A 115343-nucleotide genomic window follows, 5' to 3' on the forward strand; every position below is an offset into this window, starting at 1 on the left:
ACTTGCCCCCGAGGACGCCACATCGTGAAATCATGGTCTCCCTATGCGCTGCTGGTGGTGGTGGCAATCGCGCTCGACCAGTGGATAAAGCATCTGATCGAGACCGGCCTCGCCTTTCAGGAAAGGCTCGACCTGATGCCGTTCCTGGCGCTGTTTCGCACCTACAATACCGGTATTGCCTTTTCGATGTTCTCGTCTTTCGGCGACACCGGCCTGGTCGTCATCGCGGTCGTCGTCGTCGCCTTCGTGCTTTATCTGGCAACGCGTACGCCATCCGGCCATGTGCTGGCCCGCATCGGCTTTGCCCTGATCATCGGCGGCGCGATCGGCAATCTGATCGACCGCGCCGTCTACGGCCACGTCATCGACTATATATTGTTCCACACGCCGGTATGGTCCTTCGCCGTCTTCAACCTCGCCGATGCCTTCATTTCGGCCGGCGCGGCGCTGGTCGTCTTCGACGAGTTCATCGGCTGGCGGCGCGAGGCCAAGCCGCAAGGCCCAGAAGCCTGACGGCCCGACTCTTTTGACCAATTGACCTCGCCGGACGGTCGCCGCACAGTTCGGCCAGAGCCAGCCAATGCCGACCGCCAGCCTTTGCGAAGCCGAGGAGAAGAGATGCCTGAAACCTTCAAAGCCATCCTCGTTTCGCGCGACGCCGAAAAGAAACAGTCGGTGGAGGTCGTCGATTTCGGCGAAGCCGATCTGATGGAAGGCGACGTCACCGTCGCGGTCGAGGCGACGACGGTCAACTACAAGGACGGGCTGGCCATCACTGGGAAAGCGCCAGTGATCCGCCGCTGGCCGCTGGTGCCGGGCATCGATTTCGCCGGAACCGTCCTCTCCTCATCGCATGCCGACTGGCGCAAGGGCGACAAGGTCATCCTCAATGGCTGGGGCGTCGGCGAGACGCATTTCGGCGCCTATGCCGGGCGCGCCCGCGTCAACGGCGACTGGCTGGTGCCGTTGCCCGACGGCATCAGCGCGCACGATGCGATGGCGGTCGGCACCGCCGGCTATACGGCCATGCTCAGCGTCATGGCGCTGGAGCGGCACGGCATCCTGCCGGATCGCGGCCCGGTGGTGGTGACGGGTGCAGCCGGCGGCGTTGGGTCGGTCGCGGTCTCGATCCTGTCCAGCCTTGGCTATCACGTCATCGCCTCGACCGGCCGCAACGCCGAAAGCTCCTATCTGATCGACCTCGGTGCCGCCGAAGTGATTTCGCGCGAGGAACTCTCCCAGCCGGCCAAGCCGCTGGCCAAGGAGCGCTGGGCCGGCGGCATCGATGCCGTCGGCAGCCACACGCTGGCCAATGTGCTGTCGATGACCGCCTATGGCGGCGCGGTCGCCGCCTGCGGCCTGGCGGGTGGCATGGATCTGCCGTCGAGCGTCGCCCCGTTCATCCTGCGCGGCGTCTCGCTGCTCGGCATCGATTCGGTGATGGCGCCCAAGGCCGTGCGCCTCGAAGCCTGGCGCCGCATCGGCAGCGATCTCGATCTGCAAAAGCTCGCCGGCCTGTCGACGACCATCGGCTTCGACGACATCATCGCCGCCGCCCACGACATCGTCGAGGGCAAGATCAGGGGGCGCATGGTCGTGGATATGTGAGGCCCCGAAGCCGCCAGAACGGGCGGCAAAAATGCATGACCGCTAAAATTCGAACGATCCGCCGCGCTTTTCCATAATCTCTATCTGGCAAGGATTTCCGCATGATCGCGGAGTCCGCCAGGAAAGAGAAGAGCCGCGCCGAAAGCATCGACGGGCCGAACCCGGCGACGCCCAAGCGGCAGCATGTTGCTGCGCCGCCGCTGGCGCCGGATTTTCCGCGCGCCACGCACGAGGGCCTGCTGTTCCTGACGGTCGTCGCCAGCGTCGTGCTGGCGGGCCTGTCTCACCTCACCGGCGCGCCGATCTTCATCACGTTCGGTCTGCTGGCGACCGGCCTTGCCGGCGTCGCCATGCACCTGCGCAACCGCCGCACCGTCCACCGCGCGACGGCCTTGCTCGACGAAACCGCCGCCCGCAGCCGCGCCGAGATCGAGACGCTGGCCGACCGCATGTGGGAGATGCAGGAGAGCGAGGAGCGTTTTCGCGGGCTGATCGATGCGCTCGGCGATCTCGTCGTCCACCGCGACCGCGACGGCCACATCGTCTATGCGAACATGGTTTTCGCCGGCCTCGTCGGAACCGATCAGCGCGACCTTGCCGGCAGGACTCTGGCCGACCTCGGCATCGATGTCGGTATCGTTCCCGACGCCGCCTTTTCCGATCATGAATGCCTGAGTTCCACCGACGTCTCCATACGTACCCCGAACGGTCCGCGCTGGTTCTCGTGGATCGAACTGTCGGTGCGCGACAAGGATAGCGGCGCCGTCTCGCACCGGGCGATTGCCCGTGACATCACCGCCCGCAAGCGCGCCGAATCCTCGTTGATCACCGCGCGTGAGCGCGCCGAATATGCCAGCCAGGCCAAGTCGCGCTTCCTCGCCACCGTCAGCCATGAGATCCGCACGCCGATGAACGGCATCATGGGCATGGCCAAGCTTCTGGCTGACACCAATCTGTCGCCCGAGCAGCGCACCTATGTCGGCGCTGTCTCGACCTCGGCCAGCGCCCTTTTGGCGCTCATCGAGGATTTGCTCGACTATTCCAAGATCGAGGCCGGCCGTTTCGACCCGGAGCCGCAGCCGACATCGCTGCGCGAAATCGCCGACAACATCATCGAACTGATGGCGGCGAAAGCCTTCGCCAAGAACATCGGCCTCGGCTGTCATGTCGAGCCCGACGTGCCACAGATGATCATGGCCGATCCGGGAAGAGTCAGGCAGGTGCTGCTCAACCTGATCGGCAATGCGATCAAGTTCACCGACACCGGCGGCGTGCTGGTTTCGGTTGCACGGGCCCGCACCGAGACCAGCGACCGCATCTGCTTCACCGTCGCCGACACCGGCCCTGGCCTGCGCGAAGAGGATATGGAGCGCATCTTCGAGGAGTTCGAACAGTCCGACGGCACCTCGACCCGCACCCATGGGGGCGCCGGCCTCGGTCTGGCCATATCGAGGCGCCTGGTCGCCGCCATGGGCGGTGCCATTTCGGTGTCGAGCCGGCTTGGCGAGGGATCGGAATTCGTCTTCGAGATCCCGGCCGCAGGAGCAACCGAAGCACCGCAGAACCGGCAGAACATCCTGGCCGGCCGGCGCGCCGTGATCGTGTCGAAGAACGCCGTCGAGGCGGACGCCATCGCCCGCACCATCCGCGCCCATGGCGGCGCCGTCGACGTCGCCGCAACCGCTTCCCAGGCGACGCCCTTCGCCGAACATTGCGATGTGCTGTTGATCGACGCGGCCCTGGAGGACGGCGACGGCAGACTGCTCAAGCGCCTGCGCCAGAGTGGCTTTGCCGATTGCGAGGCGATCACGCTGATCGCGCCGACCGACCGCGGCATGCTTGGCGAATTCCGCACCAGCGGCTACGCCACCTTCTTGGCGAGGCCGGTGCGCGGCGAAACCCTGCTGCGCGTGCTGCTGACCAGTCATGCCCCTGCCTTGCCGCCGCCCAAGCCGGAAAAGACCGGCGCGTCCTCGCTTCGTGCCCATGGCGGGCGCCAGCAAGGTTTGTCGGTGCTGATCGCCGAAGACAACGACATCAACGCCATGCTTGCCCGCGCCACGCTTTTGAAGGCGGGACATCGCGTGAAAGTGGTCGGCAATGGCAAGGCCGCGGTCGAGGCGGTGACCGAAGCCGGGCTGAAAAATCGCTTCGATGTGGTGCTGATGGATTTGCACATGCCGGTTATGGACGGGCTGGACGCGATCGCCGCCATCCGCCGCCACGAGGAGGAAATGGCTGTGCCGCCGGTTCCGATCATGGTGCTTTCGGCCGACAGCCAGGAAAAGACCCGCCACACCGTGCTCGCCCATGGCGCCAGCGGCTTTGTCACCAAGCCGCTCGATCCCGACGCGCTGGTCCATGCCGTCGAGGGCCAGGTGGCCGCCTGAATTCATGTCGCTCAAAAGTGGCCCCGGTTTTGAGAAGACGACATGCACAAAACAAAGACTTGAAGCGCGTCGCGTGAATCGTCCCAGCGCGACGCGCTTCAAGGCGACGCTGGCGCAATCCTCGCGTCACGTAGGTAGCCGAATGAGGGTTTTCGCCAGCCGACGAAGTATTGCCCGTCGCGCCGTATCACGGTACTGTCACAATCCTGTTGCACCTACACCGTATCCCCGTGCCAAGAGGGATGGCTCGAAGGAGAATCACTCGTGCATACAGTTATGCCGGAATGTGACACTCGGCCCAGCGCAGGCGGCGCTTTGCTCGCCGCGCGGAACGCCGATGCCGTCGCAACAGGCGCACCGCTGGGCCGTATCGGCAATCTCGAAGTGCGGCTTGCCCGCAATGAGGCCGAAATCGCCGCCGCCCAGGAAGTGCGCTACCGGGTGTTTTATGACGAGCTTGGCGCCAGGAAGGACCTGTTCCAAGCGCAGGACCGGCGCGACGCCGACCGCTTCGACCCGCTGTGCGACCATCTCCTCGTGCTGGACACTTCGATCTCCGGCCCCGAGCATCGCCGCATCGTCGGCACTTACCGCCTGCTGCGGCAAGAGATTGCCGCGACCGCCGGCGGCTTCTATTCCGAAGGCGAGTTCGAACTGACCAAGCTGATCGCCCGCCATCCTGGCCAGCGCTTCCTTGAGCTCGGCCGCTCCTGCGTGCTGCCGGAATACCGCTCGAAGCGCACCATCGAGGCGCTGTGGCAAGGCATCTGGGCCTACATCAACCACTATGAGATCGGCGTGATGACCGGTTGTGCCTCGTTCCCTGGCACGGTGCCGGCTGCGCATGCCGAGGCGCTCACCTACCTTGCCCATCACTGCCGGACCAACTCCGCCTGGGATGTGCGGGCGGTCTCCGGGCGCTATTGCTCGATGGACCTGATGCCGATCGAGGCGGTCAACGCCAAGGCGGCGATTGCGGCCATGCCGCCGTTGGTCAAGGGCTATCTGCGCGTCGGCGCCCGCATCGGCGACGGCTGCGTCATCGACCGTGAGTTCTCCACCGTCGATGTGTTCGTGGTGATGCCGGTCAAGGAAATCGGCGCCCGCTACGTCAACTATTATGGCGGGGAAGCGCAGCGCTTTGCGGCGTGAGGCAGTAGGCAGTAGGCAGTAGGCAGTAGTGAAGGCTGCCGCGAATTGCTGACTACCGACTATTCCCTATTCCCTATTCCCTATTCCCTATTCCCTATTCCCTCTCCCTACGGAATATCCTCCGGTCGCCGTCCCGGGCGGCTCTTGTAGGACGGAAAGGTCCAGCCGAATTTCAGCGCGCCGCCGCGCACCAGGAAAGCCGCGACGAAGCCGGCGATATCCGAGGCGAGCGGCGGCAGGCCGGCAAGATCGCCAAGTGTGTAGAGGCCGGCGCCCGCGAGTGCGGCGGTGACGTAGATTTCGGGCCTGAGCAGCACCGATGGCTCGCCGGCCAGCAGATCGCGCAGGATGCCGCCAAATGTGGCGGTCAACACGCCCATAACAACGGAGACGACCGGCGAGCCGGTGATGGCCAGCCCCTTGGCCGCGCCCATTACGGAAAAGGCCGCCAATCCGATGGCGTCGAGCCAGAGCAGCCATTTCCAGCGGGATTCGACGCGGTGGGCGATGAAGAAGACCAGCACCGCAACCGCCGCGCAAACCAGCACATAGCCGGAGTTGGCGACCCAAAAGACGGGCAGGTTGAGGATGACGTCGCGAAGCGTGCCGCCGCCAATGCCGGTGACGCTGGCCAGAAACAGGAAGCCGATAATGTCGAGCTGCTTGCGCGAAGCCGCCAACGCCCCGGTCGCGGCAAAGACGGCGACGCCGGCATAGTCGAGGAGGTCGATGGGTGTCAGGGACATGAGGTAGTAGGGATTGGGAATTAGGGAAAGTATGAATAACACGAAGCCGCGCGATTGATACGCCTGCCCCTATTCCCTATTCCCTATTCCCTACTGCCTACCCTACTCACGCATCCTTCTCGGCCTGCTCGTTCACCGGCCCCGGCTCGACCGGCGCTTCGGTGGCCGCGATCTTGGGGCCGCCCTTGGCGACCCCGACCATGGCCGGCCGCAGCACGCGCTCGCCGATCGAATAGCCCGGCTGCACGACCTGGACGACGGTGTTGGCCGGCACATCGGGATTGGGCACTTCGAACATCGCCTGGTGGAAATTCGGGTCGAACTTCTCACCTTCCGGTTCGAGCTTCTTCACCCCATGCCGTTCCAGCGTCGACAGCATGGCGCGCTCGGTGATCTCGACGCCGTCGATCAGCGCCTTGAAGCCGGCATCTCCGGCCGCTTTCGCCTCGGCGGGGATAGCATCGAGCGCGCGGCGCAGATTGTCCGACACCGACAGCATGTCGCGGGCGAAATTGGCCACCGCATAGGCGCGCGCATCATGCACGTCGCGGGCGGTGCGGCGGCGCAGATTCTCCATCTCGGCTGCGACGCGCAGCGCGCGGTCCTTCAGCTCCTCGTTTTCCTTCAGCAGCCGCACCAGCGCTTCATAGTCGCCGTCGATGCCGCCTTGCGTACGCTCGGCCTCGGCCGTTTCGATATCCTCGGGCGCGCGTTCGTCTCTTGTCTGGTCGCTCATCGCCATTTCCCGTCATTCGAATGGTTTGGATTTGCGCCCGATATCGAGGTTTGGCGGCCAAAAATCAAGGGGCAAGCCCAGGAGGACGCCCCACAGCAGGCAATGTTGCGGGCTGCCCGTCGGACTTGGTGCGGGGCGCAAGGACGTTCAAAATTAATTCAAACTTTACCGTAACGGCAGCCTTTGCTTGCCAATACCCCGCTATGGGGAACCATTCAAAGCTTGGAGGAGTTTTGAAACCGACACAGGATTTGAGACAATGGACCGCAATACTGGCAACAGAAGCGAAGAGCTCGCCGCCGACATCAGGCGCCAGTTCGGCACCGAGGCGACGACGCGCTTCTTGCGCACCTTGCCGGCCTTCCGCACCGAGGCCGACATTCCCGCCCGTTTCCGGGATCTGCTCGACCGGCTGGACGGCATAGAAGCCAGCATGGCCGGCGGCCAACGCCGTCAATAGCGATGCTATCGCGCGACAATTACGCGCAGTAATTTTGCGTGAGCTTTTCCTTGCGGCAGCGGGACGCCCCGCCTATGCTTCCTGATGAACATGATTTCCCCCGAGACGGCCGCCAACAGCAAGCGCGCCTGGTTGAAGATCCTGGCGCGCTACAAGAAGCCCGACCGGCGACGCAGCACTCTTGAACTCGCCATCACCCTTATTCCTTTCGTTACGCTGTGGGCGCTGTCTTCGGCAGCCTATTCCTATGGCCACTGGTGGGGCTTGATCCTGATCCTTCCCGCCGCCGGTTTTCTGGTGCGGATCTTCATGATCCAGCACGATTGCGGCCACGGCTCCTTCTTCGCCAACCGCACTGCCGACGACTGGATCGGCCGCGCGCTCGGCGTGCTGACGCTGACCCCTTACGATTGCTGGCGGCGCGCGCACGCCACCCATCACGCCAGCGCCGGCAATCTTGACGAGCGCGGCATGGGCGATATCAGGACGTTGACGGTTGCTGAATACCGGCAGCTGTCTTGGCGGGGACGCCTTGCCTATCGTCTCTACCGCCATCCCCTGGTGATGTTCGGCCTTGGCCCGATCTGGCTGTTCATCTTCGAGCAGAGGCTGCCGGTCGGCATGATGCGCGGCGGCCTGACGCCCTGGGTGTCGTCGATGACCACCAATCTCGGCATCGCGGTCGCGGCAGCGCTGCTTATCTGGCTGGTCGGCCCCGGCGCTTTCCTGATCGTCCATTTGCCGATCGTGATCCTGGCCGGATCGGCCGGAATCTGGCTGTTCTACGTCCAGCACCAGTTCGAGGAGACGGAATGGGCGAAGGACGAAGAGTGGGAATTCCAGCGTGCCGCCCTGCACGGCTCGTCCTATTATGATTTGCCGCCGGTGCTGAACTGGTTCACCGGCAATATCGGCGTCCATCACGTGCACCATCTCTCGGCCAAGGTGCCGGGCTACCGGCTGCAGGAAGTGCTGCGCGACTATCCCGAACTGCGCGGCATCGGCCGCGTCACGCTCCTCGACAGCCTGCGCTGCGTCAAGCTTGCGTTGTGGGACGAGAACCGCCGCAAGCTGGTCTCGTTTCGCGAAGCGCGGGCCTTGGCCTAAAAGCAATTCCAGCAAAGTGTGAGGCGGTTTTCCGGGCTTTCGCTTGGGAATTCCGTAAGACAAAGAAAAAAACCGCGGCACCGAAGGCGCGGCGGCATCTCCCAAAAACCGGCTCAGGCAGCCTTGCGCTCCTCGCGCATCCAGACCTTGCAGCCCTGATCATGTCAGGCGCCTTTTCGGCGATCATGATGGACGGTGCATTGGTGTTGCCGCCGATGAGCGCCGATTCCTCCCTCGCGCCCGGCGGATATTTCCGTCCGGACAGCCAGGAGAAGGCCCGATCACAGTCTTTGTAAAGACAGGCGGAATTACCGTCGCGTCAGCTGTTGCGAACGCGCCGCCAGGAGTATTTCGGCCCCTTCGGCTCCGACGCTTCGGTCGGCTGATAGTAAAGGCCCAGCCCGCCTGTGCGGCCTTCTTCGAGGCGCTTCAGCAGAACCGGGTTGGAGATCTCGAACTCGTCGAAGCCGAGGCGCAGCATATGCGGCAGCTGGTCGACGAGCACCTGGCCCGTGGCGCGGACCGCGCCCTCGAAATCGTAGCGGCTGCGCAGCAATTCGCCCTTGGAAAACGAGCGGCCGTCGCTGAAGGCCGGAAAGGCCAGCGCCACCAGCGACAGCTGGTCGAGCAGATCCACGATCTTTTCCAGCTGGTCGCCCGGCAGCAATGCGACGCCCAGCCGCTCCTTGGCCGAGCGCCGCACCTCGGCATCAAGGCCGAGAAATGCCTGCAACGGCAGGATGAAGCGGCCATTGCCCGCCAGTGCATCCGCACTTTCGGCATGTGTCCACTCGTCTTCGCGAAACCCCGTCCGGGTCCAGAGGCGGGTCTCCGCTGTGGTCTGTTCAGTCATAGAAAATTCCTAAAGCCCTAAAAATCGAAAGTCCGCGAAAGCCGGTCCACACGAAACCGGCGGCCTCCGAGCGGAAGCCGCCGTTGCAGGCCAGCCTCACCTGAATATCACCATAGCTTAAAGGGATGCGTCGGTCAGCGATACTTCCAGTCCCGACAGATGGATGCCGCACTCGGTCTTGGCATGACCGGCCCAGCGTCCGCTTCGCGCATCCTCGCCCGGCTGCACCGGCTGCGTGCATGGGAAGCAGCCGATCGACAGATAGCCGTACGCAACCAGCGGATTTTCGCGCAGCGCATGCGCGCGCATGTAGTCAGCCTGGTCGGATGTCGTCCAGTGCGCCAGCGGATTGACGCGTACGCGCGGGCCGACCGCCTCGAACACCGGCAGCGCGGCTCGCGTCGCCGCCTGGAAGCGCTTCCGGCCGGTCAGCCAGGCGCGGAAGGGGGCGACGCCGCGCGCCAGCGGCTCGACCTTGCGCACGTCGCAGCAGGCATCGGTATTGCTCTGGTGCAGATTGCCGGTCGGATCGACCCGCTCGAGCGCCGCGTCTTCGGGCTTGATCACCCTGATGTTGGTCAGCCCGAAATCGGCGACCAGCGCATCGCGATAGCCCAGCGTCTCTCCGAAATGCTTCCCGGTGTCCAGGAAGATGACCGGCAGCGTGCGGTCGACCTTGGCGATCATATGCAGCAGGACGGCGGAATCCGCGCCGAAGGACGACACGGCGGCGATCTCGTCATGAAACAATTCGCTCGCCGCGCGTTCGATGATGTCGAGCGGGCTCAGATGTCCATACAGCGCGTCGAAGCCCGCCGCTTTGGCGGCGATGCTGTCGACGTCGACGATGCGGTCAAGCGGCCTTGGTTTCGCCAGCATAGAGCGCCTCCTTGAACGGCGCGGGACCGACACGGCGGTAGGCGTCGATAAAACGTTCACTGGGACCGAGCCGAAGGCCGAGATAGGTGTCGACGATCTGCTCGATGGCGTCCGTGATCTCTTCCGATGAGAAGCCGCGGCCGATGATTTCGCCAACCGAGGTGTTCTCGTCGGCCGATCCGCCAAGCGTCACCTGGTAGAGTTCGGAGCCTTTCTTCTCGACGCCGAGGATACCGATATGGCCGACATGGTGATGTCCGCAGGCATTGATGCAGCCGGAAATCTTCAGCTTCAATTCGCCGATCTCGCGCTGCCGCTCCAGCGAGGCGAAGCGAAGCGAAATCTCCTGCGCGATCGGGATCGAGCGCGCTGTCGCCAGCGCGCAATAATCGAGGCCAGGGCACGCGATGATGTCGCTGATCAGGTTGGAATTGGCCGTCGCGAGGCCAATGTCGACCAAAGCGTCGTAGACCGCTTTCAAATCGGCGCGCGCCACATGCGGCAGGATCAGGTTCTGCTCATGGCTGACGCGCAGTTCGTCGAACGCGTATTTCTCGGCGATGTCGGCGACCGCTTCCATCTGGCTGTCGGTGGCATCGCCCGGCACTTCGCCGATACCTTTCAGCGAAATCGTCACCGCGGCATAGTCGGGATGGCGATGCGTCACGACATTCTGGTCGAGCCAATCCGAGAAGCTTTTGGAATCGAGCCGCGCCAGCTTGATCGCCGCGTCGCCTTCCGGCCGGGCGGTCAGTGCCGGCGGCGCGAAATAGGCGTCGATGGCACGGATGTCGGCTTCCGGCAGCTTCAGCTCGGCGTCCTTCAGCTCCTGCCATTCGGCCTCGACCTGGCGGGTGATTTCCTCGACGCCGGTCTCGTGGACGAGGATCTTGATGCGCGCCTTGTACTTGTTGTCGCGGCGGCCATAGAGGTTGTACACGCGCAGGATCGCCGTGCAGTAGGACAGCAGGTCGGCTTCCGGCAGGAAGTCGCGGATCTTGCGCGCCACCATCGGCGTGCGGCCCTGGCCGCCACCGACATAGACGGCAAAGCCGAGCTCGCCGGCGGCGTTCTTCTTCAGATGCAGACCGATATCATGCGTCTGGATGGCGGCGCGGTCGCGCTCGGCCCCGGTCACCGCGATCTTGAACTTGCGCGGCAGGAACGAGAATTCCGGATGCACAGACGACCATTGCCGCAGGATCTCGGCATAGGGGCGCGGATCAGCGACCTCGTCGGCGGCGGCGCCGGCAAAGTGATCGGCGGTGACGTTGCGGATGCAATTGCCGCTGGTCTGGATGGCATGCATCTCGACGCTGGCGAGATCGGCCAGGATCGCCGGAATGTCGGACAGCGCCGGCCAGTTGAACTGGATGTTCTGGCGCGTGGTGAAGTGGCCGTAGCCCTTGTCGTATTTGCGCGCGATGTGGCCGAGCATGCGCAGTTGCGCGCTGTTCAGCGTGCCATAGGGCACCGCGATGCGCAGCATGTAGGCGTGCAGCTGCAGGTAGACGCCGTTCATCAGCCGCAGCGGCCGGAACTGATCCTCGGTGATCTCGCCGGACAGGCGGCGTTCGACCTGGTCGCTGAACTCGGCGACGCGGGCCTGGACAAAATCGTGGTCGAACTCATCGTAGCGGTACATGTTTCGTCTTTCAGGGCGCGTCCGCCCGTATTTTGTTAAGCTGCCCGCGCAGCCTGCTTGCCCAGATCTTCCCGGATGGTCGGGCCGGCGGCGCGGATCTTTTCGCGCAGCCGCACCGGCACGACGACGCCATTGACGACTTCAGCGTCGATCAGATTCACGTCGACAACCTGATTGTTGGCGTTGGCCTTGGCGCCGATTGCTTCCAGCCTGTCCTCTGCCGCTTGGTCATGGGCAAGGTCGGCATGGTCGACCGTCTCGGCCCAGCCGCCATCGGCATACCAGACGGCGATGCCGTCGGAGAGGCGGTTTGCGGTCAGTATCTTCATGGCTCGACCTCTGCGTCGGCCGCGTTGGCGGCGCCCTCATAGTTATGTGCCGCGAGCGGCTCGGAACGTTCAAAGTTGGCGCCGGCAACCGCGTCGCCGATGATGGTCATCACCGGACCGGCCAGATCGGCGCGCTCTTCCAGCGACGGCAAATCGGCCAGTGTGCCGTGGAAACGGCGGCGGTTCTGCAAGCTGGCATTCTCGACCACGGCAACCGCCGTGTCCGGCGACAGGCCGGCCTCGATCAGCCGTCCGGCGACTTCGGCGGCGACCGAGCGGCCCATATAGACGGCTACGGTGGCGCCGGAAATGGCGAGCTTGGCCCAATCCGGCAGCGAATTGCCCTTCAGATCATGGCCGGTGGTGAACACCATCGACGAGGAGACGCCGCGCAGCGTCAGCGGCAGCTCGAAATCGGCGGCGGCGGCAAAGGCGGCGGTGACCCCGGGAACGACATCATAGGCGATGCCGGCATCGCGCAGTGCGGCCATCTCCTCGCCGGCGCGGCCGAACACCAGCGGGTCGCCCGACTTCAGCCGCACGACGCGCTTGCCCTGCCTGCCGAGATCGACCAGCAGCGCATTGATCTCGGCCTGGCTCTTGGTGTGGCATCCCTTGCGTTTTCCGACCGGCAGCCGCTCGGCGTCGCGGCGGCCCATGGCGACGATCGCCTCCGGCACCAGCGCGTCATAGACGATGACGTCGGCTTCCATCAAAAGCCGATGCGCGCGCAGCGTCAGAAGATCCTCAGCACCTGGCCCGGCGCCAACCAACGCGATATGGCCCGAAGCCGGAGCCTTCGACAGCAACAGATCGGCGGCGGCGTCATGCGCCTGCGAAAGCTCGCCGGCTTCGACGGCGCGCGCCGGTGCACCCTGGAAGAAACTGCTCCAGAACTGGCGGCGGGCGTTGCCTTTCGGCAGCAGCTTTTCGGCGGCACCCCGGAACGACGCGGCAAGCGCTGCCAGTGGCCCGAGCGACGGCGACAGCATGCGGTCGATGCGGCTGCGCAGCATCTGCGCCAGCACCGGACCCGCGCCTTCCGTGCCGATGGCGATGGCGACAGGGGCGCGGTTGACCAGCGCCGGGGTGAAGAAATCGCACAGCTCCGGCCGGTCGACGGCATTGACCGGAATGCCAAGGCGGCGCGCATCGTCGGCGACGCGGCGGTCGAGCGTCTCGTCGCCGCTGGCGGCAAACACCAAGACCGCGCCTTCGAGATGCGCGGCGTCGTAGGGGGCGTCGATACGGATGGCGCCGGTCGCGGCGATGAAGCTCAGCAATTCGGCGTCGGCAACATCGGCGATGATGCGAAGCACAGCACTTGACTGATCAAGCAGCCGCGCCTTGGCCAATGCTTCGCCTCCGCCGCCGACGATGGCCACGGCTTCGCCTTCGACCCGCATGAAGACCGGGAACGCGGTGAGCTTGGGATTGGCGTGCGGCATGACGAACAGATTCCGGAACAATTCGGCAGTTTTAGGCGCGGACGCGAAAAAGCTGAAGGAACCCACTCGCGCATCCCCTTGCGGGAGGCAATCGCTTTTCCGCAAGCCAAAGGGCCAGGAGAAAAATATTCCACATCCGCATACCAGGCGGATTCAAGCTGCTGCCGCAGGCCTTGTTCTGCGGCTCTTTTATCCGGGAGCCGGCCAAGCTGCAAAATTATTTTTTCTAAATTCTACCAATCTAGTAGATTAAAGCCGCCACCTCGGACATTGCTCCGATGGACGATAGATCGGGCTTGATATGGCTGCGTGCGATCTCGGCGAACGAAGTGGAACGTTCCCGCTTCGCCACGCGTTCTGCCCCTGCCGTAACAGACAATCGTCGGCTGGATTTGAACCTTCAAACAGGAGCCCGCAAATGAGCAAGATCAACCTGAAACATGGCCTTCTGGTCATGGTGGCCGATGGCGAGAAAGCGCTGTTCCTGAAGAACGAGGGCGACAATCTCTATCCGAACCTGCAGCTCTTCCAGGAGATGAAACAGGACAATCCGGCAACGCGCGAACAAGGCAGCGACAGTCCCGGCCGCTACAATGACGGCCCCTCCGTGCATCGCAGCGCGGTTGAGGAAACCGACTGGCACCGGCAGGGCAAGGAACGCTTTGCCGAAGAGATCGCGGACCGGCTCTACAAGCTCGCCCATCACGGCATCTTCGACGACATCGTGCTGGTCGCGCCGCCGCTGGTGCTCGGCACCATGCGCAAGAAATTACACAAGGAAGTCACCGACAAGGTGCAGGCGGAGATCCCAAAGACACTGACCAACCGCCCGCTGATCGACATCGAGGCCATGCTGCAGGCGGCGTGACGCATCGATCATCCGGTATTGGCGCGCGCAGCGGTTTTGCTGCGCTGCGCGCGCCAATGGTTCCAGCGCCTCTGGCCACCAATTTACGTCTTGCGGGTTGCGTCGCCCATACCCCCTCCACCATATTGAAAAAGGCGGCGGCTTCGGGCGGCGCACACCCGACATTTCCCGAAAGGCGCTCCATAGACAATGCCGCATGACACGCCCCTTATCGCAACCATCGTCGCCGGTCTGGGGCTGGCATTCATCTTCGGGGCGCTCGCCAACCGTTTTCGCATCCCGCCGCTGGTCGGCTACCTCGTCGCCGGCGTACTGGTCGGACCGAACACGCCGGGTTTCGTCGCCGATGCCGGTCTTGCCAATGAGTTGGCCGAAATCGGCGTCATCCTGCTCATGTTCGGCGTCGGCCTGCATTTCTCGCTGAAGGACCTTCTCTCCGTCCGCGCCATCGCCGTACCCGGCGCCATCGTCCAGATCAGCTTTGCCACCGCGCTCGGCGCCGGCCTCGCATGGATGCTCGGCTGGTCGATGGGCGCAGGCCTCGTCTTCGGCCTGGCGCTTTCCGTCGCGTCCACAGTGGTGCTGTTGCGCGCGTTGCAGGAGCGACGGCTGATCGAGACCGAGCGCGGCCGCATCGCCGTCGGCTGGCTGATCGTCGAGGACCTCGCCATGGTGCTGGCGCTGGTGCTTTTGCCGGCGTTGGCCGGCGTGCTCGGCGGCCAGCCGCAGGTCGATGACCATGCGAGCCTTTTGTCGCTGCCGGCCAGCTACGGCATCTGGGGTGTCGTCGGGCTCACGCTGGCCAAGGTCGTCGCCTTCGTCGTCGTCATGCTGGTGGTCGGCCGCCGGGTCATTCCGTGGATCCTGCACTATGTCGCCCATACCGGCTCGCGCGAACTGTTCCGGCTGGCGGTGCTGGCGATCGCGCTCGGCGTCGCATACGGCGCCGCCAAACTGTTCGGCGTCTCGCTGGCGCTTGGCGCCTTCTTCGCCGGCATGATCATGAGCGAATCCGAGCTCAGCCACCGCGCGGCGGAGGAATCGCTGCCGCTGCGCGACGCCTTCTCGGTGCTGTTCTTCGTCTCGGTCGGCATGCTGTTCGATCCGTTCAGCCTGATGAGCAATGGCTGGCCGATCCTGGCGACGCTGGCCATCATCGTCATCGGCAAGTCGCTGGCCGCATTCGTCATCGTCATCGCCTTCCGCTATCCGCTGGGAACCGCCTTGATGATCTCGGCCAGCCTCGCGCAGATCGGCGAGTTTTCCTTCATCCTGGCCGAGCTCGGTGTCGGGCTGAAACTGTTGCCCGAACAGGGGCGCGACCTGATCCTGGCAGGCGCCATCCTGTCGATCCTGGCCAATCCGCTGATGTTCCTCGCCCTCGACTGGATGAAGCCATGGCTGGACGCGCGTGCCGCCAAGGCAGCACCACCGGAAGAGGCCAAGCCGATCGGCCCGGCGACGCAGCCCGGACAAGTGGCCTCGGTGGCCGCCGCGGCAAAAGAGGATGGCCCGCCGCCGCGCACGACGCTTTCGGGCCACACCATCCTGATCGGCTACGGCCGCGTCGGCAGCCTGGTGGGTGCCGCGCTGAAACAGGCATCGCTACCGTTCCTGGTCATCGAGGACGCCGACAAGACGCTGGCGAGGCTCAGAGACGACGGCGTCGAGATCGTCTCCGGCAATGCAGCCAGTGCGGGCGTTTTTGCCGCCGCCAATCCGCAGGGGGCCAAACGCTTGATCCTTGCCATCCCCAACGCGTTCGAGGCCGGGCAGATCGTGCTCAGGGCACGCGCCGCCAACCCCGGCATCAACGTCATTGCGCGGGCTCATTCCGACGCCGAGGTCGAGCATCTGAAGGGGCTCGGCGCCGACACCGTCATCATGGGCGAACGCGAGATCGCCCGCGGTATCGTGCAAGAAGTGCTGGAGCAAAAGCTGATGCCGCGCCCCGAAGCCATTGAGCCCTCCCCGGCCTGAGGCTTGCCCACAGGCGCGTTGATCACGCCACGAAGGCGGAGCCGCCATTGTGCGCGACGCTGGCGAGATACTTTGCCGGCGGCTTGCCGAGCGCTTTCTTGAACATGGTGATGAAGGCGGTGACGGAGGCGTAGCCGAGATCGCCCGAAACCTGCTGGACACTCGCACCGGAGGCCAGCTCCCGTATGGCGACGATCAGGTGCAATTGCTGGCGCCAGCGGCCGAAGCTCAGTCCGGTCTGCTTCACCACAAGACGGGCGAGACTGCTTTCTGAGAGCGCGACGCGACTGGCCCACTCTGCAAGCGTGCTGCGATCGGCAGGGTCCTGCGCCAATGCTTCCGCGATCCGCCGCAAGCGCGGCTCGGCGGAGATCGGCAGATGCAGTTGCTGGACAGGCATGCGCGGCAGTTCGGAGAGCAGCATCCCAGTCAAAAGCGCGTCCTTCCCTTCGTCTTCCTCCATGCGGTCGGCCAGCTCGATGACCAATTCGCGCAGCAGCGGCGAGATCGACAGCGTGCAGCACCGGTCCGGCAGATCGGCGGCTCCCGGCTCGATATAGACGAAGAAAATCCGCGCATTGGCGGTCGCGATATTGCTGTGTTCCATGCCGCCGGGAATCCACACCCCGCAATGTGGCGGCACCATCCACAGGCCGCTCGGGACGCGGCATGTGACGCCACCGCCGAGCGCGAAGACGAGTTGGCCCTTGCGGTGCCAATGGGTCGCCACTTCCGCTTTGGTTTCGGTGACATCGACGCGAACCGCAATTGCAGGAGCGATCACATCATCGACATCGAAATCGACCCAGGGGTAGCGGAGAGGCTGTCTCACAATTGACCGATTTTAGCGACTATTCGCCATGATAGCTAAATTCTTTGATGCGGGAAGTCGATAGGCTCCGGTTCGTGGCTGGCATGTCACAAAGTATCAGGAGGGCTTCCCATGCGCGCGCTCGTCATGTCTCCCGACAACCCCACCAGACTGACGCTCGCCGAGGTCGAGGACCCTCGGCCCCTCCCCAACGAAGCGCTTGTCTCAGTCCACGCTACCTCGTTGAACCGCGGTGAACTGCGCCTGCTCACCATACGCCCGGAAGGCTGGATACCTGGCCAGGACGTGGTTGGAGTGATCAAGCGGGCGGCAGCCGATGGCTCCGGGCCTGCCATCGGCGCCCGGGTTGTGGCTTTGGTCGACGAGGCCGGCTGGGCGCAACGGGTCGCCGTTCCGACCGACCGCTTCGCCGTCATCCCGGATGAGGTCAGCTTCGTTTCCGCCGCCACGCTTCCCGTGGCGGGCACGACGGCCCTAAGGGTCTTGCGCCATGGCGGCGACCTCGCGGGACAGCAGGTCCTGATCACCGGCGCGAGCGGTGCGGTCGGCCGTTTCCAGATCCAGCTCGCCCGCGAGCAAGGCGCCGCGGTGACCGCAATCGCCGCTGCCCGGCATGCCGAGGATCTGCGCAGCCTTGGTGCCAAACAGGTTGTCGAGTCGATCGAACTGGCTGAAGGACCATTCTCGCTGATCACCGAGTCGGTCGGCGGCCAAAGCCTAGCACTCGCTATCGAGCGCGTCGCGCCGGGCGGTACCATCGTCATGTTCGGTTCGAGCAGCGGCGAACTCACACCGGTTGGCTTCAGGCAGTTCGTTCCCGGCCACGAGGGTGCGAGGCTTCAGACCTTCGCCTACTACACATCCGGTCCAGCCATTGGCGTGGACATCGCCTCGCTGCTCGCTCTGGTCGCGGCTGGCCGGCTGGAAACCCGCGTGTCCATGACCGTGCCGTGGACAGACATCGCCCAGGCTCTGGACGCCCTGCGACAGCGCAGCTTCAGCGGCAAGGCTGTTCTCACCATCGCCGAATGAGCAGTCTGTCAGTGCTCAGACGTGCTGGCCGCCATTGATGTGGATTTCCGAGCCCGTCACATAGGACGCCTGCTGCGAGCACAGGAAGAAGATGATGTCGGCGACCTCAGCCGTGGCGCCGAGGCGCCTGAGAGGGATCGTCTCGACGATCTTGTCGGTGCCCGGCGACAGGATCGCGGTGTCGATCTCGCCCGGCGCGATCGCATTGACGCGGATGCCGTGCGGGCCGAAATCATGCGCCATCTCGCGCGTCAGCGAACCGAGCGCCGCCTTCGATGTCGCATATGCGGTACCGGCGAAGGGATGCACGCGGGTGCCGGCGATCGAGGTGACGTTGACGATCGAGCCCTTCGCCGCCGCCAATTCCTTGAACAGGCCCCGCGCGAGCATGATCGGCGCGAAGAAATTGACCTGGAACACATCGCGCCAGACATGCATCGGCGTGTCGATCGAATCCATGCGGCTGTTGCCGTCCTTGAGCTTTGGCGAAATGCCGGCATTGTTGACCAGAGCGTGCAATTGCCCGCCATGCGCTTCCAGCCGGTGACGGATCTCCGAGACGGCGATGCCGACATCCTCCTGGTCGGCGAGATCGACCTTGATGTGGTCCTCTGGGCCGGCTGGCCACGGGCAATCCTCGGCAAAAGCCTGGCGCGAACAGGTGATGACCCGCCAGCCCTCACGGGAAAAGCGCTTGACCGTGGCATGGCCGATGCCGCGGCTGGCTCCGGTCAGCACGATGGTTTTTCTGGTGTCGGTCTCAGCCATGTCTGTCACTCCGGCCGGAGATGTAGCCGAATGCCGCGGAGGTGGCGAGAGGCCGAATTGTCACCGCAGCTCTCATATGAGGAACGGATTGCCAGCTAGCCATTGGTTTGAAGCCAGAATGACGAGCCGCTCAGCCGCCGCCGAGAATATCCAGGATTGAGGTTTTCCGCTTCTTGGCCGGGCCGCCGACGCTGCCCGGCGGTACCGGGTGCTTGATCGAGGCCGTGGTGCCGCCGTCGCCCGGCATGTTGAAACCGTCGGCATCGACCGTTTCGGCCGGACGGCGGACCGGTGCTTGTGCCGGTACAGCAGCAGGTGCCGGCGCAGCAGCAGGCTCCGAACGGCTGACGGCCACGGCAGGCAACGGCGCCGCCTGATTGTTATCGACTGACGGAATATCGTCGGGCACGATGGTGTCGGGCGGCGTCGACTTCCAGGTGCCGGGCAGCGGCCGGACCGGCACACCTTCATGCGCGGCCACCATGAACTCGTGCCAGGCCTGTGCCGGCAGCGCGCCACCGGTGACCTTCTTCATCGGCGTGCCGTCATCATTGCCGAACCACACGCCGGTGGTGAGGTTTGCAGTGTAGCCGACGAACCAGGCGTCGCGCGAATTCTGGCTGGTTCCGGTCTTGCCGGCAGACGGCCAGGCGAAGGCCGCCTTCTTCGCCGTGCCGATCTCGACCGTGCCGGTCATCATCGAGTTCATCATGCCGACAATGTTCTGCTTGACGACGCGCGGCGCGCTGTCGCCATTGTCGTCATAGAGCACCTTGCCTTCGGTCGTGGTGATGCGGCGGATGAAATGGATGTCGGGCTTGTAGCCGCCATTGGCGAACGGCACATAGGCCGATGTCAGCTCCAGCGGCGTCACCTCCGAAGTGCCTAGCGCGATCGAGGTGTTGGCGATCAGATCGGACTGAATGCCCATACGGTGCGCCGCCTCGACCACGGCGTCGGGCCCGACTTCCATGGTCAGCTGTGCGGCGACGGAATTCAGCGACTTCGCCAAAGCGGTCGCCAACGTCACCTTGCCGAAATACTTGCCGCCGTAATTGTCCGGTGTCCACTTGCCGATCTTGATCGGTGCGTCGTTGCGCACGCTGTCGGGCGTGCGGCCGGCTTCCAGCGCGGCCATATAGACGAACGGCTTGAACGCCGAGCCCGGCTGGCGGCGTGCTTCGGAGGCGCGGTCGAACTGGCTGGTCGAATAGTCGTAGCCGCCGACCATGGCGCGCACGGCGCCGGAATTGTCGATCGAGACCAGCGCGCCCTGGCTGACATTGAGCTTCTTGCCGCTCTCGTCGATCAGCCGGCGGATCGACTGTTCGGCGAGCTTCTGCAGGTTGAGGTCGACGGTGGTGTCGACGACGATGTCGCTGCGCACGTCACCAATCAAATCGGGCAATTCTTCCATGATGGTGTCGGCGACATAGTTTTCCGAGCCGGTCCAATAGGATGGCGCGCGCGTTGCCGGCGCGCTCATCGCCGAGGCCAGTTCCTTGGCGCTGATCTTGCCTTCGTCGCGCATGGCGGCCAGCACCAGCTGCGAACGCTCCTCCGCCGCCTTCGGATCCCGCGCCGGCGACAGTCGCGACGGCGCCTTCAAGAGGCCGGCGAGAAGGGCCGCCTCCGACAGAGTGACATCGCGCGCGCTCTTGCCGAAATAGCGACGCGAGGCCGCCTCGACGCCATAGGCGCCGGAGCCGAAATAAACCCGGTTGAGGTACATTTCGAGGATCTGGTCCTTGGTATGCTTGTGCTCCAGCCAGAGCGACAGCAGCACTTCCTGCACCTTGCGCTCCAGCGTGCGGTCGGGCTTCAGGAACAGGTTCTTGGCCAGCTGCTGGGTCAGCGTCGAGCCGCCCTGCGAGAAACGCCGGCCCAGAACATTGGTCACCATGGCGCGCGACAGGCCGATCGGGTCGATGCCGAAATGCGAATAGAAGCGGCGATCCTCGATGGCGATGACGGCTTCCGGAATGTAGGGCGACATTTCGTGCAGGCCGACCGCCTCCCCGCCGCTCATGCCGCGGTTGGCAAGCAGTTGCCCGTCGACCGAGACGATCTTGATGTTGGGCGCGCGGTCGGGGATCGACCAGGTGGTGGCCGCCGGCATCTTGGCGCCGTAATAGACGACAATGCCGGCCACCGCGATGCCGCCCCAGATGCAGAGCACGAAGCACCAGTAGAACATCCGCGCCGTCACGCCGAACAGCCCGCGCCGGGGTTTGCCGCGCTTGCCGCGTGACGATGATTTTGCCTTGGAGGTTTTGCGCGCCGAAGATGATTTGCGATTGGCCGGCACGACCCGATCCTCCTCGTTCACCGAAAAACCGGCCGCGGATTTCGCCTTTGGCGATCCCTCGAAGCTGGGTTCGATGCGACTGTCTCTGCGGTTCGCCATGCGTTGCGCTGTCTTCCCGGTGTCAATGGCGCTCGGGTTGGAGGGTAGATGCGGCGGTTTAAGGGCGCGTTAAAGCAGGGTTTATGCACCCTTCTGAAATTCCTTAAGAATTTCTAAAAATCCGCTGCCGCCAACTGGGTCCGAAAGCCGCATCCTCGCGGCCTGTCTGCCGCAAAAGGCAGAGGCCCTGGCTACCCCGAATATTTCAATTCTGCTGGATCGAAATGCCCTTGTCGTCGATCTTCAGTTCGACGCCCTTGGGCTTGGTCTGTTCGTGATAGACATATGCACCGAGCGCGATGACCACGACAACGAGCGCGCCGACAAGGAGATAGAGAGTGTTCTGTTTCACGGCGCGCTCCTTTGGCAGCAATTCCAGGAAAGCACAGGCTTTCTCCTGAGGAATTGCGTTGAATGAAAACTTAGAGCGTCAAGCTCGCTTCAGAACCTTGACCAGCACCAGCAGGATGACGGCGCCGATCGTGGCGTTGATGATGGCAGCCAGAATGCCGCCGCCGATAGCGAAGCCGAGCCTTGGAAATAGCCAGCCGGCGATCAGGGCGCCGATAATGCCGACGATGATGTTGCCGATGAGGCCGAAGCCGAAGCCCGAGACGATGAGGCCGGCGAGCCAGCCGGCAATGGCGCCGATTATGATGAAGATGAGAAGGCTTTCGATGCCCATGACGCGTTCCTCCAGGAAGAGAGGCTACGGAGCGGAAGGCCCCGAATCGGCCTCGATATCAACGACTTCAGGCTATGCGAAAGCAGTTGCACCCGCCAGCGGCGCTCATTGATCGTCGTCATCGTCGCTGGAGACTGGCCGCCAGCTGGTCGGGTCGACCTTTTTCTGGGTATCGCTGTCGGTGTAGACCCACCAGGCGCCGTCGCGATATTGCCCGACGGATTCGCTGACGACGCCGGCGCCGTCCTTCCACAGGACAGTGACCTTGGAGCCATCCGTCGGGGCGGTCGCTATCGGCTTGCGGTCTGCCACGTCATCCCCCTCATTGAGTCGACAGAAACGCCACGACGCGTGTCTGGTTCCAAGGCTGCCGGAAGCGTTATCCGAAGGCCATCAGCTGTGGGCAAAAATATCCTCTTCGTCCCAACCCATCAAATCGAGCTTGGCACGCGTCGGCAGGAAGCGGAAGCAGGCGTCGGCTTCCTTGGTGCGCCCGTCCCGCGCCAGGCGTCCAGCCAGCACCTCGCGCAGACGGTGCAGATAGAGAACGTCGGAAGCGGCATATTCGAGCTGTTCGGGCGACAGGGTCTCGGCCGCCCAGTCCGACGATTGCTGCGCCTTCGACAGGCCGACGCCAAGCAGTTCGAAGCAGATGTCCTTCAAGCCGTGCCGGTCGGTATAAGTGCGGGTCAGCCGCGAGGCGATCTTGGTGCAGAACACCGGCTCCGGCATGACGCCGAAGGCGTTGTACAGCACGGCGAGGTCGAAACGGCCGTAATGGAAAAGCTTGGTGATGCCGCGGTTGCGCAGCAGGCTGACGAGGTTCGGCGCTTTCTTCTGGCCGGGCGCGATCTGGATCACGTCGGCCGAGCCATCGCCGGGCGAAATCTGCACCACGCACAGCCGGTCGCGGTGCGGGTTCAAGCCCAGCGTCTCGGTGTCGATGGCCACCGCGTCGACATTGTAGTGGGCGAGGTCGGGCAGATCGTTCTTGTGGAAGCGGATGTCGGCCATGGTTTTCTCCGGATCGCAGCGTAACCCGTCCTCGCCGCGATCCGCTGAAAAATCAACAAGAAAACTTCCTAGCCTCCTCAGCGCGTCAGCGCATCGAGAATGCGCGCCCAGGAGCGCTGGCCCTTGTGGAAGGAGGTCAGCTCGTATTTCTCGTTGGGCGAGTGGATGCGGTCGTCGTCGAGGCCGAACCCGACCAGCAGCGATTCCATGCCGAGATAGGTCTGGAAGTCGCCGACCACCGGTATCGAGCCGCCGCTGCCCGTCGTCACCACTGGCTTCGGCCATTCATCCGACAGCGCAGTCTTGGCCTTGGCCAGGAATGGCGAGTCGTAGGAAAGCTGAATTGCCGGCCCGCCGCCATGCGGGTGGAATTCGACCGAACAGTCCCCGGGAATGCGCGCCTCGACGAATTCCCGGAACGCGGCGCGGATCTTCTCGGGGTCCTGCTTGTGGACAAGACGGAAGGAGATTTTCGATGATGCTTCCGCGGCGATCACCGTCTTGAACCCCTTGCCGGTATAGCCGCCGATGATGCCGTTGAACTCGGCCGTCGGCCGCGCCCAGGTCAGTTCCATCACCGAGCGGCCTTTTTCGCCCGACGGGATCGAGAGGCCGATCGGTCCGAGGAAGGTCTCGGCTGTCTCGCCCAATGTCTCCCAGGATTTCAGGATCTGCGATGGCGTCTCCTCGACCCCGTCATAGAAACCGGGAATGGTGATGTGGCCGTTCTCGTCATGGATGTCGGCGAGGATTTTCGCCAGGATGCGGATCGGGTTGGCGGCGGCGCCGCCATAGAGGCCCGAATGCAGGTCGCGATCGGCGGCCTTGACGGTGACCTCCTCGCCGACCATTCCGCGCAGCGAAACGCAGATCGACGGCGTCTCGCGGTCCCACATGCCGGTGTCGCAGACCAGCGCGAAATCGGCCTTGAGCTCATCGGCATTGGCCTCGAGGAACGGCTTCAGCGACGGCGAACCGGACTCCTCCTCGCCCTCGAACAGGATGGTGATGCGGCACGGCAGATTGCCATGCACCTGTTTCCAGGCGCGGCAGGCCTCGACGAAGGTCATCAGCTGCCCCTTGTCGTCGGCCGAGCCACGGCCGGTGATTACCTTGTGACCGGGCTCGATCTCCTTGACCGCCGGCGCAAACGGGTCGTTCTCCCAAAGCTCGATCGGATCGACCGGCTGCACGTCGTAATGGCCGTAAAACAGCACATGCGGCGAACCGGCGGGGCCTTCATGGTGCGCAACCACCATCGGGTGTCCCGGCGTGTCGCGCACCGAAGCGTCGAAGCCGATCAGCTTGAGGTCCGCCACCAGCCACTCCGCGGCCTTGCGGCAGTCGGCGGCATAGTCGGAATCGGTCGAGATCGACTTGATGCGAAGCAGGCCGAACAGGCGCTCCAGGCTATGGTCGAGATTTTTGTCGAGACGGTCTAGGACGGAGGAAATGGTGGACATTACTGCGGGCCTTTCTTTTCGGTGCCGGGACCGTAAAGGCAGCGCATCAAAACGAAAAGCCCGCGATCGTTGGACCACGGACCGTAAACACTTGTCAGAAGGCAAAAAAGAACCGCCGTGGTGGAGGGGAACCACGGCGGTCTTCTACTCGAAACGATGCGGCAGCCCGGAGAGGGGGATAGGCTGCCGCAATTGTCCGGGATAGGCGGGGGACGGGCCTTGCTCCGGACTCGGCGAAAACTGCCGACAACCTTTATTTGTGTCTCGGATCGTGGCGTTTCAAGGGCACAAAAATTACACTTTTGTAACATCGCCGTGAGCGCCGAGGCAAACAGCAGCAGGGCCTATCGGCAGGCAGGCTCTGTCAGCATGTCGCCGCAACACCTGTTGGAAGCCCGCCTTTGCCATGGACCGCGCCGTCCCGCCGCGCTATCCCTGCCGGCATGAAAAAAGGCGATCATCTCTTCCTTATCGACGGCTCCGGTTACATCTTTCGCGCCTATCATGCGCTGCCGCCGCTAACCCGCAAATCCGATGGGCTACCGGTCGGCGCGGTCTCCGGCTTCTGCAACATGTTGTGGAAGCTGATGCAGGACGCCCGCAACACCGATGTAGGCATTGTGCCGACGCATTTAGCGGTCATTTTCGATTATTCGTCGAAAACCTTCCGCAACGATCTCTACCCGGAATACAAGGCAAACCGCAACGCGCCGCCCGAAGACCTGATCCCGCAATTCGGTCTGATCCGCCAGGCAACCGTGGCCTTCAACCTGCCTTGCATCGAGATCGAAGGCTACGAGGCCGACGACCTCATCGCCACTTATGCCAGGCTGGCGTGCGAGGCCGGCGGCGACACCACTATCATCTCCTCCGACAAGGATCTGATGCAGCTGGTCGGACCCACGGTCGGCATGTACGACCCGATGAAGGACCGCCAGATCGGCATCCCCGAAGTCATCGAGAAATGGGGCGTGCCGCCGGAAAAGATGATCGACCTGCAGGCGCTGACCGGCGACTCCGTCGACAATGTGCCGGGCGTACCCGGCATCGGGCCGAAGACGGCGGCGCAATTGCTGGAACAGTTCGGCGACCTTGACGGGTTGCTCGCAAGGGCCAGCGAGATCAAGCAGGAAAAAAGGCGCGAATCCATCATCGCCAATGCCGACAAGGCGCGCATATCGCGCCAGCTGGTGACGCTGAAGAACGACGTGCCGGTGACCGACGGGCTCGACGATTTCGTGTTGCACGCGCCGGACGGGCCGAAGCTGATCGGCTTCCTCAAGACCATGGAATTCACCTCGCTGACCCGGCGCGTTGCTGAAGCGACCAGCACCGAAGCCGGCGATGTGCAGGCTGTCGCCGTCACCGTCGAGCGCGCCGACACCGCGCACGGCCCCGATGTCGGTTCCGGCATAGCGGCGCCTGCGGCAACACAGGATGAAGCCAAAACCGAAACCGCCAGGGCCGGCGACGCCCCTTCGCTGCTTGCCGCACTTCGCCTGGAAACGGCCGCTGCGGCCAAAATCGATCCCGCCGCCTATGTCGCCATTCGCGACACGGCAACGCTCAAGACCTGGCTGGCCCAAGCCAAGGAGACCGGAACCGTCGCCTTCGACACCGAAACCACGTCTTCCGATCCGATGCTGGCCGACCTCATCGGTTTCTCCCTGGCGATCGGCCCCGGCCGCGCCGCCTATGTGCCGCTCGCCCACAAGAGCGGCGCTGGCGACCTGCTCGGCGGCGGCACGCTGGAGAACCAGATTCCGGTCCGCGAGGCGCTGGCGCTGCTGAAGCCGTTGCTGGAAGACAAATCGGTGCTCAAGATCGCCCAGGACGCCAAATACGACATCGTCGTCATGAGCCGCCACGGCATCGATATCGCACCCTTCGACGACACGATGTTGATTTCCTATGTGCTCGACGCCGGCACCGGCCACCACACTTTGTCCTCGCTTGCCGACAAATGGCTCGGCCATGCCACGACGCCGCTCAAGGATCTCGCCGGTTCCGGCAGAAGCTCGGTCGGGTTCGAGCAGGTCGACATCGACCGGGCGACCGCCTACGCCGCCGGCCATGCCGACGTAGCGTTGCGGCTGTGGCAGGTGCTGAAGCCGCGGCTTGCCGCCAAGGGCCTCGTCTCGGTCTATGAGCGGCTGGAGCGGCCGCTGGTGCCGGTGTTGGCCCGGATGGAACAGCGTGGCATCTCGGTCGACCGCCAGATCCTGTCGCGGCTCTCCGGCGAGCTGGCACAAGGCGCTGCACGGCTGGAGGAGGAGATCTACGGCCTTGTCGGCGAGCGCATCAACATCGGGTCGCCAAAGCAACTCGGCGACATCCTGTTCGGCCGCATGGGCCTGCCCGGCGGCTCCAAGACCAAGACCGGGCAATGGTCGACCTCCGCGCAGCTTCTGGAAGACCTCGCCGCCGAAGGCCACGAACTGCCGCGCAAGATCGTCGACTGGCGTCAGCTGACCAAGCTGAAATCGACCTACACCGACGCGCTGCCCGGCTTCATCCATCCCGACACCAGGCGCGTGCACACATCGTATGCGCTGGCCGCAACGACGACGGGCCGGCTGTCCTCCTCCGATCCCAATCTGCAGAACATCCCGGTGCGCACCGCGGAGGGACGCAAGATCAGGACGGCCTTCATCGCCGACAAGGGCCAGAAACTGGTCTCGGCCGACTACAGCCAGATCGAATTGCGCGTGCTTGCCCATGTCGCCGAGATCCCGCAGTTGAAGCAGGCCTTCGCCAATGGCGCCGACATCCACGCCATCACCGCCTCGGAAATGTTCAACGTGCCGGTCGAAGGCATGCCGTCCGAAGTGCGCCGCCGCGCCAAGGCGATCAATTTCGGCATCATCTACGGCATCTCGGCCTTTGGGCTCGCCAACCAGCTGTCGATCCCGCGCGAGGAGGCCGGCGCCTACATCAAGAAGTACTTCGAGCGTTTCCCCGGCATCCGCGACTATATCGAGGCAACAAAGGCCTATGCGCGCGAACATGGCTTCGTCGAAACCATCTTCGGCCGCCGCATCCACTATCCTGAGATCCGGTCGTCAAACCCGTCGATCCGCGCCTTCAACGAGCGCGCCTCGATCAACGCCAGGCTGCAAGGCACCGCCGCCGACATTATCCGTCGCGCCATGGTGCATATGGACGAGGCGCTGGAGAAGGCCGGCCTGTCCGCCCGCATGCTCTTACAGGTGCATGACGAATTGATCTTCGAGACGGTTGAAGCGGAAGTCGAGGCGACGATCCCCGTGGTGCGCAGGGTGATGGAGAACGCGCCGATGCCGGCCATCTCGATGTCGGTGCCGCTGCATGTCGATGCCCGCGCAGCGAACAACTGGGACGAGGCGCATTGAAGGTGCGATGATTGTCTTTGTCACCGGAGACCTGCTGGCCGCCCAGGAAAGCTATATCGCTCAAGGCGTGGCAGAGGGCAATCAAGAGGGCCTTGGCACCGGACTTGCGCTGAAGATTTCGAAAAAGTGGCCGAATGTGCAGGCTGCGTTCAAGAAATATGCTCGGACCGGCAGGTTTATTTGGAGCCAGACGGCAATCAGCCGGGCTTCATTTATCTGGCAACCCAGCCAGATATGTATCACGCCACGCTTCCCTATTTACGGAAAGCAGTTCGCGGGCTTGTGAAATGGGCCGACAAAAACGGGTAGAATCCATCGCCTTGCCAAAAATCGGGTCTGGCCTTGGCAAATTATCTTGGCTCGACGAGGTGAAACCCCTGCTTATGGAGCAGCTAACACCTGGGCCTACGCGGTACGTCGTCTATGAGACATTCTTGAACGAATTCGAGAATAGCGCACCGCCTCGGCTCAAGTAGGAAGCAAGCTAAGCCGCTTCAGCCAGGCACTTGGCACACGTCCCCCGAAACTCGATGACCGCCTTCTTCGCAGCAAACCCCGTCGAGCGCACCCATTCGTCCAGCCGATGGTCGACGTCATGGTCGGACATCTCCATCACCTGCCCGCATGTGTCGCAGATAGCGAAGGCTGTCATCGAATGCGTATGGTCGTGCGGTTCGGCGCAGGCGACGAAGGAGTTGAGGCTTTCCAACCGGTGCACGAAGCCTGACTTCACCAGGCTGTCGAGCGCCCGGTAAACCTGTAGCGGCGCGCGGAAACCGCGCTCGCGCAGCTGGTCGAGAAGCGTATAGGCGCTGAGCGGTCCGCTGGCGGCCTCCAGCTTTTCGAGCACGCTCAGCTGATTCTTCGTCAGCACATCCCTTGCCGCCATGGTCCCGTTTTCCGATCGTTTAGAGCATGATGCCGAAAAGTGTGGAGCGGTTCTCGGACGACATCATGTTCTATCTGTTTGATCCAGCGCCGCTCGCAAATCATTTCTGCCATGCGACGGTCTCAATTCCCTTGAGATAGCGACGAAGCAGGCTTTTTGCCACTGTTTCCGTTATCGCCATCGACACCATGACCACCACCGCCGATTGACGGCACCGACCACATTCAAAATACTGACAAAATTCGCGACGAAAGGTGCCGCACTTGCAAATTCGATCGGGCTTGGGGAAGCAATTATGATCAAACTGACACGACGGACGCTGCTCGTCGGCACGTCGGCGCTTGTGGCTGCCGGTACGGTTTCGTTCCGCGCTCTCGCCGCCTCGCGCACCTATCACGCGCTGCTGGTTGCCTGCACCGATTATCCGAACCTGCCGCAGAAGAACTGGCTGATCGGGCCGAAGAACGATGCCGGCCTGGTGCGCGACTATCTCCTGAAGAACACGCCCGATCCGGTGAAGTTCTCGGCCGAGAATGTGATCCTGCTCGCCAAGGACGTCGAAGGCGCCAACGGCCCGCCGACGCATGCGGCGATCAAGGCCGCCCTTGCCGACCTCGCCGGCAAGGTGCAACGCGACGATTTCGTCTATCTGCATCTGTCGGGCCACGGCGCCCAGCAGCCGCAAGCCAAGGCCGGTGACGAGACCGACGGCCTCGACGAGATTTTCCTGCCGTCCGATATCGACAAATGGATCAACCGCGAAGAGGGCGTGCCGAACGCGCTGGTCGACAACGAGGTCGGCGCCGCACTCGACGCCATCCGCGACAAGGGCGCCTTTGTCTGGGTGGTGTTCGACTGCTGCCATTCCGGCACCGCGACGCGCGCCGCGGAAGTCGATGACGAACTGGAGCGCAAGGTCGAGTTCGCCGACCTCGTCGGCGGCGACGACGCGGCGAGAGCAGCCGCGGTGAAGGCCTATGACGACATCTCGGCAAGCGCATCGCGCGGTTTCGACGAGAATGGCGGCCGCAAGCCGGCCTTCAACCTGACGCCGACCGGCGCAGAGCCGATCGCTAGGGGCAAGCTGGTCGCCTTCTATGCCGCGCAAACGGTCGAGACGACGCCGGAAATGCCGCTGCCCAAGGGCACGCCCGACGCGCCGCGCTTCGGCCTGTTCACCTTCACGATCCTGTCGAAATTGGCCGAGAACCCCAACGTCACCTATCGCCAGCTCGGCCAGGCCGTGCTGCAGCAATATTCGGCCGACGGCCGCACAAGGCCGACGCCCCTGTTCGAGGGCGAACTGGACGCCCGCGTGTTCGGCACCGACAAGACCGACGCCGTCATGCAATGGCCGATTGCCGTCAAGGACGGCGATGCCGCGATCGGCGCCGGGCTGCTGCAGGGTCTGACCCCCGGCAGCAAGCTCGCCATTTTGCCTTCGGCGCTGTCGAAGCTCTCCGACGCCGTCGGCTATCTCGAAGTGAAATCGGCAAAAAACCTCGAAAGCCAGCTCGCACCAGTCGAATTTGACGGCAAGCCGGCGCTCGCGCCGACAGCCGTGCCCGCCGGCGCCTATGCGCGCGTTGCCGAACTCGCAGTCGACTACAAGCTGCTGGTGGCAAAGCCGGCGCCGACCGCAGGGCTCGAAAAAGAAACCGAGCTGGTCAATTCGGTTCTGGACGAATTGGTGGCGAAGCCGAAGTCCGGCTTCCACATCGCGCTGGTCGAGCCCGGCAAGAGCGCCGATCTGCGGCTTGCGGTGCTGCGCGAAAAATCCATGGACGGCGCTGCCGCCAACGCCAGCGACGAACCGGCGCTGTGGTTCCTGCCGGCGTCCGGCGACATCAGCTTGAAGGACGGCAGCAAGCCGCCGCGCATCGTCATCCATCACGACAAGCTTGCGGAAAACACAGCCAAGAACTTGACCACGATCTTCCGCGCCACCGGCCTGTCGCGGCTCGCCGCGGCGTCCGACTACCGGCCGGACGAGGTCAGCGTCCAGTTCCTGATCAAGCGCCAGGACAGCGATGTGCTGGAGCCGATCGAATCCTCGACGGTGCCGCGCGTTTCGCCGGGCGATCAGGTACACATTGCGGCCAAGAACGGGTCCGACGAGTTCGTCGACATCAACGTGCTCTACATCGGCAGCGACTATTCGATCACCCATATCGTCGCCGAGCGGCTGGCGCCGATCAACCAGCAGGCCGATCAGGGCCTGAAGGAAGGGCTGCTCGCCTTCACCGACACCAGCTTCGGCATGGAGCGCATGATTGCCGTGCTGACCGAGGCGCCGCCGCAGAGCGAGAAAGAGGATCTGAGCTTTCTTGCCCAGGAAGGCGTGCGCGCCGTGACGCGTGCCGCATCGGGAACGCCTGGTTTTTCCGACATGCTGGCCGACATCGGCATGGCGCCGGCGACGCGCTCGGTGATGCGGCTTGCCGACAAGAGCGGTCCCAAAGGCGCGGTGATGATCTTCCCGATGGAGACGGTGCCCCGCGCCTGACCTGACATCGCTTCGCCGGCTCTTGCCGGCGTGATATATGAACATTCCCGGCTCGCGACACTTCTATGCGCCGCGGCTGGATGCAACAGATGAGGACATCAGTGACTATCCCCGTGCTCTCCTGGCATGCAGCGACGGTCGGCCTTGCCGGCAGCCTGTTGCTGGTTGCCAGCGCCTCGGCGGACGAGAATTGCGGCCTGTGCGCCAAGCAGATCGTCACCAATTCCGAGCTCGCCACCTGCTTTCTCGACCAGTACGACCAGATCGCCAAGACCGGCAACACGGCCGTTGTCGTCGATCTCTCCAGCTGCGCCTCGCGCGGCGTGGTCGAGCCCTTGCCGTCACCCAGCAAGGCGGCTGCCGAACCGGACGTGCAGTTCATGATTTCGCGCACGCAGCTCGATTGCCTGAAAAAGAAGCTAGAGACACCCGGCATCGTGCTCGATCCCACCGCCACCATCCAACTGGACAGCTGCGGATGAAAAAGCCGGGGGGCACTGCAACGCAGAAATCGCCGGCCACATCGGCGCCTCCGCCGGCCAAGAAGCCGGCGACCTTGCCCGAAACCACCGAAGGCTTTCCGTGGCCGAGCAGTCACGAGATCAAGAAGGAAGCCAACCCCTTCACCGACCGCGACTGGCGCATGCTGATCTACGCCTGGTCGGGTCTCGCCGTGCGCCTGGCGATCATCTTCACCCTGGCCTTCTCGGTCTTCCAGTTTCTCGCAAACCAGGAACAGAAGCGCGTCGAGCAGACGATGTCGCTGGTCGAGCTTTGGGAAAGCAAGGATTTTCAGCAGGCGCAGCGCGCGCTCAAGGAGCGCCTCTCGTCGCTCAACGCCAAATACGACAATCTGCTCAGCGCCACGCCGTCGCCGACCGAGGAACAGGTCTTCCGGCAACGCATTGGCATTGAGGCGATGACTGCCGGCGGCGGCACCATGCCGATCGCCGATTTCAACGACAATTTTGATCGCATCGTCTATTTCCTCAATCGTCTCTCCATCTGCGTTGAGGGCAAGCTCTGTTCGCGCGATGTCGCCGATGCCTATTTCCGCGACTATGCGGTGTCGTTCTGGAGCTATTTTGCCGGCTACATCGAAAAAGAACGCAAGGCCGGTTCCGCCAATTATGCCCAGGCGATCGAGAATTATGTGCGTCACGGGTCGCCGCCGCCCGCCGACTCCAAATAGCGGCGCAACAAGGTGCCGGGCAGCTCCCATCCTTTGCGTGCTATCCGGTGGCTAATCTTGGTCGGTCTTCTGGCGTTAACGTCAACCGCCGGTGCCGAGGACCTCGATTTCCACCTCGATCTCAACACCGGCGGCCACAGCGCCAGGGTCACCGACCTTGCCTTCACGCCGGACGGCGAGGAACTGGTCTCCGCATCTGACGACAAGACCATCCGCATCTGGGATTGGCAGAGCGGGGTGACACTCCGCACCATCCGCGGCTATCTTGGCAATGGCAATGACGGCAAGGTCTTTGCGATTGCCGTGTCGCCGGATGGCAAGACGATCGCCGCCGGCGGTTATTTCGGCGCCGGCATTGGCGACAAGCCCCCTTATGGCGATGTCAGGCTGTTCGATTTCACCACCGGCAAGATCAAAACCGTGCTCAAGGCCGCCGACTATGCCATCTATGATGTCGCCTTTTCACCCGACGGAAACACGCTCGCCGCCGGCGGTGGCGATGGTTTCGTCTACCTCTGGCGGGCGGACGACAAATCCGCGTCGGGCTGGACGCTGGCGGAAAAACTCGATGCCGATTCCTGGCGTGTGGAAAAGCTCGCCTTCGCCGCTGCGGGAACCCGGCTGGTGGCGACGACCACCGACAACGGCATAAGGCTCTGGGATGTGGCCAAGGCTGAGGAAATCGCCTTGCCGGCCGAGGCCGAACCGCTGCGGGATGTCGGCGTCGCCGCACTCGCCGTGTCATTGGATGGCAGCCTGTTTGCCACTGGCAGCAAGGACGGTGACGTCCAGCTCTGGCGGGCCAGCGACGGCAAATTCGTCCGCGCCATGCCGAAGCAGGATTTCCAGATCGGCGCTCTGAGCTTCGCCACGGGTTCGCGGCTTGTGGCGTCATGCAGCTATCGCTGCGCCGACAAGCATCGCTCGGTGGTCTGGAATACCGACAGCGGCGAGCAACTGCTCGACTATAACGGCCATGACGGCACGGTCTTTGCTGGCGCCGGCAATGCCGACGGCTCGCTGGTGGCGACAGCCGGCGGCACCCGCAACGCCATCCAGGTCTGGAACCCCATGACCGGCGAGCGCAAGGCGCTGCTGCAAGGGGTCGGCGAACCGGTGACGGCGATCGGGATCGATGCGGCGAGCAGCTCCATCGCTTGGGGCAACACCAACCCCTGCCCTGAACGCGTGTCCTGTCCCGAGCTGCAGGGCACGCTGGACAAGGTGCTGGCGCTACCGACGGCCGAGCGGTTCTTCGAGGACCCGGAGGCGTTGGCGGAACAGGGCGCCTATGCCCGCGCGGCACTGACCGACGGTGAGTGGTCGCTTCGCGCCGTCCCCGGCGGCAAGGACGGCCTGGAGAATGCCGTGCTCGAAATCGCGAGCGGCGGAAAGGTGATGCATAGCATCGAGAATTCCGCCACCAATGGCTTCGTCCATTCGGCTTACACGCTGATCGGCAATGGGCTTGGCCTGATCACCGGCGGCAGCGACGGCACGCTGTTGGAATACAAAACCGCGACCGCCGAGGCATCGGGTGAATTCACCGGCCACACCGGCGAGATCAACGCCATGGTTGCCGTCGAGAAGGAAGGGCTGTTGGTCACCGGCAGCGCCGACCAGACCGTGCGGCTGTGGAATTTGAAGAGCCACAAACTGATCGTGTCGATGTTCTTCGCCGGCTCCGAATGGATCGCCTGGATGCCGCAGGGCTACTATTATTCCTCCGCCGATGGCGACAAGTTGATCGGCTGGCACGTCAATCAGGGCCGCGACCACGAAGGGCGTTTCATCAGCGCCGGCCAGCTGAAGAAATATCTCTGGAGCCCGGAAATGGTGCGCCGGGCCATCATCCTGCGCAGCGCCGAACAGGCGGTTCAGGAAATGCGCCCCGGCGTCGACCGCGAGCTGGAAAAGCTGCTCGAGCGCAAATCGCCGGAATTCGGCATCAAGCTTGCCGCCGACCAGAGCAACGTCCGCGAGGGCTATGTCGCCGTCGAGATTTCGGGCGTGCAGGAAGCAGGCGCCGACGTCGCCGGGTTTTCGATCCTGTCGAACAGCCGCAATGTCGGCAATGTCACGGCGCGCTCGGCCGATGGCGGCAAGAGCACCATCGTCGAAGTGCCGGTCGAGAATGGCGAGAACACCATCCGCATCACCGGCACCAATGAGTTCGGCTATTTGACCGAGCGCAGCGTAACGGCACTTGGCCAAAAACCCGAGAAGCCGGCCAACAAGGGCAAGCTCTACGTCGCCGTGATCGGCGTCGACAAATATCCCTTCCTCACCGATGCATGCGCCGGCCACGCCTGCGATCTGCGCTATCCCGTCGATGACGCTACCGAATTCCTCAAGGTGATCTCGCAGAAATCCGCGCCCTTGTTCTCGGCGATGGAGACGCTGGTTCTGGTCAACCGCGAAGCGCTGGATGAGGCGCCCGATGCCGGCAAGGACGTGTTCAAGGTCGCCAACGCCGACAGCATCCTGGAGCCGGATTCCGACACCATCGACGACCAGCTCGCCGATTTCCTCGACAGACCCGGCGAGAACGACACCACCATCATTTTCGTCGCCGGTCACGGCATCAACATCGACGAAGACTATTATTTCATCCCCACGGACGGCCGCAAACAGGATCCCGATCGCTGGAAGCGCTCCTCGCTGGTCGACTGGGGCGACATCCAGAAATCGGTTGAGCGGGCCAAGGGCATGCGCTTCATGCTGCTCGACACCTGCCACGCCGCCAACGCCTTCAACCCGCGCTTGGAAAAAGACGCGCAGGACGCACGCATCGTCGTCTTCTCGGCCACGGCCGCCAACAACACCGCCGCCGAACTGCCCGAGCTCGGCCATGGCGTCTTCACCTATTCGATCCTCGAAGGCCTGCGCGGCCGGGCCAAGACCTCCGACGGCGGCGTGACGCTGTTCGGCCTCGCCGACTACATCTCGCGCGAAGTGCTGCGGCTGACCGCGTCCAAGCAGAAGCCGTTCTACTATGTCGGCGGCGTCGAGAACATTGTTTTGGCTGAGCCGTGAGAGGTTTGCGCCCAGGCACCCCCCTCTGTCCTGCCGGCCATCTCCCCCGCAAGGGGGGAGATCGGTCTCTTCATTGTTGGAGATCTATTTTCAAGGTTGATGATTGGCGAAAGTCGAGGCGACATCCAATCTCCCCCCTTGCGGGGGAGATGTCCGGCAGGACAGAGGGGGGTGCCTGGGCGCGGACCAGCATTCTGATCTTTGCCACCTCCTTGCTTATCCTCTCAGCGCTTCAAGCGTCTGCCGCCCCCATCACCTGCCCGCCCCGCGACACAAACTTCCCGTCCTTCTACTCCGACCCCACACTCTTCACCGACGCCATCGCCGCCGTCGCCAAAATCGAGCCGTCCAACCAACGCCTCACCGGCATCACGGTCCCCCACCACCTGCTCGTCGCAGATCTCATCGCACTCGGTTTCCATGCCGCGTCCGGCTTCCGCTACAAGCGCATCGTCATCCTGTCGCCGGACCATTTCCACGAGACGCAGAAACTCTTCGCCACCACGACGCGCGGCTTCGACACCGTGCTTGGCCCGGTCCCGGCCGACACGGCAGCCCTGCGCCTTCTCCAGGCGAACAGCGACATGGTCCAGGACTCCTGCCTCTTCGCCAAGGAGCACGGCGTTCAAGCCATGCTGCCCTTCCTGCACCATTATTTTCCCGAGGCAACCATCGTGCCGGTGGCGATGTCGGTCAAAGCCAAGCGAGCCGACTGGGACCGGCTGGCGCAGGCGCTGAAAGCGATCGTCGACAAGGACACGCTGATCGTCGAATCCACCGATTTCTCCCACTATCTGCCGCAGCACGAAGCCAGGCGTTTCGACCAGCAGACGCTGAACATGCTCGCCGCCGGTTCGCTCGACGGCATCGCGGCGCTGCGCCAGCCGGATCACGCCGATTCGGTCGGTGCGCTCTATATCCAGACCAGGCTGCAGCGCGAACTGTTCGGTGCTGCGCCGCTGGTCGTCGCCAACGAGAACTCGCAGGCGCATTCGGGCGACTATGTCGAGCGCACCACCAGCTATGTCGTGGCGCTGTTCGGCGCCTTCGGCCCCGGCTTCAACAATCCTGCCCGTCCCGACGACAAGCTCTACTATTTCGCGGGCGACGTGAATTTCGGCCGCGCCATGAAGAAGATCCTGGTCCGCGACGGTGTTGCCGAGAAGATCGTCGAAAGCGTGCTGGCCCTGACCCGCTCGCGGCCGCTGATCGTCAATCTCGAAGGCGTGATCCTGCCCAACGTCCCTGAAGCGATCGACGACATGACGCTGGCGATGCCAACCGATCTCGCCATCGGCATGCTCAAGAAATTGCATGTCGCCGCTGTCAGCCTTGCCAACAATCACGCCTATGACCTCGGCCCGTCAGGCTATGCCGAGACGCTGGCCGCTCTGGACGCCGCCGGCATCGCCCATTTCGGCCAGGGCGAGACGCTGGCGCTTGCCGATCTCGACCTGGTCGGGCTGACCGACATCGATACCAACGGCTCCAGGAACACCGACCTTCTGACGCCTGCTTTGCTCGACCGGCTGCTGCACGACAATGCCGAGCGGCCGGTGATTGCCTTCGTCCATTGGGGCCGCGAGTACAAGACGGAGCCGTCGCCGCGCGAGGAGATGCTTGCCGACCAGATGCGGCTGCGCGGCGTCACGGCAATCGTCGGCGGCCATCCGCATGTATCGAGCGAGGCGATCCTTCCGCTCGGCGGCGGCGATGTTGCGGAGATCTATTCGCTCGGCAATTTCCTGTTCGACCAGAAGGCCGAACGATCGTCCGGGTCGATGCTGGAACTCAGGGTGTTCAGCCAGGGCACGATCTTTGCCAGGCTGATCCCGCTGCCCAATTATTTCGAGATGGGCTCGAAATAACGCGATTCCCGAAAGGACGTGACAGGACCTCAACAGCCTTGCATATCTTCCGGCAGATAGCAGACCGCCGGCTTGGTGCTGGTTTCAAACAGCGACTGCTTCGGCCTGAAATAGAAGAACGTGGCCGGCTTGCTCTCCCGTGTGCTGCCATCGGCGAAATGGGCGGCGATGCTGAAGCGATGGATCGACGACATTGACGACCACATTTTCAGCCGTGCCGTGTAGGCGCTGAGATTCTTGTTGCCGCGCACCGGCATGGGGATGCTGTAATCGGTCTTGCCGATCGGAAATTCGATGTTCTGGTAGCGCAGCGCTTCGGGCGACGCACCGCCGCCATCGCCGCATTCGGCGAGCGATTCTGGAACCTCGATGCTGACCAGCGAGACGATGACGCGAAACGGCTCGCTCTGTTGGTAGATAGCGCCCTGTTCGTCCGCCCAGGAATAATCGAGCTTGCCAATCCCGGTCACGCTCATTTTCTCGACGCTGCCGCTGATGTAATCGGCAACGTCGCCGAACTTGACCTTGTTGGCCACCTGGGCGCGGCAGACATCCAGGCTGTCCCTTGACGGGCAAGTGAAGCGCTCGGTCTCGAGCGTGGTTGTGTCGACGCCGGCTTCAATCAGCACGTTCTTGATCGAGACGTCGACGCCGTCGCCGAAAGTGCCGATGTCCTTCGTGAACGTGCGGCTCGGCTCGCCGGTCGCGTTGTCCTCCTCGTCGGTCCTGGTGAACTGGATCGACATCTTCATGTCTTTCACGTCGCCCCAGCCATTGTTGACGATCGAGAAGTCGGGGCGGAAGCCGACGCAGCCATAATGCTCGCTGATCGACAGCATCGGCTTGCGGTAGGCCTCGCTCGCGGCCACCTTCATTTCCAGGCTGTCGATCTTGACCCTCGACTGGTCGGTGGTCTTGAGGTCGACTTCGGCGAAGGCCGGCGCCGTCTCCCAGTCCATGCCTTCATAGACATTGCCGGTACGAATCTCTCCGGTGCCGTTCCAGGCATCATTGTACTGGTCCGACACCGGATAGATCGCGATGTCTTCGTCGCGCACGAGATGCTGGTACTGCATGTCGGCCTGCTGCGTCATGCGCTGGTCGACGGCAATGCCGATCTCGACCTTGTCGGCGGAACCGCCGCCGGTCTGCGCCTTGAGCAACCCGCCCACTCTGGCATCGGCCAGCACATCGGAGCGCGCACCGCCGATCTCCTTGCCCTTCGCCCATTGCGACCAGTAGACGGTGCCGCCGGGCAACCGGGTGCGGCCCTTGCCGTCCTTCAGCCCATCGGCAAAAGAGCCGACGAATATCTTGCCTGTCTTCGTCTCCAGCCTGCCCTCGCCATTCGGCACACCGGCCCTGAATTGCCCTTCATAGCGATTGCCGTCGGCATCGACATGGATCGCATGGCCGTCGAGCTGGCCGGCGACCCAACGGCCGTCGAGAATCTCGCCTGAACGCAGCTCCAGCCGGCCTTGTCCTTCGGGGCGGCCATTCCTGATCTCGCCGAAATAGCTGGAATAGATCGTCTTGGGGTCATAGCTCGCCGAGCCGCGTACGCGCCAGACCAGCCTGCCCTTGCCGTTGACGGTGCCGTCGGCTGCGACGGTGCGGTCCGGCGACACGCCGGCTGCCGGCTCCCAGGTGAAATCAAGACCCAATTCCGGGTGGGAATCCCAGACCCGTACATTCTTGCGCAGCACCGAACGTGTTTCGCTTTTATAGAGGATTTGCACCCGCTCGGCCCAGGCGCCATCGGGTGTGGCACCGCCTTGATCGGCCATAGCGGAAAAGCATGTCAGTGCGGCCAGCATGGATGCAGCCGCCATCGCTTTGACTCCGAAGATCATTCTTGCCCGCGCCATCTTACCCAACCCCTTGGATCGCCTAGCGTAAGCACCGCTGTAACACAGTGCAAGAGAGGTGTTTCGATACAAAAAAACCGGCGGCAGGAACGTCCCGCCGCCGGTTTGGTAGTGCTGGTTATCGCCGCTGTTTGCCGGCGAAAGATCGGGCCTTATTTGTACAGGCTGTTGATCCACGCCACGTTGGCAGCGTTCAGGCGCACCGCAGTGTTGGCGTTGGGGCTTTCGGCCACGTTCACGCCGGTGACGACGCGCTGCTTGGCGCCATTGTCGTAGGCGTAGACCGAGCTGCCGCTCGACCCCGGATAGGTGTCGCAGTCGTACTGGAAATACTCCGCGCCGACGTTTTCGGCTTTCACTTCGCAGGTCGCCTTCCACATCGTTCCCATCGGCTTGTCGCCGGGATAGCCAACGATGTTTGCGGTGAAATCGCCGAGGTTCTCATAGTTGGCATAACCCAGCCAGCCGAGATTGGTGCCGACATCCTGCTTCAGCGTGATGATGCCGAGGTCCCACGGAATGACCGAGCCGTAGTAACCCTGATAATTGTCGATGAAGCCCTGCAGGATATAGACGCTCTCGTAACTGAAAGCGCCAAACGGTGCATCGTCGGCGGTGTTGCCGTTGAGCGACGGCACAAAGATGACGTCGTCGAGCCAAGCCTTGTCTTCATTGCTGTAGAGGCAATGCGCAGCGGTGAGCACCGTGCGCGGACCGATCAGGGTTCCCGAGCAGCTGCCGTAACCGCTCTTGGCTTTGCCTTCGATATACCCGATCGCGGTGAACGGGTAGGTCTTGGTGTTCTTGATCTGCTCGCGGTCGTCGGCCCCGAACACCTGGCGGCCGGCTTCGTCGCCGCCCGTCAGTCCGGTCTTGTCGGCGTTCGGTGTGTTGGCGGGCGCATTCAGTTCCTTGATGACAAGGTCCTTCAGCGTCTCGCCGGCATCGATCTTGATGTCCTTGCCATCGGCGGAACGTCCGACGATGCCATAGGATTTGACCGCCGTGCCCTCGTCGGTCAGCGGCGCTGCCCGGCTGGCTTCATCTTCGGTCAGTTTCGGCGGCGCGATCGGCTTTGCACGGCCGGGCTGGTAGTCGCCCGTTCCGAGATCGCGCATGCTTTCGCCATTGCCGGCATTCGCTGAGCCGGGATCGGCGGCGAAGGCAGGCATCGTCCACAGTGCGGTGGATAGCAGTGCGGACGCAATGATAGTGCTTGTCAGTTTCGTCATGGTGAGACTCTCCCAAAAGTCAGCAAGGAGTGGAGCAAAATACAGAAATATTGTCGAGATCGTGGTGGAGTTAAAAAATTAGTTTGGTTACCCGCCCGTATCGGATCATCGGTCCGGGCGGCCTCGTTAAAGCCCTCCGCCAAACGCACCCGCGTCGATATACTGCCTAAAATAATCCAACATTGGCAATGACAAATCGCTTCCACGTAGCCCGTGGGGGGCTATAGGGTTTGGGTGGGCTCTGCCCGATGGGGCACGATTAGCAAAAGTCGTATTTCGGTTTTATGACCGCGCGGATGTCGTTCGTTCTGGCAGAAGGCGATCGAGGTACCGGTACCGCTTCTGTTGGTTATGCGTCATGGCGGCATGGCTCGGCATTTTTCATCTCAGGAGGGTTTCAAGGTGAACATTATCCATCGGTTCAGGCCGCTTGCCGCTGCATCGCTGCTGGGCATCGCGGCCGCTTTCCCCGCCGTCAACGCGCTCTATGCAGCCGACGACGCCGCCAGGCCGGAAGCGGCGGTCTCGCCGATGCAGCGCGTCGCCGAATCCCGGGACAAGGCCAAGGCCGAGAATCCCGACGGGGCCGACCGCGTCTATGGCGGCAAGGAAGCCGACAAAGGGGCCTATCCGTTCCAGGTGGCGCTGCTGACCAGCGCCCGGCTGGACCCCAGCCCGGCCTCGCAGCCGAACGCGCAATTCTGCGGCGGCAGCCTGATTGCTCCGCAATGGGTGCTGACGGCGGCGCACTGCCTCAACGACAAGGGCCGGCCGATTTCGCCCGACACGGTGACCGTGCTGACCGGCGCCACCGATCTTACCGAAGGCAAGCGCTACAAGGTGGTCGAGGTCATCGTCAACGAGGGCTACAGCGAACAGACGCTGGACAATGATCTCGGCCTGCTCCGGCTGGCGGAGCCCGCCGATGCGCCGGTCATCAAGATCACCAATGAGCCGACGCCAGACAGCGGCAAGACCACGGTCATCGGCTGGGGCAAGATGCAGGACGGCACCTTCCCGACCGCGCTGATGGTGGCCGATCTCGATCTCGAGCCGAGCGCTGCCTGCAACAGCGGCATCAAGTCGATCTATGCGCATGACCTGAAGGCGGCACTTGGCGATCTCTCGCATCGGATGCGTTATTCGGAAAAGGGCATCGATGCCGCCGCCAATGCGATCGCCGCCGATATGTCGGATCCGCTGACCAAGAACATGATCTGCGCCGGCACCGACAGCGGCGAACGCGACGCCTGCAACGGCGACAGCGGCGGTCCGCTGTTCATGACCGGCGCCAACGGTCCGGTCCAGGTCGGCGTCGTCTCCTGGGGCGAAGGTCCGTCCGACGGCACCGCCGCTTGCGGCCACAAGAATGCCTATGGCATCTACACGCGATTGGCCAACTATACGGGTTGGATCGAAGCCAAGATGAAGACCCCGGCTCCCGCAGCCGCGGCGGCGCCCAAGGCCGGTCTCGGCACGGCCAAGAAGCCCTGAACGGGCCCGAAGCTTGATAAACGCAAAACGGCGGGATCTTTCCCGCCGTTTTGATTCATGTCCGGTGCCGGCTGTTCCGCTTACTTCCGCGGCGGGCCTTTGCGCTCGGCCGACGCCGCCCACAGATTGATGTCGGACTCGCGTGCGTAAGTGTCGATTTCGGCGAGCTCGGCATCGCTGAACTCGAGCACCTTGAGCGCGCCGACGCAGTCCTCGACCTGTTCGGGCCGGCTGGCGCCGATCAGCGCCGAGGTGACCCGGCCCTTGCGCAGCACCCAGGCTAGCGCCATCTGCGCCAGCGTCTGGCCACGCTTGCCGGCGATCGCGTTCAGCGCCTGGATGTTAGCGATGGTCTTTTCGTTGATGAAGGCGGGCCGCAGCGACTTGCCTTGGCTGGCGCGGCTACCCTCGGGGATGCCGCCGAGATATTTGTCGGTCAGCATGCCTTGCGCCAGCGGCGAGAACACGATCGATCCGACACCGAGCCCTTCCAGCGTATCGAGCAGTCCGTCCTCTTCGACCCAGCGGTTGAGCATCGAATAGCTCGGCTGATGGATGATGCAGGGCGTACCGAGCTGCTTCAATATGTCGGCGGCCTCGCGCGTGCGCTGCGAATTGTAGGACGAGATGCCGGCATAGAGCGCCTTGCCGGAACGCACCGCATGGTCGAGAGCGCCCATCGTTTCCTCAAGCGGCGTATCCGGATCGAAGCGGTGCGAATAGAAGATGTCGACATAGTCGAGCCCCATCCGCTTCAGGCTCTGGTCGAGGCTCGCCAGCACATATTTGCGGCTGCCCCATTCGCCATAAGGCCCTGCCCACATCTCATAGCCCGCCTTGGTCGAGATGATCAGCTCGTCCCGATAGCCGGCGAAGTCGGTGCGCAATATCTCGCCGAAGGCGATCTCGGCCGAGCCGGGCGGCGGGCCGTAATTGTTGGCGAGATCGAAATGGGTGATGCCGAGATCGAAGGCCTTGCGCGCGATCGCCTGCTTGGTGTTGTGCGGCGTGTCGTTGCCGAAATTGTGCCACAGGCCGAGCGAGATCGCCGGCAGTTTCAGGCCGGATCGCCCACATCTGTTGTAGAGCATTTTCTCATAGCGGTGTTCAGCCGGCTGCCAGCGCATGGGTACAGATCCTGGATTGTATGGGTGTCGGCGCGAGCGCGCCGACACCCTTCTACCTCATTTCTGCTTCGCCAACAGTCCTTTTGCGTCCTTGACGCCGAGTGCAGCCGGCCGCTCGCAGCTGGTCTGCATGGCGACGAACTTGCCGGTCTCGCCCGACCGCAACAGGCCGGTCATGACATCGACGGCATGCAGCGCGAGCTCCATCGAGCAACGATGCGGCCGGCCCTCGGCGATCGCCAGCGCCATGTCGGCAAGGCCTGCGGTGCGGTAGTTGGCCATCATGCCCTGGCCGTGCATTTCGTTGGGCACGCCGAACGGATGCTGCCATTTCGGCAGTTTCTTCACCGGTTTTGCCGCCTTGGTTATGCGCACGTCGCCACCGAAGAAATTCGGATCCGGCACGAACACCGTGCCCGTCTCGCCATAGAGTTCCATCGGCGCGTGACCATGCGCCCAGACGTCCCAGCTGGTGTTGAGCGTGATCACGGCGCCGTTCTCGAACTCCAGCAGGCCGTGGATCGTCGTCGGCGTGTTCACCGGGATTTTTTCGCCCGCGCGCGGTTTCGACGAGATCGTGCGTTCCTTGGCAGGCGTCGTCGCGAAGGCCGCCACCTGCTTCACCGGCCCGATCAGCTGGATTAGGTTGGTGATGTAGTAGGGCCCGATGTCGAGCACCGGCCCGGCGCCCGGCTGGAAGAAGAAATCGGGATTGGGGTGCCAGTGCTCCATGCCGTGGCCCATCACATGACAGGTGCCGCTGGTGATCTTGCCGAGCGCGCCGGTGTCGATGAGGTTGCGCACCAGCTGGTGCGCGCCGCCGAGGAAAGTGTCCGGAGCCGAACCGATGCGCAGCCCTTTCTTCTCGGCCCGGCTCTTGAGGTCGAGGCCTTCCTTGACCGACAGCACGAACGGCTTTTCCGAATAGACGTGCTTGCCGGCATCGAGGATCTGCTTCGACACCCCGTAGTGCACCGCCGGGATGGTGAGGTTGACGACGATGTCGATCTCGTCATCCTTGAGCAGTTCTTCGACGGTCTCGGCGCGCAGCTTGAACTCCTTCGCCCGTGCCTTGGCCGCGTCCATGTTGATGTCGGCGCAGGCGCGCATCTCAATGCCGCGAAACAGCGGCGCCAGCGAGAAATACGCTTTCGAGATGTTGCCGCAGCCGATGACGCCGATACCCAGTTTCTTTGCCATGATGATTGTTCCTAGTAAGCCTTGACGGATGCGAGCGAGCGGCTGGCGAAGCGCTCGATATCGTTGGGGTTGTCCTGTTCCATGACGTAATATTTGGCCGCGCTCTTCGCCCGAAGTGTCTTGATCAGGCCGGCCCAGTCGATGGTGCCGTGGCCGACATCCGCCCAGCCGTCCTCGTCAAGGCCTTCGCCTGACTTGGCCATGTCCTTGACATGGACGGCGCTGATGCGCTTGCCGTGCTTTTCGATCCACGGCAGCGGATCAACGCCACCGCGGACTACCCAGGCGACGTCCATCTCCCAGCCGATGTCGGGCGCAGCCGACAGGATGTGATCCTGCGGCACCGAGCCGTCGGCGAGTGTCTTGAACTCGAAATCATGGTTGTGCCAGGCAAAGCCGTAGCCGGCTTTTTTTGCGGTCTCGCCGACCTTGGCCAGACGCTCGCCAAAGCCGCGCCAGCCGGCAGCGTCGGCCGGCCGCTGCTCGGCCAGCAGATAGGGACAGATGACGAGCGTGATGCCGAGTGCGTCGGCTGTTTTGCGTACCCCGTCGAAATCATTCTCCAGCGCATCGATCGAGAAATGTCCGGTCGGCATCGAAAGCCCGTTCTTGTCGAGTTCGGCGCGGAACGCCGTGGGGTCGTCATAGACGCCGCCGAAACCTTCGACTTCCTTGTAGCCGAGCTTGCCGAGCATTTTCAGGATGCCGTCCCACGGCTGGAAATTGCGGGCGCTGTAGAGTTGGAATGACCAGTTCATCGTCTCTGTCCGTTTCTTGGGTGGTTAAGGCTTGGGGATGTTTTCGGGGGATCGTTTCGGTCGTTCTTGGGAGGATGGTTTGCGGATGATTCTAGAGGGTCACAGGCGATTGCCGGTCGCAGCGTCGAACAGCGAGGCGCGCGCCGGATCGAAACCGAACTGGATCGGATCGCCGCTGCGCAGCGTCCGTTCCGCTTCGACGCGGAAGGAGAAGTTGCGGCCGGCAAGCTTGGTCCACACCAGCGTGTCGGAACCCATCGGCTCAACGATCTCGACCGAACCGCCGGCGGAAAACGGCATCGACTTTGCAGCGTCACCGAAAGCGATGTGTTCAGGCCGGATGCCCAGCACGCAAGCGCCGGCCGGGCGCTCCGTGCCGTCAAAGGTATAGCGGTCGAGCGGCACCGAAACACCGTCGGTCCTGAACGCCGGAGCAGCACCGGCTTCCAGCTCCCCTTCGAGGAAATTCATCGCCGGCGAGCCGAGGAAGCCCGCGACAAAACGGTTGACCGGCCGGTTGTAGATCGTCTGCGGCGCGTCGAGCTGCTGGATGACGCCGCCGCGCATGACCGCGATACGGTCGGCCAGCGTCATCGCCTCGATCTGGTCGTGGGTGACGTAGATCATGGTGTTCTGCAGCTTGCGATGCAGAAGCTTGATTTCGACGCGCAGTTCCGAGCGCAGCTTGGCGTCGAGATTGGATAGTGGCTCGTCGAACAGGAAGACATCGACGTCGCGCACCAGCGCCCGCCCGATCGCCACGCGCTGGCGTTGGCCGCCGGACAAGGCCGCGGGCTTGCGCTGCAAAAGCGGCTCGATCTGCAGGATCTCGGCGGCGCGTGCGATGCGCTTGGCGATCTCATCCCTGGGCACGCCGGCAACGCGCAGGCCGAACGACAGGTTCTTCTCCACCGTCATTTGCGGATAAAGCGCATAGGACTGGAACACCATGCCGATGCCGCGATCCTTGGGCTCCTCCCAGGTGACGTTCTTGCCCTTGATGAAGATGCGGCCTTCGGAAATATCGAGCAGCCCGGCGATGCAGTTGAGCAAGGTCGACTTGCCGCAGCCCGAGGGACCGAGCAGCACGATGAACTCGCCCTCTGCGACCTCGAGATTGAGGGTCTGCAGCACCGATACAGAGCCGAAATTTAGGGACAGGTCCTGGATCGAAACGCTGGTGCCGTTGGCTGCCGTCATCGCCATCACCCTTTCACCGCACCGGCGGCGATGCCGCGCACGAAAAGCTTGCCGGAAATGAAGTATACGATGAGTGGCACAAGGCCGGTCAGGATGGTGGCGGCCATGTTGACGTTGTACTCCTTCACGCCTTGCACCGAATTGACGATGTTGTTGAGCTGCACCGTCATCGGATAGGTGTCGGGGCGGGTGTAGACGACGCCGAACAGGAAGTCGTTCCAGATGCCGGTCACCTGCAGGATGATGGCGACGACGAAGATCGGCAGCGACATCGGCGCCATGATCCGCAGGAAGATGCCCCAGAAGCCGGCGCCGTCGACCCGTGCCGCCCTGAACAGCTCTTCCGGCATCGAGGCAAAATAGTTGCGGAACAAAAGCGTGAGGATCGGCATGCCGAATATGGAATGGACGATCACCAGGCCGCTGAGGCTGCCGTAGAGGCCGATCTCGCGCAGGATGATGACGATCGGATAGATCATCACCTGATAAGGGATGAAGGCGCCGACGATCAGGATGACGAAGAATGTGTCGGCGCCCTTGAAGCGCCAGTTGGCCAGCGCATAGCCGTTCACCGAGGCGATCGCGATCGACAGCAGCACTGACGGCACAGTGATGCGCACCGAATTCCAGAAGCCCCGCGAAAGCCCGTCGCAATTGAGGCCGGTGCAGGCCGTCGCCCACGCCTTCACCCACGGTTCGAACGTGATTTCGAGCGGCGGCGAGAAGATATTGCCCATCCGTATCTCGGGCATGCCCTTAAGCGAGGTGACCACCATCACGTAGAGCGGCAGCAGATAGTAGACCGCCACCACGATCAGCGTGCCATAGAGGAAGATATTGCGGCGCGAGAAGACATGCCGCGGCTTCGGCCCGCGCGGCCCGGAGGCTTCGCGCTCGGCGGCACCCGCGCTGGCGGGCAAAGGGACGGCCGGGTCAGCCACGCTTCCTGCCTCCAAATTCAAGGTAGGCCCACGGCACGACGACGATCACCACCGAGAGCAGCATCATGGTCGAGGCGGCAAAGCCCTGGCCAAGATTCTGTGCGAAGAACATGTAGTCATAGACATATTTGGCCGGCACTTCGGAGGCGATTCCGGGGCCGCCGCTGGTCTGGGCGACAACGAGGTCGTAGACCTTGACGATGCCCGACGCGATGATGACCAGCGTGGTGATGAAAACCGGCCGCATCATCGGGATGACGATGAACAGATAGGTCTTCCACATCGGGATCCCGTCTACCCGCGCTGCCTTCCAGATGTCCTCGTCGATGCCGCGCAGGCCGGCCAGCATCAGGCACATGATGAGCCCGGTGCCTTGCCACAGCGCCGCAATCGAAATGCCGTAGATGACGATGCTGGAATTGTAGAGCGGGTCGAAGTTGAAGCTCGTCCAGCCGAGGTCCCGCACCACATGCTGGATGCCGAAATCCGGATTGAGCAGCCACTGCCAGACCAGGCCGGTGACGATGAAGGAAAGCGCGAACGGATAGAGGAAGATGGTGCGGAACGTGTCCTCGAAACGGATCTTCTGGTCGAGAAGCGCTGCAAGCAGGAAGCCGATGACCAGTGAGAACACGAGCGAGATCGCGCCGTAGATCAAAAGGTTCTCGATCGAGATCAGCCAGCGCGGCGTCGCCCACAGCCGGTAATACTGGTCGAGCCCGGCGAAATTCAGCCGTGGCAGCAGCTTCGAATTGGTAAAGGAATAGAACACCGTCCAGACGGTGCCGCCGACGAAAACCACCGACGCGGTGAGGATCATCGGGATCGAGGCGACCTTCGCATTGATGTTGCGGAACAGCGGGTTGGGGCGTTCGCTCTTGCTCATCTCGTCAGCCGGCTGGGTAAGGGCGGTGCGATCCCGGCCCTGCTTTCGCAAGGCCGGGATCGAGGTGTATTGCCTCCAACGTCAGTCTGCCGAAGCGATGAGGTCGGCAAAGCGCTTCTGCGCGTCTTCGATGGTCAGGTCCGGCTTGGCGAAGAATTCGGCGAAGAGATCTTCCTTCTGCTTCTGGGTATCCTGCGAAAGCAGTTGGTCCGTCCACGGGATGACGGCGCCCTTGGCGAGGATCGCCAGACCCTTCTTCATGCAGTCGTTCGCCGCATTGAGATCGACGTCACCGCGCACCGGCAGCGAGCCCTTCTTGAGATTGAAGGCGACCTGAGTCTTAGGGTCGAGCAGCGTCTCTGCCAACACCTCCTGCGCCTTGGACTTGTCGGCATCCTTGAGCAGCGGGAAATAGAAGGCGTCGCCGCCGGTGGCGATCACTTCGTTCAGACCGAGGCCCGGCAGGCAGGCATAGTCCTTGCCGGCGACCTTGCCGGCAACCTGGAACTCGCCTTGCGCCCAGTCACCCATGATCTGGCCACCGGCCTTGCCGGTGATGACGAGATTGGTTGCCTGGTTCCAGTCCTGCACATTGGTGTTCTTCGCCATCTTGCGGGCATCGTCGGCGGCCTTGAAGACCTTGGCGATCTCGGGCCCGGCGGCGAACTTGGCATCCTTGTCCTTGTAGACCTTAAGGAACGCGTCGGTGCCGCCGACCGCCGCCAGCAGCACGTCGAAGGCGCCGGAAGATTGCCAGGCCTGTCCGCCGACAGCGAGCGGGATGATGCCCGCCTTTTCCAGGGCGGGCGCTGCCGCCACGAATTCATTCCAGTCCTTCGGCAGCGGCACGCCGGCCTTCTCGAAGGCTTCGTTCGACAGCCACAACCACTGCCAGGAGTGGATATTGACCGGCACGCAATAGATCTTGCCGTCGATGGTGCAGCTGTCGAGCAGGCTCTTCGGCCGCACGATTTCCGTCCACTTGCCCTTGGTGGCGACATCGGTGAGGTCGCGCATCAGGCCGGCCTGCACCAGTTCTTCGGCCTGCCGGCCGTGATTGAACTGGGTGGCGCCCATCGGATCGCCGCCGGTGATGCGGCTGATCATGATCGGCCGTGCCGTGCCGCCGGATCCGGCAATGGCGCCGTCGACCCAGTGATTGCCGGTCGCGTCAAAAGCCTTCGCGAATTCCGCAACCGCCGCCGCCTCGCCGCCCGACGTCCACCAATGGGTGACTTCCAGGTCGGTGGCGGCCGCCGGGCCGGCAAGCTGAAGCGCGGCCGTCGCGGCAAGGGCAGCGGTCAAAAGTCTATATCGCATTTCGGTTCCTCCCAGAATCTGAAACGTTACAGATTTTCGATACGGCAATTATGCGGAGCGTGCAACCCCTGAGATAAACGCGCTCGAATGTTTTTTCGAGGCGCGAACAAATTCGTTGCCTGCAAACCGGCAAACTCCGCGCAAAACCGGGTGCTGCGCTGCAAAATCATGCTGCAGCGCAAGAAAACCGTCTCGAACCTGATTCTCGCGCAACGTTTCTGGCCGCCAAACCCTGCCAAAACCATGGCTTGAGAGACCCACGCGCTGCGATGTTGGAAATCTGTAACGTTTCAGTATATTGAGGCCTGACGGCGAAGAACCGTGCCACATCGTCATCGAAGCGATTGTCGGCTGGTCCGGCGGCTGCTATGCGCCTGACGGGGCGGGACGAATGGACAGGGACCAGACGGAGAAGGACGACGAGGCGTCGGCGCATGAGCGGCCGACGCTGAAAACGCTTGCCTTCATGACCGGGCTCGGCGTCACCACCGTCTCGCGCGCGCTCAAGGATGCACCCGAGATCGGCGCCGAGACCAGGCGGCGGGTTCAACTCGTCGCCAGGCAGATCGGCTACCGGCCGAACCGCGCCGGCGTGCGCCTGCGGACTGGCAAGACCAATGTTATCAGCCTCGTGCTCAATACCGAGCGCGAGATCATGAGCTTTGTCTCGGACATCATCTACGGCGTCTCGGAGGTCATTGCCGACACACCCTATCACCTGATCGTCACGCCCTACTCGCGCTCGCAGGATCCGCTGGACCCGGTAAAGTATCTGGTCGAGTCCGGCTCGGCCGATGGCGTCATCATCTCACGCACGCAGCCCAACGATCCGCGCGCCCGCTACATGCTGGAGCGTGGCATACCCTTTGCCACGCATGGCCGCACCGATATGGGGCTTGTCCACCCCTATCACGACTTCGACAATTACGCCTTCGCCGCCGAAGCGGTACGCCATCTGGCCAGCGTCGGCCGGCGCCGGCTGGCGCTGGTAGCGCCGCCGGTCGGGCTCACCTATTACGACCACACGGTCAATGGCTTTGCCGACGCACTGAGCGAGGTCGACGCCAGCGAAGTGCCGTTCAACGTTGTTTCGATCGACCAGTCGATCGATCAGATCAGGACGCGGACCGCGCAGTTGATGCGCCGCGACGTCAGGCCGGACGGTTTCGTCAGCAGCGCCGCCGCAGCGACGCTGGCCATCGTCGCCGGCATCGAGGATGCCGGCCTGAAACTCGGCCGCGACGTCGATGTCGTGTCCAAGCAATCGTCGGAACTGCTGCATCTGTTCCGCCGGGAGTTGCTGATCGTCAACGAAGACTTCCGCCTCGCCGGCACCGAGCTTGCCCGCGCCGTGCTGGGCTGGATAGGCGGCGCGGCACCTGGCTCTTTGCAGACAGTGGTCAAGCCAGGCGACGTCGTCGCGTATCAGGGCTGACTGGCACGACCTGAGAGGTCCGCCTCACCTGACCCTATCCGGCCGCTCCACTTCCCCATGGCCCATGGAAAGCGCCCTGCTCGCCGATGCGCTCGAAGCCATGCGCGCCGAAGAAGTCGCGCTGCGCCTGGATCAGGTTCGAGGTGCCGCGGCCCTGGCGGTAGCTGTCGAAATAGGCAAGTGCCGACGCCAGTGCAGGCACCGGCGAGCCTGCTTCCGATGCCTTGGCAACGGTGCGCCTAAGCGACGGATGCGCCTCCTGCATCATGGTGGTGAAAGCCGGCGCCATCAAAAGGTTGGTGGACGCGCCGCCCGAGCCGAAGGCTTCCGCCATGGTGTCGAGCATCTGCGAGCGGATGATACAGCCGGCACGCCAGATCTTGGCGATGGTCGGCATCGGCAAGTTCCAGTTGAACTCCTTCGAGGCGGCGCTCATCACCGCGAAACCTTGTGCATAGGCGGCGATCTTGCCGGCGAGCAGCGCCAGCTCCAGGTCTTTCAGAAGTGCCGCCTTGTCGCCGGAGATCTTGGTGACGCCGATATTGCCATAGGCTTTTTCGGCCGCCTGCCGCTCATCCTTGATCGAGGACAGCACGCGGGCCGCCACCGCCGCCTCGATGGCCGTCGCTGGAATGCCGAGCTGCTGCGCCTCGATGACAGACCATTTGCCGGTGCCCTTCTGGCCGGCACGGTCGAGGATGATGTCGACCACCGGCTTGCCGGTCTTTGCATCGTCGGCGGCCAGCACCTTGGCGGTGATCTCGATCAGATACGAATCGAGCCGGCCCTTGTTCCAGTCCTCGAAGACCTTGCCGATCTCCTTCGGCCCCATGCCGAGACCGTCACGCAGGATGCCGTAGATCTCGGCGATCATCTGCATGTCGGCATATTCGATGCCGTTGTGGATGGTTTTCACGAAATGCCCGGCGCCGTCTGTGCCAAGCCAGGCAGCGCACGGTTCATCCTTGAACTTGGCCGAGATCGCGGTCAGCACGCGTTCGACGCGCTTCCAGGAGTCTTCGGTGCCGCCGACCATGATCGACGGTCCATGGCGCGCGCCTTCCTCGCCGCCGGATACGCCCATGCCGATGAAGGTGAGACCTGAGCCCGACAGTTCCGAAAAGCGCCGCATCGTATCGCGGAAATTGGCGTTGCCGGCATCGATGACGATATCGTTGTCAGACAACACGCCGCGCAGCGCTTCGATCTGTTCGTCGACCGGCTTGCCGGCCAGCACCATGATGATGACCGGGCGCGGCGGCTTGATCGCAGCTGCCAGTTCCTCCAGGCTGTAGCAGGGCACCACCATGTCCCTGAGCGAACCGGCGCCTTCGAGGAAGGCATCGGTGCGCGCCTTGGTGCGGTTGAAGACGGCGATGCGGTGCCCGTGCTCGGCAATGTTGAGCGCGAGGTTGGAGCCCATTGTGCCAAGGCCGATCAGGCCTATTTCGGCTTTTTCCATCGTTTCTTCCCTGCTTTCGGATTTTGTTGAGGCCGCGTTTTTCGGGATGCCCATTTTTCGGCGAGATGATTGACGGGCCTTTCGCGCCACGTCAACCGCCTCGCCGAATTGTGTTGCGTCTGCGTTGTGTCAGACCGAGTCAGGAAGGGTCAGTTGGTGACCAGGCGACGCCTTGCCGATCGAACATATGACGTTAGGTTGAACTTATGGCAGTCAGACGGATGGACAATGTCGGAATCGTCGTCGATGACCTCGACGAGACGATTGCCTTCTTTCGCGAGCTCGGCCTCGAACTGGAAGGGCGGGCGACGATCGAAGGCGAGTGGGCCGGACGTGTCACCGGGCTCGGCGATCAGCACGTCGAGATTGCCATGATGCGCACACCGGATGGCCATAGCCGGCTCGAGCTCTCCCGCTTCCTCACGCCGAAGGTCGTCGCCGATCACCGCAACGCCCCGGTCAATGCCCTGGGCTACCTGCGCGTCATGTTTACCGTGGACGACATCGACGACACGCTTGAAAGGCTCCGCAAGCGTGGCGCGCAGCTGGCCGGTGAAGTCGTCCGTTACCAGGACGTGTATCGGCTCTGCTACATCCGCGGGCCGGAAGGGCATCTCATCGGGTTAGCCCAGGAACTCGGCTGAGCGCCCTTCGCAGGCGGGCTGAATATCACTCGGCGCGGATATCGATCGGCGCTTCGATCTTTACCACTTCGAAATCCGAAACCAGAATATCGAGCCGCGCCGTCCAGCGGCCTGGAATCGGAATGACGAGATTATCGACGCGCCAGGTGCCGTCGCCTGGCTTGGTCGCCGGACGCTTGATCGGCTCGATCCCCGAATCGGGCTTGGACAGCACCAGCGTCACTTCCTTGGCGTCGAGCGGGCCGAAATCGCCATCCATGATGACGATGGAGGCGGTGACCTCCCCGGTATGGCCGGGCGTGATGTCGATGTCGGCCATCGCCTTCATAGTGTGGATATGGGTCGACGTCGGTTGTGCCGCGGCGATTGCCAGGGCCCGTGGCGGCGGCGTGAAGCGCCAGCCGGCGGCAACGCCGAAGATCAGGAGCACGATCAGCATTTCGACTGAGATCGAGCGGCTAAGCCGTCGCCGCACTTCCGTCGCTCCGGCCTCGGCCAAGGCGGTGAGCCGCCATCGATTGACCGCCGCCAGCGTGAACAGAAACACCAGCAGCGCCAGCTTGATCAGCAGCAGCCGGCCATAGGCGGTGTTGACCAGTGCCGCCGGTGTCTGCACCTGGATGATGGCGAGCACCACACCGGCGGCGGCAAGCACTACCACCACGGGCATGATCGCGCGCGAAAACCGCCGCAGGAACGCCCCGGCTTCCACCGATTGGCTGCTCAACGCCAGGCCCAGCGGCAGCAATGCTCCAGCCCAGAAAGCGATGCCGGCGCCATGCAGGAACACCATAGGCCGCGTCAGCCATTGCGGTTCGGCTGCACTGGCATGGCCGCTGGCGGCAAGGGCTGCACCCACACCGGCCAGCCCGGCGAGCGCCAACGGCCTGGCGCCAGCACGCGATCCGACCAACGACAGCAGGCCAAGCCCGAGCGCCGCCAGCGAAATCAGCACCGTCCAGCCGAAGCTGGTGCCAAGCGCCGTCCGCCAGACCACCGGTTGCGCCAGCCGGGCGAGTGGCGCGCCCAGCGCGTCCAGCCCCTGGAACCCGAGCGACAGGGGTGCTGCGACCAGCCCGCACAGGATGGCGGCAATGACGAAGCGCTGGCCTGAGCGCTGGCCTTGCGCCAGCCATGTCAGCGCGAAGGCGCCGCCAATGCCGAGGAAAAGCCCGATGTAGAGAAGAACCTTGCCGGTCCAGATCGCTGACCGCAAATCTATATCGACAGCTTCCCCCACCGCCGGCGCCGCACTTGGCGCGCCAACGGAAAACAGCACCGAGCCGCCGACCGGATGGCCATCGGCGGAAATCACCCGCCAGCTCAAGACATGGGTGCCCGGCCCGAGCTTTTGTGGATTGTCGATCTCAACCGTTTGGTCGCTCAACCGAAACGAGGTCAAAGCGACAGGCGTACCGTCGGGCCGCACCAAGGTCAGCACCAGCGGCGACACAGGCTCGCTGAAGGTCAGCGAAAATTGCGTCGGCGCTCGCTCCATAACCGCGCCGTCGGCAGGCTCGGCCTTGATCAGCGCCGCATGGGCAAAGGCCTGGTTTGGCGTGGCAAGGACGGCAAGCAGCAGGATCGCGGCCAGCAGGCCGAAGCACCTGCCGGCTGTCCGTTCTATCCGCTGAAAACAGGCCACGTTCATGCCATCCACCAAAACAGTGGCGCGCCGCTTCGAAGCAGCGCGCCGCCAATGCATCATTTCTTCGGCAGCAGGTTGAGGCCGGGCGCCGGATCTTCCAGCGCATCCTCATCCTGACCAGCCGCCGGAATCTCTATCCAACGCGTGGTGGCGCCATCGCATTCCTGCACCACCGGAAAATAGAGTTTTTGCCCGGCCGGCAGATCGGCGGCCAACGTGCCGCGGAAGACGAACTCGTCATAAAATTCATCCGGCAGGCTGCCGCCGCTCCAGTCGACTTCCTTGACGCCCGAGGTCACCGCCTCGCCATAGAGCTGGTAGGATTTCTCGTACTTGCCTTTCTTGACCTGCAGCGTCCAGCCGGGCTTGGGCATCGGCTTCACCCCGATCACCCCTTCCGGGATCTGCACGCGCACGGCAATCGTCGCCTTGCCTTCGCAGCCATGCGGCACGCGCAGCACGGCCTTGTAGGTCGAACCGACCGCAACCTCCTGTGTTTCGAGCGTGATATGGGCGAAGGCGGCACTTGTCCCCAGGACGAGGAATGCAGCGGCCGGCAAATGATGCTTGTTCATGATGGGTCCCTCTCGAAAAAATTGATTGGCAATAATTGGTCAGTCGTTGTCTTCCAGGGGTGGCGCGCTGCCTATGGCTTGCACGGCAAACTCGACGGTCACGGTTCCGGCCCTCTCGAAAGTCAGCGTAGCGGCAAACATCTGGCCTTCTTTAGGGGGCTGCTTCAGATCCATGAACATCACGTGATAGGCGCCGGGACCCAGCGTGACCTTGCCGCCCGCCGGGATATCCAGGCCACCACTGACCGGGCGCATGGTCATGACGCCATCCTTCACCCCCATTTCATGCAGTTCGGCCTTGCCTGAAATGTCGGAGGAAATCGATAGCAGCCGGTCTGGCGCGCTGCCCTTGTTGACGATGGTGAAATAGCCGCCGGCAACCTTGGCGCCGGCCGGCGTGGCGCGCGACCAGGGATGCTCGATCTCGATGTCACCGGCCTTGAATTCATGCGCAAGGACGGAATGGGAGCCGACGAACAACAGTGCAAAGGCGAACAGGGCGCTGCCGAGACGCTGCTCGATAGTGCTGAATAAACGGGTGCTGCGGTGCAACGCGCCGGCACGAAGAAAACGGAACATGGGTAGGCTCCATGAATATAAGGTCGCGCCGTTGTTAGGCTGCGAACGTGTTTATCATTGGATGATTATCGCCCGCGCGGGTTACGCCAAGCGAGCGGCGGTTTTCAGCCCGCAAGCGGCGGCGCGCGCGGATTGGCCGGAGAGCGCTCGCGCGTGACGTCGGGATACCTGACTGCCGGCGGGGCAAAAGCGACTGTTTCCAAGGACTGGCTGACCGGCGCCAGGCCGACGCCTGCCGGCGGCGCATAGGCGACGGAGGCCATGCTGCAGCCGAGCATGCAGCACGCCGGCATATGCTGCTGGTGCGGATCGCCGCCGGGAAGCTTGACCGCTCCCTCATGGCTGCAGATGACATTGCCGAAAGCGTCGAGTCGCGAGGCATCCGGCGCAATGCCGAAGGCAAACACGCCGAGCGTCGACTGGAGCAGCAGCACACAGGTCGCGACAAACGCGGCCGTCATGCTCAATCTCTTACGCCGGAAGTCCAAAGACCTGCCTCTTCACGCAGCAACGCGTGGATATCTAGCACGCGGCATGTCGGCGGAAAATCGCCAAATCATCGCTGCGGCAACGCGGCGCGTTCGATCCATGTCGCACAAAAGTGCGCAGCGGTTTGGGATAACGGCATGAGGCAGAGATCTTGTGCGCATAAGGTCCCTTCGGACGTCGCGCTCAGGAAGCCGGGCGGCCGCCGATTTCCGGAATCGACGTCAACAGCGTGTGGCGTGCCGACTTCAGATGCTTGCGGCAGGCGGCGTCGACCTTGCCGAGATCGCGCGATTTCAGCGCCGCGATGTAGGCGAGATGCTCGCTCACCGCGACTTCGTTGCGCTCGCGCTCTTGCGCCTTGTTCCACTGGTAGTGGTAGTGAAAGATCATGGCGATGACGTCGTAGAAATCGACGATGAAGCGGTTGTGCGACGCCCGGTGGATCAGCCGGTGGAAGCGCTCGTCTAGCTCAGAGAATTCGTGGAAGCGGATGGCGATTTCGCTGGCCAGAAGCCGGTGCTCGTCTTCCAGCCGGTCGAGATCCGCCCAGACCGGACTATCCCCAGGCAAGGCGGCAAAGGCCGCCGCCGAGCGTATCTCGAACATCTCGCGGATTTCAGTGAGTTCGAGCGCGAAGGCTCGCGTAAATCCTTTCAGCACCCAGTGGCTGTTGCGCCGCTTCTCGATCAGGCCGAAGCGGGAGAAGCGGATGAGGAACTCTCGCACGCTGGTGGTGCCGACGCCGATCTCGCGCGCCAGTTCGAGCTCGTTGATCTGCATGCCGGCCTCTGCACCGCCGGCCAGCAACCTGCGCATAAACGACCGCTCGATGATCTGGGCCAGTGTGTCTGTCTCCTCCTCGGGGAAGAAATCATCCTGCTTCGGCGTCCTGAGCACTGTCTTGCTGCGTTTGTTCCACGCGATCAGCCCGGTCTCTTCCATGCGCGCCAGAATGGTGCGCACGGTGGTACGGCTGACGCCAAGCAAAGTGCCCAGCTCCGGCTCCGACGGCAGGCTCTGCGTCTCATCGAGCAGCCGCAGACCCCTGTTGTAAGCGTCCTTGTAGACGTTGTTGCTCTTCGACATCCCTGCCCCGTTGCGCGCCGGCGCTTGCTGTGGCTGGCTTGAAGCGCGATATCACATATGTCCTGGCGCTGACCCGGCAAAGCAAAACGCTCTGCGTGTCAGACGCCGCTCCCCACAAGCCAAGCGTCCATCGGACGCATGGTCTCCTCCTGAAAAAACAATTGACGCACAAATGTTTTTTCACGATAAAAGACATTATATGTAAACAGACGCGTGTCAATCCGCGCATCCCCAGGAACAGACCCAGGAAACTGCCCGTGAACGCCTCGAACAGCATTCTTCTGTCCCCCGCCGACAATGTCGCGGTCGCCAATGGCCGCATCGAGATCGGCACCCCTCTGCCCGGCGGCGCCGTCGCCACGGCCTTGATCGAGCCCGGCCACAAGGTGGCGATCAAGCCTATCGCCGCCGGCGAGGCGGTGGTCAAGTATGCCCAGGCCATCGGCCGCGCCACCCAGGACATCGCGCCCGGCGACCACGTCCATTCGCACAATCTGGTCTTCGAGTCCGGCCGTCTGCCGGTCGTGCCGCCGAGCGAAGCGGAGCATGCCACCGAAGCTGACCGCGCCCGGACATTCATGGGCTATCGTCGCGCCGATGGCCGCGCCGGCACGCGCAACTTCATCGGCATCATCGCCAGCGTCAATTGCTCGGCCACCGTCTGCCACGCCATTGCCGACGAGGCCAACCGCGTGCTGTTGCCGAAATGTCCGGGGATCGACGGCTTCGTCCCGATCGTCCATGGCCAGGGCTGCGGCATGAGCGGCACCGGCGACGGCATGATGGTGCTACACCGCACGCTCGCCGGTTATACCCGCCATCCGAATTTCGGCGGCGCGTTGATGGTCGGCCTCGGCTGCGAGGTCAACCAGCTCACCCTTTACGGCCAGAAGGGTGCGGCGGCGGGAAAACGCCATTTCAACATCCAGGACGCCGGCGGTTCGCGCAAATCGGTCGCAAAGGCGATGGGCGTGCTCGCCGAAATCGCCGAGGAAGTCGGCCAGTATCAGCGCGAGCCGATCCCGGTCTCGGAGATCGTCGTCGGCCTGCAATGCGGCGGTTCCGACGGCATGTCGGGCATCACCGCCAATCCCGCGCTGGGAGCGGCGGTCGACATCCTGGCCGGCGTCGGCGGCATCGGCATCCTGTCGGAGACGACGGAGATCTATGGCGCCGAACATCTGCTCGCCTATCGCGCGGCAACGCCGGAGATCGCCAAGAAGCTCGACGGTTTCGTCAAATGGTGGGAGGACCATGTCGCCAAGCACGGCGCCTCGATCGACAACAACCCCTCGCCCGGCAACAAGCGCGGTGGCCTGACCACCATCCTGGAAAAGTCGCTGGGCGCCGTGGCCAAAGGCGGCCAGACTCCGCTCAACGGCGTCTTCGGTTATGCCGAAAAGGTCACCGGCAGTGGCCTGGTGTTCATGGACACGCCCGGTTACGACCCGGTCTCGGCGACCGGTCAGGTGGCGGGCGGCGCCAACATCATCGTCTTCACCACCGGCCGCGGCTCCTGCTTCGGCTGCCGGCCCACGCCGTCGATCAAGGTCGCCACCAACTCGACCATGTACCACCAGATGGAAGAGGACATGGACGTCAATTGCGGCGTCATCGCTTCGGGTGAGAAGACCATCGCCGGCATGGGCCGGGAACTCTTCGAACTCATCGTCGAGACGGCATCGGGCCGCAAGACCAAGAGCGAGGCGTTCGGCTACGGCGACAACGAGTTCGTGCCGTGGCACCTCGGCGCGACGCTCTAACCACCGACGAAAAAAGCGGGCTGCAAAGACGGCTCACAAGGGGAGGCTGTGGATGGACAAACGCCGCATCGGCACGACTGCGCTCGAGGTCACTGAGATAAGCTTCGGCGGGGCGGCGATCGGCGGGCTCTACCGGGCCTGTCCGCGCGAAGCGGCGATGGAGACGCTGCAGACAGCCTGGGATGCCGGCCTGCGCTATTTCGACACCGCGCCCTTCTATGGCTTCGGCCTGTCGGAGCGGCGGACCGGCGACTTCCTGCGCTACAAGCCGCGGGATTCCTATGTGCTGTCGACCAAGGTCGGCCGCCTGTTCCGCCCGGTGCCGGAAGACCAGGTTCCCGATCATTCCTATGTCGACCCGCTGCCTTTCGCGCTCGACTACGACTACTCCTATGACGGCATCATGCGCTCGGTCGAGTTCTCCTATGCGCGGCTCGGGCTGAACCGGATAGACATCCTGTTTGTGCACGACATCGGCACCTACACACATGGCGTCGAGAAGACGAAGCTGCACTTTCGCCAGCTGATGGACGGCGGCTTGAAGGCGCTGGACGAGCTTAAAACGTCGGGTGTAATTTCCGCCTATGGGCTCGGCGTCAACGAGGTGCAGATCTGCCTCGACGTGCTGCGCGAAGCACCGCTCGACTGCATCCTGCTGGCCAGCCGCTATTCGCTGCTCGACCGCTCGGCTGAAGCCGAGTTGCTGCCGCTGTGTCGTGAGCGACAGACTTCGCTGATCATCGGCGGCGTCTTCAACTCGGGCATCCTGGCGACCGGACCGGTGCACAGTGCGCATTTCGACTATCTGCCGGCGACGCAGGACATACTCGAGCGTGTCGGCGCGATGGAGAAAATCGCTGATGAGGGCGGATATCCGCTGGCGGCGGCTGCATTGCAGTTTCCGCTTCAGGAGCCTGTCGTGGCCAGCGTGCTGACCGGAACGGCCAAGCCCGCCAACCTGACGCGCAACCTCGACCTGTTCGACGTCCAGGTGCCGCAAGCGGAATTCGCCCGCTACGCACCCTACACCATCGTGCAGGAGCTCGGCTGACGAAACGCCACGTTCACGCGGCTCTCAAGAAAGAATGAATATTCCATATTGACTAGACAGTGGAATTAATATTCCATAACGATCAAGGAGGCCCGGGAGCGTCTGGGCGTGGCACTGAGGATCGGCAGGAAGGTTTCCCCGCCAAGCCATGCGCAGGCCGATATGAAACACCGCTTGCGTCGGCCGGACCGATGCACTATCAAAAAGCGGCAACTGTTTTTTATTGATAAAGTTCTGTTGGGCCGCGCCTATCCAAATGGAGCTTCCGTAACCTTCACCGGGCGATCTAGGGAGGATTCCTAATGAAATTCGTGACCAGCATTCTCAACCGCCGCTCACTGATGGCACTAGCTGCCGCCTCGATGCTTGCCGGCACGCTGCACACGGCGCCGGCTTCGGCGGCGGACGTGACCATTCCGATCATCGTCAAGGACACCACGTCCTTCTACTGGCAGATCGTCCTGGCCGGCGCCCGCAAGGCCGGCAAGGATCTCGGCGTCAACGTACCCGAACTCGGCGCCCAGGCTGAAACCGACGTCAACGGCCAGGTCTCGATCCTCGAGAATGCCGTCGCCGGCAACCCGGCCGCGATCGTCATCGCGCCGACCGAATTCAAGGCGCTCGGCAAGCCGATCGATGAAGCGGCCAGCAAGGTCAAGGTCATCGGCATCGACTCCGGCGCCGACTCCAAGGCGTTCACCTCGTTCCTGACCACCGACAATGTGCAGGGCGGACGCGTCGCCGCTGACGGTCTTGCAGCAGCCATCGGCGAAGCCAATGGCGGCAAGATCGAGGGCGACGTCGCCCTGATCACCAACGCGCCGGGCGCCGGTTCGCTGGAGCAGCGCAAGCAGGGCTTCACCGAGCAGCTGGCCGCGAAATATCCGGGGCTGAAGCTCGTCGCCGACAAATATGCCGACGGCCAGGCAACGACCGGTCTCAACATCGCCACCGACCTGATCACCGCCAACCCGAACCTCAAGGGCATCTTCGCGTCCAACCTGATCATGGCGCAGGGCGTCGGTCAGGCAGTCGCCGAGAACAACCTTGGCGGCAAGCTGGCGCTGGTCGGCTTCGACAGCGATGAGAAGCTGATCAAGTTCCTCAATGACGGCGTCATTTCCGCGCTCGTCGTCCAGGATCCGTACCGGATGGGCTATGACGGCATCAAGACCGCGCTCGCCGCCTCGAAGGGCGAGAAGGTCGAGGCCAATGTCGACACCGGCGCCAACCTGGTGACCAAGGCAAACATGAAAGACCCCAAGATCGACGCCCTGCTCAACCCGAAGCTCTGAGCCCGTCAGGCAAAAATCGTTTCCGGGGCCTCGCGCCCCGGAAACATTCGATACCGGCTTGAATATCCACCGGCTTGAATTACCTCGGCGATGTGGCTGACTGCATCGCGACGTGCCAACCGTAAGGCCAACCTGGGAGGATTGTCATGACGCCCACGGCGCAGGAACTGCACCCGGCCCCAACGCTAGCGCCCGGCAGGACGATCCTCGAACTGCACGGGCTGGAAAAGCGCTATCCCGGCACGCATGCGCTGAAGCCCGTTCACCTTGCCTTCAAGGCAGGTGAGATCCACGCCATCGTCGGCGAGAACGGCGCCGGCAAATCCACCCTGATCAAGCTTCTGACCGGCGTCATGCCGCGCACCTCCGGCGATGTCATCTGGGAGGGCAAACCGGCAGCGCTGGCAACCCCGCACGAGGCGATGGCGCTGGGCATCAACGCCGTGCATCAGGAGGTCGTGCTCTGTCGCCATCTCACCGTCGCCGCCAACATGTTCCTCGGCGAGGAGAATTCGCGCTTCGGCATCCTGCAGCAGCGCGCCATGGTCAAGGAAGCGCAGAAGATCATCGACGGTCTCGGCTTCGACCTGCCGGCGCATGTCATGCTGGGTGACCTCACCATCGGCCAGCAGCAGCTGATCGCCGCCGCCCGCGCCACCGTGCGCGGCACCAAATTCCTCATCTTCGACGAGCCGACCGCCTATCTCACCCGCAAGGAAGCCGACCAGCTGTTCACGCTGATCCGCAGGCTCAAGGGCGAAGGCGTCACCATCATCTACATCAGCCATCGCATGGAAGAGGTGTTCGAGCTCGCCGATCGCGTCTCGGTGCTGCGCGACGGCACGCTGGTCGGCACCCGCAACATTGCCGAGACCAATGACGCCGAGCTGGTCAAGATGATGATCAACCGCTCGATCGAGCAAGTCTACCACAAGGAGCATTTCACCCCCGGTGCCGTGATCGCCGAAACCAGAAACCTGTCGGGCAAGGGCTTCGAAGACGTCTCGATGTCGGTGCGCGCCGGCGAGATCGTCGGGCTCTATGGCCTGATCGGCGCCGGGCGGAGCGAGTTCGTCACCACGCTCTATGGCCGCCACAAGAAGTCGGCCGGACAGGTCCTTTGGCAAGGCAAGCCGGTCCACATCAATTCCGAGCACGACGCGATCAAGCTCGGCATGGCGCTGGCGCCGGAAAGCCGCCGCGACCAGGGTCTGTGCCTGAACCTGCCGGTCGGCCTCAACCTCAACCTGCCGATCTACAAGCGCATCTCCAGCAACATGCTGATCTCCGGTGCGAAGGAAAAGGCCGAGGCCGATCGCCAGATCGCCGGCCTCCGCATTAAGACGCCGACGCGCGGCGCACTGGCCTCCAGCCTGTCCGGCGGCAACCAGCAGAAGATCGTCATCGGCAAATGGCTGGCGCACGGCGCTAAGCTGTTCATCTTCGACGAGCCTACGGTCGGCGTCGATGTCGGCACCAAGGCCGAGATCTACCGCCTGTTCGGGGAACTGTTGTCCAAGGGCGCCGGCATCATCCTGATCTCGTCCTATCTGCCCGAGGTTTACGAGCTCGCCGATACGCTGCACGTGTTCCGGCGCGGCAAACTGGTCGCCAGCCATGGCTTTCGCGCCGCTAGCCACGAAGACGTGCTGACGCAGGCGATCGGCTGACAAAACAAGAAACGGGAGGAACCATGAGCATCGAAACCGTCGCGATCGAAAAACCGAAACGGAACTACAACGTCCTGTTCGGGCTGACGCTTCTGGCGTTGCTGGTTCTGCTCTGGATCGTGCTGTCGGTGGCGACGCCGAGCTTCGCCTCCTCCAACAACATCGCCAATCTTTTGCGGCAGGGCTCGATGATCGCCATTATGGCGGTCGGCCAGACCTTCGTCATCATCACCGGCGGCATCGACCTCTCGGTCGGCGCCGTGGTCGGCTTCGCCACCGTCATTGTCGCCATGATGATCAATGCCGGCTTCCCGATCTGGGTCGCCATTCTGGTGACGCTGCTGGTCGGCGTTGCCATCGGCCTGTTCCATGGCTTCGGCATCGTCAAGATGGGCCTGCCGCCCTTCATCATCACGCTGGCGACGCTGACCTCGTTGCGCGGCATCGGCCTGTTGATGACCAACGGCAACTCGATCAACATCAACAGCGACATCTTCACCGCGTTCTCGCGCAGTTCCTTTGTCGGCATCCCCAATCTGTTCTGGATGGTGATCCTGGTCGGCATCCCGGCCTACATCTTCCTGCACCACAGCCGCTGGGGCCGCTATCTCTTCTCCGTGGGATCCAATGCCGAGGCCTCGCGCCTCTCGGGCGTCAATGTCCAGCGCACCATCTACATGGCCTACACGCTGTCGGGCCTGTGCGCGGCCTTCGTCGGCGTGCTGCTGGCGGCGCGCATCGGCATCGGCAATCCGACCCAAGCGGAAGGTTGGGAGTTGCAGGCGATCGCCTCGTCGGTGATCGGCGGCACTTCGCTGTTCGGCGCCGTCGGCTCGGTGCATGGCCCGCTGCTCGGCGCCTTCATCCTGGCCACCATCAACAACGGCGCCAATCTGCTCAACGTCAACTCGTTCTGGCAGCGCATCATCACCGGCGCGTTGATCATCATCATCGTCTATTTCGACGGCCTGCGCCGTCGCGGCAAGTAATCCTCCCTGACCTTCGGTGTCGGTCCGCTCAACAACGGACCGGCGCCTTTTTGAACACTGGAATTGCCGAATGAAAGCTGTTGTCTGCCGCTCGCCCGGCGAGCTTGTCCTGGAAGACCGGCCGGCGCCAGGAGCGCCGCCTGCCGGCTGGGCGCTGGTTGCCGTCAGCCATGTCGGCATCTGCGGCACCGACTACCACATCTTCGAAGGCAAGCACCCGTTCCTTGCCTATCCCCGCATCATGGGCCATGAAGTGTCGGGCACCGTCGTCGAGACCGGCGAAGATGTCGACCTTGCCGTGGGCGAGCCCGTCATCATCAATCCCTATCTCGCTTGCGGAAAATGCATCGCCTGCCGGAACGGCAAGCCGAATTGCTGCGTCAGGATCGAAGTGCTTGGCGTGCATCGCGACGGCGCCATGGCCGAGCAGATCCTGGTGCCGGCGCAGAATCTTTATCCGGCAAACGGCTTGTCGCTGGCCGACGCGGCGGCGGTGGAATTCCTCGCCATCGGCGCGCATGCCGTGCGGCGTGCCCGCGCCGAACCAGGCGCCCGCACGCTGGTCATCGGCGCCGGGCCGATCGGCCTTGGCGCAGCGCTGTTTGCGCGCATCGCCGGGCTCGATGTCAGCCTGCTCGACATGAGCACGGAGCGGCTGGATTTTGCAAAAGGCGAACTCGGCTTCGCCACGCTCGACGGTTCACAAAAAGCGGCAGCCGAACTGGTGCGCGAGGCAACCGGCGGCGAAGGGTTCGACGTCGTCTTCGACGCCACCGGCAACACCGCCTCGGTGCAGTCGGCCTTCGCCCATGTCGCGCATGGTGGCACGCTCGTGCTGGTCAGCGTCGTCAAGGACGACATCGTCTTTTCCGATCCGGAATTCCACAAGCGCGAAATGACATTGATCGGCAGCCGCAACGCGCTGAGAGTCGATTTCGACCACGTCGCTGCCTCGATCCGCAACGGCGCCGTGCCTCTGGCAAAACTCGTCACCCACCGCACCACGCTGGCCGGCACGCCGGATGATCTCGCCCGCTGGGCGCATGAGAAATCGGGGTTGATCAAGGCTGTGATCGAGGTGGGGTAAGACATCCGAAAAATTTGGTGGAGCGATAAGTGCCGAGTTAAGGCAGATCGCATACCTCGGCGATTTGCGAAAAGGCCCGTCGCTTCCTCATCCACGGGCGGAGCAAGGAGCGAAGCGACGCGGCGCAGACCCGAGGATTCATTCGGTGACGTCTGCGCTAGAATCCAGCGGTGCAAAAGAGGCGTCCATTCGCATCTCCTACCTGCACCGCTGCGGCGCGCGACAGTCGCGGCATGGGTCCTCGGGTCTGCGCCGCGTCCGCTGCGCTCCCGCTCCGCCCGTGGATGAGGAAGTGAGCGGCTAAGCCGCCCGCTTCCACCCATCCCTGATATGCCTGTATCCCTCGCGATAAACTGCCTCCGGCGTCTCGGAAAAATCCCGCCACACCTTGGTCGCCGCCGCCAGATCCTTCAGCGATCTGCCAAACGCCTCGATCGTCAGCCAGTCGTCATAGCCGCTCTTGCGGATGGCCGCGAAAGTCTCTTTCCACGGAATGTTCCCGCGCCCCGGCACGCCGCGATCGTTCTCCGAAATGTGGATGTGCACGACATTCCGCCGGTGCTTCATGTAGGCGCCGATCGGGTCGGCTTCCTCGATATTGGCGTGGAAGGTGTCGTACATCGCCTTGATGTGCGGCCGGTCGATGGCGTCGACGTGCTCGGACAGATCGGCCATCGTGTTCAGCAGATAGCACTCGAAACGGTTGAGCGCCTCCAACCCGATGGTAACGTTCCGCTTGCCGGCATGATCGCCAATGGCGCGCTGCGAGGCGATCGAGCGCTTCTTCTCGGCAGCGGTCGGCCCGCTGCCGGAGAAGGCGCCGAGCGTCGAATGCAGCGGCCCGCTCAGCGTACTCGCGCCGAGCGCCTGGGCGCAATCGATCGCCCATTTCATGTAGCCGATGCCGGCCTTGCGGGTCGCGGCATCCGGCGAAATCAGATTCATCGCCGGGTCGCCCATCGCCGTAACAGCCGTGCGCTCCAACCCGATGCGGTCGAGCAAATCGCCAAGCTTCTTGTAGTCCTCTGGCGTGCCTGAGAAGATCGGTATCTCGACGCCGTCGAAGCCGGTCGCCTTGATGTCGCGCAGCAACGGCTCGTGTTTCTTAGACACGGAAGTCGTCCACAAAAACATGCACATGCCGATTTTCATCGACAGCCCCTCCCCATTTGACGGCGCGCGCTGGTTTCTTTCGCACCTCGCACCATGCCCCCTCATTCGGCCGCTTCGCGGCCACCTTCTCCCCGAAGAGAGAAGAGACTTGGCGCCGGCGCTGCCTAAAGTTTCGTCCACGCCCCGTTCTTCTTCGACGACTTCACGCAGGCCTCGATGAACGCCATGCCTTCGACGCCGTCCTGGATGGTCGGGAACACCACGTCCTTGCCCGGCTTGCCGCCCTTCTTGCGTGCCGCGCGGATCGCCCGCGCCGCCTCCTGGTAGATGTTTGCGAAGCCTTCGAGATAGCCTTCCGGATGGCCAGACGGAACGCGGCTGACGCGTCCCGCAACCGGCAGCGCGCCGGCGCCGTTGCGGGTGAGCAGCTGCTTGGGCTGGCCAAACGGCGTGTACCAGAGATAGTTCGGATCCGCCTGCACCCATTCCAGCCCGCCTTTAGAGCCATAGATGCGCAGCTTCAGCCCGTTCTCGTGGCCCGGCGCCACCTGGCTCGCCCAGATCATGCCCTTGGCCGGATGCACCTTGCCGACCGGCTTGAAGCGCAGCATGACATTGACATTGTCGTCGAGCAGCCGCCCCGGCACGAAAGCGTCGAGATCGGCCGACAGCGAATCGAGCTCCAGACCCGAGACGAAGCGAGCCAGATTGTAGGCATGCGTGCCGATGTCGCCGAGCGCGCCGCCCGCGCCCGCCTGCTTGGGGTCGGAGCGCCACGCCGCCTGCTTCTGGCCGGTGGCGGCAAGATCTTCGGTCAGCCAGTCCTGCGGGTACTCGGACTGCACGATGCGGATGTCGCCAAGCTGGCCCTTGGCCACCATCTCGCGCGCCTGCCGGATCATCGGATAGGCAGTGTAATTGTGCGTCAGCACGAACACCTTGCCGGTCTTTTCAACCACGGCCGCGAGCTTCTTGGCCTCGGCCAAAGTCGTCGCCAGCGGCTTGTCGCAGATGACGTGGATGCCGGCCTCGAGAAACGCTTTGGCCGCCGGCACGTGGACATTGTTGGGGGTGACGATCGCCACCGCTTCGATGCCGTCCGGGCGCGTGGCCTCGGCCTTGGCCATCTCGGCATAGGAGGCGTAGCTGCGCGCCGGGTCGAGACCGAGTTCGGCGGCGGAAGCCTTGGCGCGCTCGGGATTGGCCGACAGGGCGCCGGCCACCAGCACGAAGTCATTGTCCATGCGCGCCGCGATCCGGTGCACCGCGCCGATGAAGGCGCCTTGGCCGCCGCCGACCATACCATAGCGGATCGGGCCGCCTCCCGCTTCCGACTTCGATGCGCCGACCATGTCTTTCTCCTGCTTGTCTCAAATACCCATCATGGCGCGCAGCATCTTCTTGTCGGTGGTGCCGCCGGCGAAATCATCAAAGGCCTTTTCCGTCACCCTTATGATGTGATGCTGGATGAAGGGCGCGCCTTCGGCCGCGCCGTCCTCCGGATGCTTGAGGCAACACTCCCACTCCAGCACCGCCCAGGAATCGTAGCCATACTGGGTAAGCTTGGAGAAGATGCCGCCGAAATCGACCTGCCCGTCGCCAAGCGAGCGGAATCGCCCCGCGCGATTGGTCCAGCTCTGATAGCCGGAATAGACGCCTTGCCGCCCCGTCGGATTGAACTCGGCATCCTTGGCATGGAAGGCCTTGATCCGCTCGTGATAGATGTCGATGAATTCGAGATAGTCGAGCTGCTGCAAAAGGAAATGCGACGGGTCGTAGTTGATGTTGCAGCGCTTGTGACCGCCAACCGCATCGAGGAACATCTCGAAGGTGGCGCCGTCGAAGATGTCCTCGCCAGGATGGATCTCGTAGCCGACATCGACGCCGTTTTCGTCATAGACATCGAGGATCGGCTTCCAGCGTGTGCCGAGTTCGGCGAAGGCCTCCTCGATCAGCCCGGCCGGCCGCTGTGGCCAGGGATAGAGGTACGGGAAGGCTAGGGCGCCGGAAAACGTCACCGAGGCTTTCAGGCCAAGATTCTTCGAGGCCTTGGCGCCGAACTCCATCTGTTCGACCGCCCATTTCTGCCTGGCCTTGGGGTTGTTGTGCACCGCAGGCGGTGCAAAGCCGTCGAACTGGGCATCATAGGCCGGGTGCACCGCCACCAGCTGCCCTTGAAGATGCGTCGACAGCTCGGTGATCTCGACGCCGGCATCAGTGCAGACGCCTTTCACCTCGTCGCAATAGGTCTTGGAAGACGCCGCCTTCTTGAGGTCGAACAGGCGTGCATCCCAGGTCGGGATCTGCACGCCCTTGTAACCGAGACCGGCCGCCCATTTGGTGATCGAGGCCAGCGAATTGAACGGCGCGGTATCCCCCGCGAACTGCGCCAGAAACAGCCCCGGACCCTTCATTGTCGACGGCATCGGCATCCTCCCAATTCATTTTTCCAAGGACCAAGCATAGCGCCTGATGAAAGCAGGGCCAGCCTCTTTGGTCTCTTGTGATGTGCATTCTCGTATCGGCATTCTGGTATTACCAAATACCGGAAATGGGTCAAGCCATTTGACTCACGCGCAAAGCTGCCGGGGCATTCCATTTTTGGCGATATATACCAGCATAATCAATACGGTACACAGATGCCGATATCGCATCGCGGCGGTTCTTGCCGCGCGACAAAAATTGCTGTAGACCTCCATTAGGGCCCAATTGGTCGAACCAGTTGCGCAAAAACGCTGGAGCGCCTTGGGGAGGAAACACGCGACGCGCCTTGTGGGGCGCATCGCAGGCGAACTGGCACAGACGAATTCTGGGAAGGATAGACCATGCATCTTTCGACGCACAACTGGATGCGCGCGGAACCGTTGGAGGTGACGCTGAAGCGCATCAAGAAATTCGGCTACGAGTCGATCGAGATTTCCGGCGAGCCCGAGCAATACAAGACCAAGGAGACCCGCGCGCTGCTGAAAGAATACGGCATCCGCTGCTGGGGGTCGGTGACGCTGATGCTGGGCGAACGCAACCTTGCCGCCAAGGACCAGGGCCAGCGCGAACGCTCGGTGCAGTACGTCAAGGACGTGCTGACCATGGTCAGCGAACTTGATGGCGAGATCATAACGCTGGTGCCCGCGACCGTCGGCAAAGTGGTGCCGGACGGCACCGAGGAAGAGGAATGGAAGTGGGTGGTCGACGCCACCCGCGAATGCTTCACCCATGCCAAGAAGGTCGGCGTCAAGATCGCGGTCGAGCCGCTCAACCGCTTCGAGACCTATCTGTTCAACCGCGGCGCGCAGGCGTTGGCCCTGGCCGATGCGGTCAGCCCCGAATGCGGCGTCTGCCTCGACGCCTATCACATCCATATGGAAGAATTTAACGTCCATGACGCGATCCGTCAGGTCGGCAAACGGCTGTTCGACTTCCACGTCGCCGACAACAACCGCTTTGCCGCCGGCCTTGGCCAGATCGATTGGCCACGGATCGTGCAGACGCTGAAGGAAGTCGGCTATGACGGCGCGCTGACCAACGAATTCGTCGCGCCCGTCGACCGCACACCCGCCGCGCCCTATCCCGACATGGTCGACCGGAATCCGGTCGACATTTCTCCCGAACAGCTGAAGTTCATCCAGGATCACGGCTCCAGCGTGCTGACGGAGAAATTCTACACCGACCAGATGCGCATCACGGCCGAAACGCTGCTGCCGCTGATCAAGTAGCCGATCGGGATGCGCATCAAAACGGTCCAGGCGTGGTGGGTCCGCGTGCCGATTGAGGCCGCGAAGCAGCACCGCAGCGACTTTGGCCAGGTGACGACGTTCGACGCCGCCATCCTGCGCATTGAGACTGACGACGGGCTGATCGGCTGGGGCGAGGGCAAGAACGCCGCCGGCAGCGCCGGCAGCTATGGTGCGCTGGTCTACATGCTGAATCAGGAGGTCGGGCCGCAGCTGATCGGCCGCGACCCCGCCGACATCGGCATGATCTGGGAGATGCTCTACAACGGCGTGCGCCATGACAGTGCCGCGCGCGCCGGCCATGCCATGCCGCAGCTGGCGCGGCGCGGCATGAGCATTGCGGCAATCAGCGCCGTCGATATCGCGCTCTGGGATATTCTGGGCAAGTCGTTGGGACAGCCTGTGTGGCGGCTCATCGGCGGCCGCAAGCTCGACCGCATGCCGGCCTACGCCTCCGGCGGCTGGGCTGCCGCCGACGCTATCGGCGAGCAGCTCAAATCCTACATCGCCAAAGGCGGCTTCAAGGCGCTGAAGATGCGCGTCGGCGCGATGGACGGCGCCCCGCACATTTCCGCCGCCCGCGTCCGCGCCGCACGGCAGGCGCTCGGTCCTGACGTCGAGTTGATGGTCGACGCGCATGGCACCTATACGGTGGCCGAGGCCAAGCGCTTCATCAGCTTGGCCAGCGATCTCGACCTCGCCTGGTTCGAGGAGCCTGTTATCGCCGACGACAAGGCTGGTATGGCCGAGGTGCGCGCCTCGGGCTCGATCCCGATCGCCACCGGCGAAAGCGAAGCGACGCGCTACGCCTTCCGCGATCTCGCGGTGCTGAAATCCGCCGACATCTTCCAGCCGGATCCGGCCTTTTGCGGCGGTATCAGCGAGGCGATGAAGATCGGCACCATCGCCAGTGCCTTCAATCTGCGCTTTGCCCCGCATCTGTGGGCCGGCGCGCCATGCTTCTTCGCCGGCCTGCATGTTTGTGCGGCCTCGCCTGCCAGTTTTATCGTTGAATATTCGCTCGGCGCCAACCCGATGATCCACGAACTTATCGAAGAGACTGTCGAAGCAAGGGACGGTATGATAGCGATCCCTGAAAAGCCGGGTCTGGGATTCACCATTTCGGAGCGGTTCCTGGAGGCGCACGCGCAACGCGGTTGACGATGAAAGAAAAGAACCTTCTCGCCGAACTCGCCGCCTATCTGTTCGCCCATTCGGACAAGGAGAGCGGCCGCACGCCCTCGGAGCGCGAGCTGGCGGAGCATTTCGGTGTCAGCCGCGGCCAGATCCGCGAGGCGCTGGCCATTCTGGAGGCCATGCGCATCGTCGAGCGCCGCGCCAAATCCGGCATCTATGTCGACACCAGGCAGGCCAGTGTAGAAGCCTTGGCTCTTTTCGCCCGCGCGGGCCTGCCGCTCGATCCGGTGCAGATCTACGAGACCGTCGAACTGCGCAAGATCCACGAGATCAAGGCCGCCGAACTTGCCTGTTCGCGTGCCACCGAAGAGAATTTCGAACGCCTGCGGGAGATCCTGAAAGCCTCGGAGGAGTGCATCGCCGCCGGCGAAGGCCTCGCCAAGGAAGACCGCGAATTCCACCTCGAAATCGTGCGGGCGACCAAGAACGGCGTCTTCCACAATATCTGCAGTGTCTATTACCTGATGGGCGAGCAGCGGCTGCCGATCTACTTCAACGATCCCGAGCGCTCAGTGCGCTCGCATGCCGAGCATATCCAGATCTACGAGGCGCTGCTGCGTCGCGACGGCAATCTCGCCCAGGCGCTGATGAGCGCCCACCTGCAAGGCGCGGAAAGCTACTGGAAGGGGATCATCGAAGGCCGGGAGGCGCAAGCGCAAAGCCTGGCACTTGAGAAGGTCTAGTGCAATTCCAGGAAAGGTGTGAAACGGTTTTTCTGGGAAAAGCGCGCGGCGCTTTCCTTTGAGAATTGCGACTAGCGAGAGCCCCATGCCCAGAATCCTGTCGACGCACACGCTGCACCCGCGTGCCTCCGCCATGCTGGCGGGCGCCGGCGAACTCGTCGTCGCCTCAGCGCTCGATGCGGCAACGCTGACCGCCGAGGCGAAGCATGCCGACGTCATCATCGTTCGCGCACCGCTGCCGCCGTCGCTGTTCGAAAACGCCACGAAACTCAGAGCAGCGGTCCGCCACGGTGCCGGGCTCGACATGGTGCCCATGGAGGCCGCGGCCGCGGCCGGCGTGCTGGTCGCCAACGTGCCGGCGGTCAATGCGCGTTCGGTCGCCGAATATGTGATGTTCGCGGCCCTTGCCCTGCTTCGGCGCTTCCGTTCGGTCGACCGCGACTTGCGCGCCAAGGGCTGGAATGCCGGGCGCGACCACGCCAGCCATGCCAGCGAACTTGCCGGCAAGACCATCGGCATCATCGGCTTCGGCGCCATCGGTCAGGCGGTCGCCCATATCGCCGCGCACGGCTTCGGCCTCGACGTCGTGGCGACGACCCGCAGCATGCAGCCGGCGCCCGACAGGATCGGCTTCCTGTCGATCGATGCGCTGGTCGAACAGAGCGACATCATCGTGCTCTGCTGCCCGCTGACGCCGGAAACGCGCGGACTGATCAGCCGCGAACGCATTGCCCGCATGAAGCCGGAAGCGCTTTTGATCAACATTTCGCGCGGGCCGGTGATCGATGACGAGGCGCTGATCGAGGCCTTGCGCCAAGACCGGATCGGCGGCGCCGCACTCGACGTCTTTGCCACGCAGCCGCTGCCGGCAAACCATCCCTATTTCGGTTTCGACAATGTTATCATCACCCCGCATATGGCGGGGATTACCGAGCAATCGATGATGCGCATGGGCGTGGGCGCGGCCGGCGAGACCTTGCTGGTGCTGGCCAACCGGCTGCCTGTCAATCTGCGCAATCCCGACGTGGTCGAGCATTACCGCAGACGGTTTCCTGCCGACTGACGTTTCTGCAAGCCGCCTCAATTTTCGCGGATTTGGCGTCGACCTTCGCCGATATGGTCAAGAGCGTCGTGAGAGTTCTTCTTCTTCTGATTGCCGGTACAAGCGTAGGGGCAGCCAAGGCTCAGGCCGAAAGCAGCTACGTGCCTTGCGACAACGGCCTGCGCTGCGTGATGGCGCCCTGCCCTTCTACCAGCGCGCTCGACCTCGCCACCGGAAAGGTCGTCAAGGGTGTGTGGGTCGACATCGACGGCTTGCCGCAGCAGGACAAGGCGCTTGACCTTTCCGACAAGCTCTATGCCGGCAAGCTCGTTGTCACAGGAACAATCGAGAACCGGCCACACAGCTTCAACGGCAAGCAGCACGACGTGCCGACATTGTTCGCGACGGGCATCCTGCGCACCGCCAAGGACAGCGAACGCAAGCACTGCTCGTCGGGTTGACTATTACCGACCAAGCAGCCGCTCGATTTCAGCCGCGATGCGCAGCAGATGGTGGTCATGGCCATTGCGCGCCACCAGCATCAGCCCGGCCGGCAGCGTCATGCCGGGCATCGGCAGCGAGATCGCGCAGAGGTCGAACTGGTTGGCGACCTGGGTGTTGCGCAGCAGCAGACCTTCAGTGCGTTCACGCAGAGCCGTATCCTCGGCCATCGAAACGATAGTCGGCGCTGTCACCGGCGTGGTCGGCAGAGCCAGCACATCGACCGAACCCAACCGCTCGTCCATGGCTATGCACAGTGCCGCGCGACGACGCATTGCCCTGATATAAACCGGCGTCGGTATGGCCGCCGCCCGCGACAGCGGCCCGCTGACATGGGGATCGACCGGCACTGATGCGCCCGTCGCCAGCCAGTCGGCATGGATTTCAGCACCTTCCATGGCCGCGATCGAGCCGCGTTTGGTGGCCAGGCGCAGATCGGCAATGAGGTCGTCGATCGAAATGTCCGTGAGCCACGCGCCTGCCTGCTCGATCCCGGCAAGGCTGCGATCGAACGCGGCGGCAATCTCCGTTTCCGTGTCTTCGAAAAGCAGGCCGCGCGGAATGCCGACACGAAGCCCGGCAAGCGCTAACGGCAGGTGCAGTTGCGGCATCTGCTCGCCCGTCATCGCGGCGTCAGCCAGGGCACACGCAGCAACACTCAGCGCCAGCGGCCCGATCGAATCCAGCGTCGCAGAAAGGGGATAGGCTCCAGTCAGCGGCACGCGCCGCGCCGTCGGCTTGAAACCGACGACGCCGTTCAGCGATGCCGGGATGCGCACCGAACCGCCGGTGTCGGAGCCGATGGAAATGTCGCTCGTCCCCTCGCCAACGGACACGGCGGCGCCCGACGACGAACCGCCCGGAATGCGGCTTGTGTCGGCGGCATTGCCCGGTGTGCCGTAGTGCATGTTGTCGCCGATGGCGGTGAAGGCGAATTCGGTCATGTTGGTCTTGCCGATGATGACGGCGCCGGCCTGGCGCAGACGGTTGACGACCGCAGCGTCGTGCCGACGGGGCGCGGTGTCCCTCAACATCAGCGAACCGGCCGTGGTCGATTCACCGGCGACATCGAACAGATCCTTGATCGAGATGATGGCGCCGTCGAGCGGCCCGAGCGATATGCCGGCCTTCTTGCGCGCATCGGTGGCCTCGGCCGCTGCGCGCGCCGCCTCGGCATAGAGTTTGGTGAACACCTTCTCGCCTGCCGCGCAATTGGCAAGACGTGACAGGATGATCTCGAGACGATCGCGGATTGATTGCATGTCGATGTCGGATTCCGTCAAGGTGGAGCGTCTTTAAGGCATATGGGCCGCTAGGTCAGCGGAAGGAATAACCCGGACAGCGTGCCTTTGCACCTGCCAGCGATAGGAAGAGACTGATGCTGTACAAGGGCAGCTGCCACTGCGGCAAGGTAGCGTTCGAATTCAAAGCCGAACTGACCGGCGCCGTGCGGTGCAATTGTTCGATGTGCAGGCGCAAGGGCGTGCTGTTATGCGCCATCCCGCATGACAGCCTGAAGGTGCTCGCATGGGGCGATGATCTCGGCACCTATACGTTCAACAATCACGTATTGGCGCATCGCTTCTGCCGGACCTGCGGCATCCATCCCTTCGCCGAGGATGTCAGTCAGAGCAACGAACGCAGCGCCTACGTCAACCTTAACTGCGTTGCGGATATTGATGCTGCCGGTCTGTCGATTTTCGACTTCGATGGCCGCTCGGTCTAAGCTTACCGGTAACCCGCGGCATCGGCAGGTTTGCCGGCGTCCTGTACCTCCGGAACATAGCGCCAGGCGTCCGGGCGTGAGCCGTCGAGATCGGTAAACCATAAATCTGCGCCAACCCACCGCTGGACAGCGACTGGCCGTTCCAGCGCGCACGATCCGGATCCGCCGCAAGCGACGCGACCGCGCGGCCGACAAAGCGCGGCGTTTCGGAAATGACGAAATGCGGCACGTTGGCGGTGGCGTCGCGCCAATTGTCTTCGGTGACGCCAAACGCCTCCAGCATCATTTCGGAACGCAGCCAGCCGGGCGTCAGCGACACCGAGGTGGCGCCATGCGCAGCAAGATCTTTGGCGTGTGCCCATGCCATGCGGTTCACCGCGACCTTGGCGAGATCGTAGAACGGCGACAGCCGATAGTGATCGGCATTGTACTCGGCGGTGCCGTCAGTGACCTCGACCAGCAGCCCGCCCGGCCGCTCGATCATCAGCGGCAGCGCATGATGCGCGGTGATCAGATGCGTGTCGATGCCGAGCCGCAACAGGCGCAGGCCGTTTTCCAGATTGTGGTCCCAGACCGGCTTATTCCACTCGAACAGCTTTTCGCCGCCCCAGATATCGTTGACCAGAATGTCGAGCCGACCCTGTTCGGCCCGGATGCGCTCGACCAGACTGCGCACATCATCAGTCACCATATGATCGACTTGCACGGCAATGCCCTTGCCGCCGTGCGAACAAACCAGCTCCGCCGTCTCCTCGATGGTTTCGGGCCGGGCATAGTCGGATTGCTGGCTGCGTGTGGTGCGCCCGGTTACATAGACGGTGGCGCCGGCGGCGCCGAGTTCAACCGCGATCCCCCGCCCGGCACCACGCGTGGCGCCGGCGACCAGGGCGACCTTTCCTTGCAACGTCATGGTAGTCTCCCAACCGAATCTATCGACCAAACCGATCTGGCTTACGTCGCTCGCATTATATATAAATGATTATTCGGTTATAGTGAGATGTCAAGGTGACGCGACCAAAAACCAAATCCGACGAGCAGGTGCTGGAAGCCGCGTTGGGATTGATTCACGAACATGGGCCCGAGGCGCTCACCTTCGAGCGGCTGGCAAAGGCGTGCGGCCTCTCTGGCGCAACACTGGTGCAGCGTTTCGGCAACAAGGCGCAGCTGAAGCAGCGCACCTTGCTGCAAGCGTGGGATGGCCTCGATGCCAAGACGAGGGAACTCGCAGCCACCGTTCCCAAAACGCCGGCCGGCGCGATCGAATTGCTGGTGGGGCTGTCGCAGGGCTATGGCGGCATCGAAGCCTACGCCGAGGGCCTGCTCGTCCTGCGCGAGGATCTGCGCGACCCCGTGCTCAGGGCGCGAGGCGCCGCCTGGAAAGCGTTCCTGAGCGAGGCCCTTGCGGCTTGCTTGGCCGGAACGCCAGACACCCCGCGCGACATCGGCCTGCTGATGGCATCGCATTGGCAGGGCTCACTGCTGTGGTGGAGTTTTGACCCGACGATCGAGGTGGCCACCTATGTCGAGGAAAGCCTCAAGTGCTTCGTTGCAGCCATTACCAAAACAGCGGCCCGAAAACGTGATGGGCCGCTGCGCAAGCTGGGAGTGGATGTAGTCTAAATTAGCTGGCGTGCCGCAAGCTCACGCCGCTGCCCTTGTCGAACAGCACCACCTTGTCCTGATTCCAGGCAAAGCGCACCGGCTGCTCGATCTGGACATCGGTTCTGGCCGGCACCGTGGCGCGTAGCGTCGTGTCGCCGACCCGCAGAGTCAGGATCTTTTCCACGCCATGGTTCTCGACATCGTGGACGCGTGCCTCGACCGGCGCACCGCTTTCAAGATACACATCCTCAGGTCGAATACCGAAGACGAGCGGGCGACCGTCGGTCGCACCGCCCGCCTTGGCACCCCCAGAGAAAGGCAGTTCGAAATTCAGCGGCGCCATCACCGCGCGGCCGTTGACCAGCTTGCCATCGATCAGGTTCATCGGCGGCGAGCCGACGAAGCTCGCCACATAGGTATCGCGCGGATTGTTATAGATCTCGTACGGCGTGCCGGTCTGGATGATGCGGCCATGGTTGAGCACGCCCACCTTGTCGCCCATCGACATCGCCTCGATCTGGTCGTGGGTGACGAACAGGAAGGTGGCGCCAAGCTGGATCTGCAGGTTCTTCAGTTCCGTGCGCAGCGCCTCGCGCAGTTTGGCGTCGAGCGCCGACAGCGGTTCGTCCATCAGGAACACGCGCGGCTTGCGCACGATGGCGCGCCCGATAGAGACGCGCTGCATTTCGCCGCCTGAAAGGCGGTCAGTCTTGCGGTCGAGCAGATGCTCGATCCGCAGTGTCTTGGCCGCCCGCGCAACACGGTCCTTGATCTCGGCATCCGGCAGCCGACGTATCTTCGGCTTCAGCGGAAATTCGAGATTTTCGCGGACCGTATAGCGCGGATAGAGCGAATATTGCTGCAGCACGAGCGCCACGTCGCGCTCGGCCGCACCCCAGTCGGCGACGTCGACGCCGTCGATCAACACCTGACCCTCGGTCGGCTTTTCGAGACCCGCGATCATGCGCAGCGTCGTCGTCTTGCCGGCGCCGGTCTCGCCGAGCAGCACGAAGAACTCGCCATCGGCGATCTCGAGATCGAGCCCGGCCAGTGCGGTGTGGTTGCCGAAGCTCTTGGAAATATTCTTGAGCTGGATATGAGCCATCAGAGCCTCACCTCAAGCGACTTGCCGCTTGCCGTGTCGAAGAAATGTGCTTGCGTCGGATCGATCCTGGCGAAGACCTTTTCGCCCGGGCCGCCGACGAAGCCGCTCTTGGTGCGCGCGCGCAGCATCTTGGAGCCGACCTTGAGATCGACAATGTCGAACGAGCCGAGCGGCTCGACGATCTGTGTCTCGACCGGCAAGAAACCCTCCGCCGCTTCATGGCGCACCAGCACGCCTTCGGGCCGGATGCCGAGCGCCAGCTGGCCGCCGGCATGGCCGTTGAGCTTGGACAAAAGCGTGCGCGGAAATTCGAAGCCGGCGGCAGCGCCACCGACGGTGACCGAGGCCGCCGATGCGGTCTCGGCGATCGCCGCATCGGCGACGTTCATCACCGGGCTGCCGACGAACTGCGCCACGAACAGATTGGCCGGATGCGAATAGACCTCGTCGGGCGAACCGACCTGCTGCAGCACGCCCTCATGCATGATCACGATGCGGTCGGCGAGGCTCATCGCCTCGATCTGGTCGTGCGTGACATAGATGGTGGTCGAGCCCTGTTTGATGTGCAGCCGCTTGATCTCGGCCCGCATCTCTTCGCGCAGCTTGGCGTCGAGGGCGCCGATCGGCTCGTCCATCAGCATCGCCTTCGGCCGCCGCACCAGAGCCCGGCCGATGGCCACACGCTGCATGTCGCCGCCCGACAGCGCCGACGGCTTCTTGGCCAGCAGTTCCGTGATCTGCAGCGTCTTGGCGACCGAGCGCACCTCGCTATCGATCTCGGCCTTGCTCTTGCGCGTCGCGCGCAAGGGAAAAGCAATGTTCTCATAGACGCTCATATGCGGGTAGAGCGAGAACGACTGGAACACCATGGCGATGTCGCGGTCGGCGGCCTTGAGGTGTTGCACCGGCTTGCCGTCGATGAGGATGTCACCGCCGTCGATCGTCTCCAGCCCGGCAACCGCCCTCAATGTCGTCGTCTTGCCGCAACCCGACTGACCGAGCAGCACGATGAACTCGTTGTCGTCGATCTTGAGGTTGAGGTCCTTGATGACCTGGACCGCACCGAAGAATTTCTGGACGCCGCGAAGCTCAATCTGGGTCAATGCTCTGCTCCCGGATTGCGCACCTGGCCGGTACCGGCCTTCTCCGCCGGCGCGATCTTCGAGGTGATGTTGAAGCCGATCAAGCCGATCAGGATGATGGTCACGCCATAGCTGTGCAGCAGCAGGTTCCACGGCTGGCAAAGCGCGATGATGCCGAGGACCATCAGCACCTGAGACCCCGGTTCGAGATATTTCTGGTTGATGGCTCGAAAGCTCATTTGCGGATCGCTCCGAAGGACATGCCGCGCAGCAAATGGTTGCGGAGCAGGAAGGTGAAGATTGCGACCGGCAGCAGGAACAGGAAGGTTCCGGCGGCGATCACCGTCCAGTCGGGCAGGCCGGCGCCGACCTGGCTGGGGATGAAGGGCGGCGCCGTCTGGGCGCGGCGGTTGGTCATGATCAGCGCGAAGGCATACTCGTTCCACGCCGTGATGAAGCAGAAAACCGCGGTCGCGGCGATGCCGGTGGCGGCCTCCGGCAGCACGATCTTGAAGAAGGCTTCCATGCGGGTGTAGCCGTCGACCAGCGCTGCCTCTTCATACTCCTTCGGGATCTCGTCCATGAACCCCTTCATCAGCCACACCGAAAAGGACAGGTTGAAGGCGGTATAAAGGATGATCAGCCCGATATGGGAATCGTTGAGGCCGACGGCCCGGTACATCAGGAACATCGGGATCGCGACCACCACCGGCGGCAGCATGCGCGTCGACAGGATGAAGAAGAGCAGATCCGCCTCCCCCTTCACCTTGAAGCGCGAGAAGCCGTAGGCGGTGAAGGTACCCATGCCGACAGCCAGCACCGTCGAGGTGATGGCGATGATCAGCGAGTTCATGAAGCGGCTCGGATAGCCGGACCATTGCACCTGGCCCTTGCCGTCGCGCACGATCTTTTCACCGCCGTCAAACACGACACGTTCCCACCAGGGTGCCGCCGCATACTCTTCCGGCGACGGCGGGTTGCGCATCTGCGAGCGCTTGGTGAACAGCTTGACGAACGGCGATATCTCGGGCTGGAACACCACCGTCGGCGGGATGGTCGTGGCAAGATTGCGCGGCTTGAACGCCGTCGAGGCGATCCAGTAGATCGGCGCCAGGAAGATGATCGTCACCAAAAGGACGGCGACGATGGCGACGCGATTGAAGCCTATTTCGGAAGAAGTGCGGACGGCGGCCATCTCAGCGCTCCTTCACCTTGTTGAGGTACTTGACGTAGATGTTGGTGATGGCCAGCACCATGATCAGCACGATGTAGGCGAGCGCGCAGGAGCGCCCGGTCTGCCATTCCTGGAACGCCATCTTGTACAGCCGGATAGAGATCAGCTCGGCCGTCGGCTGGCTGGTCAGGATATAGGCGAGGTCGAAGGTCTTGAACGCTTCCATGGTGCGGAAGATGACCGCGATCATCAGGATCGGCGCGACCAGCGGCAGCGTGATGCGGAAGAAGGTGTAGAACGGTCCGGCGCGGTCGATCGCCGCTGCTTCGTAGAGATGCTTCGGCACCGCCGAAAGGCCGGCCAGCGACAACAGCATGACGAAGGGCGACCACATCCAGATGTCGGTCAGCGCAACCGCATAGAGCGCCATCTTGGGATCGGCCAGCCACTCGAAATTGCCGAGGCCAAGCGCATAGTTGATGACCCCCCATGACGGATCATAGAGCAGTTTCCAGAACAGACCGACGACGGCCATCGACAGCATCATCGGCAGCAGCAGCAGCGTTGTGATGAGACCCTTGAGGGGAATATCCCGGTTGAGCAGCATGGCCACGCCGAAGCCGACGAGCAGCTGACCCGCGACCGAGATGATGACGTACTTCGCGGTGATGGCGAAGTTGGACCAGACATAGGGATCGTTGAGCAGATCGCGATAATTCTGCAGCCCGACGAAATTCGCCGGCGCGTTGGTCGACGCGCGGAAATCGGTGAAGGAATAGCCCAGCGAATAGATCAGTGGGAAAATATTGAAGACGATCAGGAACAGGATCGTCGGGATTATGAAGAGGTTGCGGATCGACATGTCGCTCAAGCCGCGTGCAGCGGCCCGCGAGGAAGTGTCCAGCGTGGTGATCATCGTGGTCGCCAAGACCCTGCTCCCGTTTCGGAAAAAAAGAACGGAGGAGGCACGGATGCCTCCTCCGCGAGAAAAGCTGCTTATTGGCCGCGGCCGTATTTCTTGAACGTCGCGTTCCAGTCGCCTGCGAGCGCGTCCAGCGTTTCCTTGGCGGTGCCTTCGCCGCCGATCATGTAGGGATAGACGCGCTGGTTGAGCTGCTGCAGCAGCTCGGCATATTCCGGCACCGCCCAGAAGTCCTTCACCTTGAACATGGTCTCGTAGAAGGCCTTGTTGTACGGCGTGGCGTTCTGGAATTCGTCCGACTTGAGCACGGCGGCGCTGCAGGTGTAGCCGCCGAGCGCCGCCCACTTCTTCTGGGTCTCGTCCTTGATGAACCATTCAAGGAACTTCGTCGCCTCTTCCTGCTTCTTGGAGTAGGAGACGATGGAGATGCCCTGACCGCCGAGTGCGGCGAACTGATCGCCGTTCGGGCCTGGAGGATTGGCGAAGAAGCCGGTGTTCTTGGCGTTCGGGTTCGACGCCTCGTTGATCAGCGAGGGGAAGAACGCGAAGTAGTTCATGCTCATCGCGGCCAGGTTTTCGGTGATCGCCTGGTTGTCCTCGACGAAGAACGACTTGGCCCAGCCCGGAGGCGTGAACGTGTAGAGTTCCTTGTAGGCGTCGAGTGCGGCGATTGCCTTGTCGGAGTTGATGAAACCGTCGACCTTGTAGGTCTTGTAGTCACCCAGTTCGCCGCCGAAGGAGAACAGCGCGTTTTCGAAGCCCATCGCCATCGCGTCATAGGAATTGTCGGTGTAGATGGCGATGCCGTATCGCTTCTGATCCGGCCGATAGAAGAACTCCGCGATGTCGCGCAGCGCCTTGAAATCCTTCGGCACGTCGAGATCGTAGCCGTATTTGGCCTTGAAGGCTTCCTTTTCCTTCGGGTCCTCGAACCAGTCCTTGCGATAGGACCAGCCGACAGCGTCGCCTTCGAGCGGGATCGCCCAGTACTTGCTGCTGCCGCCCGGATACTCGGCGTAATATTTCACCGTTGCCGGCGCCATCACTTCGCCAAGCTTGTGCTTGTTGAAGAAGTCGGTCAGGTCGACATAGTGGCCGCCGGTCGAGCCGGCGCCGAGCCATTGCGAGTCGCCGACGACCATATCATAGGCGTCGCCATGGGCGTTGAACTCGGTGAAAGCCTTGGTCTGGAAGTCGGACCAGGGCGTGGTTTCCACCGTGATCTTGACGCCGGTTTCCTTCTCGTACTCGTTGCCGAGTTCCTGCAGGTAGTTGGCCGGATCCCATTCCGCCCAAAAGATGGTGAGCTCCTTGTCCTGCGCGTAGACGGACGTTCCGCAGGCAAGTACTAAGCCGATACCAGCAAGCAGGCTGGTCATTGTCTTGCGCATAATGATTTCCTCCCTTGTGCGCATTCTACCTTGTCATGAGAGCCGGCGGTGAAGCCGGCCCTGGTAGTTCCTCCCGAGATCGCACCTTTCCGGTTCCAAGCCTCCTCGCTTTGCCGGAAAATGGATCGCAGCTCTCACTTTCGATCCGCTTTTTCTGTCCTGATCTGGTATTACCAATTTTGGATAGCCGTCAAGCTCTTTCTTGGACCACCACCGGACCTTGTATAACCGGATTCTTCATGTATCCGGCTGTTTTCCCTTAATTTTCCTACTCGTTGATATAGGAGAGCCTTGTATCGGCACTGCCATCCCGGTTAACGTCAATAGTGGGCATCCAAATCTGGTCGAACCAGATTGGCGCTATTTCGCCAATGCCGCTGTCGGGGCCGCATCGATTTCAGCCGTTGATTCCGCCACCGCGGCGCGCACAAGGGCGCCCGCCGCCCATTGCGCGACCGACCGCATGCCGCGGCTATCGAGCCCCCAAATATCCTTCAGCACGATCAGCACTTCGACGCCGAACATCATCGACAGCGCCTGCGCCAGGCGCTTGAACTCGCGCGGCGGCAGCCGGCCCTTGAGCGGTGCGATGGCATCCTTCAGCAGCTGGACGCGATGTCCGCGCGTGAATTGCGGCTCGCCGCCCAGCGTGCCCGCCTGCCGCTGCGCCCATTGGTTGAGCGACAGTTTCAGCGCTGCCTTGAAAGTTGCCTCGAAAGCTTCGATGCGCGGCATGGCGGTATCGAACAATTCGGCAACGCGCCGCCCGGCATCGGTGGACGTCGATTGCCAGGTCAGGATCGGCCCAAGCCCCTCGTCAACCACCGCCTGCACCAGGGCTGCCTGGCTGGGGAAATAGCGATAGGCGGTGGCGCGCGACACTTGCGCCGCCTCCGCGACTTCGCTGACCGACGGGGTGACGCCCGCCTGCATCAGCCGCGTCGCCGTCTTCAGCATCAGCCGTTTTGTGCGGGCTCGTGGGCCGCGTTCGGCAGCCTCGTTGGCGTCGTCGCTCCCAGCGGCTTGTTGACGTGAGACATCCATGTCAATACGATACGCGCGTCTCAAAAAATTTCAATGACCTTTGCCCACCGAAAGGCCGGCAAAGGGCGACAGGCGGTCCGGCGCCGGTCGGCCGGTGACGGGAGAAACGCGATGAAGCGCATCTACGTGGTGGGCACAGCCGACACCAAGGGCGAGGAACTTGCCTTCCTGGCCGATGCTATTGCCGCCACCGGCAGTTCGGTTGCCCGCGTCGACATCGGAACGCGCGGTGCCACGGTGCCGGTCGATATCCCGGCCAGCGAGGTCGCGGCGCATCATCCAGATGGAGCCAGTGGCGTGCTCGGCATCGATGATCGCGGCACGGCAGTGGCCCGCATGAGCGCCGCTTTCACAAGTTTCATTCGGTCGCGCGGCGACATATCGGGCGTGATCGGCATTGGCGGCGGTGGCGGCACGTCGATCATCACTGCCGGCATGCGCGCGCTGCCGCTTGGGCTGCCCAAGATCATGGTCTCGACGCTCGCCTCCGGCGACACCGCGGCCTATGTCGACGTCTCCGACATCATCATGATGCCATCGGTCACCGATATGGCGGGACTGAACCGGCTCTCCCGCACGGTGCTGCACAACGCGGCGCAAGCGATCGCCGGCATGGCCGCAAAGCCGGCGCCGACTGCCACCGGCAAGCCGGCACTCGGGCTCACCATGTTCGGCGTCACCACGCCTTGCGTGACCGCCATCGCGGATCAGTTGCGCGCCAACTATGACTGCATGGTTTTCCACGCCACCGGCACCGGCGGCCGCTCGATGGAGAAGCTCGCGGACTCGGGCCTGCTCGCCGGCGTCATCGACATCACCACGACGGAAGTCTGCGACCTGCTGCTCGGCGGCGTGCTGCCTGCGACGGAAGACCGCTTCGGCGCTATCGCCCGCACCGGGCTGCCCTATGTCGGCTCGGTCGGCGCGCTGGACATGGTCAATTTCTGGGCGCCGCCGACCATTCCCGAGAAGTTTAGGGGCCGGCTGTTTTACGAGCACAATCCCAACGTCACACTGATGCGCACCACGGCGGACGAATGCCGCAGCATCGGCGAATGGATCGGCGGTCGGCTCTCCAGCTGCGGCGGTCCCGTACATTTCCTGATACCGGAAAAAGGTGTCTCGGCACTCGATATCGAGGGCGGCGCCTTCTTCGACGCCGAAGCCGACGCCGTGCTGTTCGATGCCGTCGAGCGTACCATTAGGCCGAGCGCCACGCGCCGCGTCACACGCCTGCCGTTGCACATCAACGATCCGGAATTTGCCAAAGCCGCAACCGCGGCCTTCCTCGACATCGCCAGATAGTGAGAGCCAACAAATGCCCGCAATACCGCGCAAAGACATATTGAAGAAGTTCAAGGCGATGATCGCCGACGGCGTGCCCATCGTTGGGGGCGGCGCCGGCACCGGCCTGTCGGCCAAGGCCGAGGAAGCCGGCGGCATCGACCTCATCATCATCTACAATTCCGGCCGCTACCGCATGGCCGGGCGCGGCTCGGCTGCCGGCCTGCTCGCCTATGGCAACGCCAATGAGATCGTCAAGGAAATGGCCTATGAGGTGCTGCCGGTGGTCAAAAAGACGCCGGTGCTGGCCGGTGTCAACGGCACCGATCCCTTCGTCATCATGCCGTTGCTGCTTGCCGAGCTGAAGACGATGGGCTTTTCAGGCGTGCAGAATTTCCCGACCATCGGCCTGTTCGATGGCAGCATGCGCCAGAGTTTTGAGGAAACCGGCATGGGCTTCGGGCTGGAGGTCGACATGATCGCCGAGGCGCACAAGCTCGATCTTCTGACCACGCCCTATGTCTTCAACCCCGACGAGGCGCGCGCCATGACAAAAGCCGGCGCCGACATCGTCGTTGCCCATATGGGGGTGACGACCGGCGGCTCGATCGGAGCCACGTCGGCCAAGTCGCTCGACGACTGCGTGGTCGAGATCGACGCCATCGCCAACGCGGCGCGCTCGGTGCGCAAGGATGTCATCCTGCTTTGCCATGGCGGGCCGATCTCGATGCCGGATGATGCCCGCTACATCCTCGACCGCTGCAAGGGCCTGCACGGCTTTTATGGCGCGAGTTCGATGGAACGGCTGCCGGCTGAAGCCGCGATCGCCAGGCAGACGGCGGATTTCAAGGCCGTCATGCTGCACGACCAGAAGAAAAAGAAGGGATGAGATCATGACCGACAAGAGCAAGGTATTCGTATACCCGAAGGACGTGAGCGCCTTCGGCTTTGACTGGGGCAAGCTGTCGCTGACGGTGGCGCCTGAAGTGAATGGCGCTGAGCGCTTTTCCGGCGGTGTCGTCGACCTGCCCTCAGGCAAGGGACACACGCGCCACAACCATCCCGGCGCGGAAGAGATCATCTTCGTTATTTCGGGCAATGGCGAGCAGATGGTCGAGGACGAGGAGGGCAATCCGGTCGTCGCCAAGGTCGGCCCCGGCTGCACCATCTATGTGCCGGAAAGCCGTTTCCATTCGACACTGAACACGGGCGATGGGCCGATGCAGCTCTTCGTTGTCTATTCGCCGGCTGGACCCGAACTGGTGCTGCGGGAGTTGCCGGACTTCAGGTTGATCCCGGCGGGGAAATGATGATTTCTTCCAGGGGTAGCGCCGCCCCTCATTGTCTTGCCGGACATTTCTCCCCGTATAGTGACGGGGAGAAAGATGCTTTTGTCCGAACCGGATAGATAGGTAACAGAATGGACCGATAGCATGGGTGACAGTTTTCTTGTCCGCCGGAGGACCGGCGATGGTTTGGCGAGAGACTGGCATCATGGACGAGCGGCTACGGTTTGTTGTGGAGTGTCTTTCTGGGGATGAGACGATGGTTGCGCTTTGTGCGGCCTACGGGATCTCACGCAAGAACGGCTACAAATGGCTAGGACGCTATCGGACGTTTGGGCCTGAGGGTTTGCACGACCTGCCGCGAGCCCCGCTCAATCATGGCCGGGCGACAGCTCAGGACCTGGTTGAGCGGATTGTGGCGGCCAAGGAGCTGCATCCGCTTTGGGGTCCAAAGAAGATCGTGGCACGGCTCAGGCGCACGGCTCCCGAGTTCATGTGGCCTTCAGCCTCGACGGTCGGCGCGATCCTTGCGCGGCATGGGCTTGTCCGCGCCCGCAAGCGACCCCGCCTGCGGGCCTGCGGCAATGGACCCTGGCCACAGCCGCAAGAACCGAACGCGGTGTGGACTGGCGATCACAAGGGCTGGTTCCGGACCCGCGACGGCTGGCGTTGCGAACCCTTGACGGTGATGGATGCGTCGAGCCGCTATCTTCTGGCGCTCGAAGCGACGGGGTCGACGGCCGATAGCGAAGCCTGGCCGGTGTTCGAACGGCTGTTTGAAGAGCATGGCCTGCCGGATCGCTTCAGAAGCGACAATGGCCCGCCCTTCGCATCGGCCGGCGTCACCGGGCTGACGCCGCTTGTCGTGCGGTTCATCAAGCTCGGCATCACCTTGGAGCGGATCGCACCCGGCAGGCCACAGCAGAACGGACGTCACGAGCGCTTTCACCTGACCATGCTGCCGATGGCCGAGGCACCGGAAGCCGACCGAACGGCACAGGGCCAGGCCTTCGAGACCTTCCGCCACAGCTACAATGAGGAACGTCCCCATGAGGCGCTGGGCATGGATACGCCCGCCCAGCACTACCGGTCCTCACAGCGCGCCATGCCCAGGACACCACCCGAGCCCGTCTATCCGGCCGAGGCCTCGGTCCGCCGCGTGCGCCACAATGGCGAGATCCGATGGAATGGCGGCTTCATATATGTCTCGCAAGCGCTGGCGGGCGAACCGGTCGCTGCGTTGGAGACCGAAGACGGACAATGGACACTCTCATTCCATGCCCACCCGCTCGGCATCATCGACACACGGCACATGAAGCTTGTCCGCCGCAGCGCCGCGCCAACCAATCCGCTTGGCGCTGCGGCGGACGCATAGGGGGAGAGAAGTGTCACCTATGTATCCGGTTCAAAGTGTTACCCATGTATCGGCTGGACACTTTCATCGGCGATTTCGCCAATCGCCCGAGCTGCCTTCTTCTCCCCGTTCTACGGGGAGAAGGTGCCGGCAGGCGGATGAGGGGCGGCGCCGGCCTTCGTTCTATAAAGCCCCACCTCTATTCCAGCCCCGCGCCCGATCCCCAAACATCACATATCCCGTATCCGTCACCGCCAACGTGTCCTCCAACTTGATGAACCCCCGCGTCGGGTGAAGCATGGTCGTCTCCACCGACAGCACCATGTTTGTCTCGAGCGGCTTGGCGGCATAGGTGCCTTCATAGGTCACCGGATGGTTGGTCATCAGGAACGGAGCCTCATGCGTGATCAGCCCCATGCCGTGGGCGAAGAAATCCGTGTAGGGCGCGACCTTGGAGGCCTTCAGCACGCCCTCGGCATGCGAAATCATATCGCCGCCGACGGTGCCTGCGCTCACCTTCGAGAACGCCGCCTGCTGCACTGTCTCGACCTCGGCCAACAGATCTTCCAGTTCGGCATCCGGTTCGCCCAGAATGCCCATGCGGCAGAGATCGCCAATATAGCCGTGATAATTGCCGCCGGAATCGATCGACAGCACTTCGCCCTTTTTCCAAGCCTGCAGTGACGCCGCGCGGTTGTGGCTGGCGCCCAACGTCAGCAGGCAATATTCGAAATGCGCGCCGCGATTGGTTTCCTCACGCCGCAGCTGCTCGATGATCTCCGCCTTGGTCGTGCCTTCATGCGCCCACTGGATGGTCGCCAGCATGGAATCCGTGATTAGCTCGGAGGCAATACGCAGCTTTTCCAGCTCGGCGTCCGTCTTGATGGCGCGCATGCTCTCCAGCATGCCGGTCGCGTCGATCAGCCTGGCATCCGGTAACGCCCTGCGGATCAGCGCATAGGCGTCCGACGGCAGGAAGGCCGGCTCGATGCCGATGCGGGCGCCTGCCTTGCCGATCTTGCTGATGTGCTCAACCGCAAGATTGGCAGCATCGAGCGTGCCCCAGCAGGCGGCATGCAGCGTCGGCGTCCAGAATGGGTTGTTCTGGTGCTCGGCGCCTTCCATGCGGTTGCCGATATAGGCGGCATGATCGGGCCCGCCCTTTTCATAGAGGACGATAGGCAGGTAACGGCTATGGCCGATCGCATCCATGGCGGCAAAGAAGATGAACTTGTAGCCGCCAAGCAGATACTGCGTGTTGTGCTTGGAGGTCGCGAGCAGAACATCGATGCCGGCCTCTTCCATCAGCCGGTCGACCCTCGCCTGATCGAACGGGATATTGCTGACGGCGCTCTTGCCCGGGGCGATGTTCATCTTTCTCTCCCTGATATCAGTGGGATCGCCGGCCGTACTGCGTCCAATCCCTTGGCTTCGATCAAATCTGCACCATTTCGTTAACTCTGGTCCAGCCAGAAACAGGTTAGATTGCTTCGGCAGGCTGTCACCACTCGTCATTGCTGCACACTAAGGCAATCTGGTCCTACCAGAATACCAGAATGAAAGGGCCACCTCTAAACTGGTCCAGCGGACGAAAATTTCAAAGCCAAGCAAAGATGCGCCAATTCCGTCTCTGGCGAAACCCTTGGCAAGGGCCATAATCGCCGCGAGGATGCTGGCGGGTGCCGCCAGCTTCGAGGGGTGCGCCCATCTGGTCGCGGAGAGGACGGAGGTTGATCATGTCGGATATTTCCAGACGCACGCTGCTTGTCGGCTCAGTTTTACTGCTGGCCTCCACCGCCATGCCCACATTCAGCTGGGCGCAGACGCCGAAGAAGGGCGGCCGCCTCGTGCTTGCCGCCGATTCCGAGCCGCGCAACCTCAATCCGGCCATCGTCGCCTCCAACGGCGTCTTCTTCATCTCCAGCAAGATCGTCGAAACGCTGGCCGAAGCCTCGTTCGAAGGCAAGGACGGACTGGAACCCCGCCTTGCGCTCTCCTGGGAAGGTGCTGCCGATGGGCTGTCGGTGACCTTCAAACTGCGCGACGGCGTCAAGTGGCATGACGGCGAGCCGTTCACCTCGGCCGACGTCGCCTTCTCCGCGCTGCAGATCTGGAAACCGCTGCAAAATCTCGGCCGCACCGTGTTCAAGGATCTGGCCAGAGTCGACACCCCTGACGATCTGACCGCCGTCTTCAAATTCGCCAAGCCAACGCCGTTCCAGTTGATCCGCAACGCGCTGCCGGCGCTGTCAAGCGTGGTGCCGAAGCACATCTACGAGGTCGGCAAGATCGAGGACAACCCGGCCAACAATGCACCCATCGGCACCGGGCCGTTCAAGTTCGGCGAATACAAGGCCGGCCAGTATTACAAGCTGACCAGGAATGCGGATTACTGGGCCAAGGACGAGCCGTATCTCGACGAGATCATCTACCAGGTGCTACCCGACCGCACGTCGGCTGCAGCGGCGCTCGAGGCCGAAGAGATCCAGCTCGCCGCCTTCTCCGCCGTGCCCCTGGCCGACCTCGACCGCATCTCCAAGGTGCCGGGCCTGAAGGTGATCTCCAAGGGCTATGAGGGGCTGACCTATCAGCTCGTCGTCGAGATCAACCATCGCCGCAAGGAACTGGCCGACGTGAAGGTCCGCCAGGCGATCGCGCATGCCATCGACAAGGACTTCGTCGTCAAGACGGTGTTCCTCGGCTATGCCGCCACCGCCACCGGCCCGGTGCCGAAGAACGATCCGCAATTCTACACTGCCGACGTGCCGATCTATCCATTCGACGTCGCCAAGGCCAACGCATTGCTCGACGACGCGGGGTACAAGCGCGCCGATGACGGCAAGCGTTTTGCGCTGAAACTCCTGCCGGCACCCTATTTCAACGAGACCAAGCAGTTCGGCGACTATCTGCGCCAGGCGCTGGCGGCAATCGGCATCGACGCCGTGATCGTCAACAACGACTCGGCCGCGCACATCAAGGCCGTCTACACCGACCACGCCTTCGACCTCGCCGTCGGCCCGCCGGTGTTCCGCGGCGACCCGGCGATCTCGACCACCATCCTGGTGCAGAGCGGCATTCCCGACGGCGTGCCGTTCTCCAACCAGGGCGGCTACAAGAACGCCGCGCTCGACGCGCTGATCGCCAAGGCTTCGGAGACGCTGGATACGTCAGCGCGCACCGACCTCTACAAGGAATTCCAGAAACAGGTCGCGGCGGACCTGCCGCTGATCAACGTCGCCGAATGGAGCTTCATCAGCGTCGCGCGCGAGACGGTGGGGAACATCGCCAACAACCCGCGCTGGGCGGTTTCGAACTGGGCGGACACGTATCTGGAATCGTGACACATTTGCGCGGATGAAAGTTCGCAAAGAAATTGGTGTGAAGGCATGGCGTAGGGCCGCGTTTCGTCACACCCCCCTCTGTCCTGCCGGACATCTCCCCCGCAAGGGGGGAGATCAGCAGCTTCGCTGTCGCGTACATTCGGCATCGAAGACTGGCGAAGGCAGAGGCGACATCCAATCTCCCCCTTGCGGGGGAGATGTCCGGCAGGACAGAGGGGGGTGCCTAGACACCGCACCTCTCCCGACTGGCGTAGCGCTATGCCTTTCCCATGACCCGCGCCCTCACCCTCATCCGCCGTCGCCTCGTCGGCAGCATCTTCGTGCTGCTGATCGTCATCATCGGCACATTCCTCCTCCTGGAAGCTGCCCCCGGTGACGCGGTCGACGCCTACATCGTCTCGACCGGCGGCGACGCCGGCATGATCGAATTGCTGCGTCATCGCTGGGGCCTCGACCAGTCCGAGCTGACACGGCTCGCGAACTATCTCTGGGCGCTGCTGCATTTCGACCTCGGCCAGTCCGTTACCTTCTCGCGGCCAATTCGCGATGTCATCCTGGAACGCCTGCCGACGACACTGCTCCTGATGGTGACCGCCACCGCGCTCTCCTTCGGTTTGGGCTCGGCGCTCGGCATCTACGCCGGCGCCAGACCCGGCAGCTTTCGCGACCGCTTCCTGTCGATCGGCTCGCTGGCGCTTTATGCCGTGCCGGGTTTCTGGCTTGGCCTGGTGCTGATCGTCGTCTTTGCCGTCGACCTGCGCTGGCTGCCGATCGGCGGCATCGAGAGCCTGGCCTCGGACAAGACCGGTTTTGACCGCGCCACCGACATCGCCGTCCACCTCGTCCTGCCGGTTTCCGCGCTCGGCTTCATCTATCTCGCGCTCTATCTGCGCATGATGCGCGCCGGCATGGCCGAGGCGTGGCGGCAGGATTTTGTACTCGCCGTCCGCGCCAGGGGGCTGTCACGCCGCCGCATCGTGCTCGCCCATGTCGCCCGCAACGCGCTCTTGCCGCTGGTCACCATGCTCGGCCTGCAATCGGCGCAGATGCTGGGCGGCAGCGTCGTCATCGAAAGCGTCTTTGCCGTGCCCGGGCTCGGCCGGCTGGCGCAGGAAGCGGTCGCCTCGCGCGACACGCCGCTGCTGCTCGGCATCATCCTCACCAGCGCCGTCCTCGTCATTGCCATCAACCTTGCAGTCGACATCGCCTACGCCTTCCTCGACCCGCGCGTCGGCGCCAGTGAGGCCAGCGCGTGAGCGCGCTGCCGCGGTTCCTGCGCCGGCCGGAAGCGGTCGCCGGCGCGATCATCCTGGCGCTTCTGTTCGCCATGGCGCTGTTTGCGTCGCTGCTCTTCCCCGGCGACCCGCAGGCCATTGCCGGACCAGCACTGCTGCCGCCGTTCCAGGACTGGTCGCTGCCGCTCGGCACCGACCGGCTCGGCCGTGACGTGCTGGCCGAACTGTTCCACGGCGCCCGCACCTCGCTGGCGGTCGGCCTGGCGGCGGCGGCGGCGGCACTCTTCGTCGGCGCGGTCGTCGGCACGCTGGCCGGCTTTGCCGGCGGCCTTGTCGACGAGGTGCTGATGCGCATCACCGATGCCTTCCAGACCGTGCCGAGTTTCCTGCTGGCGCTGGCCTTCGTCAGCGTCGTCGGTCCGTCGCTCGGCATCGTCGTCGCGGCAATAGCGCTCGGCGCCTGGACCGGGCCGGCGCGTGTGGCGCGCGCCGAAGTGCTGTCGATCCGCGAACGCGATTACGTCGCCGGCGCTCGCGTCATCGGCATGCATCCGCTTGAGATCGCTTTTCGCGAGGTGTTGCCCAACGCGTTGCCGCCGGTGCTGGCCTTGTCCTCGGTGATCGTGGCGGCCGCGATCCTCACCGAGGCAGCGCTGTCCTTCCTCGGCCTCGGCGACCCCAATCGCGTCACCTGGGGCGGCATGATCGCCGAGGGCCGCACTGTGCTGCGCACCGCACCCTTTCTGTCGATCGTTCCGGGCATTGCCCTGGTACTGACCGTGCTCGGTATCTATCTCGCCGGCGAATGCGTGGTGGAGACGACGGCGGTGCGGAGGAGCCTGTCGTGACCGCACTGGCTGAGATACGCGATCTGTCGGTGCGCTATCGGCGAGATGGCAGCGAGGTGACGGCGCTGAAGGGGGTCAGCCTGGATGTTATTGCCGGCGAGCGGCTGGCGATCATTGGCGGAAGCGGTTCGGGCAAGAGCACGCTGGCGCTGGCGGTGGCTGGACTGCTGCCGGGGTCAGCCAAGGTTAAGGGAAGGATCGATTGGTTCCTGAGATCTACAGGAGAGGCAGGCGTCAAGGCACCCCCCTCTGTCCTGCCGGACATCTCCCCCGCAAGGGGGGAGATCAGCAGCTTTGCCGACGGCTTCCCTTCTGCAACGTTCGTGGTTGGCGAAGGCGGAGATGAGAGAGCAATCTCCCCCCTTGCGGGGGAGATGTCCGGCAGGACAGAGGGGGGTGTGACGGAACGCCGACCTCTCAAATTAACCGAGCCCAGCACGCTCCCCCTTCCCGGCCGCGACATTGGTTTCGTCTTCCAGGACCCCTCCGCCAGCCTCGACCCCGTCATGACCGTCGGCAAACAGATCGCCGAAGTCGCCTGCACCCACCTCGGCCTCGACTGGCCGCAAGCCTACGCCAAAGCCAAAACCCTGCTCCAACGTGTCCGGCTGCCCGACCCACAAACCGCCATGCGTGCTTTCCCGCACCAGCTCTCCGGCGGCCAGAAGCAGCGCGTTGCTATTGCCGCAGCCATTGCAGCCGGTCCGAAACTGCTGATCGCCGATGAGGCGACCAGCGCGCTGGACACCATTGTGCAAGCCGAAATCGTCAGCCTCATTCGGCAACTGGTGGCGGAGGACGGCATGACGCTGCTGTTCATCAGCCACGACATCGCGCTGGCCGCCGAACTCGCAGAGCGTATCGCTGTATTCCGGAACGCCGAACTGATCGAACTCGGCCCGACGGAGCAAATCATAAACGCCCCGCGCCATGCCTATACGCGAACGCTGCTCGACGCCCATCTCGGCCTCGACGCCGATCCGCTGCTACGACGGGCGCCGGCATGAACTTGCTCACCGTCTCCGGTCTTACCAAGCGATACCGTCGTGGCGGCAAGGCCATCGCGGCCGTCGACGGTGTCTCCTTCGCCATCGAACCCGGCGAGACGCTGGCGCTGGCCGGGCGCTCCGGCAGCGGCAAGTCGACGATCGCGCGGCTAGTGCTTAGGTTGATCGAGCCCGACGCCGGCACCGTCCAGTTCGAAGGCGACGACTTTCTGCTCTTGAAGGGTGCGGCCCTGCGCACCAAGCGCGCGCGCCTGCAAATGGTGTTCCAGGATCCGCTCGCCGCGTTCAACCCGCGCGCCACGGTGGCTCGCGTGCTTGACGATCCCTTGCGCATCCATGCCATCGCTTCCCGCGCCGAGAGGCCGGCCCGCATTGCTGCCTTGCTGGATCGCGTCGGGCTGGCAGCCGATCTCGCCCCGCGCGCCATTCACGAAATCTCCGGCGGCCAGCGCCAGCGCGTCGCCATCGCCCGCGCCATCGCGACCAAACCGTCGCTGATCGTGCTCGACGAGGCGGTGTCGGCGCTCGACGTTTCGGTCCGCGGACAGATCCTTGCGTTGCTGCTCGACCTGCAAGCCAGGGAACGGATCGCCTATCTCTTCATTTCGCATGATCTCGGCGTCGTACGGGCCATCGCCCACCGCGTCGTTCTTCTCGATGCCGGGCGGATCGCCGAGAGCGGCGACGCCCGCAACGTTATCGACGCGCCGCAGTCGGCAATTGGCAAGGCGCTGGTTGCGGCGGCGCCAAGATTGGACAGAAGCAGCAGGCAAGTACCATGACCGAACCAGAAGCCAGAGCCGAAAAACTCTCGCGCGAACTCGATTCCGCCTTCCGTAACCGCGCCGATCTCTACCGCCTGTTTCTCGACGAGCTGACCGGCGAACTCGGCGCGGAAAAGGCCGAGGCGATCATGATCCGCATCATCGAGCAGCGCGGCAAGGAGGTGGCGGCGGCCGCCTTCGCCCGTTTCGGACCTAACGACGCGCCGGCCATCGGCGAGGCATTTTTGGCCGTCAGCCCGGATGGCGGCCTGATGTATCCGGCCGATGTCGAGCGCGGGCCGGACCACATCGCCTTCAAGGTGAAGCGTTGTCCGCTGAAGGACGCCTGGGTCGAGGCCGGTGTCGGTGATGAAAAACTCGCCACGCTCTGCCGCATCGCCGGCGCTTTCGACCGTGGTCTGTTCAAGGCAACGGGCGTGCGCTTCGACAATGTCACCTGGACGCCGGGCCACGGCCCCGGCTGCTGCCACATCGCGCTGACCAACCGGGATGCCGCCGGATAGCCAATGCTGATCAGTCGGCGGCAAACACATGCAGCTCCGTGCCCGCCTGTTCGGCAGCAGTGCGCAGGTCGGCCTTCGGTTCGCTGTCGGTGACGATATCGGCAATGTCATTGAGCCCGCAGATGCGTTCCAGACTGCTGCGGCCAAACTTGTCGTGGGTCACCACCAGCACCGTCGACAGTGAACGCGATATCATTGCGCGTTTAACGGCTGCGGCGCCCGAGATCATGTCGCTCGGACCATCGGCGCTTATCCCCGATGCCCCGATAATGGCGACGTCGGCATTGTAGCGGCGCAGGAACTCGACGGTGTCTTCGCCAAGCACGCTGCCTTCGCGGCTGTCATAGGTCCCGGGGCAAAGCAGCACGCGGAAGGTCGGATTGGCGCCGGCCACCGAGGCCACGCCGGTGGAATTGGTGATGATGGTCAGGTCGCGCTTCAGCTGCGAAAGGTTGCGCGCCACCTCATAAGTGGTCGAACCGCCATCGATCATCACGATCTGGCCCTTCTGGACCAGGCCCGCTGCGCCGCGGCCGATGCGGGCGCGCTCCTCGACCAGGGTCAGGCCGCGCTCCGAAATCACCGGCTCTGATGTCACCAGCGAGATCGTCGCACCGCCATAGGTGCGGTTGATCAGCCCGGCATCGCCGAGTTCGATAAGATCGCGGCGGATGGTCTCGCCGGCGACGCCGATGCGCCGTGCAAGTTTGGAGATGCGGATGGACGCCGACCGGCGCACTTCCGAAAGGATAAGCGCGTGCCGCTCCTTCTTCGTCAGTCGGCCCTGATCCATGATTATTCCATTCCCTTTGCAGCAATCAGTGCGTCGGCAAGCTCGGCAAACCCTTGCGCGCCGCGCCCGCTTGTGACGAAGGCAGGAGATGCCGGAAGTTCGCCGGCGAAGTCCAGCACATTAGCGACACCGACGCTGTTGGGGAAGAAGCCGAACATTGGCGCATCGTTTGGACTATCGCCGACGAAGACAATGCTGTCCTTGTCGTGGTCTATGTCTATACCAAAACAGTCGCGCAAGAATAGCCGGCTTGTTGACAGTTTGTCGTATTTGCCGAACCAGCCATTGACATGGATGGACGAGATTTTCGCCGCCGCTCCATAGCGCTGAAAGATAGCGACGATCTTCAGCACTTCAGATTTGGGCAGCGGCGCGACATCCTCGCGAAAATCGATCGCCAAATCGGCTTCGCGATAGGCCTGGTCAGCGGCGACCGCCGCACCCGGAATTTCCGCGAGCACGGCGCGTTCGATCTCGCGCAGGCGCGCCGCGTCAGCCTGCCTTTCGCCGGCACTCCTGGCATAGTGACGAACGATGCGCTTGGCAGTGCCGTCATAGCGGAAATAGAAAGCGCCGTTCTCGCCGATCACGCCATCGACCGGCCATTGCCGCGCGATCAGGTCGCACCAGCCGGCAGGGCGGCCGGTCACCGGCGCGACAAGGAAGCCGGCCTGCTTCAGCCGCTCGAGCGCCGCATAGGCTTTTGCCGGCAGCCGTCCCTTGTCGGTCAAGGTGTCGTCTATGTCGGTCAGCACGACAGCGATGTTGCGCCGGTCCGGCGCGGTGAAGTCGGTGAGCGGACGCAGCACCCGCTCAGGCTCCCGCCGCAACCGTTTCGAGCGACGCAGCAGCGACGTCGAGCATGGTGAACCTGTCGCGGATCAGCCGCGCATTGGCGACCGCCTCGTCGTAGAAGCCAGCCGGTATGGCGACCTCTTGCGGCGTGGTTGGGGCGCCGGCGGCACGCAGTGCTGCCGCGATCTCGCGCGCCGGGCGTGCCACCCGCAGCAGCCTTTCGCGATGCGAGCGCCACTGCCTGGCCAGCATGGTGTTGACAGCGTCCGCCCGTTCGCGGTCCAGCAGCTTGGGCTTGAATGCCGCCCAGCAGGAACGTCCGAGCGTTTCGCCGAAGATTTCGATGAAGCGGTCTGGCGTATCGGCGGAGGGCGCGAGCTGCAGCTCCCGCAGCGCCAGCACGCGTTCCTGCAGCCGCGCCATCGTCAACGTCGTCACCGCTATGTGCTCGCCGTGATGCGCTTCGGGCAATCCCTGGCCCCGCATGTCGATATAGTGGGCGATCAGATGTTCGCCCTGGCTGGCCGGATAAGAGCCGCCGCACAGTGTCATGCCGAGACCGGACATGACCAGCGTGCGCACCAGCACTTCCATCGCCTCAAGGTCGCCGGTCCCGAGTTCGCCGGCCTTGGCGATGAGCGCCTTCTCGTCCTCGGCCAGAAGCATGAACGGCGCCTGCCTGTAGGGCGTGCCGAGCAACAGATGCGCCATCAGCCAATCGGTCTGCGCGGTCGGCCGCGCCATCGAATCGCCGAAGCCGGCAGCGATCAGCCGGTGCGGCGCCCGCGCCATGACATCGAGATCGAGGAAGACGCCGACCGGCAGGCTCGCCGTCAGCGATTTCTTCAGGCCGTCCTCTGTGATTGCCGCAGACACCGAGGTGTAGCCGTTCATCGACGGCGCGGTGCCGAACACCGCATAGGGCTTTTGGGTCAGATGGGCGGCATATTTGGTGATGTCATTGATCGAGCCCGATCCGACCGCGACCAGACCGCTGGCGTCTTTCGTGCGGGCGATCACCGATCGCACGGTGTCCATGTCGGGATGCGGATGGCGCGGCAGGATGATCTTGTCGACATCGCTGGAGCCGCGCAGCGCAATCGACACTCTCTCGCCGAGAGCCAGCCTTGTGTCGGGATCCATGACAACGGCGAGCCTGCGGCCGAGCGGCAGCGGCTTGACCAGCGCATCGGCTTCATCGCCGAGACCGCGCCCTATGACGATGGTCTTCAGCGGCACCGACAGCATTCCCTGGCTATCCGGGTCAGGCAGCGTGCCGGCAATCAGGCGATCGAGCATTTGTCTGGACATAGGATGCAGTCCGGTCAGTCAGCATGAAGCGGGGTCAGGGCATCGAACAAGGTGCGATACCGGCGGTAACTTCTGTCGTAGGCGGCCTTGGCGGAAGGATCAGGGTCGATCGTCTCGATGTGGCCGGCCAGCCTTTCAGCCGCCTGCTGCACTGAGGAGGTAAGGCCGATGGCTGCGGCGGCAAGGATTGCCGCACCGATCGGCGAGGCATCGGCCGCACCCGCGATCTCGACCGGCCTGCCGCTGACATCGGCACGGATTTGCGCCCATACCCGGCTGCGCGCGCCACCGCCTGAGAGCCGGATGCGATCCGTCGCGATATCGAGATCGTCCAGCCGGTCGACCACGTCGCGCATGGCAAAGGCACAGCCCTCCAGCACGGCACGGGCACAAGCGGCTTTGCCGTGGAAGGATGTCAGGCCGTAGAAAGCGGCACGCGCTTCGGCGATCCAGCGCGGCGCCATGGCACCGGACAACGCGGGCAAGAACAGCAAATCGTCGCTGCCGGCAACCACCGTCGCCGCCAGTTCCGACATCGCCGCCGGCGAATCGACGCCGAAGGTTGTTAGAAACCACGTCACCGCGCCGCCCGAGAGCCATCCGGGATTGGAGATGAAATAGCCGTCGCCGAGAAAGCCATGGGTCTCGACCAGGCCGCCGGGGTCGAGGCGAAGCGTGCCGGACACCGCGCCGACCACTTCGGCCGTGCCGAGATTGCAGGCGACGACACCGGGCACTACAACCCCGGCGCCTATGGCGGCCGAAAAATCATCGCCGGTGCCGACCGCCAGCGGCGTGCCCACAGGAAGACCGGTGAGCTCGGCGCCGGCGTGGGTCAAGGCGCCGGCGATCTCAGATGCATCGTCGATGCCGGGCAATTTGTCTGCATCGATGTCGAAGGCCGCCAGCAGATCGCCGGCATAGTTGTGCTCCTTCAGCCCATAGAGCATGGTCGTCGAGGCCAGCGCGTGATCGATGACGGCACGACCGCACAGCGCCGCGACCACGAACGATACCGGTTGATGCCAGAGCGCCACCCGGCGCGCTTCGGGCAGGTTGCGCGCGGCCCAGCGGATTTTCGCCGCCATATGAGTGGCGTCCAGAACGAGACCGGTGCGCTCACGGATGAAGTCCGGATCGATGCCGGCGATCTCTCCTGCCGCCCGCCGGTCCATCCAGATGATGCACGGAGCCAGCGCCTCACCATTGCCATCGACCGCGACGCAGCCGTCGAGCTGGCCGGCAATGGCAATACCCTTGATGTCGGACGGCGCAAGCCCAGCCTTGTCGAGCGCGCCGGCAATGGCCGGCTTGAGCGCCGCCAGCCACAGCGCCGGGTTCTGTTCGGCCCAGCCGGGCGCCGGGAAGGCCGGCTGGTACAACACAGCGGCCTCGCCACGCAGCCGCAATTCGTCATCGACAACGATCGCCTTTAGGCTTTGTGTGCCGAGATCGATGCCGATGACTGGCATTAGACACGCTCGCAATCCGCGAGGACATCCCGCAGTTGCGAGAGGATAGAACCTTTCGTCGGCGAATAGGAGCCATCGAAAACCGCTGTGCCAATGGTAAAAGCGTTGGCGCCGGCCAGCTTGATTGCCTTGATCCGATCGGCTGATGCCACAGCGCCGGCGACGATCAGATGCCGCGACGGACCAAGCCCGCGCCGGGCTGCGCGCACCAGTTCGGCCGGGTCGGCCTCGGTGGCGCGATAGGCGAGGATGTCGCATCCCGCACAACCCTTCTCGGCGAAGGCGCGGCAGTCGGCCTCGACATCCTCGGCCGAACCGCCGAGCTTGGTCGGATGGCCGACCGGCCGACCCGGAAAAGGGTAGTATTCGGTGCCGCTCCCCTCCAGCAACGCCATGATCTCGTCGACCTGGGTTCCGCCGAGCAGGCGCCGGACGCCGAGATCCCTGGCGATGCGCGCGGAATTAAGGCAGGCCTCAGCCGTCGTCGAGACAACTTCCATGTAAGTGGTGGCGCCTGTCCGGCCAATGGCGACAGCGAGCTTGCGCAGCACATCCGGCGCGACGCCAATATCCTTGAAGCCGACATGCTTCAGGCCGACCGGCTCAATCAATTCGACCAGGTCGAGACAGTCCTCGACCGTGCGATCGTTGCGCGTCAGCATGAAGATGAAGTCCATCCGAAAGGTCCCTCGCCTGGTCGGGAAAGCCGGTTTGCTGCCGGTCTGTTAACACCTCCCAGCCATTTGTTGCAAGGTGCCACATTTTGATTTGCAGTACCACACATTTTATGACAGAACGGGCGCCAGCCCGCCAGGCACGACTTCTAGGGAGAGGGAAGAATGCTCAAGCCGCTGAGACGTACTGCGTCCAGACTGCTCATCGCAGCCGTATTTGTGTGGCCCCTGACGTGGCAAGTGACACAAGCGGCCGCGTGGGATCTGAAAGAGGCGTCGAAACCCTATAGCGGCCAGACCATCCGCATGGTCGGCGAGGCGCTGCCGCCGCTCGAAGCGCTGAAGAAGATGGCGCCGGAGTTTGAAAAACAGACCGGCATCCATGTCGAAGTCGAGATGTACGAGCACTCGGAAGCCGTCAACAAGGTGCAGCTCGATCTCAACTCGCACCGCGGCCGCTACGACGTCATCATCCAGCCGCATCGCGAACTCGGCAAGTTCGCCACCAACAACCATCTGGTCGAAATCGCCAAGATGATGGCCGACCCGGCTTTGCGCGATCCGAGCTTCGAGCCGGAGAAGCAGCTCTACCAGACCGCCTGGCACGAAATCTCCTGGTATGACGGCAAGGAGTACGGCTTCCCCTTCACAGTGCTCAACATGTTCATGTGGTATCGCTCGGACCTGCTCGCCGATCCCAAGGAGCAGGCAGGCTTCAAGGCCAAGTATGGCTACGACCTCGCTCCCGCCAAGGACTGGAAGCAATATCGCGATATCGCCGAATGGTTCTATCGCCCCGACCAGGGCTTTTACGGCACCGCCCTGCAGGGCAAGCGCCACGAGGCGCTGTGGTATGAGTGGCTCAACTTCCTTTATTCCTTCGGCGGCGACGTGCTCGACGTGAAGAGCGGCTCGGCCTGCGGCCCGGTCATCGTCAACAGCCCCAAGGCCGTCGCCTCGCTCGAATATTACAAGAGCCTGCTGCAATTCTCGCCGCCGGACAGCCTCAACTATTTCTGGGATGATGTCATGGCGCTGATGCAGCAAGCCAAGGTCGCCGAGCTGATCATGTGGAACGACGCAACCTATGCCGTATCGGTCGACACCACGGCCTCCACCGTGGTCGGCAAGGTTGGCTTCGATCTCGTGCCGCAAGGCGACGGCGGCAAGATCGGCCAGGTCGAGGGCTGGACCTATCTGATCCCGGTCTATTCGAAGAACCAGCAGGCCGCCTTCCTCTTCGTCCAGTGGATGATGGGCTATGACCGCCAGCTCGAGGAGCATCTCAATGGCGGCGCCTCGGGCCGGCCCGATGTCTATGCCTCGGCGGAGGTGCAGAAACTGCCCTACGCCAAGGCGTCGATGGAGGCCAACGAGCATGCGGTGCCGAAGGCGACGCTGCCGCAATCGGCCGAGATGACCGACATACTGGTGCGCGAACTGTCATCCTACCTCGCCGGCGAAAAGGAGGCGCAGGCCGCCCTCGACACCGCCGCCACCGACATCTCGACACTGCTCGGTTCTTGCGCACCCATGACCTATCCGGCACGATAGGCCTTGAGATGTCGCGCAGAGGCTACCCGCACAAGCGGGTAGCCGTTCTTGTCCGCAGGAAACGCCCGTGACGAACCGCACTCCATCGCCGCGCGGAATGCCGCTTCTCGACCGTGGGGTGGGGCCGCTCTTGATGCTGCCGGCGACGCTGCTCGTCGTCGTCTTCCTGGTCGGCCCGTTCTACTACATGGTCTACACCGCGCTGACCGACCTCAGCTTCGCCGACGCCAGCCATGCCGGCGCCTTCGTCGGTTTCGACAATTTCCGCAAGCTGATGCGCAACGACCCATTCTTCTGGGCATCGTTCCTGCTGACGCTGAAATTCGTCATCATCGCCGTCGGCCTGGAATTCCTGCTCGGCTTTGCGCTGGCCTTCCTGATCTTCCGCTTCGTCGCCAGCCAGCGGCTTCTCACCACACTGCTGCTCATCCCGATGATGATTGCGCCGGTCGCCGTCGGGCTGATCTGGCGGCTGCTGTTGCAGGGCGATTTCGGCATGCTCACCTTCTACATGCGCAAGGTCGGCCTGCTGGCGCAGAATTCGGCGGTGCTTTCGGCACCCGACCTGGTGTTTCCGACCATCGTCGCCATCGATGTCTGGCAGTGGACGCCTTTCGTCACCCTGATCATGCTCGCCGGCATGATGAGCCTGCCGCGCGCGCCGTTCGAGGCGGCGATGATGGATGGCGCAAAACCGTTTCAGATCTTTCGCGATGTCATGCTGCCGCTGCTGCGGCCCGTCATCGCGCTGGTGCTATTGCTGCGCGGCATCGATGCCTTCAAGGAGTTCGACAAGGTTTTCCTGATGACCGGCGGCGGTCCCGGAACGCTGACCGAACTGGTGTCGATCTATGCCTACCGCGTCAACTTCCGCAACTGGGACCTCGGCTACGGCGCCGCGGTCGCCTTCATGATCTATCTCGTCGTGCTGATCCTGTGCTCCGTCTTTTACAAGGCCGTCTACTGGTCGAGCCGCAAGCAGGCGGCGGCGTTTTGAGGGCGCGGCGATGATCGATCAGTCCACCAACCGCGCCTGGAAAAGCTTTGCCTGGTCGGTGTTGCTCGTCGCCGTCGTGGTCGCGCTGACGCCTTACGTCTGGATGGTGCTGGCGTCGTTCAAGAACCGCGTCGATCTTCTGTCTTCTGTGCCGAAATGGATTTTTTCACCGACGCTTGCCAACTATCCCGCCGTCTTCATCGACAAGGAATACTGGCCGCTGGCAATCAACTCGGTGCTGATCTCGGTGTCGTCTACGGTGCTCTGCATCGTCATCGGCGCGCCGGCTGCCTATGGCTTTGCCCGCTCCAATTTCCCCGGCAAGGAAGACCTGTTCTTCTTCTTCCTGACCACGCGCATGGCGCCGCCGATCTCGATCGCCGTGCCGCTGTTCCTGTTCTTCACCTCGCTTGGCCTGATCGACACCATCTACGCCGTGGTGATCGCCCACACCTCCTTCAACCTGTCGCTCGTCGTCTGGATGATGCGCGGCTTCTTCGCCGAAATCCCCAGGGAGATCGACGAAGCCGCGATGATGGACGGCCGCTCGCGGCTCGGCGCATTCTTCTTCGTCGTCGCGCCGCTGGCCGCACCCGGCATGGGCGCCACAGCGGTGCTCTGCTTCATCCTGTCGTGGAACGAGTTCCTCTATGCCTTCATACTCGTCGCCTTCGACGGGCGGCCGCTGACCGTCGGCATACCGGGGCTGGTGACGCCGCATGGCACGCTATGGGGCCAAGTCGCGGCGGTCGCCATCGTGGCGACGCTGCCGATCGTGCTTTTCACTTTCCTTGTCCAGAAACAGCTCGTGCGCGGCCTCACCTTCGGCGCGGTCAAGGGTTGAAGGGATCTCGCATGGCAATTGTTTTCGACGGCGTCACCAAGGCTTTCCCCGACGGGACGGTGGCGCTGCAGGCGCTCGATCTTGCTTTCGAGCCCGGCGAATTCCTGGTTCTGCTCGGGCCCTCTGGTTCCGGCAAGACGACAGCCTGCCGGCTGCTTGCCGGCCTTGAACGTCCCACGGCCGGCCGCATCATGGTCGAGGGTCGCGATGTCACCGACCTGCCGCCGCGCCTGCGCGGCATGGGCATGGTGTTCCAGAACTATGCGCTCTACAGCCATAAGAGCGTCTACGAGAACATCGCCTATCCCTTGCGCATCCGAAAAATGCCGGCCGCCGAGCTCGACCGCTGCGTGCGCGCCATGGCCGAACTCTTGGAAATAACCCGCTACCTCGACCGCCGCCCTTCGCAATTGTCGGGCGGCCAAGCGCAGCGCGTGGCTGTGGCCCGCGCACTCGTCTGGCAGCCGAGCCTCTGTCTGATGGACGAGCCGCTGTCCAATCTCGACGCCTTGTTGCGGCTCCACATGCGCACCGAGCTGAAGCGTCTGCATCGCGAGCTGAAAAAGACCTTCGTCTTCGTCACCCACGACCAGGAAGAGGCGATGACGCTGGCGACCAGGGTCGCGGTATTGCGCGAAGGCGCACTGATCCAGTACGACGACCCGCGCGAGATCTATCGGCGGCCTGCCAATCGCTTCATCGCCGAATTCATCGGCCGTCCAGCGATGAACACGTTCGATGGCGATGTCCGCGCCGGCGTCTTCCACGCCAGCGGTTTCACTTGCCCGCTTCCGGGAAAGCCTGATGGTCCCATCGTGCTCGGCATTCGCCCGGAGCAGATCCAGCTTGTCGACGCGACTGCCGGCGACGCCATCCTGTTTGCCGTCGACGTCGTCGAACCGGTCGAGCCGGACGTGCTGATCTTCGCCAATAGCGAGGCCAACGCGCTGATCGTCAGGACCGTGAATGACGATCGCGCTTTCGATCCCGGCCAGCCGCTTTATCTACGCTTTCCGCCGGCAGCGCTGCACACATTCGATGCTGTGTCGGGAGCGCGGCTGCCGTGAGCACGCTGCTCGCTTTGGTGCCGCTGGCCGCCGCAGCCTTGGTCTGGTGGCTGTTCTACAGCTTCAACCGGTCGCGGCGCTGGTTCTCGACAGGCGAACTCATCTTCTGGGACGCCATTGCACTGGTAACCCTGCAGCTTGTCTGGCTGATCTGGTTCTGAATGCGCATTCCAGCAACGCAGATCAGTAGCCCAGCGCACAACCGTCCTTGCGAGGATCGGAGGCACCGGTGAGCGTGCCCTTTTCCCAATCGATCAGCACCAGCTGGCCGCCGCCATGCGGCTCCTCGGCGATCGAAACCTGATGACCGCGCTGACGCAGGCCGGCGATCGCCTCAGCCGGAATCCCGCGCTCGGCCAGCACGGCATTGTCCTTGTAGAACACCCGTGGCGCATCCAGTGCCTGCTGCGGGTCCATCCCGAAATCGATCATGTTGGTCAACAGATGGACATGGCCGAACGGCTGGTAGCCGCCGCCCATCACCCCGAACGGCATCACCACCTTACCCCCTCGCGTCGCCATGCCAGGCATGATGGTGTGCATCGGTCGCTTTCGCGGCGCGATACGATTTGGATGGCCTTCCGTGAGGCGAAAACTGCTGCCGCGATTCTGCAGCACGACGCCTGTCTTGGGACCGACGACGCCGCTGCCGAAGGAACCGAAGGTCGAGTTGATGAAGCTGACTGCATTGCGGTCGCGGTCGACCACGGAGATATAGACGGTGTCGCTGCGCGGCAGCTCAAGCCGCGGCAGATGCGTCATGGCGAGGGCCGGATCGATGGCGGCGCGCAGCCGCTCCGCATAAGCTGCCGACAGCAGTTGTTCGACGGGGACCTGGACGAAATCCTGGTCGCCGATGAAAGTATCGCGGTCCTGGTAGGCAAGCCGGCCGGCTTCGATCTCGAGATGCAGCCGCTGGGCACTGTTCGGCTCCAACGAACCAAGGCTGAAGCCCGAAAGCACATTCAGCATGATCAGCGCCGTCATGCCCTGATTGTTCGGTGGCATCTGATGGATATCGTAGCCGCGATAGGACGTATTCACCGACGTGACGTAGTCGCCTTGGGTCTCGGCGAAATCCTCCAATGCATGCAGCCCGCCCAGCGCGCGAAGACGTTCCACCAGATCGTCCGCGACTTCACCTTCATAAAACCCTGCACGGCCTCGGTTGGCGATGATGCGCAAGGTGTCCGCCAAGTGCGGCTGCCGATGCACATCGCCGGCTTGCGGCGCCCTTCCCTCGGGCAGGAATATGCGCGCGGCATGTTCATCGGCTGAGAGCAGGGCGACCTCGTCGGCCCAGTCGAAGGCGACGCGATCATGAACGACATAGCCTTGTTCGGCATAGCGAATGGCTGGCGCCAGCGCGGCGTCGATGCCCTTTTTTCCGTGGTCCTCGAGTAGCCGGCACCATGCATCGATGGCGCCTGGTATGGTGACGGCATGCGGTCCGGCCGCAGGCAGTTCGCAATGCCCCCGCTCCAGATACCATTCGGCGGTTGCCGCAGCGGGCGAACGCCCCGAGCCGTTGAAAGCGAGAACATCGCCCTCGCCTTTGGGACTGTAGAGCACAAAACAGTCGCCGCCGATGCCGGTCGATTGCGGCTCGACGACGCCTTGCACCGCCGCAGCGCACACAGCGGCATCCATGGCATTGCCGCCGGAGCGCAGCATGTCGATGGCGGCCAGCGTCGCCAGCGGATGCGATGTCGCCGCCATCGCTTCTGTCGCGCGAACTGGCGAGCGTCCGGGGGACTGAAAATCACGCATGCAATCGCCTCCAATGATTTCGCGCCCGCCGGCCGCAGCCTTCAATGCTTGATGCGGTCGCGCATGGCGTACCACAACATCCCCAGCACATAGAGCGGGCCCCGCAGCGCCGTACCGCCCGGGAACGGCATCGGCGTCAGCGTCGAGAACAGGTCCAGCCGCGAGGCGTCGCCCGTAATCGCTTCGGCCAAGAGCTTGCCCGACAGCGTTGACAGGATGACGCCCTTGCCGGAATAGCCATGCGCGAAATAGACCTCGCCATAGTGCCCGACATGCGGCAGCCGCGACGTGGTCACCGACACCAGGCCGCCCCAGGCATGATCGATGCGGCAGCCCTTCAATTGCAGGAAGGTGGCCTCCATGTGCGGCCGCACGAAGCCGGCAATGTCGGCCGGCGGCGATGGCGTGTACCGCTCGCCGCCGCCGAACAGCAGCCGACCGTCCGCCGACATGCGGTAGTAGTTGACGACGAAGCGCGTGTCGGACACCGCGACATTGGCCGGGATGACATTGTGTTTGCCCTCCAGCGGTTCGGTGGCGACGATGTAGTTGCCGACCGGCATGATGCGGCTGTTGACGCGCGGCTCCAGCCCATGCAGCAACGCGTCGCCGGCCAGCACGACATGTTTGGCCCTTACCGACCCCTGCGCCGTCGAGACCCGGATCGAAGGCTCGCGCTCCAGCTTTACCGCGACGGAATTTTCATGGATGACGACACCGGCCGCCACGGCGGCACGGGCAAGGCCGAGCGTGTAGTTCAGCGGATGCATATGGCCGCCAAGCGGCTCATACATGGCGCCATGATAGGGCGTGTCCACCTTGCCGCGTGCCTGCGCCGCCGACAGGATCTCGACGTCGTGGAACTTCATCACGCTCTCGAGGCATTTGGCCTCGTCTTCGAGATCCCTGAGGTCGGAGCCATTAACGGCACCGACGAGATGGCCGGTCAGCCGCAGATCGCAGTCGATGGTGTGGCGCTCGATGATGTCGAGCACCAGGCCCCGCGCCTCGAAGGCGAGGTCGAACAGCGCCTTCGCCCGCTCGGGGCCGTAGAGCTTGACCAGCCCCTTGGCGCCTTTGCGCAGGCCGGGGATCATCTGGCCGCCATTGCGGCCCGACGCGCCCCAGCCGATCTTGCCGCCTTCGAGCAGCACCACCTTCAGGCCGCGCTCGGCGGCATGAAGGGCGGCCGACAGGCCGGTGCAGCCGCCGCCGACCACCACCAGATCGGCGCCGACATCTCCCACCAGCGCCGGATGGTCCGGCGCCGGATTGGCGGTGGCGACATAGTAGGATTTGCCGATATCGAGGCCCGAATTGAAACCCGTTGAGCCGGAGGCCATGATCACACCTTCAGCAGCAAATGGTCGCGTTCCCAACTCGTCACCACGCTTTGGAACAGGTCGAGTTCGACGCTCTTGACGCGCAGATAGGTCTGGAAAAAATCCTCGCCGAGCAATGCCCGCACCGGCTCGCAAGCAATGAAACGATCAAGCGCCTCCTCCATCGTTTTCGGCAGCGTGCTTTTGATCTTGTAGGCATTGCCCGAGGCCTCAGCCGAGCGCGCCAGCTTCTGCTCGACGCCGAGATAGCCGGCAAGCAGCGAACCGGCGATCGCCAGATAGGGATTGCAATCCGCTCCCGGCAAGCGGTTCTCTACCCGCCGGGCGGCGCGGCCACCTGCCGGCACGCGCAGGCCGCAAGAGCGGTTGTCATGCGACCATTCGATGTTGGCCGGTGCGCTGTGGTTCGGCCGGATGCGGCGGAACGAGTTCACGTTGGGTGCGAACAGCGGCATGATCTCGGGCACATATCTCTGCAGGCCGCCGATGAAATGGCCGAACATTTCGGTGTCTGCATCATCTCTGTCGGCAAACAGCGCGGCGCCTGTCGTTTCATCGACGACAGACATGTGCAGATGCATCGAGCTTCCCGCCTGCGCCGCGATCGGCTTGGCCATGAAGGTCGCGTGCATGCCGCTCTGTTGCGCCGCTTGGCGAGTCAGCCGCTTGAACAGCAGCACCTGGTCGGCGAGCGGCACCGCGTCGCCGTGCAAGAGATTGATCTCCAGCTGCGCGGTGCCGGACTCATGGATCAGCGTGTCGAGCGGCAGGCCGGCGGCTGCGGCATAATCATAGACGCGCCTTATCACCGGCTCGAATTCTTCCAGCGCCACCATGTCATAGGGATGCTGCGAGCCCTCGGCGCGGCCATTGGCGCCAACCGGTGCCGTCAGCGGCTGGTCGGGATTCGGATTGGGCGCGGTCAGATAGAATTCGATTTCCGGCGCCACCACCGCGCGCCAACCGCGCTTCCGGTAGAGATCGAGCACGGCGCGCAGCACATGTCGTGGCGAGGCCATCCAGGGCTTGCCTTGCATGTGGAAGGCGTCGGCGAAGACATAGGCTTTGCCGACGCCACCGCCCGGCGCCAGGCACAGCGTCGACATATCAGGCACCATGCGCATATCCGGGTCTTGATAGGCAAAGCCTTCGTCGATGGAACCGGAGTAGCGGCCATCGATGCTGACCAGGAAAGCGCTGCTCGGCAGGTAGAGTGCGCGGTCTTCCAGCGCCTTGAGGAATTTCACCGTCGGCAGCGCCTTGCCGCGCAGCACGCCATTCATGTCGGGCACCAGGCACTCGACCTCCGTGATGCCGTGCTGGGCGAGCCAGGCCTTGGGATCGTTGCCGGTGAAGAGAGCGGTGTTGGTATTTTTGTCCTGCATTTTGGTTCACGTACCTATGAGAGAGAGTATGGCTTGCGCGGCCACATCCGTTCCAGGGGTCAGCGCCATCTTGGCAGCATTGTCCCTGAGGCGGGCGCGCATCGCATCGTCGGCCAGCAGGCCGAGAATGGCTCTCTCCAATCCCCCTTCCGTCCAGGCGTCCCGGCCGATATGGTCGCCGACACCTGTCTCTCCCGCGCGTTGCGCATTGTCGTGACCGTCCCAGCAATAGGGCATGATCAGCGACGGCACGCCGAAGCGCAGCGCCTCGCAAAAGCTGTTGTTGCCGCCATGGTGGATGAACAGGTCCGACTTCGCCACCACCGAAGGCTGCGGAAACCAGGCGTCGAGATAGACATTGTCCGGCACCGCGCGATAGGCGTCGCGCAGGCCGCCGGCATTGACGATGAAGCGCGCCGGCAGCCTGTCGAAGACGGCGAGCATGCGCTCGATCAGCCCGACATCCATCGCGCCGAGGCTGCCGAAGCTGACATAGACCAGCGGGCCGCCATTGCGCGGAAACACCGGCACCTCGAATGGCCCTTCCGAACGCACGCAGCCTTCGAGATAGACAAAGCGTTTGGGGTCGAGCGGCTCGGCCCGCTCACGCCGTACGATCGCTGGCGTCAGCAGCAGATTGAGGTCGGGTGATGTCTCGAGGAACAGGCCCTTGGGCAACGGCGCCAGGCCGGCATCCGCACGAAAACGGTTGAAGCGCTCATGCGCGGGTGCGGAGGCCGCGAGATAGCGCGCTTCGAACGCCGCACGTTGCGGGTCGTCGGCACCCATCCCCGAGAGATAGGGCGGCACCTCGGCATCCGGCAGTTCCGTCTCGGCACAGGAGACGACGCGCACCCACGGGCAGCCGGCGGCGGCGATCGCCGGGAACATGATGACGTTGTCGAGCACCACCGCGTCCGGCTTCAGCCGCGCCAGCAATTGGCGCAGCGGCGCCTCGGCGTTGACGGCGGTGTCGACGATCGCTTGCCAGGTCGGCGCGACATAGGTCTCGAGCTGGTCGATCGGGCTCAGCCGGAAATGCGGCAGGTGCCGGCGCACGAAGGCCTGCCAATAGCTCTGGCGGTCGCTGTCGCTCAGCGGCTCATCCGTCGGCAGATGGTATTCCTGGAAGCCATAGTCGGTAAAGACGCCGGAGAAGCCGGCATGGCAGATGAAGACGGGGCGAGCGCCCCGTGCGCGCAATGCCTGTGCGATACCGACGCAATTCAACGCGGCGCCGAAACTGGCTTCGGGAAACAGCGCGATGGTCGGGCTGGCTTTACGCGTCAATTATTCCTCTTCAATCCGGCCGGCTGATCATGCTGAACAGTGCGGGAGCTCCGCGGCTGGCTGCTTGCGGTCGCTGGCTGCGGGAGAGCCGCAGGTGGATGCGAAGCAGATCGGCAGCCACCTCATACTGCCGGCTTTCAAGATAGTCGAGTATGCCCGAGTGTTCGCGCAACGATTGCCGCAGCCGAAACACGTTGACGCCGGAATAGATGCCCGGCAGCCGGCGCAGGCGGAGATGATCGGCCAATGCATCCGACACAAAACGGTTGGCGCAGCCCTCGGCGATCATGCCATGAAAATCCATGTCCAGCCGCTGGAACTCGCGCGTGTCGAATGTCTCGTCCGGCAGCGCTGCAAGCGCTTCCATGCCTTGCCGCAACATTGCTGCCCGCGCCCCGTCCAGCCGAAAGCCTGGCGTCAGGATGGCCGCCGGCTCCAGCACCAGGCGGAACTCGTAGCTTTCGCCTTGCGCCTCCGGATCGTCCGGCGCGCGGCGAAACAACCAGGATTGCCCAGGCGCACGATCCAGAAGATTCTCGTCGGTCAGTTTGTTAAGTGCTTTTAGTACCGTCTTGCGATCAGCGTCGTAGCGTCGCATCAGCCCCGCGATGGTCACCGTCTGGTCCAACCGTCGCGCCGAGCGGTCGCGCAGGATGGCTTCGGCGAGCTCGTCTTCCTCCGCACTGGGTAGTTCGGCGGCAATGGCGGGCTGGGCGGCGAGGTCGACCGTCAGATGATAACCGCTGTCGGCCTCCCAGCGCACCACGCCCCGTTCCGCGAGCAGGCCGAGTGCGGCGCGTACGGGCGTGCGCGAGACATTGCACAGCGAGGCGATCTGCTGTTCGGGCAGGCGGGCGCCAGGCTCGAAGCCACGCTGCCGCGCCACATCCAGGATGCGCTGCGCCAGATCGAGATGGTTGGTGCGAGGTCGTCTGGCTACGGCTTGCATGACTTTTCTCGAATGCGAATGTGGCGCATTGGTCTGGCTGATCGCCGGAACAGGGACAATCGGCCAAATTCCTCCGTCGGTTGACAGATTATGGATTGACGTACTTTTTTCTGCAATAGTACTGTCGGCACAATCGGCGAGAAAAGACCGAGGGAACAGGATCGAGGCAGGCGCGCGCGTCGCCGGCCTTGGTCCGGCAAATGATTTCGACGATCAAACCGAATGGGAGACTGCCATGACCGCTACCAGCCTGCGGCGCCGTGCGCTCAATACATCCTCAATCGCTCTCGGTCTCGCCCTGACGCTCTCGGGGCCGGCCGCCGCAGCCGACCTCGTTATTTCGAACTGGGATGGGTACATGGCACCCGACGCCATGGCCGCTTTCAAGACCGCCACCGGCGTTGCCGGCGAAGTGGTGGTGCACGCCACCAATGAAGAGATCATGGGCAAGCTGATTGCCGCCGGCGGCAAGGGCTATGACGTGGTCTTCGTCTCCTCGCCCTTCGCCGAAGTATTAAACAAGCTTGGCCTGACCGAGCCGATCGACCATGCCAAGATCCCCAACCTCGCCAACCTCTATCCCGAAGCGACCAAGCTGCCGCACGATGCCGGCAACGCTTTCTCCGTGCCTTACACCTGGGGCACGACGGGCCTCTGCTACCGCTCTGACCTTGTCAAGACGGCGCCCACGAGCTGGAGCGACCTGCTCGCCCCTTCCGACGAGATGAAGGGCAAGACCACCATGCTGGCGACCGATCGCTGGCTGCTGGCCGCCGGGCAGCTCGACAAGGGCTATTCGGTCAACGAGACCGACCCGGCCAAGATGGCCGAGGTCAAGGACCTCCTGATCTCCGCCAAGAAGACCCTGCTCGCCTATGACGACACCACCTTCTATTCCAAGCTGGTTTCCGGCGAGGCGCTGATGGTGCAGGCCTGGGACGGCTGGTGCAATTACGGCATCGCCGACAAGCCGGAGATCAAATACGTCATCCCTAAAGAAGGTTCGGACCTGTGGGTCGACACGATGGTGGTGATGAAGGCGTCCGAGCACAAGGACGACGCCTTCAAGTTCATCAACTTCATGCTCGACGCCAAGAACCACGCCTGGGCGGCGCAGAACATCGACTACAAGGTGCCGAACAAGCCGGCGATGGAAAGCCTGCCGGCCGACTTCCTGGCCAAATTCCCCAACATGGCGATGCCGGTGGCCGATCTCGTCAAGTTCGAGCAGTTGCGTGACGTCGGCGAAGCCCAGCGCGACTATTCCAAGATCGTCAGCGAGATCAAGGCCGCGCAGTAAGCGGCGCAGACTTCACGGCCGGCAGCACTTCTGCCGCCGGCCCTGAGCGGTACCCGCGAAATTGTCCCAGACCCGACTTCGTTCCTCTCTGCTGATGGCCCCGGCGCTGGTCTGGCTGACCGCGCTGATGGTTATCCCATGCGCCCTGGTGCTGGCGCTCGCCTTCTTCCGGCGCGGCGTCTATGGCGGCATCGACTACACTTTGACGCTGGAAAATTTCGGGTTGGTCTTCGACCCGCTCTATGCCGGCATCTTCCTCAACTCAGCACGTATCGCCGGTACCACGACGCTCATCGCAGTCGTGATCGGCTATGCCGCGGCCTATGCAATTGCCGCCGCACCACGCCGGTGGCAGCCGGTGTTCCTGTTCTTCGCCGTGCTGCCGTTCTGGTCCAATTACCTGATCCGCACCTATGCCTGGATCGTGCTGCTGAACCGCGAAGGGCTGATCACCCAGCTCTTGCGCTGGTTCGGCTACACCGGCGAGTCGCCCTCGATGCTCTATACCGAAGGCGCGGTCATCGCAGGCCTCGTCTACAACTATCTGCCCTTCGTCATCCTCGCCTGCTACGCGCCGCTGTCGCGCCTCAACCCGGAACTGGCCGAGGCATCGCGCGATCTCGGCGCCTCCGCTGCCACCACCTTCCGACGTGTCATCCTGCCGCTGACCGTGCCCGGCATCGCTGCGGGTGCTGTCTTCGTCTTTGTGCTGTCGATCGGCAATTTTGTCACCCCGGCGCTGCTCGGTGGCGGCCGCTTCCAGATGATCGGCAACCTCGTCTACGACCAGTTCCTGACTGCTAATGACTGGCCGTTCGGCGCAGCGCTCGCCATGGCGCTGATCGCCATCATGCTTCTGGTGCTGATGGCGCAGGCGCTCGCCGCCGACCGCGCCGCGGGGCGTGCGGCTGAGGCAAGGGGTGACGCCTATGGCTGAGCGCCGCGCAATTCTTGCCTTCTCCCCGTTCACCGGGAGAAGGTGCCCCGAAGGGGCGGATGAGGGGCGGCGTCAACCTTTGCGACGCTCAACGCTGCCCCCCGTCTGCCTGCCGGTAGCTTCTACCCGCGAACAGGGAGAAGGACTCTGGTCGTTCGCTTGCCCTCCAATTGTCGGAGGCCGGCGATGACCCATTCCTTCACCCGTACGCTCGGCATGCGTACGATCCTCACCCTCGTCTTCGCCTTCCTCTACATCCCGATCGCCGTGCTGGTGGCGCTGTCCTTCAACGAAGGCGGATTGCCGACGGCATGGTCGGGCTTTTCGCTGAAATGGTATGCCTCGCTGGCCGGCAATTCCGCCATCCTTTCCGCTGCGCTCAACACGCTGATCGTGGCGTTGGTCTCCACGGCCATCGCCACGCTGCTCGGCACGCTGCTGGCCATCGGCATCGAGATGCGCCGGCAATACGGCAGGGGTCTCGAGGCGCTGATCTTCGCACCGATGATCATCCCCGACATCGTCCTGGCGATCGCTCTGCTGTCGTTCTTCTCCATGCTAAACCTGACCATGGGCCTGCACACCATCATCCTCGCCCATGTCGTCTTCAACCTCGCCTTCGTCTGCTCGGTGGTGCGCGCAAGGCTAAAGAGTTTCGACTGGTCGATCGTCGAGGCCTCCGCCGACCTCGGCGCCTCGGCTCTGACCACCTTCCGGCGTGTGACATTGCCGGTCATCGCGCCGGCAGTGATTGCCGGCGCTCTGCTTGCCTTCACGCTCTCGGTCGACGAGTTCATCATCGCCTTCTTCACCGCCGGTGCCGGCCGCGCCTCGACGACGCTGCCGATGCAGATCTACGCCATCATCCGCTTCGGCATCACGCCGGAGATCAACGCGCTGGCGACCATCGTCATGGCGGTATCCATCACCGCGCTGACCCTGTCGCAGCGGCTCAACCGTGGGATCATCGGCCAATGAGCGAACCGCGCACGCTGCTGGCCATTGATAACGTTTCGAAGAAGTTCGGCCGGGTCACCGCCGTCGACGGCATCTCGCTCGACATCCGCGAAAACGAGTTCTTCGCGCTGCTTGGACCCTCCGGCTGCGGCAAGACCACGCTGCTGCGCATGCTGGCCGGCTTCGAGACGCCAACCGACGGCCGCATACTGCTCGATGGCAAGGACATCGCCCGGACCCCGCCCAACAAGCGGCCGGTCAATCTGATGTTCCAGTCCTACGCGCTGTTCCCGCATATGAGCGTGCGCGCCAATGTCTCCTACGGGTTGGAGATGGAGCGCTTGCCGAAAGCTGAAATCCGTTCCCGCGTCGAGGCCATTCTGGCCACCACCGAGCTTGTCCCCTTCGCCGACCGTAAGCCTGAGCAATTGTCGGGTGGCCAGAAGCAGCGCGTCGCGCTCGCCCGCGCGCTGGTCAAACGGCCTCGGTTGCTGCTGCTCGACGAACCGCTGGGCGCGCTGGACAAGAAACTGCGCGGCGCCATGCAGATGGAGCTGAAGCGCCTGCAGCACGAAGTCGGCATCACCTTCGTCATCGTCACCCACGACCAGGAAGAGTCACTCGTCATGGCCGACCGCATGGCGGTGCTCAAGGACGGCCAGCTGCTGCAATGCGACACGCCGCACGCGATCTACGAGCATCCCACCGACCGTTTCGTCGCCGACTTCATCGGCGTGATGAATTTCGTACCGGGCAAGGTGTCTGCGGATGGCGTGATCGCCGCGAACGGCGCGCGCATCACCGGCAAGGTTCCCGCCAAGCTCACACCCGGCGCTTCCGCCGTGGCCTCGGTGCGACCCGAGCGCATCCGGCTGTTCCCGTCACC

At 63.4% G+C, this 115343-nt stretch carries 106 protein-coding genes and 1 pseudogene (2 of these 107 cut by a window edge); 53 read left to right on the forward strand and 54 right to left on the reverse strand.

Annotated features, from left to right (window positions below; genetic code table 11):
* From NLY37_RS18470 to olsB, 5 genes are all read left to right on the forward strand, one after another.
* Positions 1 to 28, forward strand: the final stretch of a protein-coding gene (locus NLY37_RS18470) for a TrmH family RNA methyltransferase (protein ID WP_023683061.1). Its footprint begins 830 nt before the window's first position; only the last 28 of its 858 coding nucleotides appear in the window; its start codon lies off the left edge, out of view; its stop codon occupies positions 26 to 28.
* Positions 25 to 513: a signal peptidase II gene (gene lspA / locus NLY37_RS18475; protein ID WP_023740834.1), complete on the forward strand. Its 489-nt coding sequence runs from the start codon at positions 25 to 27 to the stop codon at positions 511 to 513. Before NLY37_RS18470 ends, lspA begins: the two co-directional genes overlap by 4 nt.
* Before the next feature lie 105 nt (positions 514 to 618).
* Positions 619 to 1608, forward strand: coding sequence for an acrylyl-CoA reductase (NADPH) (gene acuI / locus NLY37_RS18480; protein WP_023740833.1), 990 nt, complete (start codon positions 619 to 621; stop codon positions 1606 to 1608).
* A 101-nt stretch (positions 1609 to 1709) separates the two neighbouring features.
* A complete protein-coding gene (locus tag NLY37_RS18485; protein ID WP_023740832.1) occupies positions 1710 to 3998 on the forward strand; it encodes a response regulator in 2289 nt (762 codons plus the stop codon).
* A 276-nt stretch (positions 3999 to 4274) separates the two neighbouring features.
* A complete protein-coding gene (gene olsB / locus NLY37_RS18490; protein ID WP_023683057.1) occupies positions 4275 to 5150 on the forward strand; it encodes a l-ornithine N(alpha)-acyltransferase in 876 nt (291 codons plus the stop codon).
* Between the two features lie 107 nt (positions 5151 to 5257).
* On the opposite strand, the gene NLY37_RS18495 is transcribed toward olsB, so the two are convergent.
* Together NLY37_RS18495 and grpE are read right to left on the reverse strand one after the other, a co-directional pair.
* Positions 5258 to 5890, reverse strand: coding sequence for a trimeric intracellular cation channel family protein (locus tag NLY37_RS18495; RefSeq protein ID WP_023683056.1), 633 nt, complete (start codon positions 5888 to 5890; stop codon positions 5258 to 5260).
* 112 nt (positions 5891 to 6002) lie between these two features.
* On the reverse strand, positions 6003 to 6632 hold the full coding sequence (gene grpE / locus NLY37_RS18500) for a nucleotide exchange factor GrpE (RefSeq protein ID WP_023740831.1): 630 nt from the start codon (positions 6630 to 6632) through the stop codon (positions 6003 to 6005).
* Between the two features lie 259 nt (positions 6633 to 6891).
* On the opposite strand from grpE, the gene NLY37_RS18505 reads away from it, so the two are divergent.
* Both NLY37_RS18505 and NLY37_RS18510 read left to right on the forward strand, forming a co-directional pair.
* Complete coding sequence (locus NLY37_RS18505) at positions 6892 to 7092, forward strand: hypothetical protein (protein ID WP_023669766.1); 201 nt, start codon at positions 6892 to 6894, stop codon at positions 7090 to 7092.
* An 84-nt stretch (positions 7093 to 7176) separates the two neighbouring features.
* On the forward strand, positions 7177 to 8199 hold the full coding sequence (locus tag NLY37_RS18510) for a fatty acid desaturase (protein ID WP_023669767.1): 1023 nt from the start codon (positions 7177 to 7179) through the stop codon (positions 8197 to 8199).
* Positions 8200 to 8518: 319 nt separating this feature from the next.
* On the opposite strand, the gene NLY37_RS18515 is transcribed toward NLY37_RS18510, so the two are convergent.
* From NLY37_RS18515 to cysG, 5 genes are all read right to left on the reverse strand, one after another.
* Positions 8519 to 9052, reverse strand: a complete 534-nt coding sequence (locus NLY37_RS18515; protein ID WP_023669768.1) for a DUF934 domain-containing protein — start codon at positions 9050 to 9052, stop codon at positions 8519 to 8521.
* Between the two features lie 117 nt (positions 9053 to 9169).
* Positions 9170 to 9931, reverse strand: a complete 762-nt coding sequence (locus tag NLY37_RS18520) for a phosphoadenylyl-sulfate reductase (RefSeq protein ID WP_023740829.1) — start codon at positions 9929 to 9931, stop codon at positions 9170 to 9172.
* A complete protein-coding gene (locus tag NLY37_RS18525) occupies positions 9906 to 11576 on the reverse strand; it encodes a nitrite/sulfite reductase (RefSeq protein WP_023683051.1) in 1671 nt (556 codons plus the stop codon). Before NLY37_RS18525 ends, NLY37_RS18520 begins: the two co-directional genes overlap by 26 nt.
* A gap of 35 nt (positions 11577 to 11611) precedes the next feature.
* The gene (locus NLY37_RS18530) at positions 11612 to 11905 is read right to left on the reverse strand and encodes a DUF2849 domain-containing protein (protein ID WP_023737532.1); all 294 of its coding nucleotides are present in this window, start codon (positions 11903 to 11905) and stop codon (positions 11612 to 11614) included.
* Positions 11902 to 13353 (reverse strand): siroheme synthase CysG, encoded by a 1452-nt coding sequence (gene cysG / locus NLY37_RS18535; protein WP_023740828.1) that lies wholly within the window; start codon positions 13351 to 13353, stop codon positions 11902 to 11904. Before cysG ends, NLY37_RS18530 begins: the two co-directional genes overlap by 4 nt.
* A gap of 418 nt (positions 13354 to 13771) precedes the next feature.
* On the opposite strand from cysG, the gene NLY37_RS18540 reads away from it, so the two are divergent.
* Positions 13772 to 14221, forward strand: a complete 450-nt coding sequence (locus NLY37_RS18540; protein ID WP_023669773.1) for a baeRF12 domain-containing protein — start codon at positions 13772 to 13774, stop codon at positions 14219 to 14221.
* 189 nt (positions 14222 to 14410) lie between these two features.
* Positions 14411 to 16201 (forward strand): cation:proton antiporter domain-containing protein, encoded by a 1791-nt coding sequence (locus NLY37_RS18545; RefSeq protein WP_023740827.1) that lies wholly within the window; start codon positions 14411 to 14413, stop codon positions 16199 to 16201.
* 22 nt (positions 16202 to 16223) lie between these two features.
* On the opposite strand, the gene NLY37_RS18550 is transcribed toward NLY37_RS18545, so the two are convergent.
* On the reverse strand, positions 16224 to 17033 hold the full coding sequence (locus NLY37_RS18550) for an AraC family transcriptional regulator (protein ID WP_023740826.1): 810 nt from the start codon (positions 17031 to 17033) through the stop codon (positions 16224 to 16226).
* 111 nt (positions 17034 to 17144) lie between these two features.
* Here NLY37_RS18550 and NLY37_RS18555 point away from each other — a divergent pair, with 111 nt between their 5' ends.
* Positions 17145 to 18065 carry a zinc-binding dehydrogenase gene (locus tag NLY37_RS18555; protein ID WP_023740825.1) on the forward strand — a complete coding sequence of 307 codons (921 nt, stop codon included), beginning with the start codon at positions 17145 to 17147 and terminating at the stop codon, positions 18063 to 18065.
* A 15-nt stretch (positions 18066 to 18080) separates the two neighbouring features.
* Here the strand turns inward: NLY37_RS18555 and NLY37_RS18560 are convergent, their stop codons facing one another.
* From NLY37_RS18560 to NLY37_RS18590, 7 genes are all read right to left on the reverse strand, one after another.
* Positions 18081 to 18833 (reverse strand): SDR family NAD(P)-dependent oxidoreductase, encoded by a 753-nt coding sequence (locus tag NLY37_RS18560; RefSeq protein ID WP_023733595.1) that lies wholly within the window; start codon positions 18831 to 18833, stop codon positions 18081 to 18083.
* 130 nt (positions 18834 to 18963) lie between these two features.
* Entirely contained in the window at positions 18964 to 21240 is a 2277-nt protein-coding gene (locus NLY37_RS18565; RefSeq protein WP_023740824.1) for a transglycosylase domain-containing protein, read from the reverse strand.
* Between the two features lie 205 nt (positions 21241 to 21445).
* On the reverse strand, positions 21446 to 21592 hold the full coding sequence (locus NLY37_RS18570; RefSeq protein WP_023686592.1) for a hypothetical protein: 147 nt from the start codon (positions 21590 to 21592) through the stop codon (positions 21446 to 21448).
* Between the two features lie 78 nt (positions 21593 to 21670).
* On the reverse strand, positions 21671 to 21925 hold the full coding sequence (locus NLY37_RS18575; protein WP_023704219.1) for a GlsB/YeaQ/YmgE family stress response membrane protein: 255 nt from the start codon (positions 21923 to 21925) through the stop codon (positions 21671 to 21673).
* Positions 21926 to 22030: 105 nt separating this feature from the next.
* On the reverse strand, positions 22031 to 22237 hold the full coding sequence (locus tag NLY37_RS18580; protein WP_023683046.1) for a hypothetical protein: 207 nt from the start codon (positions 22235 to 22237) through the stop codon (positions 22031 to 22033).
* Positions 22238 to 22318: 81 nt separating this feature from the next.
* Positions 22319 to 22939, reverse strand: coding sequence for a ribonuclease D (locus NLY37_RS18585; protein ID WP_031245915.1), 621 nt, complete (start codon positions 22937 to 22939; stop codon positions 22319 to 22321).
* Between the two features lie 77 nt (positions 22940 to 23016).
* Positions 23017 to 24402, reverse strand: a complete 1386-nt coding sequence (locus NLY37_RS18590) for a M20/M25/M40 family metallo-hydrolase (protein WP_023740823.1) — start codon at positions 24400 to 24402, stop codon at positions 23017 to 23019.
* Positions 24403 to 24845: 443 nt separating this feature from the next.
* On the opposite strand from NLY37_RS18590, the gene polA reads away from it, so the two are divergent.
* Together polA and NLY37_RS18600 are read left to right on the forward strand one after the other, a co-directional pair.
* Positions 24846 to 27773 carry a DNA polymerase I gene (polA, locus tag NLY37_RS18595; RefSeq protein ID WP_023740822.1) on the forward strand — a complete coding sequence of 976 codons (2928 nt, stop codon included), beginning with the start codon at positions 24846 to 24848 and terminating at the stop codon, positions 27771 to 27773.
* Positions 27774 to 27780: 7 nt separating this feature from the next.
* A complete protein-coding gene (locus NLY37_RS18600) occupies positions 27781 to 28059 on the forward strand; it encodes a hypothetical protein (protein WP_023740821.1) in 279 nt (92 codons plus the stop codon).
* 198 nt (positions 28060 to 28257) lie between these two features.
* Here NLY37_RS18600 and NLY37_RS18605 read toward each other — a convergent pair whose 3' ends face one another.
* Positions 28258 to 28662 (reverse strand): Fur family transcriptional regulator, encoded by a 405-nt coding sequence (locus NLY37_RS18605; RefSeq protein ID WP_023669789.1) that lies wholly within the window; start codon positions 28660 to 28662, stop codon positions 28258 to 28260.
* A gap of 295 nt (positions 28663 to 28957) precedes the next feature.
* Here NLY37_RS18605 and NLY37_RS18610 point away from each other — a divergent pair, with 295 nt between their 5' ends.
* From NLY37_RS18610 to amrB, 5 genes are all read left to right on the forward strand, one after another.
* Complete coding sequence (locus NLY37_RS18610; protein ID WP_023740819.1) at positions 28958 to 31168, forward strand: caspase family protein; 2211 nt, start codon at positions 28958 to 28960, stop codon at positions 31166 to 31168.
* Between the two features lie 89 nt (positions 31169 to 31257).
* A complete protein-coding gene (locus NLY37_RS18615) occupies positions 31258 to 31650 on the forward strand; it encodes a hypothetical protein (RefSeq protein ID WP_031245914.1) in 393 nt (130 codons plus the stop codon).
* The gene (locus NLY37_RS18620; RefSeq protein ID WP_023740817.1) at positions 31647 to 32360 is read left to right on the forward strand and encodes a DUF4760 domain-containing protein; all 714 of its coding nucleotides are present in this window, start codon (positions 31647 to 31649) and stop codon (positions 32358 to 32360) included. Before NLY37_RS18615 ends, NLY37_RS18620 begins: the two co-directional genes overlap by 4 nt.
* Before the next feature lie 57 nt (positions 32361 to 32417).
* Complete coding sequence (locus NLY37_RS18625; protein WP_023740816.1) at positions 32418 to 35396, forward strand: caspase family protein; 2979 nt, start codon at positions 32418 to 32420, stop codon at positions 35394 to 35396.
* A 149-nt stretch (positions 35397 to 35545) separates the two neighbouring features.
* A complete protein-coding gene (gene amrB / locus NLY37_RS18630) occupies positions 35546 to 37264 on the forward strand; it encodes an AmmeMemoRadiSam system protein B (RefSeq protein WP_084558903.1) in 1719 nt (572 codons plus the stop codon).
* 29 nt (positions 37265 to 37293) lie between these two features.
* On the opposite strand, the gene NLY37_RS18635 is transcribed toward amrB, so the two are convergent.
* Positions 37294 to 39096: an MORN repeat-containing protein gene (locus NLY37_RS18635; protein WP_245267090.1), complete on the reverse strand. Its 1803-nt coding sequence runs from the start codon at positions 39094 to 39096 to the stop codon at positions 37294 to 37296.
* 188 nt (positions 39097 to 39284) lie between these two features.
* Positions 39285 to 40364 (reverse strand): trypsin-like serine peptidase, encoded by a 1080-nt coding sequence (locus NLY37_RS18640; protein ID WP_023691993.1) that lies wholly within the window; start codon positions 40362 to 40364, stop codon positions 39285 to 39287.
* A 402-nt stretch (positions 40365 to 40766) separates the two neighbouring features.
* Here NLY37_RS18640 and NLY37_RS18645 point away from each other — a divergent pair, with 402 nt between their 5' ends.
* Positions 40767 to 41858, forward strand: a complete 1092-nt coding sequence (locus NLY37_RS18645; RefSeq protein WP_023713445.1) for a S1 family serine peptidase — start codon at positions 40767 to 40769, stop codon at positions 41856 to 41858.
* A gap of 80 nt (positions 41859 to 41938) precedes the next feature.
* On the opposite strand, the gene mgrA is transcribed toward NLY37_RS18645, so the two are convergent.
* From mgrA to NLY37_RS18680, 7 genes are all read right to left on the reverse strand, one after another.
* Entirely contained in the window at positions 41939 to 42985 is a 1047-nt protein-coding gene (gene mgrA / locus NLY37_RS18650) for an L-glyceraldehyde 3-phosphate reductase (RefSeq protein ID WP_023669798.1), read from the reverse strand.
* Between the two features lie 57 nt (positions 42986 to 43042).
* Positions 43043 to 44185: a Gfo/Idh/MocA family protein gene (locus tag NLY37_RS18655; RefSeq protein ID WP_023669799.1), complete on the reverse strand. Its 1143-nt coding sequence runs from the start codon at positions 44183 to 44185 to the stop codon at positions 43043 to 43045.
* Between the two features lie 11 nt (positions 44186 to 44196).
* The gene (locus NLY37_RS18660; RefSeq protein ID WP_023669800.1) at positions 44197 to 44943 is read right to left on the reverse strand and encodes a sugar phosphate isomerase/epimerase family protein; all 747 of its coding nucleotides are present in this window, start codon (positions 44941 to 44943) and stop codon (positions 44197 to 44199) included.
* Between the two features lie 99 nt (positions 44944 to 45042).
* Positions 45043 to 46143, reverse strand: a complete 1101-nt coding sequence (locus tag NLY37_RS18665; RefSeq protein ID WP_023686606.1) for an ABC transporter ATP-binding protein — start codon at positions 46141 to 46143, stop codon at positions 45043 to 45045.
* Between the two features lie 5 nt (positions 46144 to 46148).
* Complete coding sequence (locus NLY37_RS18670) at positions 46149 to 47084, reverse strand: carbohydrate ABC transporter permease (protein WP_023669802.1); 936 nt, start codon at positions 47082 to 47084, stop codon at positions 46149 to 46151.
* Positions 47077 to 47970, reverse strand: a complete 894-nt coding sequence (locus NLY37_RS18675) for a carbohydrate ABC transporter permease (RefSeq protein WP_023683029.1) — start codon at positions 47968 to 47970, stop codon at positions 47077 to 47079. The genes NLY37_RS18670 and NLY37_RS18675 overlap by 8 nt, the downstream gene beginning before the upstream one ends.
* 81 nt (positions 47971 to 48051) lie before the next feature.
* Entirely contained in the window at positions 48052 to 49290 is a 1239-nt protein-coding gene (locus tag NLY37_RS18680) for an ABC transporter substrate-binding protein (protein ID WP_023683028.1), read from the reverse strand.
* Between the two features lie 87 nt (positions 49291 to 49377).
* Between NLY37_RS18680 and NLY37_RS18685 the strand changes: the two genes are divergently transcribed.
* Together NLY37_RS18685 and NLY37_RS18690 are read left to right on the forward strand one after the other, a co-directional pair.
* Positions 49378 to 49542 (forward strand): hypothetical protein, encoded by a 165-nt coding sequence (locus NLY37_RS18685; RefSeq protein WP_023740814.1) that lies wholly within the window; start codon positions 49378 to 49380, stop codon positions 49540 to 49542.
* A gap of 139 nt (positions 49543 to 49681) precedes the next feature.
* Positions 49682 to 50725 (forward strand): LacI family transcriptional regulator, encoded by a 1044-nt coding sequence (locus tag NLY37_RS18690; RefSeq protein ID WP_023740813.1) that lies wholly within the window; start codon positions 49682 to 49684, stop codon positions 50723 to 50725.
* Between the two features lie 34 nt (positions 50726 to 50759).
* Here NLY37_RS18690 and gnd read toward each other — a convergent pair whose 3' ends face one another.
* Positions 50760 to 52187, reverse strand: a complete 1428-nt coding sequence (gene gnd, locus NLY37_RS18695) for an NADP-dependent phosphogluconate dehydrogenase (protein ID WP_023714135.1) — start codon at positions 52185 to 52187, stop codon at positions 50760 to 50762.
* A 206-nt stretch (positions 52188 to 52393) separates the two neighbouring features.
* Here gnd and NLY37_RS18700 point away from each other — a divergent pair, with 206 nt between their 5' ends.
* Complete coding sequence (locus NLY37_RS18700) at positions 52394 to 52831, forward strand: VOC family protein (RefSeq protein ID WP_023740812.1); 438 nt, start codon at positions 52394 to 52396, stop codon at positions 52829 to 52831.
* A 25-nt stretch (positions 52832 to 52856) separates the two neighbouring features.
* On the opposite strand, the gene NLY37_RS18705 is transcribed toward NLY37_RS18700, so the two are convergent.
* The 5 genes from NLY37_RS18705 to NLY37_RS18725 form a co-directional block, all read right to left on the reverse strand.
* The gene (locus NLY37_RS18705; RefSeq protein WP_023740811.1) at positions 52857 to 54482 is read right to left on the reverse strand and encodes a copper resistance CopC/CopD family protein; all 1626 of its coding nucleotides are present in this window, start codon (positions 54480 to 54482) and stop codon (positions 52857 to 52859) included.
* A 53-nt stretch (positions 54483 to 54535) separates the two neighbouring features.
* Positions 54536 to 55054, reverse strand: a complete 519-nt coding sequence (locus NLY37_RS18710; RefSeq protein WP_023700138.1) for a YcnI family copper-binding membrane protein — start codon at positions 55052 to 55054, stop codon at positions 54536 to 54538.
* Positions 55055 to 55093: 39 nt separating this feature from the next.
* Positions 55094 to 55633, reverse strand: a complete 540-nt coding sequence (locus tag NLY37_RS18715; protein ID WP_023704234.1) for a copper chaperone PCu(A)C — start codon at positions 55631 to 55633, stop codon at positions 55094 to 55096.
* A gap of 104 nt (positions 55634 to 55737) precedes the next feature.
* On the reverse strand, positions 55738 to 56094 hold the full coding sequence (locus NLY37_RS18720; protein ID WP_023740810.1) for a DUF2946 family protein: 357 nt from the start codon (positions 56092 to 56094) through the stop codon (positions 55738 to 55740).
* 211 nt (positions 56095 to 56305) lie between these two features.
* The gene (locus NLY37_RS18725) at positions 56306 to 57208 is read right to left on the reverse strand and encodes a GntR family transcriptional regulator (protein ID WP_023740809.1); all 903 of its coding nucleotides are present in this window, start codon (positions 57206 to 57208) and stop codon (positions 56306 to 56308) included.
* Positions 57209 to 57465: 257 nt separating this feature from the next.
* Between NLY37_RS18725 and NLY37_RS18730 the strand changes: the two genes are divergently transcribed.
* The 6 genes from NLY37_RS18730 (at position 57466) to NLY37_RS18755 (ending at position 65063) form a co-directional block, all read left to right on the forward strand.
* Complete coding sequence (locus NLY37_RS18730) at positions 57466 to 58971, forward strand: UxaA family hydrolase (protein ID WP_023740808.1); 1506 nt, start codon at positions 57466 to 57468, stop codon at positions 58969 to 58971.
* Positions 58972 to 59023: 52 nt separating this feature from the next.
* A complete protein-coding gene (locus NLY37_RS18735) occupies positions 59024 to 60022 on the forward strand; it encodes an aldo/keto reductase (protein WP_023740807.1) in 999 nt (332 codons plus the stop codon).
* Positions 60023 to 60324: 302 nt separating this feature from the next.
* On the forward strand, positions 60325 to 61317 hold the full coding sequence (locus NLY37_RS18740; RefSeq protein WP_023669816.1) for an ABC transporter substrate-binding protein: 993 nt from the start codon (positions 60325 to 60327) through the stop codon (positions 61315 to 61317).
* Between the two features lie 146 nt (positions 61318 to 61463).
* On the forward strand, positions 61464 to 62987 hold the full coding sequence (locus NLY37_RS18745) for a sugar ABC transporter ATP-binding protein (RefSeq protein WP_031242713.1): 1524 nt from the start codon (positions 61464 to 61466) through the stop codon (positions 62985 to 62987).
* A 23-nt stretch (positions 62988 to 63010) separates the two neighbouring features.
* On the forward strand, positions 63011 to 63976 hold the full coding sequence (locus tag NLY37_RS18750; RefSeq protein WP_023740805.1) for an ABC transporter permease: 966 nt from the start codon (positions 63011 to 63013) through the stop codon (positions 63974 to 63976).
* A 70-nt stretch (positions 63977 to 64046) separates the two neighbouring features.
* Positions 64047 to 65063 (forward strand): zinc-binding alcohol dehydrogenase family protein, encoded by a 1017-nt coding sequence (locus NLY37_RS18755; RefSeq protein ID WP_023704240.1) that lies wholly within the window; start codon positions 64047 to 64049, stop codon positions 65061 to 65063.
* Positions 65064 to 65363: 300 nt separating this feature from the next.
* Here NLY37_RS18755 and NLY37_RS18760 read toward each other — a convergent pair whose 3' ends face one another.
* The 3 genes from NLY37_RS18760 to NLY37_RS18770 form a co-directional block, all read right to left on the reverse strand.
* Entirely contained in the window at positions 65364 to 66215 is an 852-nt protein-coding gene (locus NLY37_RS18760) for a sugar phosphate isomerase/epimerase family protein (RefSeq protein ID WP_023692014.1), read from the reverse strand.
* Positions 66216 to 66340: 125 nt separating this feature from the next.
* Positions 66341 to 67528 (reverse strand): Gfo/Idh/MocA family protein, encoded by a 1188-nt coding sequence (locus tag NLY37_RS18765; protein WP_023740804.1) that lies wholly within the window; start codon positions 67526 to 67528, stop codon positions 66341 to 66343.
* Between the two features lie 18 nt (positions 67529 to 67546).
* The gene (locus tag NLY37_RS18770; protein WP_023740803.1) at positions 67547 to 68602 is read right to left on the reverse strand and encodes a sugar phosphate isomerase/epimerase family protein; all 1056 of its coding nucleotides are present in this window, start codon (positions 68600 to 68602) and stop codon (positions 67547 to 67549) included.
* Between the two features lie 399 nt (positions 68603 to 69001).
* Here NLY37_RS18770 and NLY37_RS18775 point away from each other — a divergent pair, with 399 nt between their 5' ends.
* The 5 genes from NLY37_RS18775 to NLY37_RS18795 all read left to right on the forward strand — a co-directional run bounded on the left by NLY37_RS18775 (position 69002) and on the right by NLY37_RS18795 (position 73290).
* The gene (locus NLY37_RS18775) at positions 69002 to 69889 is read left to right on the forward strand and encodes a sugar phosphate isomerase/epimerase family protein (protein WP_023740802.1); all 888 of its coding nucleotides are present in this window, start codon (positions 69002 to 69004) and stop codon (positions 69887 to 69889) included.
* A gap of 9 nt (positions 69890 to 69898) precedes the next feature.
* The gene (locus NLY37_RS18780) at positions 69899 to 71068 is read left to right on the forward strand and encodes a mandelate racemase/muconate lactonizing enzyme family protein (protein ID WP_023740801.1); all 1170 of its coding nucleotides are present in this window, start codon (positions 69899 to 69901) and stop codon (positions 71066 to 71068) included.
* A gap of 2 nt (positions 71069 to 71070) precedes the next feature.
* On the forward strand, positions 71071 to 71787 hold the full coding sequence (locus tag NLY37_RS18785; RefSeq protein WP_023740800.1) for a FadR/GntR family transcriptional regulator: 717 nt from the start codon (positions 71071 to 71073) through the stop codon (positions 71785 to 71787).
* An 85-nt stretch (positions 71788 to 71872) separates the two neighbouring features.
* On the forward strand, positions 71873 to 72850 hold the full coding sequence (locus NLY37_RS18790) for an NAD(P)-dependent oxidoreductase (RefSeq protein WP_023740799.1): 978 nt from the start codon (positions 71873 to 71875) through the stop codon (positions 72848 to 72850).
* A 68-nt stretch (positions 72851 to 72918) separates the two neighbouring features.
* Positions 72919 to 73290, forward strand: coding sequence for a PQQ-binding-like beta-propeller repeat protein (locus NLY37_RS18795; RefSeq protein ID WP_245270769.1), 372 nt, complete (start codon positions 72919 to 72921; stop codon positions 73288 to 73290).
* 3 nt (positions 73291 to 73293) lie between these two features.
* On the opposite strand, the gene NLY37_RS18800 is transcribed toward NLY37_RS18795, so the two are convergent.
* Complete coding sequence (locus tag NLY37_RS18800) at positions 73294 to 74592, reverse strand: amidase (RefSeq protein ID WP_023740797.1); 1299 nt, start codon at positions 74590 to 74592, stop codon at positions 73294 to 73296.
* A gap of 116 nt (positions 74593 to 74708) precedes the next feature.
* Here NLY37_RS18800 and NLY37_RS18805 point away from each other — a divergent pair, with 116 nt between their 5' ends.
* On the forward strand, positions 74709 to 75056 hold the full coding sequence (locus NLY37_RS18805) for a GFA family protein (RefSeq protein WP_023740796.1): 348 nt from the start codon (positions 74709 to 74711) through the stop codon (positions 75054 to 75056).
* Between the two features lie 2 nt (positions 75057 to 75058).
* Here NLY37_RS18805 and NLY37_RS18810 read toward each other — a convergent pair.
* Positions 75059 to 75966, reverse strand: a pseudogene (locus tag NLY37_RS18810) (SDR family oxidoreductase).
* A 95-nt stretch (positions 75967 to 76061) separates the two neighbouring features.
* Here NLY37_RS18810 and NLY37_RS18815 point away from each other — a divergent pair.
* Positions 76062 to 76676 carry a TetR/AcrR family transcriptional regulator gene (locus tag NLY37_RS18815; protein WP_023740795.1) on the forward strand — a complete coding sequence of 205 codons (615 nt, stop codon included), beginning with the start codon at positions 76062 to 76064 and terminating at the stop codon, positions 76674 to 76676.
* A gap of 1 nt (position 76677) precedes the next feature.
* Here NLY37_RS18815 and NLY37_RS18820 read toward each other — a convergent pair whose 3' ends face one another.
* The 7 genes from NLY37_RS18820 to NLY37_RS18850 form a co-directional block, all read right to left on the reverse strand.
* Positions 76678 to 77763 carry an ABC transporter ATP-binding protein gene (locus NLY37_RS18820; RefSeq protein ID WP_023740794.1) on the reverse strand — a complete coding sequence of 362 codons (1086 nt, stop codon included), beginning with the start codon at positions 77761 to 77763 and terminating at the stop codon, positions 76678 to 76680.
* Complete coding sequence (locus NLY37_RS18825) at positions 77763 to 78866, reverse strand: ABC transporter ATP-binding protein (RefSeq protein ID WP_023683000.1); 1104 nt, start codon at positions 78864 to 78866, stop codon at positions 77763 to 77765. The genes NLY37_RS18820 and NLY37_RS18825 overlap by 1 nt, the downstream gene beginning before the upstream one ends.
* Positions 78863 to 79084 (reverse strand): hypothetical protein, encoded by a 222-nt coding sequence (locus NLY37_RS18830; RefSeq protein WP_023669846.1) that lies wholly within the window; start codon positions 79082 to 79084, stop codon positions 78863 to 78865. Before NLY37_RS18830 ends, NLY37_RS18825 begins: the two co-directional genes overlap by 4 nt.
* Complete coding sequence (locus tag NLY37_RS18835; RefSeq protein ID WP_023682998.1) at positions 79081 to 80040, reverse strand: carbohydrate ABC transporter permease; 960 nt, start codon at positions 80038 to 80040, stop codon at positions 79081 to 79083. The genes NLY37_RS18830 and NLY37_RS18835 overlap by 4 nt, the downstream gene beginning before the upstream one ends.
* A gap of 1 nt (position 80041) precedes the next feature.
* Positions 80042 to 80947, reverse strand: coding sequence for a carbohydrate ABC transporter permease (locus tag NLY37_RS18840; RefSeq protein ID WP_023682997.1), 906 nt, complete (start codon positions 80945 to 80947; stop codon positions 80042 to 80044).
* 68 nt (positions 80948 to 81015) lie between these two features.
* Positions 81016 to 82332 carry an ABC transporter substrate-binding protein gene (locus NLY37_RS18845; RefSeq protein ID WP_023682996.1) on the reverse strand — a complete coding sequence of 439 codons (1317 nt, stop codon included), beginning with the start codon at positions 82330 to 82332 and terminating at the stop codon, positions 81016 to 81018.
* A 360-nt stretch (positions 82333 to 82692) separates the two neighbouring features.
* Positions 82693 to 83376 (reverse strand): TetR/AcrR family transcriptional regulator, encoded by a 684-nt coding sequence (locus NLY37_RS18850; protein ID WP_023740793.1) that lies wholly within the window; start codon positions 83374 to 83376, stop codon positions 82693 to 82695.
* Between the two features lie 111 nt (positions 83377 to 83487).
* Here NLY37_RS18850 and NLY37_RS18855 point away from each other — a divergent pair, with 111 nt between their 5' ends.
* The 4 genes from NLY37_RS18855 (at position 83488) to NLY37_RS18870 (ending at position 87321) form a co-directional block, all read left to right on the forward strand.
* The gene (locus NLY37_RS18855) at positions 83488 to 84681 is read left to right on the forward strand and encodes a Tm-1-like ATP-binding domain-containing protein (protein WP_023740792.1); all 1194 of its coding nucleotides are present in this window, start codon (positions 83488 to 83490) and stop codon (positions 84679 to 84681) included.
* Between the two features lie 13 nt (positions 84682 to 84694).
* Positions 84695 to 85549 (forward strand): phosphoenolpyruvate hydrolase family protein, encoded by an 855-nt coding sequence (locus NLY37_RS18860; RefSeq protein WP_023669852.1) that lies wholly within the window; start codon positions 84695 to 84697, stop codon positions 85547 to 85549.
* 4 nt (positions 85550 to 85553) lie between these two features.
* Complete coding sequence (locus NLY37_RS18865; RefSeq protein ID WP_023669853.1) at positions 85554 to 85970, forward strand: cupin domain-containing protein; 417 nt, start codon at positions 85554 to 85556, stop codon at positions 85968 to 85970.
* A gap of 160 nt (positions 85971 to 86130) precedes the next feature.
* Positions 86131 to 87321, forward strand: a complete 1191-nt coding sequence (locus tag NLY37_RS18870; RefSeq protein WP_023826017.1) for an integrase core domain-containing protein — start codon at positions 86131 to 86133, stop codon at positions 87319 to 87321.
* Between the two features lie 162 nt (positions 87322 to 87483).
* Here the strand turns inward: NLY37_RS18870 and NLY37_RS18875 are convergent, their stop codons facing one another.
* A complete protein-coding gene (locus NLY37_RS18875) occupies positions 87484 to 88674 on the reverse strand; it encodes a M24 family metallopeptidase (RefSeq protein WP_286440122.1) in 1191 nt (396 codons plus the stop codon).
* A 362-nt stretch (positions 88675 to 89036) separates the two neighbouring features.
* On the opposite strand from NLY37_RS18875, the gene NLY37_RS18880 reads away from it, so the two are divergent.
* The 6 genes from NLY37_RS18880 to NLY37_RS18905 all read left to right on the forward strand — a co-directional run bounded on the left by NLY37_RS18880 (position 89037) and on the right by NLY37_RS18905 (position 95019).
* On the forward strand, positions 89037 to 90641 hold the full coding sequence (locus NLY37_RS18880) for an ABC transporter substrate-binding protein (RefSeq protein ID WP_031246549.1): 1605 nt from the start codon (positions 89037 to 89039) through the stop codon (positions 90639 to 90641).
* Positions 90642 to 90910: 269 nt separating this feature from the next.
* Positions 90911 to 91897: an ABC transporter permease gene (locus NLY37_RS18885; RefSeq protein WP_023743091.1), complete on the forward strand. Its 987-nt coding sequence runs from the start codon at positions 90911 to 90913 to the stop codon at positions 91895 to 91897.
* Entirely contained in the window at positions 91894 to 92724 is an 831-nt protein-coding gene (locus NLY37_RS18890; protein ID WP_023743090.1) for an ABC transporter permease, read from the forward strand. Before NLY37_RS18885 ends, NLY37_RS18890 begins: the two co-directional genes overlap by 4 nt.
* Positions 92721 to 93731, forward strand: coding sequence for an ABC transporter ATP-binding protein (locus NLY37_RS18895; RefSeq protein WP_023743089.1), 1011 nt, complete (start codon positions 92721 to 92723; stop codon positions 93729 to 93731). The genes NLY37_RS18890 and NLY37_RS18895 overlap by 4 nt, the downstream gene beginning before the upstream one ends.
* Positions 93728 to 94513 (forward strand): ATP-binding cassette domain-containing protein, encoded by a 786-nt coding sequence (locus NLY37_RS18900; RefSeq protein ID WP_286440123.1) that lies wholly within the window; start codon positions 93728 to 93730, stop codon positions 94511 to 94513. Before NLY37_RS18895 ends, NLY37_RS18900 begins: the two co-directional genes overlap by 4 nt.
* Positions 94510 to 95019, forward strand: coding sequence for an L-2-amino-thiazoline-4-carboxylic acid hydrolase (locus tag NLY37_RS18905; RefSeq protein ID WP_023743088.1), 510 nt, complete (start codon positions 94510 to 94512; stop codon positions 95017 to 95019). The genes NLY37_RS18900 and NLY37_RS18905 overlap by 4 nt, the downstream gene beginning before the upstream one ends.
* 10 nt (positions 95020 to 95029) lie before the next feature.
* Here the strand turns inward: NLY37_RS18905 and NLY37_RS18910 are convergent, their stop codons facing one another.
* Genes NLY37_RS18910 through NLY37_RS18930 form a run of 5 tightly spaced genes read right to left on the reverse strand, consistent with a single transcriptional unit; the run spans position 95030 to position 100067 of the window.
* Positions 95030 to 95812, reverse strand: coding sequence for a DeoR/GlpR family DNA-binding transcription regulator (locus NLY37_RS18910; RefSeq protein WP_023743087.1), 783 nt, complete (start codon positions 95810 to 95812; stop codon positions 95030 to 95032).
* 2 nt (positions 95813 to 95814) lie between these two features.
* On the reverse strand, positions 95815 to 96618 hold the full coding sequence (locus tag NLY37_RS18915) for an HAD-IIB family hydrolase (RefSeq protein ID WP_023743086.1): 804 nt from the start codon (positions 96616 to 96618) through the stop codon (positions 95815 to 95817).
* 7 nt (positions 96619 to 96625) lie between these two features.
* Positions 96626 to 97918, reverse strand: coding sequence for an iron-containing alcohol dehydrogenase (locus NLY37_RS18920; protein WP_084559036.1), 1293 nt, complete (start codon positions 97916 to 97918; stop codon positions 96626 to 96628).
* A 14-nt stretch (positions 97919 to 97932) separates the two neighbouring features.
* Complete coding sequence (locus NLY37_RS18925) at positions 97933 to 99390, reverse strand: xylulokinase (protein ID WP_023743085.1); 1458 nt, start codon at positions 99388 to 99390, stop codon at positions 97933 to 97935.
* Entirely contained in the window at positions 99390 to 100067 is a 678-nt protein-coding gene (locus tag NLY37_RS18930) for a beta/alpha barrel domain-containing protein (RefSeq protein WP_023743084.1), read from the reverse strand. The genes NLY37_RS18925 and NLY37_RS18930 overlap by 1 nt, the downstream gene beginning before the upstream one ends.
* Before the next feature lie 237 nt (positions 100068 to 100304).
* Between NLY37_RS18930 and NLY37_RS18935 the strand changes: the two genes are divergently transcribed.
* From NLY37_RS18935 to NLY37_RS18955, 5 genes are all read left to right on the forward strand, one after another.
* Positions 100305 to 101618: an ABC transporter substrate-binding protein gene (locus tag NLY37_RS18935; RefSeq protein ID WP_023743083.1), complete on the forward strand. Its 1314-nt coding sequence runs from the start codon at positions 100305 to 100307 to the stop codon at positions 101616 to 101618.
* A 67-nt stretch (positions 101619 to 101685) separates the two neighbouring features.
* Complete coding sequence (locus NLY37_RS18940) at positions 101686 to 102615, forward strand: carbohydrate ABC transporter permease (protein ID WP_155922446.1); 930 nt, start codon at positions 101686 to 101688, stop codon at positions 102613 to 102615.
* A 10-nt stretch (positions 102616 to 102625) separates the two neighbouring features.
* The gene (locus tag NLY37_RS18945) at positions 102626 to 103459 is read left to right on the forward strand and encodes a carbohydrate ABC transporter permease (RefSeq protein WP_031196887.1); all 834 of its coding nucleotides are present in this window, start codon (positions 102626 to 102628) and stop codon (positions 103457 to 103459) included.
* Positions 103460 to 103470: 11 nt separating this feature from the next.
* Entirely contained in the window at positions 103471 to 104526 is a 1056-nt protein-coding gene (locus tag NLY37_RS18950; RefSeq protein ID WP_023743081.1) for an ABC transporter ATP-binding protein, read from the forward strand.
* A complete protein-coding gene (locus tag NLY37_RS18955) occupies positions 104523 to 104687 on the forward strand; it encodes a hypothetical protein (protein WP_023701459.1) in 165 nt (54 codons plus the stop codon). The genes NLY37_RS18950 and NLY37_RS18955 overlap by 4 nt, the downstream gene beginning before the upstream one ends.
* A 22-nt stretch (positions 104688 to 104709) precedes the next feature.
* Here the strand turns inward: NLY37_RS18955 and ggt are convergent, their stop codons facing one another.
* Genes ggt through NLY37_RS18980 form a run of 5 tightly spaced genes read right to left on the reverse strand, consistent with a single transcriptional unit; the run spans position 104710 to position 111263 of the window.
* On the reverse strand, positions 104710 to 106296 hold the full coding sequence (gene ggt / locus NLY37_RS18960) for a gamma-glutamyltransferase (RefSeq protein ID WP_023743080.1): 1587 nt from the start codon (positions 106294 to 106296) through the stop codon (positions 104710 to 104712).
* Positions 106297 to 106337: 41 nt separating this feature from the next.
* Positions 106338 to 107639, reverse strand: a complete 1302-nt coding sequence (locus NLY37_RS18965; protein ID WP_023743079.1) for an NAD(P)/FAD-dependent oxidoreductase — start codon at positions 107637 to 107639, stop codon at positions 106338 to 106340.
* Positions 107640 to 107641: 2 nt separating this feature from the next.
* Positions 107642 to 109024: a glutamine synthetase family protein gene (locus tag NLY37_RS18970; protein ID WP_023698836.1), complete on the reverse strand. Its 1383-nt coding sequence runs from the start codon at positions 109022 to 109024 to the stop codon at positions 107642 to 107644.
* A gap of 6 nt (positions 109025 to 109030) precedes the next feature.
* A complete protein-coding gene (locus NLY37_RS18975; protein ID WP_023698837.1) occupies positions 109031 to 110314 on the reverse strand; it encodes a glycosyltransferase in 1284 nt (427 codons plus the stop codon).
* Positions 110315 to 110324: 10 nt separating this feature from the next.
* The gene (locus NLY37_RS18980; protein WP_023698838.1) at positions 110325 to 111263 is read right to left on the reverse strand and encodes a GntR family transcriptional regulator; all 939 of its coding nucleotides are present in this window, start codon (positions 111261 to 111263) and stop codon (positions 110325 to 110327) included.
* Positions 111264 to 111498: 235 nt separating this feature from the next.
* On the opposite strand from NLY37_RS18980, the gene NLY37_RS18985 reads away from it, so the two are divergent.
* The 4 genes from NLY37_RS18985 to NLY37_RS19000 form a co-directional block, all read left to right on the forward strand.
* Entirely contained in the window at positions 111499 to 112563 is a 1065-nt protein-coding gene (locus NLY37_RS18985; protein WP_023698839.1) for a polyamine ABC transporter substrate-binding protein, read from the forward strand.
* A gap of 94 nt (positions 112564 to 112657) precedes the next feature.
* Entirely contained in the window at positions 112658 to 113500 is an 843-nt protein-coding gene (locus NLY37_RS18990) for an ABC transporter permease (protein WP_023743078.1), read from the forward strand.
* Between the two features lie 186 nt (positions 113501 to 113686).
* Positions 113687 to 114478 carry an ABC transporter permease gene (locus NLY37_RS18995; RefSeq protein WP_023743077.1) on the forward strand — a complete coding sequence of 264 codons (792 nt, stop codon included), beginning with the start codon at positions 113687 to 113689 and terminating at the stop codon, positions 114476 to 114478.
* Positions 114475 to 115343 carry the 5' portion of an ABC transporter ATP-binding protein gene (locus NLY37_RS19000; RefSeq protein ID WP_023743076.1) on the forward strand. Its footprint extends 205 nt past the window's final position, so only the first 869 of its 1074 coding nucleotides appear in the window; its start codon is at positions 114475 to 114477; the stop codon falls past the right edge of the window. The genes NLY37_RS18995 and NLY37_RS19000 overlap by 4 nt, the downstream gene beginning before the upstream one ends.

Origin of the sequence: Mesorhizobium sp. C395A (genome assembly GCF_030323205.1) — a bacterium.
Classification (GTDB): Bacteria; Pseudomonadota; Alphaproteobacteria; order Rhizobiales; family Rhizobiaceae; genus Mesorhizobium.

Coding starts and splice junctions, on each gene's coding strand:
- NLY37_RS18905 (WP_023743088.1), top strand. CDS start 94,510: ATGACCGAACCAGAAGCCAGAGCCGAAAAACTCTCGCGCGAACTCGAT.
- NLY37_RS18800 (WP_023740797.1), bottom strand. CDS start 74,592: ATGCAATCAATCCGCGATCGTCTCGAGATCATCCTGTCACGTCTTGCC.
- NLY37_RS18615 (WP_031245914.1), top strand. CDS start 31,258: ATGAGGACATCAGTGACTATCCCCGTGCTCTCCTGGCATGCAGCGACG.
- NLY37_RS18530 (WP_023737532.1), bottom strand. CDS start 11,905: ATGAAGATACTGACCGCAAACCGCCTCTCCGACGGCATCGCCGTCTGG.
- NLY37_RS18620 (WP_023740817.1), top strand. CDS start 31,647: ATGAAAAAGCCGGGGGGCACTGCAACGCAGAAATCGCCGGCCACATCG.
- NLY37_RS18755 (WP_023704240.1), top strand. CDS start 64,047: ATGAAAGCTGTTGTCTGCCGCTCGCCCGGCGAGCTTGTCCTGGAAGAC.
- NLY37_RS18860 (WP_023669852.1), top strand. CDS start 84,695: ATGCCCGCAATACCGCGCAAAGACATATTGAAGAAGTTCAAGGCGATG.
- NLY37_RS18655 (WP_023669799.1), bottom strand. CDS start 44,185: ATGGCAAAGAAACTGGGTATCGGCGTCATCGGCTGCGGCAACATCTCG.
- NLY37_RS18605 (WP_023669789.1), bottom strand. CDS start 28,662: ATGGCGGCAAGGGATGTGCTGACGAAGAATCAGCTGAGCGTGCTCGAA.
- NLY37_RS18565 (WP_023740824.1), bottom strand. CDS start 21,240: ATGGCGAACCGCAGAGACAGTCGCATCGAACCCAGCTTCGAGGGATCG.
- NLY37_RS18545 (WP_023740827.1), top strand. CDS start 14,411: ATGCCGCATGACACGCCCCTTATCGCAACCATCGTCGCCGGTCTGGGG.
- NLY37_RS18750 (WP_023740805.1), top strand. CDS start 63,011: ATGAGCATCGAAACCGTCGCGATCGAAAAACCGAAACGGAACTACAAC.
- NLY37_RS18665 (WP_023686606.1), bottom strand. CDS start 46,143: ATGACGGCAGCCAACGGCACCAGCGTTTCGATCCAGGACCTGTCCCTA.
- NLY37_RS18835 (WP_023682998.1), bottom strand. CDS start 80,040: ATGGCCGCCGTCCGCACTTCTTCCGAAATAGGCTTCAATCGCGTCGCC.
- NLY37_RS18485 (WP_023740832.1), top strand. CDS start 1,710: ATGATCGCGGAGTCCGCCAGGAAAGAGAAGAGCCGCGCCGAAAGCATC.
- NLY37_RS18555 (WP_023740825.1), top strand. CDS start 17,145: ATGCGCGCGCTCGTCATGTCTCCCGACAACCCCACCAGACTGACGCTC.
- NLY37_RS18680 (WP_023683028.1), bottom strand. CDS start 49,290: ATGCGATATAGACTTTTGACCGCTGCCCTTGCCGCGACGGCCGCGCTT.
- acuI (WP_023740833.1), top strand. CDS start 619: ATGCCTGAAACCTTCAAAGCCATCCTCGTTTCGCGCGACGCCGAAAAG.
- NLY37_RS18945 (WP_031196887.1), top strand. CDS start 102,626: ATGATCGATCAGTCCACCAACCGCGCCTGGAAAAGCTTTGCCTGGTCG.
- NLY37_RS18805 (WP_023740796.1), top strand. CDS start 74,709: ATGCTGTACAAGGGCAGCTGCCACTGCGGCAAGGTAGCGTTCGAATTC.
- NLY37_RS18875 (WP_286440122.1), bottom strand. CDS start 88,674: ATGAACATCGCCCCGGGCAAGAGCGCCGTCAGCAATATCCCGTTCGAT.
- NLY37_RS18770 (WP_023740803.1), bottom strand. CDS start 68,602: ATGCCGTCGACAATGAAGGGTCCGGGGCTGTTTCTGGCGCAGTTCGCG.
- NLY37_RS18990 (WP_023743078.1), top strand. CDS start 112,658: ATGGCCCCGGCGCTGGTCTGGCTGACCGCGCTGATGGTTATCCCATGC.
- NLY37_RS18720 (WP_023740810.1), bottom strand. CDS start 56,094: ATGACGGCCGCGTTTGTCGCGACCTGTGTGCTGCTGCTCCAGTCGACG.
- NLY37_RS18930 (WP_023743084.1), bottom strand. CDS start 100,067: ATGGACTTCATCTTCATGCTGACGCGCAACGATCGCACGGTCGAGGAC.
- NLY37_RS18540 (WP_023669773.1), top strand. CDS start 13,772: ATGAGCAAGATCAACCTGAAACATGGCCTTCTGGTCATGGTGGCCGAT.
- NLY37_RS18850 (WP_023740793.1), bottom strand. CDS start 83,376: ATGGATGTCTCACGTCAACAAGCCGCTGGGAGCGACGACGCCAACGAG.
- NLY37_RS18900 (WP_286440123.1), top strand. CDS start 93,728: ATGAACTTGCTCACCGTCTCCGGTCTTACCAAGCGATACCGTCGTGGC.
- NLY37_RS18820 (WP_023740794.1), bottom strand. CDS start 77,763: ATGGCTCATATCCAGCTCAAGAATATTTCCAAGAGCTTCGGCAACCAC.
- NLY37_RS18575 (WP_023704219.1), bottom strand. CDS start 21,925: ATGGGCATCGAAAGCCTTCTCATCTTCATCATAATCGGCGCCATTGCC.
- NLY37_RS18710 (WP_023700138.1), bottom strand. CDS start 55,054: ATGAACAAGCATCATTTGCCGGCCGCTGCATTCCTCGTCCTGGGGACA.
- NLY37_RS18505 (WP_023669766.1), top strand. CDS start 6,892: ATGGACCGCAATACTGGCAACAGAAGCGAAGAGCTCGCCGCCGACATC.
- NLY37_RS18845 (WP_023682996.1), bottom strand. CDS start 82,332: ATGCGCAAGACAATGACCAGCCTGCTTGCTGGTATCGGCTTAGTACTT.
- NLY37_RS18700 (WP_023740812.1), top strand. CDS start 52,394: ATGGCAGTCAGACGGATGGACAATGTCGGAATCGTCGTCGATGACCTC.
- NLY37_RS18610 (WP_023740819.1), top strand. CDS start 28,958: ATGATCAAACTGACACGACGGACGCTGCTCGTCGGCACGTCGGCGCTT.
- NLY37_RS18515 (WP_023669768.1), bottom strand. CDS start 9,052: ATGACTGAACAGACCACAGCGGAGACCCGCCTCTGGACCCGGACGGGG.
- NLY37_RS18970 (WP_023698836.1), bottom strand. CDS start 109,024: ATGCAGGACAAAAATACCAACACCGCTCTCTTCACCGGCAACGATCCC.
- NLY37_RS18760 (WP_023692014.1), bottom strand. CDS start 66,215: ATGAAAATCGGCATGTGCATGTTTTTGTGGACGACTTCCGTGTCTAAG.
- NLY37_RS18830 (WP_023669846.1), bottom strand. CDS start 79,084: ATGAGCTTTCGAGCCATCAACCAGAAATATCTCGAACCGGGGTCTCAG.
- gnd (WP_023714135.1), bottom strand. CDS start 52,187: ATGGAAAAAGCCGAAATAGGCCTGATCGGCCTTGGCACAATGGGCTCC.
- NLY37_RS18985 (WP_023698839.1), top strand. CDS start 111,499: ATGACCGCTACCAGCCTGCGGCGCCGTGCGCTCAATACATCCTCAATC.
- NLY37_RS18660 (WP_023669800.1), bottom strand. CDS start 44,943: ATGAACTGGTCATTCCAACTCTACAGCGCCCGCAATTTCCAGCCGTGG.
- cysG (WP_023740828.1), bottom strand. CDS start 13,353: ATGCCGCACGCCAATCCCAAGCTCACCGCGTTCCCGGTCTTCATGCGG.
- NLY37_RS18725 (WP_023740809.1), bottom strand. CDS start 57,208: ATGTCGAAGAGCAACAACGTCTACAAGGACGCTTACAACAGGGGTCTG.
- NLY37_RS18685 (WP_023740814.1), top strand. CDS start 49,378: ATGTTTTTTCGAGGCGCGAACAAATTCGTTGCCTGCAAACCGGCAAAC.
- NLY37_RS18980 (WP_023698838.1), bottom strand. CDS start 111,263: ATGCAAGCCGTAGCCAGACGACCTCGCACCAACCATCTCGATCTGGCG.
- NLY37_RS18870 (WP_023826017.1), top strand. CDS start 86,131: ATGGTTTGGCGAGAGACTGGCATCATGGACGAGCGGCTACGGTTTGTT.
- NLY37_RS18885 (WP_023743091.1), top strand. CDS start 90,911: ATGACCCGCGCCCTCACCCTCATCCGCCGTCGCCTCGTCGGCAGCATC.
- mgrA (WP_023669798.1), bottom strand. CDS start 42,985: ATGCGCTGGCAGCCGGCTGAACACCGCTATGAGAAAATGCTCTACAAC.
- olsB (WP_023683057.1), top strand. CDS start 4,275: ATGCCGGAATGTGACACTCGGCCCAGCGCAGGCGGCGCTTTGCTCGCC.
- NLY37_RS18965 (WP_023743079.1), bottom strand. CDS start 107,639: ATGGCCTCCGGCTCAACGGGTTTCAATTCGGGCCTCGATATCGGCAAA.
- NLY37_RS18865 (WP_023669853.1), top strand. CDS start 85,554: ATGACCGACAAGAGCAAGGTATTCGTATACCCGAAGGACGTGAGCGCC.
- NLY37_RS18790 (WP_023740799.1), top strand. CDS start 71,873: ATGCCCAGAATCCTGTCGACGCACACGCTGCACCCGCGTGCCTCCGCC.
- NLY37_RS18950 (WP_023743081.1), top strand. CDS start 103,471: ATGGCAATTGTTTTCGACGGCGTCACCAAGGCTTTCCCCGACGGGACG.
- NLY37_RS18640 (WP_023691993.1), bottom strand. CDS start 40,364: ATGACGAAACTGACAAGCACTATCATTGCGTCCGCACTGCTATCCACC.
- NLY37_RS18995 (WP_023743077.1), top strand. CDS start 113,687: ATGACCCATTCCTTCACCCGTACGCTCGGCATGCGTACGATCCTCACC.
- NLY37_RS18745 (WP_031242713.1), top strand. CDS start 61,464: ATGACGCCCACGGCGCAGGAACTGCACCCGGCCCCAACGCTAGCGCCC.
- NLY37_RS18920 (WP_084559036.1), bottom strand. CDS start 97,918: ATGTCCAGACAAATGCTCGATCGCCTGATTGCCGGCACGCTGCCTGAC.
- NLY37_RS18880 (WP_031246549.1), top strand. CDS start 89,037: ATGTCGGATATTTCCAGACGCACGCTGCTTGTCGGCTCAGTTTTACTG.
- NLY37_RS18635 (WP_245267090.1), bottom strand. CDS start 39,096: ATGGCGGCTGCATCCATGCTGGCCGCACTGACATGCTTTTCCGCTATG.
- NLY37_RS18590 (WP_023740823.1), bottom strand. CDS start 24,402: ATGTCCACCATTTCCTCCGTCCTAGACCGTCTCGACAAAAATCTCGAC.
- NLY37_RS18705 (WP_023740811.1), bottom strand. CDS start 54,482: ATGAACGTGGCCTGTTTTCAGCGGATAGAACGGACAGCCGGCAGGTGC.
- NLY37_RS18775 (WP_023740802.1), top strand. CDS start 69,002: ATGCATCTTTCGACGCACAACTGGATGCGCGCGGAACCGTTGGAGGTG.
- NLY37_RS18525 (WP_023683051.1), bottom strand. CDS start 11,576: ATGTACCGCTACGATGAGTTCGACCACGATTTTGTCCAGGCCCGCGTC.
- NLY37_RS18765 (WP_023740804.1), bottom strand. CDS start 67,528: ATGGTCGGCGCATCGAAGTCGGAAGCGGGAGGCGGCCCGATCCGCTAT.
- polA (WP_023740822.1), top strand. CDS start 24,846: ATGAAAAAAGGCGATCATCTCTTCCTTATCGACGGCTCCGGTTACATC.
- NLY37_RS18785 (WP_023740800.1), top strand. CDS start 71,071: ATGAAAGAAAAGAACCTTCTCGCCGAACTCGCCGCCTATCTGTTCGCC.
- NLY37_RS18780 (WP_023740801.1), top strand. CDS start 69,899: ATGCGCATCAAAACGGTCCAGGCGTGGTGGGTCCGCGTGCCGATTGAG.
- NLY37_RS18520 (WP_023740829.1), bottom strand. CDS start 9,931: ATGCTGGCGAAACCAAGGCCGCTTGACCGCATCGTCGACGTCGACAGC.
- NLY37_RS18925 (WP_023743085.1), bottom strand. CDS start 99,390: ATGCCAGTCATCGGCATCGATCTCGGCACACAAAGCCTAAAGGCGATC.
- NLY37_RS18910 (WP_023743087.1), bottom strand. CDS start 95,812: ATGGATCAGGGCCGACTGACGAAGAAGGAGCGGCACGCGCTTATCCTT.
- NLY37_RS18585 (WP_031245915.1), bottom strand. CDS start 22,939: ATGGCCGACATCCGCTTCCACAAGAACGATCTGCCCGACCTCGCCCAC.
- NLY37_RS18510 (WP_023669767.1), top strand. CDS start 7,177: ATGAACATGATTTCCCCCGAGACGGCCGCCAACAGCAAGCGCGCCTGG.
- grpE (WP_023740831.1), bottom strand. CDS start 6,632: ATGAGCGACCAGACAAGAGACGAACGCGCGCCCGAGGATATCGAAACG.
- NLY37_RS18600 (WP_023740821.1), top strand. CDS start 27,781: ATGATTGTCTTTGTCACCGGAGACCTGCTGGCCGCCCAGGAAAGCTAT.
- NLY37_RS18560 (WP_023733595.1), bottom strand. CDS start 18,833: ATGGCTGAGACCGACACCAGAAAAACCATCGTGCTGACCGGAGCCAGC.
- NLY37_RS18675 (WP_023683029.1), bottom strand. CDS start 47,970: ATGAGCAAGAGCGAACGCCCCAACCCGCTGTTCCGCAACATCAATGCG.
- ggt (WP_023743080.1), bottom strand. CDS start 106,296: ATGCGTGATTTTCAGTCCCCCGGACGCTCGCCAGTTCGCGCGACAGAA.
- NLY37_RS18715 (WP_023704234.1), bottom strand. CDS start 55,633: ATGTTCCGTTTTCTTCGTGCCGGCGCGTTGCACCGCAGCACCCGTTTA.
- NLY37_RS18690 (WP_023740813.1), top strand. CDS start 49,682: ATGGACAGGGACCAGACGGAGAAGGACGACGAGGCGTCGGCGCATGAG.
- amrB (WP_084558903.1), top strand. CDS start 35,546: ATGTCCGGCAGGACAGAGGGGGGTGCCTGGGCGCGGACCAGCATTCTG.
- NLY37_RS18855 (WP_023740792.1), top strand. CDS start 83,488: ATGAAGCGCATCTACGTGGTGGGCACAGCCGACACCAAGGGCGAGGAA.
- NLY37_RS18740 (WP_023669816.1), top strand. CDS start 60,325: ATGAAATTCGTGACCAGCATTCTCAACCGCCGCTCACTGATGGCACTA.
- NLY37_RS18735 (WP_023740807.1), top strand. CDS start 59,024: ATGGACAAACGCCGCATCGGCACGACTGCGCTCGAGGTCACTGAGATA.